Annotated in this window: 101 protein-coding genes and 3 riboswitches (2 of these 104 cut by a window edge); of the genes, 66 read left to right on the top strand and 35 right to left on the bottom strand. The window is 73.6% G+C overall.

What is annotated here, in order from left to right; all coding sequences use genetic code 11:
* Both ATL31_RS02635 and ATL31_RS02630 read left to right on the top strand, forming a co-directional pair.
* Positions 1-66, top strand: partial view of a helix-turn-helix transcriptional regulator gene (locus tag ATL31_RS02635; RefSeq protein ID WP_101394410.1) — the 3' portion only. Its footprint begins 771 nt before the window's first position; only the last 66 of its 837 coding nucleotides appear in the window; its start codon lies beyond the left edge, outside the window; its stop codon occupies positions 64-66.
* The gene (locus tag ATL31_RS02630; RefSeq protein ID WP_101394409.1) at positions 59-1042 is read left to right on the top strand and encodes a WYL domain-containing protein; all 984 of its coding nucleotides are present in this window, start codon (positions 59-61) and stop codon (positions 1040-1042) included. The genes ATL31_RS02635 and ATL31_RS02630 overlap by 8 nt, the downstream gene beginning before the upstream one ends.
* 6 nt (positions 1043-1048) lie before the next feature.
* Here the strand turns inward: ATL31_RS02630 and ATL31_RS02625 are convergent, their stop codons facing one another.
* From ATL31_RS02625 to ATL31_RS02615, 3 genes are all read right to left on the bottom strand, one after another.
* Positions 1049-1972 carry a T3SS (YopN, CesT) and YbjN peptide-binding chaperone 1 gene (locus ATL31_RS02625; protein WP_101394408.1) on the bottom strand — a complete coding sequence of 308 codons (924 nt, stop codon included), beginning with the start codon at positions 1970-1972 and terminating at the stop codon, positions 1049-1051.
* Positions 1973-2071: 99 nt separating this feature from the next.
* Positions 2072-2839, bottom strand: a complete 768-nt coding sequence (locus ATL31_RS02620) for a hypothetical protein (RefSeq protein ID WP_101394407.1) — start codon at positions 2837-2839, stop codon at positions 2072-2074.
* Between the two features lie 84 nt (positions 2840-2923).
* Positions 2924-3577 (bottom strand): DUF6308 family protein, encoded by a 654-nt coding sequence (locus tag ATL31_RS02615; protein WP_101394406.1) that lies wholly within the window; start codon positions 3575-3577, stop codon positions 2924-2926.
* A gap of 87 nt (positions 3578-3664) precedes the next feature.
* On the opposite strand from ATL31_RS02615, the gene ATL31_RS02610 reads away from it, so the two are divergent.
* Together ATL31_RS02610 and ATL31_RS02600 are read left to right on the top strand one after the other, a co-directional pair.
* The gene (locus ATL31_RS02610) at positions 3665-4336 is read left to right on the top strand and encodes a DUF6308 family protein (protein ID WP_101394405.1); all 672 of its coding nucleotides are present in this window, start codon (positions 3665-3667) and stop codon (positions 4334-4336) included.
* Positions 4337-4868: 532 nt separating this feature from the next.
* Positions 4869-6512, top strand: coding sequence for a nuclease-related domain-containing DEAD/DEAH box helicase (locus tag ATL31_RS02600; RefSeq protein WP_101394403.1), 1644 nt, complete (start codon positions 4869-4871; stop codon positions 6510-6512).
* A gap of 24 nt (positions 6513-6536) precedes the next feature.
* Here ATL31_RS02600 and ATL31_RS02595 read toward each other — a convergent pair whose 3' ends face one another.
* Positions 6537-6791, bottom strand: coding sequence for a hypothetical protein (locus ATL31_RS02595; protein ID WP_101394402.1), 255 nt, complete (start codon positions 6789-6791; stop codon positions 6537-6539).
* Between the two features lie 204 nt (positions 6792-6995).
* On the opposite strand from ATL31_RS02595, the gene ATL31_RS02590 reads away from it, so the two are divergent.
* Entirely contained in the window at positions 6996-8243 is a 1248-nt protein-coding gene (locus ATL31_RS02590; protein ID WP_101394401.1) for an IS256 family transposase, read from the top strand.
* A 119-nt stretch (positions 8244-8362) separates the two neighbouring features.
* Here ATL31_RS02590 and ATL31_RS02585 read toward each other — a convergent pair whose 3' ends face one another.
* From ATL31_RS02585 to ATL31_RS02570, 4 genes are all read right to left on the bottom strand, one after another.
* Positions 8363-8770, bottom strand: coding sequence for a hypothetical protein (locus tag ATL31_RS02585; protein WP_101394400.1), 408 nt, complete (start codon positions 8768-8770; stop codon positions 8363-8365).
* On the bottom strand, positions 8767-9126 hold the full coding sequence (locus ATL31_RS02580; protein ID WP_101394399.1) for a cyclic-phosphate processing receiver domain-containing protein: 360 nt from the start codon (positions 9124-9126) through the stop codon (positions 8767-8769). Before ATL31_RS02580 ends, ATL31_RS02585 begins: the two co-directional genes overlap by 4 nt.
* Entirely contained in the window at positions 9123-9365 is a 243-nt protein-coding gene (locus ATL31_RS02575; RefSeq protein WP_101394398.1) for a hypothetical protein, read from the bottom strand. Before ATL31_RS02575 ends, ATL31_RS02580 begins: the two co-directional genes overlap by 4 nt.
* A gap of 44 nt (positions 9366-9409) precedes the next feature.
* Positions 9410-9509: riboswitch (SAM riboswitch) on the bottom strand.
* Positions 9510-9929: 420 nt separating this feature from the next.
* A complete protein-coding gene (locus ATL31_RS02570; protein ID WP_143598287.1) occupies positions 9930-10703 on the bottom strand; it encodes a peptidase in 774 nt (257 codons plus the stop codon).
* 598 nt (positions 10704-11301) lie between these two features.
* Between ATL31_RS02570 and ATL31_RS02565 the strand changes: the two genes are divergently transcribed.
* A complete protein-coding gene (locus ATL31_RS02565; RefSeq protein ID WP_101394396.1) occupies positions 11302-12078 on the top strand; it encodes a DUF4352 domain-containing protein in 777 nt (258 codons plus the stop codon).
* A 116-nt stretch (positions 12079-12194) separates the two neighbouring features.
* The gene (locus tag ATL31_RS02560; RefSeq protein WP_101394395.1) at positions 12195-13745 is read left to right on the top strand and encodes an HNH endonuclease signature motif containing protein; all 1551 of its coding nucleotides are present in this window, start codon (positions 12195-12197) and stop codon (positions 13743-13745) included.
* Positions 13746-14058: 313 nt separating this feature from the next.
* On the opposite strand, the gene ATL31_RS02555 is transcribed toward ATL31_RS02560, so the two are convergent.
* On the bottom strand, positions 14059-15852 hold the full coding sequence (locus ATL31_RS02555; protein WP_143598286.1) for a hypothetical protein: 1794 nt from the start codon (positions 15850-15852) through the stop codon (positions 14059-14061).
* Between the two features lie 143 nt (positions 15853-15995).
* The gene (locus tag ATL31_RS02550) at positions 15996-16583 is read right to left on the bottom strand and encodes a hypothetical protein (RefSeq protein ID WP_101394393.1); all 588 of its coding nucleotides are present in this window, start codon (positions 16581-16583) and stop codon (positions 15996-15998) included.
* 403 nt (positions 16584-16986) lie between these two features.
* On the opposite strand from ATL31_RS02550, the gene ATL31_RS02545 reads away from it, so the two are divergent.
* The gene (locus ATL31_RS02545; protein ID WP_101394392.1) at positions 16987-18081 is read left to right on the top strand and encodes a hypothetical protein; all 1095 of its coding nucleotides are present in this window, start codon (positions 16987-16989) and stop codon (positions 18079-18081) included.
* Positions 18082-18170: 89 nt separating this feature from the next.
* Positions 18171-19181 carry an aldo/keto reductase family protein gene (locus ATL31_RS02540; RefSeq protein WP_101394391.1) on the top strand — a complete coding sequence of 337 codons (1011 nt, stop codon included), beginning with the start codon at positions 18171-18173 and terminating at the stop codon, positions 19179-19181.
* 90 nt (positions 19182-19271) lie between these two features.
* Here the strand turns inward: ATL31_RS02540 and ATL31_RS02535 are convergent, their stop codons facing one another.
* Positions 19272-20975 (bottom strand): MFS transporter, encoded by a 1704-nt coding sequence (locus tag ATL31_RS02535; protein WP_101394390.1) that lies wholly within the window; start codon positions 20973-20975, stop codon positions 19272-19274.
* A 298-nt stretch (positions 20976-21273) separates the two neighbouring features.
* On the opposite strand from ATL31_RS02535, the gene ATL31_RS17160 reads away from it, so the two are divergent.
* Together ATL31_RS17160 and ATL31_RS02525 are read left to right on the top strand one after the other, a co-directional pair.
* On the top strand, positions 21274-21861 hold the full coding sequence (locus tag ATL31_RS17160; protein WP_101394389.1) for a DUF6318 family protein: 588 nt from the start codon (positions 21274-21276) through the stop codon (positions 21859-21861).
* Positions 21862-22325: 464 nt separating this feature from the next.
* Positions 22326-22733 (top strand): hypothetical protein, encoded by a 408-nt coding sequence (locus ATL31_RS02525; RefSeq protein WP_143598284.1) that lies wholly within the window; start codon positions 22326-22328, stop codon positions 22731-22733.
* Positions 22734-22991: 258 nt separating this feature from the next.
* Here the strand turns inward: ATL31_RS02525 and ATL31_RS02520 are convergent, their stop codons facing one another.
* Positions 22992-24578, bottom strand: a complete 1587-nt coding sequence (locus ATL31_RS02520) for an OFA family MFS transporter (RefSeq protein WP_101394387.1) — start codon at positions 24576-24578, stop codon at positions 22992-22994.
* 332 nt (positions 24579-24910) lie between these two features.
* On the opposite strand from ATL31_RS02520, the gene ATL31_RS02515 reads away from it, so the two are divergent.
* From ATL31_RS02515 to ATL31_RS02505, 3 genes are all read left to right on the top strand, one after another.
* Positions 24911-25600 carry a SprT-like domain-containing protein gene (locus ATL31_RS02515; protein ID WP_101394386.1) on the top strand — a complete coding sequence of 230 codons (690 nt, stop codon included), beginning with the start codon at positions 24911-24913 and terminating at the stop codon, positions 25598-25600.
* A gap of 57 nt (positions 25601-25657) precedes the next feature.
* The gene (locus ATL31_RS02510) at positions 25658-26635 is read left to right on the top strand and encodes a patatin-like phospholipase family protein (protein ID WP_101394385.1); all 978 of its coding nucleotides are present in this window, start codon (positions 25658-25660) and stop codon (positions 26633-26635) included.
* Between the two features lie 92 nt (positions 26636-26727).
* Positions 26728-27201, top strand: a complete 474-nt coding sequence (locus tag ATL31_RS02505; protein WP_101394384.1) for a hypothetical protein — start codon at positions 26728-26730, stop codon at positions 27199-27201.
* A 62-nt stretch (positions 27202-27263) separates the two neighbouring features.
* Here ATL31_RS02505 and ATL31_RS02500 read toward each other — a convergent pair whose 3' ends face one another.
* Positions 27264-28172, bottom strand: coding sequence for an alpha/beta fold hydrolase (locus ATL31_RS02500; RefSeq protein ID WP_101394383.1), 909 nt, complete (start codon positions 28170-28172; stop codon positions 27264-27266).
* 198 nt (positions 28173-28370) lie between these two features.
* Here ATL31_RS02500 and ATL31_RS02495 point away from each other — a divergent pair, with 198 nt between their 5' ends.
* A complete protein-coding gene (locus ATL31_RS02495; protein WP_101394382.1) occupies positions 28371-28733 on the top strand; it encodes a hypothetical protein in 363 nt (120 codons plus the stop codon).
* On the top strand, positions 28726-29184 hold the full coding sequence (locus ATL31_RS02490; protein WP_101394381.1) for a hypothetical protein: 459 nt from the start codon (positions 28726-28728) through the stop codon (positions 29182-29184). Before ATL31_RS02495 ends, ATL31_RS02490 begins: the two co-directional genes overlap by 8 nt.
* A gap of 27 nt (positions 29185-29211) precedes the next feature.
* Here the strand turns inward: ATL31_RS02490 and ATL31_RS02485 are convergent, their stop codons facing one another.
* Together ATL31_RS02485 and mgrA are read right to left on the bottom strand one after the other, a co-directional pair.
* Complete coding sequence (locus ATL31_RS02485; RefSeq protein ID WP_101394380.1) at positions 29212-29646, bottom strand: nitroreductase family deazaflavin-dependent oxidoreductase; 435 nt, start codon at positions 29644-29646, stop codon at positions 29212-29214.
* Positions 29647-29692: 46 nt separating this feature from the next.
* Complete coding sequence (gene mgrA / locus ATL31_RS02480; RefSeq protein ID WP_101394379.1) at positions 29693-30739, bottom strand: L-glyceraldehyde 3-phosphate reductase; 1047 nt, start codon at positions 30737-30739, stop codon at positions 29693-29695.
* A gap of 237 nt (positions 30740-30976) precedes the next feature.
* Positions 30977-31089: riboswitch (SAM riboswitch) on the top strand.
* 82 nt (positions 31090-31171) lie between these two features.
* Between mgrA and ATL31_RS02475 the strand changes: the two genes are divergently transcribed.
* From ATL31_RS02475 to ATL31_RS02455, 5 genes are all read left to right on the top strand, one after another.
* Entirely contained in the window at positions 31172-32545 is a 1374-nt protein-coding gene (locus ATL31_RS02475; protein WP_101394378.1) for a bifunctional o-acetylhomoserine/o-acetylserine sulfhydrylase, read from the top strand.
* A gap of 115 nt (positions 32546-32660) precedes the next feature.
* Positions 32661-32948 carry a hypothetical protein gene (locus tag ATL31_RS02470; RefSeq protein WP_101394377.1) on the top strand — a complete coding sequence of 96 codons (288 nt, stop codon included), beginning with the start codon at positions 32661-32663 and terminating at the stop codon, positions 32946-32948.
* Positions 32945-34177, top strand: a complete 1233-nt coding sequence (locus ATL31_RS02465; RefSeq protein WP_143598282.1) for a hypothetical protein — start codon at positions 32945-32947, stop codon at positions 34175-34177. Before ATL31_RS02470 ends, ATL31_RS02465 begins: the two co-directional genes overlap by 4 nt.
* 171 nt (positions 34178-34348) lie before the next feature.
* Positions 34349-38185 (top strand): ATP-dependent RNA helicase HrpA, encoded by a 3837-nt coding sequence (hrpA, locus tag ATL31_RS02460; RefSeq protein WP_101394375.1) that lies wholly within the window; start codon positions 34349-34351, stop codon positions 38183-38185.
* A 76-nt stretch (positions 38186-38261) separates the two neighbouring features.
* Positions 38262-39176, top strand: a complete 915-nt coding sequence (locus ATL31_RS02455) for a PAC2 family protein (protein WP_101394374.1) — start codon at positions 38262-38264, stop codon at positions 39174-39176.
* Between the two features lie 36 nt (positions 39177-39212).
* Here the strand turns inward: ATL31_RS02455 and ATL31_RS02450 are convergent, their stop codons facing one another.
* Positions 39213-40910, bottom strand: coding sequence for a DNA polymerase (locus ATL31_RS02450; protein ID WP_342749456.1), 1698 nt, complete (start codon positions 40908-40910; stop codon positions 39213-39215).
* 185 nt (positions 40911-41095) lie between these two features.
* Here ATL31_RS02450 and ATL31_RS02445 point away from each other — a divergent pair, with 185 nt between their 5' ends.
* The 6 genes from ATL31_RS02445 to ATL31_RS02420 all read left to right on the top strand — a co-directional run bounded on the left by ATL31_RS02445 (position 41096) and on the right by ATL31_RS02420 (position 47239).
* Positions 41096-41833: an EcsC family protein gene (locus tag ATL31_RS02445; RefSeq protein WP_245861848.1), complete on the top strand. Its 738-nt coding sequence runs from the start codon at positions 41096-41098 to the stop codon at positions 41831-41833.
* A 97-nt stretch (positions 41834-41930) separates the two neighbouring features.
* Positions 41931-42311 (top strand): YkvA family protein, encoded by a 381-nt coding sequence (locus ATL31_RS02440; protein ID WP_101394372.1) that lies wholly within the window; start codon positions 41931-41933, stop codon positions 42309-42311.
* 137 nt (positions 42312-42448) lie between these two features.
* Positions 42449-43540, top strand: coding sequence for a DUF4192 domain-containing protein (locus ATL31_RS02435; protein WP_101394371.1), 1092 nt, complete (start codon positions 42449-42451; stop codon positions 43538-43540).
* A 158-nt stretch (positions 43541-43698) separates the two neighbouring features.
* Positions 43699-43810: riboswitch (SAM riboswitch) on the top strand.
* A gap of 13 nt (positions 43811-43823) precedes the next feature.
* Positions 43824-44951, top strand: coding sequence for a homoserine O-acetyltransferase MetX (gene metX, locus ATL31_RS02430; protein WP_101394370.1), 1128 nt, complete (start codon positions 43824-43826; stop codon positions 44949-44951).
* 54 nt (positions 44952-45005) lie between these two features.
* Positions 45006-45401 carry a universal stress protein gene (locus ATL31_RS02425; protein WP_101394369.1) on the top strand — a complete coding sequence of 132 codons (396 nt, stop codon included), beginning with the start codon at positions 45006-45008 and terminating at the stop codon, positions 45399-45401.
* 233 nt (positions 45402-45634) lie between these two features.
* Positions 45635-47239 (top strand): RNA polymerase sigma factor, encoded by a 1605-nt coding sequence (locus tag ATL31_RS02420; protein ID WP_101394368.1) that lies wholly within the window; start codon positions 45635-45637, stop codon positions 47237-47239.
* Between the two features lie 100 nt (positions 47240-47339).
* Here the strand turns inward: ATL31_RS02420 and ATL31_RS02415 are convergent, their stop codons facing one another.
* The 3 genes from ATL31_RS02415 to ATL31_RS02405 are packed head-to-tail and all read right to left on the bottom strand — an operon-like array spanning position 47340 to position 51921.
* A complete protein-coding gene (locus ATL31_RS02415; RefSeq protein WP_101394367.1) occupies positions 47340-49655 on the bottom strand; it encodes a transglutaminase TgpA family protein in 2316 nt (771 codons plus the stop codon).
* The gene (locus ATL31_RS02410; RefSeq protein WP_101394366.1) at positions 49652-50914 is read right to left on the bottom strand and encodes a DUF58 domain-containing protein; all 1263 of its coding nucleotides are present in this window, start codon (positions 50912-50914) and stop codon (positions 49652-49654) included. Before ATL31_RS02410 ends, ATL31_RS02415 begins: the two co-directional genes overlap by 4 nt.
* Before the next feature lie 5 nt (positions 50915-50919).
* The gene (locus tag ATL31_RS02405; protein WP_245861847.1) at positions 50920-51921 is read right to left on the bottom strand and encodes an AAA family ATPase; all 1002 of its coding nucleotides are present in this window, start codon (positions 51919-51921) and stop codon (positions 50920-50922) included.
* 456 nt (positions 51922-52377) lie between these two features.
* Between ATL31_RS02405 and mraZ the strand changes: the two genes are divergently transcribed.
* The 24 genes from mraZ to ATL31_RS02285 all read left to right on the top strand — a co-directional run bounded on the left by mraZ (position 52378) and on the right by ATL31_RS02285 (position 82775).
* Entirely contained in the window at positions 52378-52821 is a 444-nt protein-coding gene (mraZ, locus tag ATL31_RS02400) for a division/cell wall cluster transcriptional repressor MraZ (RefSeq protein WP_211283952.1), read from the top strand.
* Positions 52822-53045: 224 nt separating this feature from the next.
* On the top strand, positions 53046-54035 hold the full coding sequence (gene rsmH / locus ATL31_RS02395; protein WP_101394364.1) for a 16S rRNA (cytosine(1402)-N(4))-methyltransferase RsmH: 990 nt from the start codon (positions 53046-53048) through the stop codon (positions 54033-54035).
* Positions 54032-54634, top strand: coding sequence for a cell division protein FtsL (gene ftsL, locus ATL31_RS17035; protein WP_101394363.1), 603 nt, complete (start codon positions 54032-54034; stop codon positions 54632-54634). Before rsmH ends, ftsL begins: the two co-directional genes overlap by 4 nt.
* A gap of 355 nt (positions 54635-54989) precedes the next feature.
* Positions 54990-56795 (top strand): peptidoglycan D,D-transpeptidase FtsI family protein, encoded by a 1806-nt coding sequence (locus tag ATL31_RS02385; RefSeq protein ID WP_101394362.1) that lies wholly within the window; start codon positions 54990-54992, stop codon positions 56793-56795.
* 10 nt (positions 56796-56805) lie between these two features.
* Positions 56806-58362 (top strand): UDP-N-acetylmuramoyl-L-alanyl-D-glutamate--2,6-diaminopimelate ligase, encoded by a 1557-nt coding sequence (locus ATL31_RS02380; RefSeq protein WP_101394361.1) that lies wholly within the window; start codon positions 56806-56808, stop codon positions 58360-58362.
* Positions 58359-59777 (top strand): UDP-N-acetylmuramoyl-tripeptide--D-alanyl-D-alanine ligase, encoded by a 1419-nt coding sequence (locus ATL31_RS02375; protein ID WP_101394360.1) that lies wholly within the window; start codon positions 58359-58361, stop codon positions 59775-59777. Before ATL31_RS02380 ends, ATL31_RS02375 begins: the two co-directional genes overlap by 4 nt.
* Entirely contained in the window at positions 59774-60853 is a 1080-nt protein-coding gene (gene mraY / locus ATL31_RS16745; protein WP_101394359.1) for a phospho-N-acetylmuramoyl-pentapeptide-transferase, read from the top strand. The genes ATL31_RS02375 and mraY overlap by 4 nt, the downstream gene beginning before the upstream one ends.
* Complete coding sequence (gene murD / locus ATL31_RS16740) at positions 60850-62340, top strand: UDP-N-acetylmuramoyl-L-alanine--D-glutamate ligase (RefSeq protein WP_245861846.1); 1491 nt, start codon at positions 60850-60852, stop codon at positions 62338-62340. The genes mraY and murD overlap by 4 nt, the downstream gene beginning before the upstream one ends.
* A gap of 3 nt (positions 62341-62343) precedes the next feature.
* A complete protein-coding gene (gene ftsW, locus ATL31_RS02360) occupies positions 62344-63594 on the top strand; it encodes a putative lipid II flippase FtsW (RefSeq protein ID WP_101394357.1) in 1251 nt (416 codons plus the stop codon).
* A complete protein-coding gene (locus tag ATL31_RS02355; protein WP_101394356.1) occupies positions 63591-64688 on the top strand; it encodes a UDP-N-acetylglucosamine--N-acetylmuramyl-(pentapeptide) pyrophosphoryl-undecaprenol N-acetylglucosamine transferase in 1098 nt (365 codons plus the stop codon). Before ftsW ends, ATL31_RS02355 begins: the two co-directional genes overlap by 4 nt.
* Positions 64685-66157, top strand: a complete 1473-nt coding sequence (gene murC / locus ATL31_RS02350; RefSeq protein WP_245861845.1) for a UDP-N-acetylmuramate--L-alanine ligase — start codon at positions 64685-64687, stop codon at positions 66155-66157. The genes ATL31_RS02355 and murC overlap by 4 nt, the downstream gene beginning before the upstream one ends.
* Entirely contained in the window at positions 66154-66906 is a 753-nt protein-coding gene (locus ATL31_RS02345; RefSeq protein ID WP_101394355.1) for a cell division protein FtsQ/DivIB, read from the top strand. The genes murC and ATL31_RS02345 overlap by 4 nt, the downstream gene beginning before the upstream one ends.
* Positions 66907-67137: 231 nt before the next feature.
* Complete coding sequence (gene ftsZ / locus ATL31_RS02340; protein ID WP_101394354.1) at positions 67138-68454, top strand: cell division protein FtsZ; 1317 nt, start codon at positions 67138-67140, stop codon at positions 68452-68454.
* 69 nt (positions 68455-68523) lie between these two features.
* Positions 68524-69228, top strand: coding sequence for a purine nucleoside phosphorylase YfiH/LACC1 family protein (locus ATL31_RS02335; RefSeq protein WP_101394353.1), 705 nt, complete (start codon positions 68524-68526; stop codon positions 69226-69228).
* Complete coding sequence (locus tag ATL31_RS02330; RefSeq protein ID WP_101394352.1) at positions 69225-69920, top strand: YggS family pyridoxal phosphate-dependent enzyme; 696 nt, start codon at positions 69225-69227, stop codon at positions 69918-69920. Before ATL31_RS02335 ends, ATL31_RS02330 begins: the two co-directional genes overlap by 4 nt.
* A gap of 55 nt (positions 69921-69975) precedes the next feature.
* The gene (locus tag ATL31_RS02325) at positions 69976-70455 is read left to right on the top strand and encodes a cell division protein SepF (RefSeq protein WP_101394351.1); all 480 of its coding nucleotides are present in this window, start codon (positions 69976-69978) and stop codon (positions 70453-70455) included.
* Positions 70456-70511: 56 nt separating this feature from the next.
* Complete coding sequence (locus ATL31_RS02320) at positions 70512-70802, top strand: YggT family protein (RefSeq protein WP_101394350.1); 291 nt, start codon at positions 70512-70514, stop codon at positions 70800-70802.
* Between the two features lie 133 nt (positions 70803-70935).
* Positions 70936-72387 (top strand): DivIVA domain-containing protein, encoded by a 1452-nt coding sequence (locus ATL31_RS17030; protein WP_101394349.1) that lies wholly within the window; start codon positions 70936-70938, stop codon positions 72385-72387.
* 170 nt (positions 72388-72557) lie between these two features.
* Positions 72558-73466, top strand: a complete 909-nt coding sequence (locus ATL31_RS17135; protein ID WP_101394348.1) for a TraR/DksA family transcriptional regulator — start codon at positions 72558-72560, stop codon at positions 73464-73466.
* Entirely contained in the window at positions 73439-74017 is a 579-nt protein-coding gene (gene lspA, locus ATL31_RS02305; RefSeq protein ID WP_245861844.1) for a signal peptidase II, read from the top strand. The genes ATL31_RS17135 and lspA overlap by 28 nt, the downstream gene beginning before the upstream one ends.
* Positions 74010-74930, top strand: coding sequence for an RluA family pseudouridine synthase (locus ATL31_RS02300; RefSeq protein WP_101394346.1), 921 nt, complete (start codon positions 74010-74012; stop codon positions 74928-74930). Before lspA ends, ATL31_RS02300 begins: the two co-directional genes overlap by 8 nt.
* An 80-nt stretch (positions 74931-75010) precedes the next feature.
* A complete protein-coding gene (dnaE, locus tag ATL31_RS02295) occupies positions 75011-78634 on the top strand; it encodes a DNA polymerase III subunit alpha (protein ID WP_101394345.1) in 3624 nt (1207 codons plus the stop codon).
* A 129-nt stretch (positions 78635-78763) separates the two neighbouring features.
* Entirely contained in the window at positions 78764-80521 is a 1758-nt protein-coding gene (locus ATL31_RS02290) for a bifunctional metallophosphatase/5'-nucleotidase (protein ID WP_101394344.1), read from the top strand.
* A 106-nt stretch (positions 80522-80627) separates the two neighbouring features.
* Positions 80628-82775, top strand: a complete 2148-nt coding sequence (locus tag ATL31_RS02285) for a S9 family peptidase (protein WP_101394343.1) — start codon at positions 80628-80630, stop codon at positions 82773-82775.
* On the opposite strand, the gene ATL31_RS02280 is transcribed toward ATL31_RS02285, so the two are convergent.
* Positions 82765-83619: a universal stress protein gene (locus ATL31_RS02280; RefSeq protein ID WP_158239771.1), complete on the bottom strand. Its 855-nt coding sequence runs from the start codon at positions 83617-83619 to the stop codon at positions 82765-82767. The genes ATL31_RS02285 and ATL31_RS02280 overlap by 11 nt on opposite strands.
* Before the next feature lie 186 nt (positions 83620-83805).
* Here ATL31_RS02280 and mtnA point away from each other — a divergent pair, with 186 nt between their 5' ends.
* Genes mtnA through ATL31_RS02265 form a run of 3 tightly spaced genes read left to right on the top strand, consistent with a single transcriptional unit; the run spans position 83806 to position 86328 of the window.
* A complete protein-coding gene (mtnA, locus tag ATL31_RS02275) occupies positions 83806-84858 on the top strand; it encodes an S-methyl-5-thioribose-1-phosphate isomerase (RefSeq protein ID WP_101394341.1) in 1053 nt (350 codons plus the stop codon).
* A 43-nt stretch (positions 84859-84901) separates the two neighbouring features.
* Positions 84902-85555, top strand: a complete 654-nt coding sequence (locus tag ATL31_RS02270; RefSeq protein ID WP_101394340.1) for a SatD family protein — start codon at positions 84902-84904, stop codon at positions 85553-85555.
* Positions 85552-86328: a hypothetical protein gene (locus ATL31_RS02265; RefSeq protein WP_101394339.1), complete on the top strand. Its 777-nt coding sequence runs from the start codon at positions 85552-85554 to the stop codon at positions 86326-86328. The genes ATL31_RS02270 and ATL31_RS02265 overlap by 4 nt, the downstream gene beginning before the upstream one ends.
* A 20-nt stretch (positions 86329-86348) precedes the next feature.
* Here the strand turns inward: ATL31_RS02265 and ATL31_RS02260 are convergent, their stop codons facing one another.
* Both ATL31_RS02260 and ATL31_RS02255 read right to left on the bottom strand, forming a co-directional pair.
* Entirely contained in the window at positions 86349-87026 is a 678-nt protein-coding gene (locus ATL31_RS02260; RefSeq protein ID WP_245861843.1) for a class II aldolase/adducin family protein, read from the bottom strand.
* Positions 87027-87076: 50 nt separating this feature from the next.
* A complete protein-coding gene (locus ATL31_RS02255) occupies positions 87077-88060 on the bottom strand; it encodes an NAD-dependent epimerase/dehydratase family protein (RefSeq protein ID WP_101394338.1) in 984 nt (327 codons plus the stop codon).
* A 61-nt stretch (positions 88061-88121) separates the two neighbouring features.
* Here ATL31_RS02255 and ATL31_RS02250 point away from each other — a divergent pair, with 61 nt between their 5' ends.
* Entirely contained in the window at positions 88122-88892 is a 771-nt protein-coding gene (locus tag ATL31_RS02250; RefSeq protein ID WP_101394337.1) for a thioesterase family protein, read from the top strand.
* A gap of 35 nt (positions 88893-88927) precedes the next feature.
* Here ATL31_RS02250 and ATL31_RS02245 read toward each other — a convergent pair whose 3' ends face one another.
* Positions 88928-89836, bottom strand: a complete 909-nt coding sequence (locus ATL31_RS02245; RefSeq protein WP_158239770.1) for a universal stress protein — start codon at positions 89834-89836, stop codon at positions 88928-88930.
* 456 nt (positions 89837-90292) lie between these two features.
* On the opposite strand from ATL31_RS02245, the gene ATL31_RS02240 reads away from it, so the two are divergent.
* A complete protein-coding gene (locus ATL31_RS02240) occupies positions 90293-91969 on the top strand; it encodes an APC family permease (protein ID WP_101394335.1) in 1677 nt (558 codons plus the stop codon).
* 110 nt (positions 91970-92079) lie between these two features.
* Here ATL31_RS02240 and ATL31_RS02235 read toward each other — a convergent pair whose 3' ends face one another.
* Complete coding sequence (locus ATL31_RS02235) at positions 92080-92511, bottom strand: Hsp20/alpha crystallin family protein (protein ID WP_101397155.1); 432 nt, start codon at positions 92509-92511, stop codon at positions 92080-92082.
* A gap of 152 nt (positions 92512-92663) precedes the next feature.
* Between ATL31_RS02235 and ATL31_RS02230 the strand changes: the two genes are divergently transcribed.
* Positions 92664-92960: a MerR family transcriptional regulator gene (locus ATL31_RS02230; RefSeq protein ID WP_101394334.1), complete on the top strand. Its 297-nt coding sequence runs from the start codon at positions 92664-92666 to the stop codon at positions 92958-92960.
* Positions 92961-93089: 129 nt separating this feature from the next.
* Here ATL31_RS02230 and glnA read toward each other — a convergent pair whose 3' ends face one another.
* Together glnA and ATL31_RS02220 are read right to left on the bottom strand one after the other, a co-directional pair.
* Complete coding sequence (glnA, locus tag ATL31_RS02225; protein ID WP_101394333.1) at positions 93090-94514, bottom strand: type I glutamate--ammonia ligase; 1425 nt, start codon at positions 94512-94514, stop codon at positions 93090-93092.
* A gap of 214 nt (positions 94515-94728) precedes the next feature.
* Positions 94729-96435, bottom strand: coding sequence for an HNH endonuclease signature motif containing protein (locus tag ATL31_RS02220; RefSeq protein WP_143598280.1), 1707 nt, complete (start codon positions 96433-96435; stop codon positions 94729-94731).
* A 195-nt stretch (positions 96436-96630) separates the two neighbouring features.
* Here ATL31_RS02220 and ATL31_RS02215 point away from each other — a divergent pair, with 195 nt between their 5' ends.
* Entirely contained in the window at positions 96631-97089 is a 459-nt protein-coding gene (locus ATL31_RS02215) for an RDD family protein (RefSeq protein WP_101394331.1), read from the top strand.
* Positions 97090-97145: 56 nt separating this feature from the next.
* On the opposite strand, the gene ATL31_RS02210 is transcribed toward ATL31_RS02215, so the two are convergent.
* The 3 genes from ATL31_RS02210 to lipB form a co-directional block, all read right to left on the bottom strand.
* Positions 97146-97871: a DUF4191 family protein gene (locus tag ATL31_RS02210; protein ID WP_101394330.1), complete on the bottom strand. Its 726-nt coding sequence runs from the start codon at positions 97869-97871 to the stop codon at positions 97146-97148.
* 59 nt (positions 97872-97930) lie between these two features.
* The gene (gene lipA / locus ATL31_RS02205; RefSeq protein WP_211283951.1) at positions 97931-98956 is read right to left on the bottom strand and encodes a lipoyl synthase; all 1026 of its coding nucleotides are present in this window, start codon (positions 98954-98956) and stop codon (positions 97931-97933) included.
* Between the two features lie 70 nt (positions 98957-99026).
* Entirely contained in the window at positions 99027-99659 is a 633-nt protein-coding gene (gene lipB / locus ATL31_RS02200; RefSeq protein WP_101394328.1) for a lipoyl(octanoyl) transferase LipB, read from the bottom strand.
* A gap of 71 nt (positions 99660-99730) precedes the next feature.
* On the opposite strand from lipB, the gene ATL31_RS02195 reads away from it, so the two are divergent.
* Entirely contained in the window at positions 99731-101989 is a 2259-nt protein-coding gene (locus ATL31_RS02195; RefSeq protein ID WP_101394327.1) for an MMPL family transporter, read from the top strand.
* A 9-nt stretch (positions 101990-101998) separates the two neighbouring features.
* On the top strand, positions 101999-103030 hold the full coding sequence (locus ATL31_RS02190; RefSeq protein ID WP_101394326.1) for a Gfo/Idh/MocA family protein: 1032 nt from the start codon (positions 101999-102001) through the stop codon (positions 103028-103030).
* Positions 103031-103046: 16 nt separating this feature from the next.
* Here ATL31_RS02190 and ATL31_RS02185 read toward each other — a convergent pair whose 3' ends face one another.
* Positions 103047-103787 carry a Type 1 glutamine amidotransferase-like domain-containing protein gene (locus ATL31_RS02185; RefSeq protein WP_101394325.1) on the bottom strand — a complete coding sequence of 247 codons (741 nt, stop codon included), beginning with the start codon at positions 103785-103787 and terminating at the stop codon, positions 103047-103049.
* A gap of 68 nt (positions 103788-103855) precedes the next feature.
* Here ATL31_RS02185 and ATL31_RS02180 point away from each other — a divergent pair, with 68 nt between their 5' ends.
* Entirely contained in the window at positions 103856-105439 is a 1584-nt protein-coding gene (locus ATL31_RS02180; protein ID WP_101394324.1) for a protein kinase domain-containing protein, read from the top strand.
* Between the two features lie 16 nt (positions 105440-105455).
* Here the strand turns inward: ATL31_RS02180 and ATL31_RS02175 are convergent, their stop codons facing one another.
* The 3 genes from ATL31_RS02175 to lpdA are packed head-to-tail and all read right to left on the bottom strand — an operon-like array spanning position 105456 to position 109724.
* Positions 105456-106346 carry a TIGR01777 family oxidoreductase gene (locus tag ATL31_RS02175; RefSeq protein ID WP_245861842.1) on the bottom strand — a complete coding sequence of 297 codons (891 nt, stop codon included), beginning with the start codon at positions 106344-106346 and terminating at the stop codon, positions 105456-105458.
* A 15-nt stretch (positions 106347-106361) separates the two neighbouring features.
* Positions 106362-108302, bottom strand: a complete 1941-nt coding sequence (sucB, locus tag ATL31_RS02170; protein ID WP_101394323.1) for a 2-oxoglutarate dehydrogenase, E2 component, dihydrolipoamide succinyltransferase — start codon at positions 108300-108302, stop codon at positions 106362-106364.
* 39 nt (positions 108303-108341) lie between these two features.
* A complete protein-coding gene (gene lpdA / locus ATL31_RS02165) occupies positions 108342-109724 on the bottom strand; it encodes a dihydrolipoyl dehydrogenase (RefSeq protein ID WP_101394322.1) in 1383 nt (460 codons plus the stop codon).
* A gap of 230 nt (positions 109725-109954) precedes the next feature.
* Between lpdA and ATL31_RS02160 the strand changes: the two genes are divergently transcribed.
* Both ATL31_RS02160 and ATL31_RS02155 read left to right on the top strand, forming a co-directional pair.
* Positions 109955-110278, top strand: coding sequence for a hypothetical protein (locus ATL31_RS02160; RefSeq protein ID WP_101394321.1), 324 nt, complete (start codon positions 109955-109957; stop codon positions 110276-110278).
* 75 nt (positions 110279-110353) lie between these two features.
* Complete coding sequence (locus ATL31_RS02155; protein WP_101397151.1) at positions 110354-110545, top strand: DUF5302 domain-containing protein; 192 nt, start codon at positions 110354-110356, stop codon at positions 110543-110545.
* 91 nt (positions 110546-110636) lie between these two features.
* On the opposite strand, the gene ATL31_RS02150 is transcribed toward ATL31_RS02155, so the two are convergent.
* The gene (locus tag ATL31_RS02150; RefSeq protein ID WP_101394320.1) at positions 110637-112160 is read right to left on the bottom strand and encodes a leucyl aminopeptidase; all 1524 of its coding nucleotides are present in this window, start codon (positions 112158-112160) and stop codon (positions 110637-110639) included.
* Between the two features lie 56 nt (positions 112161-112216).
* Between ATL31_RS02150 and gcvT the strand changes: the two genes are divergently transcribed.
* Positions 112217-113320: a glycine cleavage system aminomethyltransferase GcvT gene (gcvT, locus tag ATL31_RS02145; RefSeq protein WP_101394319.1), complete on the top strand. Its 1104-nt coding sequence runs from the start codon at positions 112217-112219 to the stop codon at positions 113318-113320.
* Positions 113317-113532 (top strand): hypothetical protein, encoded by a 216-nt coding sequence (locus ATL31_RS02140; RefSeq protein ID WP_101394318.1) that lies wholly within the window; start codon positions 113317-113319, stop codon positions 113530-113532. Before gcvT ends, ATL31_RS02140 begins: the two co-directional genes overlap by 4 nt.
* 22 nt (positions 113533-113554) lie before the next feature.
* On the opposite strand, the gene ATL31_RS02135 is transcribed toward ATL31_RS02140, so the two are convergent.
* A complete protein-coding gene (locus ATL31_RS02135) occupies positions 113555-114130 on the bottom strand; it encodes a DUF3043 domain-containing protein (RefSeq protein WP_101394317.1) in 576 nt (191 codons plus the stop codon).
* Positions 114131-114281: 151 nt separating this feature from the next.
* Between ATL31_RS02135 and ATL31_RS02130 the strand changes: the two genes are divergently transcribed.
* Positions 114282-115343, top strand: partial view of a dipeptidase gene (locus tag ATL31_RS02130; protein WP_101397149.1) — the 5' portion only. Its footprint extends 240 nt past the window's final position; only the first 1062 of its 1302 coding nucleotides appear in the window; it begins with the start codon at positions 114282-114284; the stop codon falls past the right edge of the window.

The following is a 115343-nucleotide window of genomic DNA, read 5'->3' as shown; positions in this document are numbered from 1 at the left end:
CTGCTCGGCCCGGAGGACGTGCGACGGGACTTCCTCGACCGGCTGGAGGCGGTGGCCCGTGGTTGAGTCGTTCGTCGCGCAGCTGGCCGGGCTCCCGGCGGTCCTGGAGGCGTTGTCGTACCACCGGGCGGTGCCGCTGGCGGTCCTCGCCACCGAGGTGGGCCTGCCGGAGAGGAAGGTCCGCGAGCTTCTGGTCTCGTACTTCATGACCGACGAGCCGGTCGACCAGCGCGGATGGGTGCCGCCCTTGGAGTTCCTCGACGAGCAGGGTCAGGAGGTCGAGCCGTCGTCGGCCCCGCTGGTGCGGCTGACGAGCGACATCGTCACCAACGACCTCGCCTTCCGCTACAGCCCGGTCGCGACGTGGGCCCGCACCTACCGGATCGCGCGCGACCAGCTGCACCTGGACCCGGAGAACTCACGCCTCGAAGGAGCGCTCGAGAAGCTCGGCCGCTCCATCGATGACGAGATGCGCCCGTCGAGCGCGATCGACCGGCGCCCGGATGGTCCTGCCGCCTGGTACCGGGCGGCGCGCAACCAGCAGCGGGTGTCCATCCGCTACGCCCGGTCCTGGCGGCCCGGGGTGACGGAGCGCGTGGTCGAGCCGTACCGCGTGCTCCGGACCCGACGGGGGTGGGAGGTCGACGCCGGCCCTCCGGACGAGAACGGACGACTCCGGACGTACCTGGTCTCGGGCGTCGTGAAGGCGCGCTTCCTCGACGAGTCGTTCGAGCTGCCCGACGGGCTCGCGGAGATGCTCGCCCGGCAACGGGCGACCACGCCAGTCGAGTTCGTGCTGCCTCCGGAGGAGGTGTGGGTCGTCGAGCGCCTCGCGGAGCGGGTCGAGGAGATCGGGCGCGATGACGACGACGTCAGCATCCGCGCGTACTTCCTCGAGCCGGTGCGCGAGCGGGTGGCCGAGGCACTCGTGACCGCGGGACCACGGGCGATGGTCGTGGACAAGGACCTCATGGATGCCGGTCGAGCTCGGGCCGCGGCGCTGCTCGAGCACCACCGACGCCGCACGTCCGCCGCTCGGTAGCTCCGGTCACCACACGCGGCCGCCCGTTCGTGCGGCGAAGTCCATCGGCTGCTGGGCCGCGGCCTGGGAAAAGCGGGCCAGCCCGTCGACCAGGTGCCCGGGGACGAACGGGCCGGCGTTCACGTCGAGCTCGATCACCAACACGTTGCCGTCACTGATGTACCTCAGCGACACCGCGTCGCGGTTGAGGATCGCCACCTCGCGCGTCGCGGCGCGCCGCGAGCGGATGCCGTGGACGACGACCGCGAACACCCGGATGGTCGGCTCGCCCTTGAGTAGCCGGACCCAGGCGGTGCCCCGCTCCAGGGGGTAGGGCCAGTCCCCGTCCTGGTCGCGCTCGACGGGCTCGCCGGTGACCATCTGGAGGGTCCGCTGCACGAGGTCGGCGAGCTCGTCCTCGCAGGCCACCGGGTGGGCGACCTCGAGGTCGACCGGCTCGGGCGCCCACCGGGCGAGCGCGCTGTCGGGAGCCTCCGCGCCCGACGGAGCCGCAGGCATGCCGGCCAGCAGGAGCGGGTGCAGCACCTCGAAGGCCTCGCGCAGGACCTGCACCACGACGTGCGCGAGGGCCTCGTGGTCCTCGGCGTCGGCGTGGAGGAACCAGTTCGGAGCGTCGTCCTCGGGGTCCGGGCTGGGCGCCTGGAAACCCAGCTCCTCGTACAGCGCGGCACCCCGGGTGCCCGTACGGGTGGCCGGGGCCAGCAGGTCGTCACTGCTGACCTCGCACCGGCGGGCCGTGCCTTCGGCGAAGGACATCAGCTGCACGTAGGGGAGCGCCGCGCCGTCGGGCTCCTCCCCGAGCGTCTGGACGAGGATGCTCCGCCCGTCCTCCAGCGCCGCGATGCGCGTGGAGAGACTCGCCTCGAACTCCGCCCAGGCCTGCTCGATCTCCGCGTCCACGTCCACCCTCGACGACTCGTCCTGCTCCATCCGCGTCCCCTTTCCCTGATGCACACATCGTGGCGAAGGGGTCCAACACGGACCGCCCGGTGGCGTCCCAGGCCCTGGGCACGCCGCGGGCCGAGCGGCTCAACTGCCCGTCGGTGTGAACAGAGGCCCGCTGAGGGGAGCGAGAGTCGTCGCGTCGCGGGTCGACAGGCGCCGAAGCAGGGTCAGGACGTCACGGTGCAAGCCGGCCCGGATCGCCGGGACGACGCGGGGGTGGCTCGCGGCGAGGCTCTGGATGGCAGCGATGACGTCCGGGGAGGTGACACCCAATCGGGCCCACTCGGGGTCTTCGGCGGCCCAGTACCCGTCCTCGTGGCCCGGGGGAGCGGTGACGTCGAGCTCGAAGTCGACCAGACCCCGTAGCGCTCCCGTCGTCCGCTCGTGGGGCTCCGCCAACCCGATGACCTCCCAGCCGTCCCTGGAGTCGACGTCTGTCACGAGCACCGCATCCACGGCATCGACGTCCATGTCGGTCGGCCATGCGGTGAGGACGAGGTCACCGACGATCCAGGAGAGGGAGCCCCATCGCTCGCTCCACCCTGCCGCGAGGCTCGTGACGTCGTCGGGGTCCGTACCGGGCGCGACCACGACACCGGTGTGCATCCGCCGCGCCGGGGTCTCGACCCCGACGACCCGGAGGCGGCCGTGTCCGTCCAGTCGGCACGTCACGACATCGTCCAGCGTGAGGGGGACGTCGAGGGCCGGGTGGACGAGGCGGTACGTCCCGCCGCCCTCCCCAGCCTTCTCCGGGGTCGCCCAGACCGGCTCGTCGGAGCTGGGGAAGCCGTCGCTGGATCGCGGCGTGATCAGGACCTGCACGAGGTCCTGGTCGTTCGACTGGTGGAACATGACTGCGTCCTCTCGTTGTCGGAGGACTGACAGTGGCAGTGAAATGCCTGTCACTCAACGCTTTCGATCACACCGGGTGAAACGTCAGGAAGCAGGGATGTAGCCCTTGCCCTCCATCCACGCCAGGATGTCGACGACGCGGATCGCCGAGATGCTGTCCCCGACGCCGGCGCGGACGCGAAGCGCCACCAGCTGTTCGTGGAGCGCGCGCCCGTCCGCCCTGAGGGCTTGCCGCAGCGGCTCCCACAGCACCCCTGAACCGGACAGCACGTGCTGGTCGATGACGGAGTCGTAGATGGGCAGCAGCCGTGGACGCTTGCGGGCCATGAGCTTGGACGCGGTGGTGGGTCCGATGCCGTCGATCGTGCGGAGAGCGTCGTTGAGCTGCCACTCGGGGCTGGATGGGGTCAGCGGCTCCTCGACGTCGACGAGGTCCCGCTCGACCACCTCGGCCAGGAGCCGGCTCAGCGCACCCCGTTGCTCTACGAGGAGCTGCTGGGCAGCACGCGGGGGGATCTCCACGGAAAGGAACGTGACGGCCACCAGGTCATCCGCGGTGAAGCGATCGGCGTCCTCCGCGCGTCGGCCATCCGGGTCCCACCCGTCGAAGAACGCGCCCGTGAAACCGGACGGCGTCCCGGCCGTCGACACGTCCACGTAGCGGCGGAGATGGCGAGCGGCCTCGTCCTCGCGGCCGGGCGCCAGGACGGCCGGACGCCGGAAAGTGGTGGGTGTCATCGCATCCTCCTCGGGTCCAGGTATTCGTGGTCATCGCCGGGCAGGTGCGCGGAAAGGAATGTCGGACCCGGGCACCAAGGTAGCCGGATGGACGTCGTCGTCGAAGCCGCACGTGCGCTGCAACGGGTCCCCTGCGAGTTCCGGCTGGACGGACCCGGTGACCACCTCTGGCTGGCCACGGACCCTGTCAGTCCCGCTGACATCACCGCCGCCGATCTCCTGGTCATCGTGACTGCCGGACACCGGCTGACCGCTCGGCAGGTGCAGGCGGTCCTCGAGCCGGGGACCGACCGGCGTCTCGTCCTCGCCGCGTTGCGCGTCCCGCTCCTCGACGTCGATCAGGACCTCGTGGTGGCCGGCTCCGACACCATCGCGGCGATGGAGACGTTCCACCACGCGGTCAGGGTGCTTCTCGGGACGACGGGCGGTGAGGTCGATGTGGCGGTGACGTCCGAGGTCAGCTCGGCCCTGGGTGCGAGGAAGCGCCCGGACCTGTTCGTGCGGTGTGGCCCAGGGCTGCTGCGAGCTCTCGGTCTCCCGTGCCGACGGGGAGCGCCGGTGGCCGTGTGGAAGGCGGTCCAGTCGTGCCTTCGCGACGACGGAGTGCGCAGTCAACTCGACCGACTCGCGGACCGACTGGCAGCGGCCGGCGACCCTGGGTGGACCACGCGCCGACTCGCCCTGCTGGATCGTGTTCTGGAGGAGTACGGCGCGCGGCGAGGGAGTGTTGGCCTGCCGCGCTACGGTCCGCAGTCATGACGAACGAACGTGACTACGAGCCTCCCCGTTCGGGTACCTGGCGATGGTCGAGCCGGCCGCGGTTCGGCGCGCGGAGGTCCGGATCCGCGCGGTCCTGGGCGTCAGAACCTACGGCGCGGCCCGAGGGCGCGACGCCCTCGGTGTCGATGACGACGAGGCGTACGACGTCCGGGAGACCAGCGCGGTGCAGGACGGCGACCGGCCGCCCCACGCCGACATACTCTGCGCTGGAGACCCCGCGCGGTCGAGGAACGACGTGGGGAGCTGGGGTCCTGGCTGATCGGCAACTGGAGGGCGACGCTGCTCGAGCGTGCCCCGGCGGTGGGGAGGGGCTCGTGGTTCGGTTGCAGCAGGGGGAGCCGGTCGGCCTGGCGGGGCAGGGGACGGCATCCGGTGGGCCTTCGGTGCTGGACAGGCCGGCCCGGTGGCGCAGCGGCGAGCGCGGGCACGAGCGGGCTCGCATCCAGCGGTCCGTCCCTGACCTCTTCGTGGTGAACGTTCCGTGAGCCCGCGACTGGTACCGCCGGAACCGATGTTCTCCACCGAGTCCGAACGTGAGGTGTGGACCCGCCTGGTGGAGCAGGCCGAGGACGACTGGACGATCGTGGCCAACCTGCGCCTGACCGACGAGAAGAAGGACCACGAGGCCGACCTCATCGTCCTGATGCCCGACGTCGGGGTGCTGGTGGTCGAGGTCAAGGGCGGCAGCGTCAGCGTGGGGGACGACGGGCGGTGGTGGCAGCAGTCGGGGTCGAGCCGGCCGCGTGAGATCCATCCGGTCGACCAGTCCCGTGACACGAAGTACGCCGTGCGCGCCTACGTCGAGCGCGACCCGCGATGGAGGAACAGCAGCCGCACACGGGTCCGTCACGGGCACGCGGTCGTGGTGCCGTACACCGACCTGCACGAGGACTTCGCGACGCCCGACTGTCCGCGGTGGATGATCCACGGGCGCGGGGACCAGGCGGACCTCGCCGGGCGCCTGTGGGACATCGCGGCGCGTCAGGAGACGGGCCACCGTGTGCCGTCGGCGGAGGACTGCGACCTCATCGTCGAGGTCCTGCTCGGCCGCAACCTGCCCCAGCGCAGCGTGCTGGCCGAGGCCGACGAGCGCGAGGGCCGTGCCGACCGCCTCACCGTCGAGCAGGCGAGCATCCTCGGGGTGACCCGGCTGCTGCCGCGCCTCGAGATCCGCGGCGGGGCCGGGAGCGGCAAGACGGTGCTGGCCACGACGCAGGCCAAGGAGCTGACGCGGGGGAGCGGCGGCCGGTCCTCGCAGCGGGTGGCCCTGCTCTGCTACTCGATCGGCCTGGCGAGCTACTTCCGCCGTGCGATGGCCGGGGTCGACCGCAGGCATCGGCCCGCGTTCTGCGGCACCTTCGAGGACCTGGCCCGCTACCTCGGGGTCGAGGTGTTCGGCGGCCGCGACGACCCGGGCTTCTGGGAGGAGCGGCTCCCGGCCCTGATGGTCGAGCTGGCCACCGGGCTGCCGGACGGGAAGAAGTTCGACGCGGTCGTCGTCGACGAGGCCCAGGACTTCGCCGACCTGTGGTGGACGCCGATCATGCGGTGCCTCCGTGACGAGGAGGCCGGCGGTCTCTACGTCTACAGCGACGAGAACCAGCGGGTCTTCCAGCGGTTCGGGCGGCCCCCCGTGCCGCTGGTCCCGCTGGTGCTCGACCACAACCTGCGCAACACCCGCCAGATCGTCGACGCGTTCGCGCCGCTGGCGCCGATGCGGATGCGGGCCAAGGGCGGCGAGGGCCCCGAGGTCACGTACATCCCGAGCGCCCTCGAGGACGCTCTAGAGGCAGCCGACGACGCCGTGGACGCACTGCTCGACGACTGGCGGCCCGAGGACGTCGCGCTCCTCACGACCGGCGCCCGCCATGACGAGCAGTCCTCGCGGCAGGAGCAGCTCGGCCAGGACGGCTACTGGGACACGTTCTGGGACGCCGACCAGGTCTTCTACGGTCACGTCCTCGGGTTCAAGGGGCTCGAACGGCGGGTCGTCGTGCTCTGCGCGAACGAGACCGGCGTCAAGGACCGCTCGCGGGAGCGGCTCTACGTGGGGCTGTCACGCGCCACCGACAAGCTCGTGGTGGTCGGGCCGCCGGAGCTCATTCGGGAGATCGGCGGCCCCGAGGTGGCCAAGCGGCTGGGCATCTGTCACTGACCCGGAGGCGGCGGTGGCTCCTCCTCATTCCTCGCCGTCGTCATCGGACCACAGCTCCCACGCCACCCCGGGGTCGCCGCCGGCCTGTTCCAGGTAGACCTCGACCAGGTCGCCGATGTCCTGGAAGGCCGCAGCGGACAGGAAGCCTGCCGCGTCGTCGAGCTTCCCGCTCACCCGGCTGGGGTGCAGGCCCAGTGAGACGGCGTCATCGATCATCGACTCGTCGGTGGCTCCCGCCCGCCGCCAATCCCGTTCCAGTCGTTCGTCATCGGTGGGCATGTACGCGTCCTTTCGGCGGTGAGGGAAGCTACAAGATGCGCTGCGCCGGCCCTCTCACCGAACGTTCGGGTGGTGACGCGCGAGTTGAGTCCCGGATAGTGGTGTAGCGCGGTCGCCGTCCTCGGGTTGGGGCTGGACGTGGATGCGGCCACCGCGTGATCCTTCGAGTGAACCTCTCACAGCACTCTCGAACGGAGCATCACGATGACCGCACCACACATTGTCGACCCTGCTGGGCTGCTTGGCGAGGCGTTGGCCGAAGCCTCGCCGGACCTGATGCGTTCGCTGCTGCAGTCGATCATCAACGCGTTGCTGTCCGCGGATGCGGATGCGGTGGTCGGCGCGGAGTGGGGACGCCCCAGCCCGGAGCGGGTCGCGCAGCGCAACGGCTATCGCCACCGCGAGCTGGACACCCGGGTCGGCACGATCGACGTGGCCGTGCCCAAGCTGCGCACGGGGAGCTACTTCCCGCAGTGGCTGCTGGAGCGTCGTAAGCGCGCGGAGTCGGCGCTGGTCACCGTGGTGGCCGACTGCTACCTGGCTGGGGTGTCCACCCGGCGGATGGACAAGCTGGTCAAGACCTTGGGGATCGACTCGCTGAGCCGTTCGCAGGTCTCGCGGATGGCCGCCGACCTCGACCAGCAGGTCGAGGACTTCCGCCACCGCCCGCTGGGCCCGGCCGGGCCGTTCACGTTCGTGGCCGCGGACGCGTTGACGATGAAGGTCCGCGAGGGAGGACGGGTGGTCAACGCGGTCGTCCTGGTCGCGGTCGGGGTCAACGGCGACGGGCACCGTGAGGTCCTGGGCATGCGGGTGGCCACCAGCGAGACCGGGGCGGCGTGGAACGAGTTCTTCGCCGACCTGGTCGCCCGCGGCCTGGCCGGGGTCAAGCTGGTCACCTCCGATGCCCACCCCGGGCTGGTCGAGGCGATCGCGGCGAACCTGCCCGGCGCGTCCTGGCAGCGCTGCCGCACGCACTACGCCGCGAACCTGATGAGCATCTGTCCCAAAAGCATGTGGCCGGCCGTCAAGGCGATGCTGCACTCGGTGTACGACCAGCCCGACGCCGCGGCCGTACACGCCCAGTTCGACCGGCTGATCGACTACGTCAGCGACAAGCTGCCCGCGGTCGCGAAGCACCTGGCCGCCGCCCGCGAGGACATCCTGGCCTTCACCGCCTTCCCCAAGGACGTGTGGACCCAGATCTGGTCCAACAACCCCGCCGAACGCCTCAACCGCGAGATCCGCCGCCGCACCGACTCCGTCGGCATCTTCCCCACCCGAGAAGCGATCGTCCGCCTCGTTGGCGCGGTCCTGGCCGAGCAGACCGACGAATGGGCAGAAGGACGCCGCTACCTCGGCCTGGAAGTCCTGACCCGCTCTCGCCTGACCCCCCTCACCACCACCGACCCCGAGAACGGAGCAGAACCCATGTCCGCCCTGACCGCCTAACCCAACGAAGATCACGCAGCGTTACACCACCACCGGGGACTTGACCGACGCGCGCAGACGGAAGGCCGGGCCTACAGCGGACCCCTCGGGGGCGATGCAGCCGTGGGAGACGCGGTGGTTCACCGTCGCAACCCCCGCTCGTGCATCTCCGCCGCGACCCGGCTCAGACCCTCGCGGAGCCAGGCCGCCGCGGCAACGCGTGGCTCGCGGTGCAGGTCCCAAGCGAGCTGGTCGTGCAACGCAAGGAGGTCCGAGTCGCCGAGGCGACCGACTCCCTCGTCCAGTGACTGGCCGGCCAGTGACACCGGGGCGGGCGGGATGTCGGCCGGTTGCGACAGGTGTGAGCCCCAGGTGTCGGTCGCCACGGCCAGGGCATGAGCGCGCCTCGCTGCCGACCAGGCGTAGGAGCGGGCCATCGTCGGGTCATTCCCCACCACCTCACGCCGGAGCCAACCCGCGGCGCGGACGAGGTCGTCGGCCAGTGCGAGCAGCCCGTCGAGGTCGGGCACCTCGCCGGGCGGCGTCATCGGCTCCAAGCGTGCCTCCACATCCCCGCGACGAACGAACGTCGGGCTCGGTACCCGGCGGCGACGAGCTCCACCGTGACGCGATGGCCGGCCCTCACGTTCGCGCTGTGGACCAGCACCTGACGGACCGGTGCGGGAGTGCCTGCTGCCGCGACGGACACCAAGTGGTCGACGACCGGTTGGACCGTGTCGTCATCGATGAGGTCGTGGTCGAGCCAGAGCTCGTCGATCGTCCGCCCGCCGAGCGACGCCAGCAGCGTCAGGACCTCGTCGGATGTTCGCGCCACGAGCGCCGGTCGTCCGTCCTTGAAGACGCGGACGTCGTCGACCAGCACGCGCAGGACCCCGTCGCTCATCGGTCGCCCTCGGAGTAGACCCACGCAGAGGGGTTCAGGCCACGCCGGTGCAGTGCACGCTGGCCTTCGGACAGGAGCTTGGAGAGCCACCACCGCGCGCGCTCGTCGGGGCGATGCGTGCGGGCGTGGTCGAGGTGCCGCAGGTGCTCGACCAGCTGGGACGTGGGGAGCTCGTCGAACGCATCGGACAGTTGTCCTGGGCGCAGGTCGGCGGCGCCGTAGGGGTTGTTCTCGGGCACGGTGGCTCCTCGGGGTCACACGGACCCCTCGGCCTGGCCGTGGAGATCCGCTGTTGTCATCGGATGACCAGCTCGTCACCTGGGGCACCCCCGCGGAGGGGTTGCCGGACAGCAAGCCAGGGCTTGTCGCTGCCTCTCGTGAGCTGTTGCCACGCTAGCGCACCGCTCCGACACCCTGTGGCGAGGCCGAGCTCGTACTCACCGCTCGACCCGTTCCCCAGAAAGGGGTCGCAGTCACGATGGGTCTCTCGGTCGCGACTGCGGACACGTGCGAGACCGATCGCGGGAGCGGCAGTTCGTCGGGCTGTCCCGCGCCACCGACAGGCTCGCGGTGGTCGGGCCGCCGGAGCTCATCCGGGAGGTCGGCGCCCCCGAGGTGGTCCAGCGGCTGGAGATCACTCCGTCGCCCGGACGAGCCGCACCGTGCCACGATCGGGGTACGCGCTGGTGCACCCGCCGCTTGTACTGCGTGGGTCGAGCGGCACGACGGACGGGTGACAGCGCAGGGGAGGGCGTCGGCTGTCTGAACTCCCTCACCCTCCGCGACGAGGGTTCCGCCGCGGCTCAGAGGCCCGGGACACAGGCGCCTCGGCCGAGCTGGGACAGCGCGTACCGGTCGCCGATGCCGAAGTCGGTGCGTCCCGAGTTCTCCTCCGCCATCAGTTCGCGACTGTCCTGTACGTGGCCGGCGCCCAGCACATGAGACAGCTCGTGCATGATGACCGCCTGCACGCGGATGAAGCCCTCCGGCGTAGTGAGGTCGGGCGCCAGCGACGGGGTGTCGAGCCAAACCGTGCCGCTCACGTATGTCATCCGCCCGTGGGTGTCACGGAGGGGCCGACCACCGCCCAGCCCAGCGGTCCGGCCCGCGAGCTCGGGCTCCTCCGCGGGGTTGCTCCAGGCGATGAGCACAGGTGCCCAACTCTCGCCATACCGGTCCGGCTGGTAAAGGGCCCGGTCCCGCGCCGGAGCCTCATCGGTGTCACCCGCGTCCTCGAACGACAGGCCACTGGCGGCGGAGACCGCCGCGACTGCGCGAGTCACCGCCTCACGCCCACGAGGACCCGCGCCGAGCGCATCTCGCACGACGAAACGGATGGGTCGGCAGGGGTCGAAAGTCACGGGCTCGGCGCTACCGTTCTGCGTCACCATGAAGTCGAACGTGGTGGACGGCGGTACGCCGCTGACGACCACCGGCGGGAGTATCCGGGACGTCGACCCCTCGGGCGGTTCGGGTCGCTCCTCCCCAACCGCCAGCGCCGGCCGAGCGGGGAACATGCGGTCGACCCATTCGGGGACGCGGGGTCCCGCCAGCCACCCGCCGATGATCAGAGCCACGACGATGAAGCCGATGGCAGGGTGGCGCTCCCACCACTTGGTCGACGCCGCCCGGTCACGAGGCCCGGGCTGCCACGCTCGCGGGTCGTTGCGGGACGACCGCCCGACGGGCCAAAGGACTTCTTCGGGACTCGAGGCCACACGGTCGAGACGGTCCAACTCCTCGAGCCGGCGCATCATCGCGCGGTGCCGCCGTTTTGGCCCGCCGGTCACCGCGTCCAGGCGCGCCCTGGTCCCCCCATTCGACACCGCGACAGATTACAAAGGGGTCTTGAAAGCCGCAGCTGATTCCACCAAGTCATCGGTGGTGTTAGTCGCTGTACTCACGGAGTGCCGAGTCACGCAGCGCGACACGGGGACGGCATTGGTCGGCTGCTGATCGCCCGCGACTCCGTGCTCATTACCTTGCTGGCTCCGCGGGGCCCTACGACCTTCGGCAGCGTCGCATCGTTCGTTCGGCCCGTGATGGGACCCACGGCTACCGCAGCCGAGAGGCGCCTGGTTACGGTCGGCGCGTTCACGGGTGGGGGATCACTCGATGAACGATCGGGGGCCCCTCTGTGCTCCCGGAGGACCTTCAACCCCTTGAGGAGCACGCATGTCGAACACCCCTGCCGGCTGGTACCCACAGCCCGATGGTCAGCAGCGCTATTGGGATGGGCAGCGATGGACCGAGCATTTCGCGCCGGGGGCACCCGACGCTGCGGCGGTGGGCGCCCTTTCGGCGGGTGTCGCGCCGCGGCCCTGGTTCAAGAAGAAGCGCTACCTCATCCCGGCCGGCGTGGTGGGGCTCATCGTCTTCGGTTCGGCGCTCGGCGGGGGAGGCGACCAGCCCGAGAAGGTCGTGGCCGTGGAGCCTGCGACGAAGACGGTCGAATCTTCGACCCCTGTCGCTCCTGCCTCGCCGAAGCCGGCCGTGACGACTGCAGCCCCGAAGCCTGTGGTGACCAAGCCGGCAGCGCCGAAGCCGGCCGCGGGTCCGAAGTTCGGCAGCAAGGTTCGGGACGGGAAGTTCGAGTTCGTCGTCTCCGGGATGAAGTGCGGCATCGCGAGCGTCGGGGACACCTACTTCAACACGAAGGCGCAAGGGCAGTTCTGCCGTCTGAGCGTGAAAGTTACGAACATCGGGGACGAGGCGCAGTCCATGTTCGCCGACAATCAAGTGGCCTTCGACAGCAAGAACCGCAAGTTCTCGGCCGACTCCGGGGCATCCATCTACGACGGTGATTCGAAGGTGCTGTGGGAGGAGATCAACCCCGGCAACACCGTGACCGGTTCTGTCTTCTTCGATGTCCCGAAGGGCACGAAGCTGACCAAGGTGGAACTGCACGACTCGCTCTTCTCTGGCGGCGTCGAGGTCCGACTCGCGAAATGAGCAATAGGTGGGGTGCGCCTCGGAGCGGCCTGAGGCGCACCCTCCGCTCAGCGCTCCCGGGCGCGGCAAAGACGCTGGTCAGACGGGCTGTCGGTGGCTGGTCCTAGTGTCTTCCCATGGACCAGCTGGCCGTCAGTCTCGAGGAGCGTCGCTCCTCGCTGGTGGCTGCTGGCGGGGCGCTGGCGGGGATGGCCGACGTGCTGCACCAGGCCTCCGGCGACGAGCTCGCCGAGCTGCTCACGATCGTCGACGACGTCGCCGCCCAGTCGGCGGCAGCACGGGTGGCCATCACCGCCGAGGCCCTGAACCGCGGCGAGGTCGCCGCCGCCGGTACCAACGCCCACACCTGGGTGCGCGACCACGCGCCGTCCCTACGGCAGGGCGGGGCGGGCCAGGTGGCCACGGTCGCGATGGCCGTCACCGGTGGCGGAGCGGGATGGCAGCCCGACCGCCCTGCGCCCGAGCCCGACTCGCCCCTCGGCCTGGTTGCTGCCGGTGTCGCTGACGGCTCCGTGTCGCCCGCCCTCGCGACCGCGGTGCTGCGCGAGGTCGAGCGCTTGGCCCCGCACCTGCGTGACGAGGCGCTGCCCACGGTGGTCCGCGCCCTCATCGACCTCGGCGTCCAGTGGGGCCCGACGGTGATGCGGCGTCTGCGGCCCCGGCTGCTCGCCGAGTACGGCCTCCCGGGCGAGCTCGACGACCTCCAGGAGCGGCTGGCCGGCAGCGCCCGCCTCTCCATGCCCCTCGTCGAGTCCGGCGACCTCACCGAGTACCAGCTGTTGATGACGCCCGAGCAGGCCACCGCCCTCGAGGCCGCGATCGGCCCGCTCAGCGCGCCCGCCCCCGACGACGAGACGGGTCAGCGAGACCTCCGCCCGGCCGGGCAGCGGCGGGTCGAGGCGCTCACCGAGGTGTGTCGCCGGTCGTCGGCGCTCGACGCCGAGGGCAAGGGGGCCGATGGCGCGGCCGCCGCATCGTCGGCCGTCCACGTGACCATCGCGCTCAACGACCTGGTGTCGGTCACCGGGTGCGGCGAGGTGCTCAGCTCCAGCGCCACCGCCACGGTCCTGTCTCCCCAGGTGCTCCGCCGCATCTCGTGCGAGGCCGACCTCATCCCGCATGTCCTGGGGACCGCGGGGGAGGAGCTCGACCTCGGCCGGGTCGTCCGCCTCTTCACCCGCGCCCAGCGGCGCCTCCTGCGCCGGCGCGACCGGGGCTGCACCTTCCCCGGATGCACCGCCCCCGCCGCCTGGACGAAGGCGCACCACATCGTGCACTGGGCCGACGGCGGCGCGTCCGACGTCGACAACGCAGGCCTTCTCTGCCAGCGCCATCACACGTACGTCCACACCAGGCGGCTCATCGCCACCGTGAGCCCGCGGCCCGACCATCTGGGGCGTTACGTCGCGTGGGACCTCGAACCCGGCAGCTACGACCGCCACCTCGAGAAGCTCCGCGCCGAACGGGCCGTCCACGACCCGCCCCCACTCACTCCCGAGCGGCTACGGCTCCTGCTCGACGGGCTGTGGGTCGACGACCCGGCGGAGCAGGCGTGGGCGGAGTCCGAGCTGGGCTGGATGACGTCCGACGACCCCTGGCCCGACGACGAGGAGCCCACGGGTTCACCGCCGGCTACCGGCGCTCGGCTCCTCGACCGATCCGCCTGACCCGCGCCGTGCGGGTGAGGTCGTCCGTCGGGCCGTCGGCCGCGCACCTGGGTCGGCCCCCGCATGGGGGTGACCGTGGTGGTCTGAGCTTGGCTGTCAGGGCCAAGCCGGCGGGCTGGGGCCTGGTGCTCGATGGAGCCCGTCCGTCCGGTTCGGTCGCGAAGACCGCCCCCTCAGGAGGGACCAGCCCGATGACCATCCGTGGGGTCGGAGGCGCCCGGGTACCGGCTCGGTGTCGCTGCCGGATGCTCCCGCCACCCACGGGTCAGGACCGGCAGCGGCCCCGCTGCCGGATGCTCCCGCCACCCACGGGTCAGGACCGGTAGCGGTCCCGCTGCCGGATGAGGGCGGCGCGCCGCGTCGACACCAACAGGCGAGCATCACCGAGCGCGTCGCCCCCCACCCACCGACCGTCGTGCCACGCCCGCACCACGGCCTCGGCCTTGGCCGACGGCGGCCCCGACACCCCGAAGTCGGCTGCGAGGTCCTTGACCAGGACCGCCCCCGACGGCCCGACCAGCCGGTTGGCGACCCCGGTCGCCCACAGCACCCCGCACGCCCGACCGCGCACCGACGCCCGCCGCCGCAGCCATCCCGGGTCCTTGACCGCCGCCCCCACGAGCAACCGGTGCGCCGCGGTCCGCCACTCCTCGCGCAGCGCGCCGAGGTGGCTGACCCGAGGAGACTCCCTCAGCCACACCTCGATCGCCTCCGCGATGGCCGCCACCGGCTCGCGCACGTCGGGGGCCACGGCGTCGAGGGCCAGCGGCTCTTCAGGCAACGGGTCGGCATCCAGCGCGTCGAGCGCCGCCGGCCCACCTACCTCGTCGGCGAGGGAACGCAGCATGAGCGGCCCCGTGTCCCCTCGCTCGAAGGCGTCGACCATCCCGCCGATCTCGCGCCACCGGGCGACGGCGGGGGCCCGCCGCAGCGTCGTGAACGCCGGAAGCCACTCCTGGATCGCGGCCAGGGTCTCGGCGGTGGCCGACGCCGGGGCACCGAGCTGGGCGTGCGCGTACCGGACGAACGCGGGCAGGACATCGGCGACCGCGGCCAACGCGTCGTCGCCGGCACCGTCGGCCCACGGCAGGCGCTGGGCGAGCGCCAGCTCGACCTGCACCGGTGACCACCGCAGCGGATGCCCGGCCCCGGCCGCCGCATCCTCGGCGATGAGCACCGCCGCCGCGACACCCGCCTCATCCTCGACCGCCGCGGCGTACGGAGAGGCCAGGAAGTCGGTGACGGCGTCGACCCTCGACGTCGCGCGGAGCTGCCCCGACGTCAGCACGGAGTGCCCACCGGCCGGCATCCGCCGCAGCACCAGCTCGACGAAGGGCCGGGCGCCCGGCCAGCCGACCGGGTCGCCGTCGGGGCCGGTCCAGTCGGCCGGCACCGCGGACGGCCCGGCGGCATCAGCGGCGGCGATCGCTGCCTCGATGCTCGCGCGCGCGTCGGCGACCGGGATCTCGGTCAGCTCGCTCGCCCGGCGGCCGGACCCGACCAGCAGCTCGCGGTAGCGACCACACACCTGACCGAACGGCTCCGGCACCAGGAACACGTCCTTGACCCTGGTGCCGAAGGCCTCGTCGACGTAGACCACCGCGGTGACGCCCCCGATGCCCGGCCACTCCAGCCCGAGGATGACGTTGTCGCCGTCCACGAGCTCGTCGCCGAGCTTGGCCGCCGCCTGCACGTTCAGCTCGCGTAACCCGGTGACCCCGGGCGGGACCGGATGGCGGCGGCTCCCGATCGCCCGGCGCACCCGCGCGGCGTCGAGGTCGTCCGGCAGCATGGCGGCCGCGGCATGCAGAGCGACCGTCGTCTCCGCGTAGCTGGTGCCGACCAGCGAGTCGAGGAGCTGGTCCAGCGGCACCCCCTCGGCGGTGTCGAGGTCCTCGTCGGCCGCCCAGGCATCGGTCACCGACAGCATCGACGACACGAGCGTGACCAACGCCGTGGGGTCGTCGGAGCGGATGGCCGACCGCAGCGTCCCCATCAGGCTCGAGGTCGCCGGGTCGGGCGCGGCGACCGCGCGCAGCGGGCGGGCACGGCCTCGGGTGGCCGAACGGTTCGGGGCGCCCTTGCGGCGGCTGCTACGCGGTGTCACGACGACCATGCAACCACCCCGCGCGGGTCAGTGCATCAGGCGACCGCGACGAGCCCGGCCGGCGTCGTGACATGACGGAGGCCCCGGCCGCTGCAGCGACCGGGGCCCACTTCGGGCGACCTCGACAGGGAGAGGCCGCCGGGTCAGAGCGCCACAGGGATCGACTCGATGGCCGGCGCCCGCACGCCTTCGGCCTCCTGGGCGTGGCGCAGACCGAGCGCCCCGAGGACGAACATGAGCGCCGAGCCGACGAAGGCCGCGATCGCGGCCCACATCGCGATGGTGCCGAGGGTGGCGAAGGCGTAGGCGTTGAGCAGCATGCCGCGCAGCGTGGTGCCCATGAAGAGCGTCTGCCGCAGCTGCCCGAGGTCGGTCGTCGCCTGCGCCGTGGGGGCGGTCTTGACGGCGGCGAGGTACTCACCGGAGACCTGCGAGTAGGTCTTGCCCTGCGAGGCCTCGTCCATGTGGGCCTGGATGAAGTAGTCGGCGTACGCCTTGGCCTGCGCGCCGGTGGTGAGCGGCTGCCCGGCGTACTGCGTGAGCTGGGACTTCATCGTCGGCGTCGTGAGCGCGGCGGCCACGGGCATCGTGATCTGCTGCGCCGCCAGCTGGTCGTGGACGTTGCTGGTGGCGAACGAGGAGGCCCAGACGAGCAGGCCACCGGCGACGAGGAGGACGCTGGCGACGGCGACACCGGTCCAGGAGATGAGCTTGTCGAATGAGCTGCGCATGGTGTTCTCGTGTCCTTCGGGAGGCCCCTCGGTACGACGGGCGGTCGGTATTGCTTCGGTGCTCAAAAATTACTACTGCCCGTAGTACGTCGCCCGGGACCTTGGTCCTGGCTTCCCCCGGGGACGTTCCGGAGCTTCTCCGCAGGTGCCCCAGGGTCGTTGGGGCGGGGCGAAAGGCGGCGTCGTCCCCGAGAGAGACGTCCCCGGTGGCGTGGTGGTGCGGGCACCAGGAGGCGGCCTACAGAGGCGACAACGTTGTCCGGAAACCTGCAGGTCAGAGGGATTTGGTAAAGGCAACGTAAAGACTTGGTACAAGGGAGGTCAGTACGACGCAAACGCCAGGCAAAGAGGAATCGACGTGCCTAGGGTGTGCCGGGCAGGGGTCGAGAGAGGAGTAGGAACCGTGAACGAGACGGTCGGTCTGGTCTCCGCGACCAGCTTCCGGGTGCCGGCACCCGGTCTGAGGATGACGTTCGGTGTCAGCTGGCCGGGCCTGTTCCGGGACGGCCGCGACGCATCTCACCAGCGGTCCACTTCCGGGGGCGCCGGGAGCAGCGCTGGTCACGCTGCTCCCCGGCGCCTCACCGGGACGGCGGCCAGCGGCGTCCCCGCGGCGGTCGCCGATCGTGCCCAGCGCATCATCGAGCAGGAGTACCGCCTCACCTCCCTGCACCGGGCGTCCTACGAGCCGGCCACCCGACCCCTCGCCACCCCCGACCGCGCGGTCACCGCCTGGGGCGCCCGGCGCGAGCGCACCAGCGCCGCCCGGGCCTCGGCCCGCTGGTTCGACATCGTGAAGCGTCGCGACGCCGGGCACGCGGCCGCCGAGCGAGCCGCGTCCCACATCGAGGCCGCGGCCGCCGCGACCGAGGCCGTGGAGCTCGAGCAGCGCCGCCTCGACACCTGGTGGGATGCCCTGCGGTCGGGCCACCAGGCCGTCGTCACCGACCAGCTGGTGCGGGCCTTCGCAGAGGCCGGTCTGGCGGCGGCGCCGATGACCGTCCACGGCAGCTACCTCGGCCTGGCCGTCCTGGCCCCCGAGGAGCACCTGCTCCCCACCGAGGCGGTCACCCTCTCGGCCCACGGCACGCTGTCGGTGCGGCCCGCGTCGAAGGCGCACCGGGCCCGCCTGCAGCGCGAGGTGGTGGCGAGCGCCGTCCTGGCATCCGCGCGCTGCGCGTTCGCCGCTGCTCCGGGCCTGGCCCACATCCGGGTCGTCGTCCTGCGCGCCGAGCACCGTGGTGCGGTCGACGACGTGTCCGCCATCGGGGTGGTCGAGCTCTCGCGCCGCGACGTCGCCTCGGCCGACCTCGGTGTGGGTGCCGAGGCCCTCCTCGCCCGCTACGGCGAGGCCCTCCGCTGGGACATCTCGCACCCCGAGGTCGCCCTGCGCAAGCTCCCCCTCGACGACGTCCCCGAGCTCGCCACCCTGCTGGCGCGCCTGTGCCGCAACGGTGTCGACGACGCCTACCGGATGGTCGAGCCCGCCCTCGCCTGAGAGGTCGCCGAGAGTGACGCATCGACGGCGGGCCGGTCCACGGTGACCTGCCCGCCGTCGCCGTCGGTGGCGAGGCATACGGTGCAGGGATGGACTTCAGATACCTCGGCAACAGCGGACTCAAGATCTCCGAGATCACCTACGGCAACTGGCTGACCCACGGCTCCCAGGTCGAGAACGACGCCGCCACCGCCTGTGTGCGCGCGGCCCTCGACTGCGGCATCAGCACCTTCGACACCGCCGACGTCTACGCCAACACCAAGGCCGAGACCGTGCTCGGCGAGGCCCTCAAGGGCGAGCGGCGCGAGAGCCTCGAGATCTTCACCAAGGTCTACTGGCCCACCGGCCCCGGCGGCAAGAACGACACCGGCCTGTCGCGCAAGCACATCATGGAGTCGATCAACGGCTCGCTCACCCGCCTCCAGACCGACTACGTCGACCTCTACCAGGCGCACCGCTACGACACCGAGACCCCCCTCGAGGAGACGATGCAGGCGTTCGCCGACGTCGTCCGGCAGGGCAAGGCGCTCTACATCGGCGTCAGCGAGTGGACCGCCGACCAGATCCGCGCCGGGCACGCCTTGGCCAAGGACCTCGGCATCCAGCTCATCTCGAGCCAGCCGCAGTACTCGATGCTGTGGCGCGTCATCGAGGGCGAGGTCGTCCCGGCGTGCGAGGAGCTCGGCATCAGCCAGATCGTGTGGAGCCCGATCGCCCAGGGCATCCTCACCGGCAAGTACAAGCCGGGCCAGGCCCCGCCCGAGGGCTCGCGCGCCACCGACGACAAGGGCGGCGCCGACATGATCAAGCGCTTCATGGATGACGAGCTGCTCACCCGCGTGCAGAAGCTGCAGCCCATCGCCGACGAGGCCGGCCTCACGATGGCGCAGCTGGCCATCGCGTGGGTGCTGCAGAACGACAACGTGGCTGCCGCGCTCGTCGGGGCCTCGCGCCCGGAGCAGGTCGAGAGCAACGTCAAGGCGGCCGGGGTGAAGCTCGAGGCCTCCGCGATGGCCGCCATCGACGAGGCCCTCGGCGACGTCGTGGTCCGCGATCCCGCCCAGACCGCTGCCAACAGCCCGAAGACCCGCGTCGCCTGACGGCGTCACGCTCCCGGACGACGGCTGCCGCTCCTGGACAGGGCGGCAGCCGTCGCCGTTCGTGCGCCGCTGGAGGACGGACCGGCCCTGTCAGGCGCGGGCGAGGCGACGCATGACGACGTCGTCGGCAGCCGCCAGCGACTCGTCGACCCCGCGCACCGCGTCCAGGAAGTCCTCGCGCGCCAGGCTGTAGAGCACGGTGTCCTCCACGGCGGTGACGGTCGCCGTGCGGGGGACGTCGCGGAGCAGCCCGATCTCGCCGAAGAACTCGCCGGCGCCCTCGAAGCGGATGTGCTCGCCCGCCACGGTGACCTCGACCCGGCCGCTGGAGATCACGAGGAAGCGGTCGGAGACCTCGCCCTCGCGCACCACGGCTGCCCCTGCGGGCGCGGTCTCCGTGGTGAGCGCCCGGGCCAGGGCCTCGATCTTGGCCGGAGCCAAGGGGCTGAAGATCGTGAGGCCCCGCAGCAAGGCGGTGCCGTCGGGTGCGCGCAGCGAGGCGTCCAGGCGCCGGCATCGCGGTAGGAAGGCCAGCGCCGGTACTCCCACGACGACGGCGAGGATGGCCAGCGCCCACCGCAGCCCGAGGCCGCTGATGAGGAACGGCATGACGGCCGACCCCAGTGCCATCGTGCCGATCAGCACCCCTTCGTAGGCGCCGAACACGCGACCGAGCACGGCGTCCGGAGTGAGGCGCTGAACGATGGTCGCGAAGTTCACGTCGACCAGGGGGTTCCCGAACCCGAGGAGGATGGCCGAGGCGAACACGGTGACGGGGGAGGGGTAGGCGACGACGAGGAGGAGCGGCAGGGACCACAGGACCGTGCCGACAGCGAGGTCCCCGGCCACGCGGTTCCGGGTCGAACGGGCGAGGGCGGAGAAGCCACCGACGATCGCGCCCACCCCGAAGACCGAGTCGATGACGCCGACTCCCTGCGGCCCCAGCTTCAGGATCTCCACGGCGAAGACCACACCGAACACGATGGTCGCGCCGGCGACGATCGTCTGGGTACAGACCAGGATCGCCACCATCAGCAGGTCGCGGTCATGCCCGATGTGGGTGAAGCCTCCGGCCAGCTGGGCCAGCATCCGGGGCTGTTCGGCGTCGGCGTCCGCCCCGGCACCTCCTGCGTCACCGGGGGTGGGGCCGGCGATGGGGCGGATGCCACCGACGAGAACCGCCGACAGCAGGAAGGTCGCGGCGTTGAGGAGGAAGACGACCTCGACGCTCGTGGTGGAGACGAGCAGCGCACCCAAGGCGGGCCCGAGGAAGAAGGCCAGGCTCTCGATGGTGCTGGAGGCACCGTTGGCGGCAGTGAGCTCCTCGGGCCGGCGGGTGAGTGACGGCATCCAGGCCATCTGCGCCGGGCGGAACACGCAACCGACGAGGGAGAGCAGCGTCGCCAGCACCAGCACGAGGGCAGCGGGTGCGTCGGTGAGGAGCCCCAGGGTCGCGAGCACGGCGAGGAGAGCGCGCAGGACGTCACTGGTGATGAGGACCCGTTTGCGCGGGAGCCGGTCGGCCAGCATCGACCCGAGCGGAGAGGCGAACGCCATCAGGAGCAGACGCACAGCGCCCCAGATGCCCACGAGTCGCGCGCCGCCCACGCCGTAGGCCCAGACGACCACCGCGGTCGCGTACGCCCAGTCACCGATCATCGACCCCGCGAGGGCGAGCTCGATGCGGCGGAGGGAGGGGTTGCCGAAGACCGAGCGCAGCGAGGACCACGTGTCATGCAGCGCACTCCGAAGGACAGGGGACGCGGCCGCGTCCTCTCCGGCGTCGACCGCCATGCGCACCCCCCCTCGCGGGGGCCCGCGCCCCGACGCGGAAACGATCGTGGTCGGGCTCCCCGAGTGTCCATAGCCCGAAATGACTATGCCGGGGGTCCGCTGGCGGCAGCTGCCGGTGCTGACCGGCTCCCCTCCGGCGGCGGGGACGGGGGCCGGGGGTGGCGGCGGCGCGGGGTGAGGAGATGGCTGCTGGGCCTCAGGGACAGCCTGTGGACAACTCGACTGGCGAAACCGGGCGGTTTGGCTACGGTGATGTCGGTAGGGGTCACCGGAGGGAGTGGCCGGAAGGGGTGTTTCGATGCGTGGGGATGGGCGTGCTGCGTTGGTCGTCGTGGTGGTGCTCGCGGCGACCGTCCTGGGGGGTTGCACCGACGACGCCGATCCGGTGGCGACGGCCTCGCCCACGGCGAGCTCGGTCAGCCCGAGCGCGACGGCGAGCCCGAGTGCCAGCGCGTCCCCGAGTGCCACGGCGTCAGGACCGGCGATCCCGGCGGCGGCACGAGCCCAGACCCCAGCCGGAGCCGAAGCCTTCGTCCGCTTCTACATAGCGCAGTCCGCGAAGGCGTGGATGGTGCCTGACCCGACGCTTCTTGACGGACTGGCGACATCGCATTGCGTCACGTGCGCCAACCTCCGCGTCACAGCGAAGGAACTGCAAGACGAGCATCGAAAGTATGACGCCGTACCCATCGTAGTCAGTTCTGTACAGCGGTTGTCGGGGACTAATGCCAGATACGTCTTCGACCTCCGACTGCGTCAGCCTGCGGTGAACGTATTGAACAAGGACGGGACGGTTGTTGACCGCCAGAGCGCGGATTCGCTGACGCGGGCGGCCCGCGTGGTCTGGGTGGAGGGGCAGTGGCAGGTAGACGGCATTTCCGAATAGCGCTCGTCGGTCTTCTACTGACGGCCGCTCCCGCTCCGAGTGCTCTGGGCAACCATCGGGGGGGCTGGGGCGGGCAGACGGGCGACAGCAATGTGCGTGTCGACCTCCTCCGCTCGGACCTGGACAAACTGCAACGCGAAGCTGTTGCTAATGCGGCGAATGGGCCGTGGTTCGAGTACTCGCTGACCTCTGTTTGCGGTGCGGCGACGCCCGGCGAGCCCGATGCAGACAATTTGTGTGGCGGGTCATTCATTCCCTGCTCAACGAGTAATCCGCAAATTGGATCGGGTCCGGCGATGCAGGTCTTTCGCCGAGAGGTAGACCGGGCGGGGGTGGCAACCGACCCTGAGTGGATGTCGCTAGGCGTCACATGCCTCCCCCAGAACGTTCCGGGAGGCAGCGCGGCGCTGAGCCTCGAGTTGATTCAGCGGGCTTTTCGCGACACCGAGTTTTCGGTGCCGACCGTGAACATCCAGCCCGAGGGCGACGTCACGCTGGTCAACCTGCCGACGTACTTCGAGGTGCAGTTCCCCGACGGCGGCTACGGGCCCGACGAGGTCGACCGTCCGGACCCGGCGACCCTCCTGGGCTACACCGTCGAGATCCGCCCACGGCTGAAGAGCGTCACGTACCACTTGGGGGAGCGGACCATCGGCCCGACCACCGACCTCGGCGGCCCGCATCCGACCGGGTCGATCATCCAGACGTACACCGCTCCAGGCCAGCAGCAGGTCCGCGTCGACATCGTCTACAGCGGTCAGTTCCGGGTGGGCGGCAGCGGTTGGATCGACATCCCGGGCGACGTCACCCTGCAGGGGACCCCCACGACGCTGACCATCCGCGAGGCCGAGTCCCGGCTCTACACGAGCTGACGCCCAGGAGGCCGCCTCCTGACCCACGAGAGCCGGCCCAGGGGGTCCGCCGGCGCCGGTTGCGGTCCGTGACATCACCGGCGATGGCGCAGATACCGCTCGATGACGCGGATACATCCCCGTCCTGAGCGAACAACCGTGTCATCCCAGTGATGACGCGGAACCTCGGCCAAGTGCGCCGGCCCCGGAAACAACGACGCCGCGGCGGTCCAGTGGACCGCCACGGCGTCGCAGCCCCTCCAGAACGGGGCTGCTCGGTCAGGCGAACAGCTTCAACGCTGTGACCAGCGTCTCGTACACACCATAGGCCAGGAGCAGGCTCACCACACCCCACGAGAGGTAGACACGCAGGGCGCCGGCACCGCCGCGCGAGGCCTCGCCCGACTCCACCCGGGCGGCCGCCTCACGGTCCTTGGCGGCTGCGGCCTCGACGACCTCGGCCGGCTCGTGGAACCGGTCGTCCACCGCCTTGACCAGCAGGTTCGCGACGAACCCGACGGCCAGCACGCCGACCATCGTGAACAGTGCCGGCCGGTAGTCGGCCGCGGTGAGCTTGCCCGGGGTACCGGCGGCGTCCAGGAAGCCGTTGATGATGAGCGGCCCGACCACACCGGCCGCCGACCACGCGGTCAGCAGCCGCCCGTGGATGGCGCCGACCTGGTAGGTGCCGAAGAGGTCACGCAGGTAGGCCGGAGCGGTCGAGAAGCCACCGCCGTAGAAGCTGATGATGACCGCGGCGAGAAGGACGAACACGGCCGTGGTGGTCGAGCCGGTCAGCGCGAGCAGCAGGTACAGCACGATGCCGACGCCGAGGTACACCATGTAGATCGGCTTGCGGCCGATCTTGTCCGACGTCGTCGACCAGAAGAAGCGCCCGGCCATGTTGAACAGGGACAGCAGGCCGACGAACCCACCGGCAGCGGCCACCGCCACGGTCGAGGTGCCGCCGGGCCCGCGGAAGAAGTCCTGGATCATCGGAGCGGCCTGCTCGAGGATGCCGATGCCCGCGGTGACGTTGCAGAACAGGACGACCCACAGGAACCAGAACTGCGGGGTCTTGATGGCGGTCGCGGCCGAGACGCTCTGGTCGGTGACCATCGTCGTGGAGCCCGAGATCTTCGAGGCGTCGAAGCCCTCCGGCGCCCAGCCCGGGGCGGGCACCCGCACGTTGGCCACGCCGATCATCATGATCAGGAAGTAGATGACGGCGAGGCTGACGAACAGGAACGTCAGCGCGTGGCCGCTGGCCAGCGACTTGGAGTTCGAGGGGTCGTAGGCCGGGTCGAAGTACGAGAGCAACTGGCGCGACAGGGGCGAGGCCACCATGGCGCCACCACCGAAGCCCATGATCGCCATACCGGTGGCCAGGCCCGGCCGGTCCGGGAACCACTTGATCAGCGTCGACACGGGGGAGATGTAGCCGATCCCCAGCCCGATGCCGCCGATGACGCCGTAGCCCAGGTAGACCAGCCACAGCTGGGTGGTCGCGATCCCGACCGAGCCGACGAGGAAGCCCAGAGCCCACGCGCACGAGGCGACGAACATCGCCTTGCGCGGCCCGACCCGGTCGACCCAGGTGCCCATGACGGCGGCCGACAGGCCGAGCATCACGATGGCGATGGAGAAGATGATGCCGACCGCGGTCAGCGAGCTGTCGAAGTGAGCCACCATCGAGGCCTTGTAGACGCTCGTGGCGTAGACCTGTCCGATGCACAGGTGGATCGCCAGCGCGGCCGGGGGGATCAGCCAGCGGTTGTAGTCGGACGAGGCGACGGTGCGGCTCCGGTCGAGGAACGACAGGACACCACCTCCGGGTGCCTCGCGATGGGCGGTGGTCGCCGTCATGCGAACCCCTTTCACGGTTCTGAGGCGCGTCGTCGCGCCGGCGGCCGCACACGCGCACGGCACCGGAGGGGACTCTAGGCAGTCGGGGAAGCCGCAGAGGGGCGCAGCGCCGCAGGAGTTGACAGCTTGTGCAGGTCGGTTCTCTCAGCGAATACGCAGGTCGGGGGTTCGGCGGCGAGCGGCCTCGTCCACAGGGCGCCGGTTGGGCGGCGGTCGTCCACAGATCGGCGCGACCGTCGGAGCGCCGCCGTGGTGCTGTCGGTGCCGCTGCCTACCGTGGGGTGCAGATCGACGGGCCGGTCCCGTCACCGAGACGGCGGAGGGATCGCGCGGTGGAGGTCCAGCACGCACTGGCGATGGGGCGTCGCCTGCTCACCGAGCACGGCCTCGAGGGGTGGACGGTCGTCGCCGACCGCGCCAAGACCCGGGCCGGCGTGTGCCGCTTCGGCCCCCGCCAGATCGGCATCAGCGGCCCGCTCACGCGGTTGCACTCCGAGGACGAGGTCCGCGACACCCTGCTGCACGAGATCGCGCACGCGCTCGTCGGCCCCCGGCACGGCCACGACGCCGTGTGGCGTGCCACCGCCGTCCGCATCGGCTGCAGTGGCGAGCGGTGTGTCTCGCCCGATGCCCCACGCGTCCCCGGCGACTGGGTGGGCCGTTGCCCGGCGGGGCACGAGCGCACCCGGCACCGCGCCCCCACCCGGCTGATGTCATGCGGGCGCTGCTCGCGTCGCTTCGACGGCCGGTACCTGTTCTCGTGGAGCTACCGCGGGCGGCCGGCGTCGCTGCCGCCGTCGTACCAGGCCGAGCTCGCGGCGCTGCGCCTCGGCGCGGTGCGCTCGCGGGGGGTCGTGCAGCCGGGGCTGGGCGACCTGGTGGAGGTCGTCGACGGTCCGTGGAGCGGACACTGCGGCGAGGTCGAGCTCGTCGGCGCCGCGCGCTGCCAGGTTCGCGTCGGCGACGACCTGGTCAGCGTGCCGATCGAGGCCGTTCGGGCGGCGGAGTCCGGGGCGGCGTGAGCACCCTCACGCGCCGAGGGTTCGTCGGCGTCCGAGGCCCCGGCGGACAATCGACGCGTGAGTGACGTGACCGACGAGAGCGCCACGGCGGGGCCGGCCGACCTCGGGGTTGCCGGCTTCCAAGCGGCCCCGGGGGAGACCGAGCCGACCCACTACGTCGACGGTGGCTCGCGCGTCTACGCCGACTGGCAGCCGCCGGACGTCACCCTCGAGCGCGCCCTGGTGTTGGCCGGCGGCGGCGTCACCGGCATCGCGTGGGAGGCCGGCGTCGTCCTCGGTCTGCGCGACGAAGGGGTCGACGTCCGGAGCGCCGATACGATGATCGGCACCTCGGCGGGCTCGATGGTCGCGGCTCACCTGCGGCTGGGCACCGACGAGGAGGCGTTCGAGCTCGTGCGCCGCGGCGTCCCGATGACCGAGGTGGGCAGGCTCGGCCCGTCCGATGCCGCCCGCTACCTGCGTGCGCAGATGACCCGCGACCACCGCGGCGGCCGTGCGCTGGTCGGCCGGGCCGCCCTCGACGCCCGCACCGCCACCGAGGAGCAGTGGCTCGACACGGTCGGGTTCGAGCTCGTCGGGCGGCAGTGGCCGGCCGCCCGGCTCCTCATCACCGCCGTCGACACCGAGACCGGCACCTCGGTGGTGTTCGACGGCTCCGGTGACGTCCCGCTCGAGCGGGCGGTCGCGGCCAGCTGCGCGGTCCCGGGGGTCTTCCCGGCGGTCGAGATCGCGGGGCGCCGCTACGTCGACGGAGGCTTGCGCAGCATCGCCAACGTCGACCTCGCCGCCGGGCACGCGCGTGTCCTGGTCCTCGCGCCCTACCCGGTGGGGGCCGGCGTCCGCGAGCTCCCGCGGGTGCAGGCGTGGGCGCTGCGTCCGCGCAGCCGCAGCCACGTGGTCGTCCCCGATGCCCGCGACCTGTGGGCCATGGGCGCCAACCCACTCGACACCACCCGCGGCGCGACCACCCTCGAGCGTGCCCGTGAGCACGGACGCCGGATCTCGGCCCGTGTCCGCGACCTCTGGGAGGGCTGAGCCGCCGGTCCGGCGCGGGTATCAGCCCGGGCGGGTGGCCCTCCTGAGCACTGACGCATCCCCCGTGCGTCGTGCCCGACCCGGAGGACCCGATGTCCACCCTCGACCCGCTGCTGATCCGGCTTCCCACGTCCTGGCCGCTGCCGGTCGTCGCGACCCTCGCGATGGTCGCACTGGCCGCCCTCGACCTCCTCGGCGCCGTGGCGGCCAAGACCTGGGCGCAGGACGGCAGCCGCTGGGCCCTGGCCGCGGGTGCCGCGATCTTCGTGGTGCTCTTCTGGGTCTACGCCTCGGCGCTGCAGTACGCCGAGCTGGCCGTGGTCACCATGGGCTGGATCGTGCTGCTGCAGGTGGGGATCATCGTCGTCGACCGCGTGCACTTCGGCGCGACGCTGCCGGCCGGCAAGCTGCTGGCCGTCGTCGTCATCCTGGTCGCCCAGGGGTACCTGATGCTGGCGCCTGACCCGACGCCGGCCCACGCGCGGGTCCCCGACGGCCGTCCGCCCGCGACCGCCGCCCCGGCCCCGGTCGCGTCCACCGTGTCCGTGAACCCCGCCAGGCGGTGACGCTGCGGGTCGGGACAGGCGTGGGTCGGGACAGGTGCTCGTCGCAACAGTGGCGCGTCAGGTCAGGCGCGGGCCGGGTCCACGGCGTGGGCCCGCGCGGCGTTGCGCACGATGGCCTCGACGATCTCGGCCCGCCGCGGCCGCGGCAGGTCGTGACCCATGTCGGGGAACATCAGCAGCCGCGAGCCCGGCACGGCCTGCGCGGTCGCGATGCCGCCGCTCGGCACCACGAGCCGGTCGGCCAGCCCGTGCACGACGAGCGTGGGCACGGTCACCTCGCGCAGGCCTGCGGTGCGGTCGGGGCTCGCCAGGATGGCCAGCAGCTGGCGCACCGTACCGAGGGGGTTCACGCTGCGCGCGACCGCCTGGCGCACCTGCACCTCGATCTCGTCGGCGTCGAACAGCGGCCCGGCGATGACCCGCCAGCTCTCGACGCCCAGCCGCACGGCCTCCTCCTCGTCGGTGGGCCGCGGCGTGGTGAACGACATCGCCATCGTCGGCAGCAGGCGGGGCGAGACGCGCCCGGCCTTGCGGTTGCCGGTGTTGGACATGATCGAGACCAGCGAGCGCACCCGGGCGGGATGGTCGATGGTCAGCTGCTGCGCGATCATCCCGCCCATCGACACCCCGACGACGTGGGCGACGTCGACCTCGAGGTGGTCGAGCAGCGCGACGGCGTCCGACGCCATGTCGGCGATCAGGTAGTCGGGGCGCGCGGCCCGGCGGTGCACGAACGCCCGCATCACCTCGCTGCGGCGCGGCGGCGGGCCCGGAGTGCGCGAGGAGAGCCCGATGTCGCGGTTGTCGAGCCGGATGACGCGGAACCCCGCGGCGGCCAGCCCGTCGACGACCTCGGCCGGCCACGCGACCAGCTGGGTCCCGAGGCCCATCAGCAGCAGCATGGGCTCGCCGTCGTCCGGCCCGTCGATCTCGTACGCGATCTCGATGTCCCCCAGCGGTGCGGTTGCCATGGCCGCAGTCTCGCACCCGGCACCTGCCCCGGATGCGGGCGCCCGGCGGGACTCCGGCAGCCGACGCGAGGTGGAGCGGTGGTAGCCGACGCGAGGTGTAACAGGGGATGGCCGATCGGGCCACCATCCTCGGTCGTGCGGCCCCCGTGTCGAAGCCCCCGGCCGCGGCGCGCCGTCCGCCTCGTTAGGGTGTGGCCCGTGATCGAGCCCCTGACGTACGCGGTCGTCGGCCTGTCCGGCATCCTCTGCGTCCTGGCCGTGGTCTACGCCGCCCGGGACCGGCTGATCGACGACCTGCTCCTCGCCATCACCGGCCTGGTCGAGCTCGGCCTGGTGGTGCTGCTCGTCGGCGGCCTCGTCGGCCTCGACCACATCACCGACGGCGCCGAGCGCGCGACCTTCGTCGCCTACCTGGTCAGCCTCCCCGTCATCCTCGTCGGCACGGCGTTCCTGGCGATCAAGGAGAAGTCGCGATGGGCCATGGGCTCCATCGCGGTGGGCGCCTTCGCGGTCGCCGTCATGAGCGCCCGCCTCCTGCAGATCTGGAACTTCTATGGCTGACACCTCACGCCGCGCCCTCGGAGGGCCCGGGGTCATCCTCGTCGTCGTGTACGGCGTCCTCGCGCTCGCCGCCACCGGCCGCTCGGTGCTGCAGATCAGCGAGTACTTCGAGCGCGCCCCGCTGGCGTACCTGCTGTCGGCGTTCGCGGCCGTCGTCTACATCCTCGCCACCTGGTGCCTCGCCAAGGGCGGACGGTGGGTGCGGGTGGGTGTCGTGGCCTGCACCGTCGAGCTCGTCGGCGTCCTGGTCGTGGGCCTCGCCTCGTACCTGGACCGGGCCGCGTTCCCCGACAAGACCGTCTGGTCGCACTTCGGCCAGGGCTACGGCTTCGTCCCCCTCGTGCTCCCGGTGCTGGGCCTGCTGTGGTTCCGCAAGGTCGAGCGGGACGCCGCCCCGGCCGGACGCCCCACGCACGACGACGGCGCCGGCCCCACCGCGCCCGAGGGCTGAGCAGGACCGGCGCCGCCGGCGGAGGGGTCAGCCGTCGCTGGGCTCGAGGACCAGCACCGGGATGAGCCGGTCGGTCTTCTCCTGGTACTCGGCGTACGGCGGGTACGCCGCGACGCAGCGCTCCCACCACTGGGCGCGCTCCTCGCCGGTGATCTCGCGGGCCACGGCCGGCCAGGAGCGGGTGCCGTCCTGCAGGGTGATCTTCGGGTCGGCCTGGAGGTTGGCGTACCAGAGGGGGTGCTCGGGGGCGCCCCCCTTGCTCGCCACGGCGGCGTAGACCCCGTCGTGCTCGACCCGCATCAGCGGCACCTTGCGGACGGCCCCGGTCTTGGCGCCGCGCATCGTCAGCATCACGACCGGGCGGTCCATGACGCTGACCGAGCGGGTGTCGCCGGTGGCGTCGATCTTCTCGACCTGCTCGCGGACCCACGTCGAAGGGCTGGGGATGTAGTCGTCGCTCATGTCGTGCTCAACCCCTGGTGGCGCCGGTGTCTTCCCCGGCGCGGCGTCAGTGGTCGCTCGAGGTCTTCCAGAGGTTGATGCCGGCGTCGACCGCGTGCTTGTCGATCTTGGCCAGCTCGGCCTCGGTGAAGTCGAGGTTCTTGACCGCGTCCAGGCTGTCGTCGAGCTGGGCGACCGAGGACGCGCCGATGAGGACGGACGTGACCCGCGGGTCGCGCAGGGCCCAGGCCAGCGCCATCTGGGCGAGGGACTGCCCGCGGCCCTTGGCCATCCGGTCGAGCGCCCGCACGTGCTTCAGCGAGGTCTCGGAGAGCAGGCTCGGGTCGAGCGACTTGCCCTGTGCGGCACGCGAACCCTCGGGGATGCCCTTGAGGTACTTGTTGGTCAGCATCCCCTGGGCCAGCGGCGAGAACGCGATGCAGCCCACGCCCTCGACCCCGAGCACGTCGAGCAGGTCCTCCTCGATCCAGCGGTTGAGCATCGAGTAGGACGGCTGGTGGATGAGCAGGGGCGTGCCGAGCGAGCGCAGGATCTCGACCGCCTCGCGGGTGCGCGGGCCCGAGTACGACGAGATGCCGACGTAGAGGGCCTTGCCGGCGCGGACCAGCGAGTCGAGCGCGCCCATCGTCTCCTCGAGGGGCGTGGTCTCGTCGAAGCGGTGGCTGTAGAAGATGTCGACGTAGTCGAGCCCCATCCGCTGCAGCGACTGGTCGCAGGACGCGGTGATGTACTTCCGGCTGCCGCCGCCCTGGCCGTAGGGGCCGGGCCACATGTCGTAGCCGGCCTTGGAGCTGATGACGAGCTCGTCGCGGTAGGGCCGGAAGTCGCGCGCGAAGATGGTGCCGAAGTTGCGCTCGGCGCTGCCGTAGGGCGGCCCGTAGTTGTTGGCGAGGTCGAAGTGGGTGACACCGCGGTCGAACGCCCGGCGCAGGGTGGCCTGGGCGCGCTCCAGCGGGACGTCGTCGCCGAAGTTGTGCCACAGGCCGAGGGAGATCGCGGGCAGGTCGAGCCCCGACCGGCCGGTGCGGCGGTACGGCATCCCGGCGCGGTAACGGCCCGGGGCCGCCTGGTACTCGTCAACGTGGAAGGTCATGGGCCCATCCTGTCGGATCACGGGGTGGCGCGGTGCCGGGTGAGGCGCGCCGGCCACGGCTCGAGACACGAGCTGAGCCACCAGACCCCGCCTGCCAGGTCGTGTCCGGTGACCTTTTCGGGGTCACCCCGAAAAGGTGGGAGGGAGGTCGGGCGGGCGGGGCGTGCCGGGTCGCGCGTGACCGGGGAGTGAGACGTCGCTCCGGCCGGAGGGGCTCGACCGGTTACCGTGGAGCCAGGTCATGAGTGCCAGCGTCAAGCCCCGGCTCGCTGGCCGGCAACCCTCCTCCGCGGTGGGGTGCCCCGGGTGAGGACCAGGCGAGCGACATCCGTCGCTCGCAAGCGCGGGAGACCTCCCGGTACCCCCGCCGAGCACACGTCCGCGTGCGTTCGGCCTGCTCGGCCGTCGCACCTCACGAGTTTGGAGCGAGACATGTCCGACCCGTCCCAGTGGGGCTTCGAGACCCGCCAGGTCCACGCCGGCCAGCAGCCCGACACCGCCACCGGTGCCCGAGCCCTGCCGATCTACCAGACGACCTCGTTCGTCTTCAACGACACCGCCCACGCCGAGAACCTGTTCGCGCTCAGGGAGTTCGGCAACATCTACACGCGCATCATGAACCCGACCCAGGACGCCGTCGAGCAGCGCATCGCCGCGCTCGAGGGTGGCGTCGGGGCGCTGCTGGTGGCGTCCGGCCAGGCCGCCACGACGCTCGGCCTGCTCAACCTCGCCGAGGCCGGCGACCACATCGTCTCCAGCGCAGCCCTCTACGGCGGCACGGTCAACCTGCTGAAGCACACCTTCGCCAAGCTGGGCATCGAGGTCACCTTCGTCGAGGACCACACCGACCCGCAGGCCTGGCGGGCGGCGGTGCGCCCCAACACCAAGGCCTTCTTCGGCGAGACGATCGCCAACCCCAAGGCCGAGGTGCTCGACATCGAGGCCGTGGCGGCGGTGGCGCACGAGGCCGGGGTGCCGCTGGTGGTCGACAACACCATCGCGACGCCCTACCTGGTCCGCCCGCTCGAGTGGGGCGCCGACGTGGTCATCCACTCGGCCACCAAGTACCTCGGCGGGCACGGCACCTCGATCGCCGGTGTGATCGTCGACGGAGGGACCTTCGACTACACCCGGGACCCCGAGCGCTTCCCGAGCTACAACACCCCCGACGAGAGCTACCACGGGCTGCGCTTCGGCCCCGACCTCGGTGTGGGCAGCCCCTTCGGCGCGAACCTGTCCTACATCCTCAAGGCGCGCGTGCAGCTGCTGCGCGACCTCGGCGCGGCGGTCAGCCCGTTCAACGCCTTCCTCATCGCGCAGGGTGTCGAGACCCTGAGCCTCCGCGTCGAGCGGCACATCGCCAACGCGCGCCGGGTGGCCGAGTACCTCGAGGCGCATCCGCAGGTCGAGGTCGTGCGCTGGGCCTCGCTGGACTCCAGCCCGGGCAAGGCCCTCGCCGACAAGTACGCCCCGCGCGGGGCGGGCGCGGTGCTGGCCTTCGAGATCCGCGGCGGCGTCGAGGCCGGGCGCCGGTTCGTCGAGGGCCTGTCGCTGCACAGCCACGTCGCCAACATCGGTGACGTGCGCTCGCTCGCCATCCACCCGGCGTCGACCACGCACAGCCAGGGCGCGGACGAGACCCGCCTCGCCGCCGGTGTCACGCCCGGGCTGGTGCGCCTCGCGGTCGGCATCGAGACCATCGACGACATCCTGGCCGACCTCGACGCCGGCTTCGCCGCGGCCCTCGGGGGTGGCACCGGGGACGCCAGCGACATCGCACCCGAGCTGGTCGGGTCCGACGCCTGACCGCGCCCGCCCGCGTCGACGGGGCCCGGTCACCCGAGGGGGAGGCCGGGCCCCGTCGGGTGCGGGCTGTGGATAAGTCCGAGGGCCGGTGGGTGCGCCGACCTAGCGTGGTCACATGACGAGCTACCGGGTGGATGCGGGCACGGTCCTCGGCGTCGGGGCGGGTCTGGCCGACCTCGCCGAGGGGCTGGCGCTCATGGGTGACCCCTCGGCCGACCGCTGGGCCTTCGGGCCCACGGCGACCGGGGCCGCGCTCGAGGAGCTGCTCCGCGGCTGGCGGCACGCCCGGCTCGGGCTGGCCGAGGCCCTGGCCGGCCTGGGGGAGGCCGCGGCCGGTGCCGGCGGCCTCTACCTCGACACCGAGGCGGGGCTGGCGCGGCAGCTGGGGGGAGGCGCGACATGAGCGCCCCGACCGTCGCGGGCGGATGGGGTATGGGGTTGGCACCGGTCGCCGGCAGTGCCGCGGGCGTGCGAGCGGTGGCGGCTGCGGTCGAGGCGACCGGGCGGCGCCTTGCGGCTGCGGCCACCGACCTGGTGCGGCTGCGCGACGGCGCGGTGTGGGACGGGCCGGCCGGCACGGCCTTCGGCACCCGCATCGCCCAGGTGCCCACCGTGCTCGACCGGGCCGCGCGCCGGCACCTGTGCGCGGCCGCCCCGTTGCGGCACTTCGCCGACGCGCTCGAGGCCGAACAGGCGGTGGCGCAGCACGCCGCCGACGACCACGCCGACGCGTGGAGCCGCCACGCGGTGCTCGAGGACCGCGCCACGGCGTTGGTGATGGCGGGGCGCGACGAGACCTCGCCCGAGGTGATGGTGCTGCGCGCCCTCCAGCGCGACCAGCTGGCCGACGCCGCGCGGGCCCAGGCGCGCCATCGGGGCGCGCTCGACCGGCTCGAGGCCGAGGACCGGCGGTGTTCGACGGTGCTGCGCGCCCTGGCCGACGACGCGCTCGCCGACCCGCTGCTCTACCGGGGGCTGCGCGCCACGAGCTCGTTCGGCCACGGGGCCGGTGCGCTGGCCGCACTGGTGGCGCCCGCGGCGCCCCCCGCACGGCTGGTGGCGGTCGTGGGCGACGGTGTGGGGGTCGCGGCCGACGGCGCCCTGCTGCTCGGCTACGGCGAGGGCGGATGGGGCGAGCTCGCCACGGGGGCCGGGCTGGCGGCCATGGGGGTGGCCGGGCAGTCGCTGCGGGCCGGCGCCACCGCCGGCGCCGTGGTGCGGGCCGACGGGGCGGTGGTGGCCGGGGCGTCGCTGGGGGCACCGGAGCGGCTCGTGGCGGGGCTGGCGCAGACGGCGCGGGGCCGCGTCGCCGACGCCCGCCGGCTGCTCGACGTGCCTCCCGAGCGCGGCACGGCCAGCGCACTCCTCGGCGGCCCGGCGCTTCGCGGTCCCCGGGCGACCCTGGGCGGCCTCGCGGCCCGGGGGCGTCAGGCGGCCGGGGCCCGAGCGGGCCAGGTACGGCTCGAGCTCGCGTCGGCGGCGGCCGGCGGCCGGACCACGCAGCGGATGTACGCCGCCGGGGTGAGCCTCCAGGCGGGTGCCGCGGCCGGCGACCGGCTGCGGGGGAGCAGGGGGAGTGGGGGCGGCCCCAGCACGGTGGCCGACGGGGTGCGGGCCACGGCGACCGGGTGATGGACGACGTAGGGGGCGAGCGTGCGGCGGACGGACACCGGGGGATTTCCGAGGGGGCGGGCGTGGGGCTGAGCGCCACGACCCGACGCAGCCGTGACCTGCGGCCTCTCCGGGGCCGGGCGCGCCCGGCCGAAGGGGGACCGGGGGGCGACCCGACCTATCCTGGCGTCCATGCCCGCTCCGCCCACCACCGCGCTCGCGCCGGCGGAGCTGCACTATCCCGAGCACCTCCCGGTCGTCACCCGGCGCGACGACATCCTGGCCGCCATCCGCGACCACCAGGTCGTCGTCATCGCGGGCGAGACCGGCTCGGGCAAGACCACCCAGCTGCCGAAGATGTGCCTCGAGCTCGGCCGGGGCGGCGACGGGCGGCAGATCGGGCACACCCAGCCGCGCCGCATCGCCGCCCGCTCGGTGGCCGAGCGCATCGCCGAGGAGATGCACGTCGAGCTCGGTGCCCTCGTGGGCTACCAGGTGCGCTTCGGCGACCACAGCGGCGACGCCACCCGGGTCAAGGTGATGACCGACGGCATCCTGCTCTCGGAGATGCAGCGCGACCGCGACCTGCGCCGCTACGACACGATCGTCATCGACGAGGCCCACGAGCGCAGCCTCAACATCGACTTCATCCTGGGCTACCTCAAGCAGCTGCTGCCGCGCCGGCCCGACCTGAAGGTCATCGTCACCTCCGCCACGATCGACCCCGACCGCTTCGCCCGCCACTTCGGCACCGACGAGCGCGGCGAGGTGGTGCGGGAGGTGCCGGTGATCGAGGTCAGCGGGCGCACCTACCCGGTCGACGTGCGCTACCGCCCGCTGGTCGAGCTCGACGCCGACGGGCGCGACGTCGTCGAGGAGCGCGACCAGGTGACCGGGGTGGTCGAGGCCGTCGAGGAGCTGTGGACCGAGGCCCCGCCCAGCCCCGACGCCACCGACATCCTGGTGTTCTTCTCGGGCGAGCGCGAGATCCGTGACGCGGCCGACGCCCTCAACGCCCTGAAGCTGCCGAACACCGAGGTGCTCCCCCTCTTCGCCCGGCTGTCGTCGGCCGAGCAGCATCGGGTCTTCACCCGCTCCGGCGGGCGCCGCATCGTGCTCGCCACCAACGTGGCCGAGACCTCGCTGACGGTGCCGGGCATCGGGTACGTCGTCGACACCGGCACCGCGCGGATCAGCCGGTACAGCCAGCGCACCAAGGTCCAGCGGCTGCCGATCGAGCCGGTCAGCCGGGCCAGCGCCGCCCAGCGCGCGGGCCGCTGCGGCCGCGTGGCGCCGGGGGTCTGCATCCGGCTGTACTCCGAGGAGGACTTCGACAGCCGCGACGAGTTCACCGAGCCCGAGATCCAGCGCACCTCGCTGGCGTCGGTGATCCTCCAGATGACCGCGCTGGGGCTGGGCGACATCGCGCGGTTCCCGTTCGTCGACCCGCCGGACGCCCGCCAGATCGCCGACGGCGTGCGCCTCCTCGAGGAGCTCGGCGCGTTCGCCACCGACGACGGTGCGCCCGGCCGGCACCGGGGGCGGGGGCGGCGGCTGACCGCCACCGGTCGCACCCTGGCCCGGATGCCGCTCGACCCCCGCCTGGCCCGGATGGTCGTCGAGGCCGGCCGGCTCGGCTGCACCCGCGAGGTGCTGGTCCTGGTGGCGGCCCTGTCGATCCAGGACCCGCGCGAGCGGCCGGTCGACAAGGAGGCCCAGGCCGACCAGCAGCACGCCCGCTTCAAGGACGAGCGCTCGGACTTCGCGTCACTGCTGGCCCTGTGGCGCTACCTCAAGGAGCAGCAGAAAGAACTGTCGCACAGCGCCTTCCGCCGCCTCTGCAAGAACGAGTACCTGCACTACCTGCGCATCCGCGAGTGGCAGGACCTGCACGCGCAGCTGCGCCGCGCGGCCCGCTCGTCCCGGATCGACCCCGACCTCGCCACCTCCGCGAAGGACGCCGAGCCCGACTGGGACACCATCCACCAGGCGCTGCTGGCCGGGCTCCTCTCGCACGTCGGGGTCCGCGACGAGGTCAAGCGCGACTACCTCGGTGCGCGCGGGGCGCGCTTCGGCATCAGCCCCGGCTCGTCATTGTTCCGGCGCCGCCCCGAGTTCGTGATGGCCGCCGAGCTCGTCGAGACCTCGCGGCTGTGGGCCCGCACCGTCGCGGTCATCGACCCGGAGTGGGCCGAGGCAGCCGGCTCGCACGTGGTGACCCGCACGGTCAGCGAGCCGCGGTGGAGCAAGAAGGCCGGGGCGGCCGTCGCCACCGAGCGGGTCACCCTCTACGGCGTGCCGCTCGTGACCGACCGCACCATCCAGTACGCGCGCATCGACCCCGAGGCGGCCCGCGAGATCTTCGTCCGCTCGGCGCTGGTCGAGGGCGACTGGGACCCGCGGCACGAGTTCTGGGCCAAGAACCTGCGCACCCTGGCCCGGGTCGCCGAGCTCGAGGAGCGCGCCCGCCGCCGCGACATCGTCGTCGACGACGAGGTGGTGCACGCCTTCTACGACGCGCGCATCCCGCCCGACGTGGTCAGCGAGCGGCACTTCGACCGCTGGTGGCGGGGTGAGCGGCGGCGCCGCCCCGACCTGCTGACGCTCACCGAGGACGACCTCACCTCCGACGCGGGGGAGGCGGTGTCGGCCGCCGACTACCCGCGCACCTGGCGTCAGGGCGACCTGGAGCTCGACGTCACGTACCAGTTCGCGCCCGGGCAGGCGGCCGACGGCGTCACCGTGCACGTCCCGGTCACCGTGCTGAACCGGGTGACCCCCGAGGGGTTCGACTGGCAGGTGCCGGGCCTGCGCGACGAGCTCGCCGTGGCTCTCATCCGTTCGCTGCCCAAGGCCACCCGGCGGCACTTCGTCCCGGCGCCCGACCACGCGATGGCCGCCCTGCGAGCCGCCGACCCCGCCCGCGGGAGCCTGGTCGAGGAGCTGGCGCGGGTCCTGCACGAGCGCACCGGCGTGCGGCTCGACCCGGCCGAGTTCGACCTCGCCCGGGTGCCGGGGCACCTGCGCATCACCTTCTCGGTCGAACGCCCCGGTGGCCGGGTGGTGGCCACCGGCAAGGACCTCGAGGCGCTGCGCGAGCAGGCCGGGGGAGCGGTCCGCGAGGGGATGTCGCGCGCCGGCGCCTCGATCGAGCGCACCGGCCTCACCACCTGGGACGTCGGCACCGTGCCCGAGACCTTCCAGGGCCGCGTCGCCGGACAGGCGGTGGTCGGCTACCCCGCGCTGGTCGACGAGGGTGCCACCGTCGCGCTGCGGGTGCTGCCCGACCCCGGCTCGGCCGCCGCCGCCCACCGGCTGGGCGTGCGGCGCCTCCTGCTGCTCGGCACGACCGCCCCGTGGAAGCGCGTCCTGGGCCGACTGAGCAACGCCCAGAAGCTGGCCCTCGCCGACAACCCGCACGGCTCGGTGCCGGCGCTGCTCCAGGACTGCCTCGACGCCGCCGTCGACGACCTCGCGGCCGAGCACGTCACCGGCGCGGTGCGCACCCAGGAGGCCTTCGACGCCGCCCTGGCCGCGGTGCGCTCCCACGCCGCCACCCGGGTGCTCACCGTGGTCGAGGCCGTCGAGCCGGTGCTCGCCCTGGCCGCGCAGGTGCGCCGCACCCTCGCGACCCTCGAGGCCGGCGCCGCGGCGGCCTCCACCGCGGCGACCCGCGCCGACGTCGCCGCCCAGCTCGAGGGGCTGGTGCGGCCCGGCTTCGTCGCGGCCACCGGGCTGCGGCGGCTGCGCGACCTCGAGCGCTACCTGCGCGCCGCCCAGCACCGCCTCGAGCGGGCCGCCACCAACCCGCGCGAGCCGGTGCTCCAGGAGCAGGTCGACGCGGTCGAGTCCGCGTACGCCGACCTCCTCGACGCCCTGCCCCCCTCGCGGCGCCGCGCCCCCGAGGTCGCCGACCTGGCCTGGATGGTCGAGGAGCTGCGGGTCGGGCTCTTCGCGCAGGCACTCGGCACCGCGCATCCGGTCTCGGAGAAGCGGGTGCGCCGGGCCATCGACGCCGTCGAGCGGTAGGCGGCCGCCGCGGGGGAATCCGCCGCCGGCCCCGTGCGTTCCACCCGGTACGAGCACCGCGTGAAAGGCTTGCCCTGTGCAGAACCCGACCGACCTCTACCGCCTCGAGACCGACGCCGACCTGGGCACCCCCCGTCCCGGCGTCCTCATCGTCCTGCTCGGCGGCTTCATCGACGCCGGGCAGATCCAGCAGACCCTCGGTGACCACCTCCTCGAGAACGGCGACGCCGAGGTCGTGGCGTCCTTCGACGTCGACCAGCTGCTCGACTACCGCGGCCGCCGCCCGGCCATGGTCTTCGACACCAACCGCTGGCTCGAGTACGAGGACCCCTCGATGCTCCTGCACCGGCTCACCGACCGCGACGGGCAGACGTACTACCTGCTCACCGGCCCCGAGCCCGACTTCCAGTGGGAGCGCGTCGTGGAGGCCGTCCGCGAGCTGTCCGCCCGCCTCGACATCAGCATGGTCGTCACGACCCACGGCATCCCGATGGGCGTGCCGCACACCCGCCCGGTGGGGATGACCGCCCACGCCACCGACCCCGCCCTGGTGGGCGAGTCGGCCTCGCCCTTCGGCCGGGTGCAGGTGCCGGCGTCGTTCGGTGCGCTGCTCGAGCTGCGGCTCGGCGAGTCGGGCCAGGACGCCCTGGGCTTCGCCATCCACGTCCCGCACTACCTCGCCAACGCCGAGTGGGCCGAGGGGGCGCTGGCCGCGCTGAACGCGATCACCGACGCCACCGGGCTGAACCTGCCCAACGACGACCTCGTCACCCGCGCCCGGGCGAACCAGCAGGCCATCGCCTCGGAGGTCGCGGGCAGCGACGAGGCCCGGCAGGTCATCACCGCCCTCGAGCAGCAGTACGACGCGTTCGTCGAGGGCCAGCAGCGCCCCAGCCTGCTCGCCACGGAGGCCTCGCAGCTGCCGTCGGCCGAAGAGCTCGGCGCCGAGTTCGAGGACTTCCTGCGCGGCGTCAGCGACGACGAGGACTGACCCGCAGGCACCACCCCGAGCGGACGGCACGCGGGGTCAGTCCTTGGCGTCCGACCACCGCGCGATGACCGAGGTGTCGGCGACGAAGCGGACCGGCGCCCCGCCCGACCAGCGGCGCGCGGCGTCGACCAGGGCGGCGTCGACCCGCCGGGCGGCCTCCTCGGAGGCTCCCTCGGGCACGTGCAGCAGCAGCTCGTCGTGCAGGCAGAGCACGATGCCGCCGCCGAGGTCGCGGGTCGTGGCGCGCACCGTGGCGGCCCAGGCCTTGAAGAGCTCGGCGGCCGAGCCCTGGATGACGGCGTTGCGCGCGAACCGCCCGCGCGCGGCGTCGAGGGCGGGGTCGGACCCCGGTGGCTGCGCGGCCAGGAAGCGCCCGGTGGGGACGAGCCGGCCACCGTAGGTGCGCAGCGGCTCGCCTCGCCGCCCGCTCGCGTACGCGCGGTCGAGCAGCGACATGGCCACCGGGTAGGCCGCCTCGAGGCCGGCCAGGGCCTCGCCCGCGGCCCCGCTGCGCTGGCCGTACATCGCCGCCAGGACCGCGATCTTGGCCACCGGCCGCTCGACGCCGAGACGCTGCGCGACGGGGGCGTAGAGGTCGTCGGCGCGGGTGGCGGCGGCGAACGCGGCATCCCCGGAGACCACCGCCAGCACGCGGGGCTCGACCTGCCCGAGGTCGGCCCGCACGAAGCGGTACCCCGGGCCGGCGGCCACCCCGGGACGCAGCACGGCCGGCAGGTTGTGCAGCCCGTTCTCGGCCGTCATCCGCCCCGCGGCGCCGTCGCAGGCGGTCCAGCGCCCCCGCAGCCGGTCGTCGGCGCCGACGCAGGCGTCGAGCCAGCGGTAGCCGTAGGTGGTGGCGATCCGCTCGTCGCGCCGCCAGGCGAGCAGGGCCGGCACGACCGGGTGCACCTCGCGGTAGGCCTCGAGCACCCACTTGCGGGTCGAGGGCACGTCGACCCCGACGGCCGCCAGCAGCTCCTTGACCTGGGCGGGGTTGCGCAGGTCGGTGTGCTCGCGGCCCGGCACGTGGCGCAGCACCAGGGCGTCGCGAGCGGTACGGGCCCGGGCCTCGTCGGCGTCGGTGGCCGCTCGGGGGCCGGCGGCTCCGGCGACGAGCTGCTCGGTGCGGGCCCGGTCGAGGGGGAGGCCGTCGCGCTCGAGCTCGACGCACAGCAGCGCGGCCGCCGACTCCGAGACGACGGTCGCGGACAGCCGGGCCGAGACGCCCGTGGCGGCGTCGAGCTGGGCCCGTGCCACGGTGAGGACGGCGTGGGCCCACGGCTCGAGATGGGCGGGGTCCTCGAGCCAGCGGGCGTGGTCGGCGCGCAGGTAGCCCGCCCGGTCGACCAGCTCGTGGTCGGGCGGCAGGTCGGGCGCCGACACGAGGTCGAACAGGTCGCCCGCGGGCGCGGTGGGCACCCCTGCGGCCGGGAGCCCCCGGGCCAGGGCCCACACCAGCGCGGGCGGGGCATCCCATCCGCCGTGCAGGAGACGGTGGGCCTCGGTGGCGTCCCAGGCACGGGACAGGTGCACCCCGGCCGCGACGGCCTCGCGGGCGGCGTCGGCCGACCACCACACCCACCGGGGACGGTGGGCGGCCTCGACCTCGGCGACGACCTCGACCAGCGCGGCGGCGACCCCGGTGCGCACGCGGCCGTCGTGGAGCACGGCGGCCGGCCGGGCCCCGGGGCGCCCGGGGCCCGCCACGAGCACCGCGACATCGGCTCCGAGCACGGATGCAGGCTACGGGCGCGCCACGACAGGGGCCGCATCCCCGGGTGCCGACGGGGCGGCGGCGCGGGTGGCGGAGGCGGCGGGCTCGCTGCGCCGCAGGTCACGGCACGTGCGTGGCAGGATGGCGTGCGCCGGAGCACGAGCGGGACGTCCTGGTCCCGCCCCGGCCGACATTGGAGGACGACGTGGGCATTCTCGACCGGGGTCGCCACGACAAGAACGCCCTCAAGGACGCCCGCAGCGCCCTCGAGCGCGCCGGCGACGCCCCCGAGGACGACGGTGTGCTCGGCCGTCAGGTGCTCAAGGTCGTCGAGGGGCTCCTCGACCTCGGCATCGACGGCAAGGGCACCTTCGCCCCGGCCGCCAAGGTCGCCGACGACGCGCTGCGCTCGGCGGGTGGCGACGTCGACGCCGCGATCGACGCCGTCATCCGCTCGCACACCATCAAGGCGGGTGCCGAGGGCTTCGTCACCAGCCTCGGCGGCTTCGTCACCCTCCCGGTCTCGCTCCCCGCGAACGTCATCGCGTTCTACGCCCTGGCCACCCGGATGACCGCCGCCATCGCCCGCCTGCGGGGCCACGACATCGCCCAGCCGCAGGTGCGCACCGCCGTCCTGCTCAGCCTGGCCGGGGCGGACGCCGACGACCTGCTGCGCAAGGCCGGCCGGGCCGTGCCCACCGGCGGTATCACCAACCTCGTCGCCCAGCGCCTGCCCGGGCCGGCCGAGATGGTCGTCAAGAAGGCCGTGGGCTTCCGCGTCATCGCCACTGCCGGCAAGGGCACCTTCGCGCGCTTCGGGCGGGCCGTCCCCGTGCTCGGTGGCGCGGTGGGGGCCGGCGTCGACGTCTGGATGCTGCGCTCGATCGCCCAGAACGCCCGCAAGGAGTTCCCCCCGGCCGACCGGCTGGTCGGCCCGGCCTGACCGGGCGCGCCCACCCGGGCGCGCCCCCGCCGGGAATCCCCACCCGGCCCCGACCGTTCACGAGGCGACCCACGCCGCCGTCCAGGAGGAGCAACCCATGGCCCGTGCCCGCACCCTCGCCTACGTCGGAGCCCTCGGGCGTGCCGTCCGCACCGCGACCCGCCCCGGCGGCCCCTCGATCGGCGAGCGCGCCGGCGCCCTGCCCCGGATGGTCGCGGCCATCCGCAGTGGCGAGTACACCGGCACCTCGATGGTCAAGCTCGGGCTCGTCGTCGCCGGCGCCGCCTACGTGGTCTCGCCGGTCGACCTGCTCCCCGAGGGCATCCTCGGAGTCCTGGGCCTGGCCGACGACGCCATGGTCCTGGGCTGGGTGGCGACCACGGTGGTCGAGGAGACCGAGCGGTTCCTCGAGTGGGAGCGCACGGTCGGTCGTGGCCCCGACGGCGGATCCACCGTGCCGTCCGACGTCGTGGGCTGAGCCCCCGACGGACCTGCGGGTCCCGAGGGACGGCACGGCTGACGGCCGTCGTCCACAGGGGCGCCGCGACGCGGGAGTCGTCCACAGATCCGACCTCGCCCGTTCCGCCGCGGGCGGAGCCGGCGCAGGTTGGGGGCATGACAGCTCCGATCCGCCTCCGTGACCCCGGCGACGTGCTCGCCACCCTCCCGTACCAGCTCGGCTACCACCCGCGGCGCAGCGCCGTCGTCGTGGCGCTGCAGCAGGGCCGCATCGCCGGCGTCGTGCGGTGCGACCTGCCCCCGCCCGACATCCCGCCCGGGTCCTTCGTCGGCGGTGTCGTGCAGCCCCTGGTGCGCGAAGGGATGCGTCGGGTGCTGGTCCTCGGGTACGAGGACGAGCCCGACGAGTCCGAGCCCTTCCTGCGCGCGCTCGTCGAGGGGCTCGAACGCGAAGGGGTCGTCGTGGCCGAGGTGTACGTCATGCGCGACGGGCGCCGGTACTCGCCGACGTGCAGCGGTGCCTGCTGCCCGCTCGAGGGGGTCCCGGTGCCCGCTGCCGCCGACGTCCCTGCCGTGGCCGACCTCGTCGCCCTGGGGTCGGCGCCGCTGGCCAGCCGCGAGGCCGTCGACCGCGTCGTCGACCCGCCGCCCGGCACGGCGTGGCGGGCCGGGGGAGTGCGCGGCGGCCCGCGGGGGTCGCGGCAGGCCCGTCGGTGCGGGGTCCGCGCGTGGGCCGCGCTGCTGGGCCCCACGGCCGACGGTCCGCGGCCGGTCGAGGGGAGCGCGGCGTGGTCGAACGAGGTGCGGGTCGCCGCCGGGGCGCTGGCCGACATCCAGCTGCGCGACGCCCTCATCGCCTGGATGGCCCCGGGGCTGCTGCCCCGGCACGAGCTCGACCCGCCCGTGGTCGCCCTCCTCGAGCGGATGATGCCGCGGTGGGCGGGCGCAGGGTCCTGGCGCGCCGACAGCGGCGACCCGGGGGAGCAGCGCCGGATGCTCGACCTGCTGCTCGGGGTGTGCCGCGGCGTGCCCGACGACCGCCCGGGCGAGGCCGCCGCGGTCTGCACGACCGCCGCCCAGGTGGCGTGGTCGCTCGGCGACGGAGCCCTGGCCCGGGCCGCGCTCGACCGCGCGGTGCGGCTCGAGCCCGGGTACCGCCTCGCGGTGCTGCTGGGCCGGATGGTCGACGCCGGCCTGCGCCCGGCGGCTCGGCGCCTCACGGCCGTACCGGAGGAGCGGGCCGGGTGATGCGACCGGCGTCGAGCGGCTGCCGGCACGGCTGTGCCAGGGGCGGGCCGGTGCCACCGGGCCGGTGCCACCGGGCCGGTGCCACCGGGGGGAGGGCGGGCGTTCGCTCCGCGGAACCACCCCGCCGCCGCGGCGCTCGGGCCGGTACGATCGCTCCAGGTCATGAGTCCCAGCGCCAAACCCCGGTTTGCTGGGCGGCAACCCTCCTCGCGGTGGGGTGCCCCGGGTGATGACCGGGCCGTCTCCCGACCGGAGCGGCAAGCGCGATGCGAGGAGCAGTTCCATGACGGCCACCCCGATCCGGACCACCGGCGACGCCTGGCGTCCCGGCGACCCCGTCGGCGACCGACGGTTCGCCGACGTGGGCGAGGTTCGGCTCGAGCGCGGCGGCACCCTGCCGGTCACGGTCGCGTACGAGACGTGGGGGACGCTCTCGCCCGCCGCCGACAACGCGATCCTGGTCGAGCACGCCCTCACCGGCGACAGCCACGTGGTGGGGGAGGCCGGCCCGGGGCACCCGACCGCGGGCTGGTGGCCGGGACTGGTCGGCCCCGGCGCGCCCCTCGACACCGACCGCTACTTCGTCGTGGCCGCCAACGTCCTCGGCGGCTGCCAGGGCACCACCGGCCCCGCCTCCGCGGCGTCCGACGGGCGGGCGTGGGGGAGCCGGTTCCCGTTCGTGACGATCCGCGACCAGGTCGAGGTGGAGGCGCGGCTGGCCGACGCCCTGGGCGTCGACGCCTGGCACCTGGTCCTCGGCGGGTCGATGGGCGGGATGCGGGCCCTGGAGTGGGCCGCCACGCATCCCCGCCGCGTCGAGCGCGCGTTGGTGCTGGCCTCGACCGCCGCCACCACCGCGGACCAGGTGGCCTGGTGCCAGCCCCAGCTGCTCGCGATCCGGTCCGACCCCGACTACCGCGACGGCGACTACCACGACACCGGACGGGCACCCCTCACCGGGCTCGGCATCGCCCGCCGTATCGCCCACATCACCTACCGCCACGAGGGTGAGCTCGACCAGCGCTTCGGGCGGCGCCCCCGGCCCGGCGAGGACCCGCTGGGCGGCGGCGGACGCTACGACGTCGAGAGCTACCTCGACCACCACGCCGCCAAGCTGGCCCGTCGCTTCGACGCCGGCAGCTACGTCGTGCTCTCCGAGGCCATGAACAGCCACGACGTCGGCCGCGACCGCGGCGGCGTCGCGGCGGCCCTCCAGGCATACCCGGGCCGCCTCCACGTCGCGGGGGTCACCACCGACCGGCTCTACCCGCTCCGGCTGTCGCAGGAGATGGTGCGCGCCCGCCCCGGCACGACCCTCACCGTCATCGAGTCCGACCACGGCCACGACGGGTTCCTCGTCGAGACCGCCCAGGTGGGGGCGGTGATCGGTGAGGTCCTCGACAGGGCATGAGGGCCGTGCTGCGGTACGGTCGGGCGACACCGGTACCGGCGTAGAGGAGGACCCGTGACGATCGTCGTTGGCTTCGTCCCCACCAAGGAGGGCCGAGCGGCCCTGCACAGGGCGATCGAGGAGGCGCGAGGGCGCAGTACGCCGCTCGTGGTCATCAACTCGAACCGCGGCAGCCGCGACTTCGACGACGAGACCTCCCGGCTGGCCGAGGAGGAGCTGCGCGAGCTCACCAGCGGCCTCGGCGCCGAGGGCGTCCAGGTCGAGGTGCGCCAGCTGGTGCGCGGCAACGAGCCCGCCGAGGACCTGATCGCGGTCGCGAACGAGACCGACGCCGACCTCATCGTCATCGGCCTGCGTCGGCGCACCCCCGTCGGCAAGCTCATCCTCGGCTCCAACGCGCAGCGCATCCTGCTCGACGCCCCCTGCGCCGTTCTCGCTGTCAAGGGCTGAGCGCCCGAGCTGCCTTGGGGCGCAGCCGGGCCCGGATGGTGCGCGCTCACTCGCACGTGGGTTCCCTGCGCGGGGGCGGCCCGTGGAGCGCCGTGCCGCGCCGCGCCGGGGTGGATCGAATGTGCTCTGGGGGCCGCGACGATTTATAATGGTAGTGCGCACCTCCCCCCGAGCCGACCGACGACCGGATGAGCGTGCCGCCCCGGACCCCCTCCGCCGTTCCCGGGACTCCCATGTCCCCACCGCGGTCTCCGCGACGAAAGGTAGCCGTGTCGCCTGTGTCCACGAAGTCCTCCGAGCCCAGTGCACTCCCGCCGGAGTTCGCCCACCAGGCACTCCAGACGCTCGTCCGCCAGGGGCGGACCAGCGGTTCGGTCTCCGGCGAGCAGGTGGCCGAGGCCATGCGTGCGGCCGACGTGAAGGCCAGCCGGGGGCGCATCGTGCTCCGGGCGCTGGGTGACCAGGGCATCGAGGTCCGCCACGACGCCGCCACCGGCGTCGCGGCCGCCGCCACCCGCACGGCCAAGAAGGCGAGCGCCACGGCGTCCACCGACACCAAGCCGGCGGCGAAGACGGCGACCCGCGCCGCGGTGAAGACCACCGCGAAGAAGGCCGCGACCCCCACGACCAAGAAGGCCGCCGCCGCCGAGGTGGTGGAGGCCGAGGCCCCCGCGGCCACGAAGGCCACCCCGGCCGCGAAGAAGGTCGGCGCCGCCCCGGCGCGCAGGACCGCCACGAAGGCCGCGGCCAAGACCGCCGAGCCCCCGGCCGACGTCGACGAGGTCGAGGTCGACCTCGAGAACGAGCTCGCCGCCACCGACGAGGACGCCGCCCCCAAGCCCGCGGGCAAGAACGACGACAGCGACCGCGGCTTCGTCATGAGCAACGACGACGACGACGCCCCCGCGCAGCAGGTCGTCACCGCCGGCGCCACCGCCGACCCGGTCAAGGACTACCTGAAGCAGATCGGCAAGGTCGCCCTCCTCAACGCCGAGCAGGAGGTCGAGCTCGCGAAGCGCATCGAGGCCGGCCTGTTCGCCGAGGAGAAGCTGAACTCGGGCGAGAAGCTCGACATGAAGCTCAAGCGCGAGCTGTGGTGGATCGCCCAGGACGGCAAGAAGGCCAAGAACCACCTGCTCGAGGCCAACCTGCGTCTCGTGGTGAGCCTCGCCAAGCGCTACACCGGTCGCGGCATGCTCTTCCTCGACCTCATCCAGGAGGGCAACCTCGGCCTCATCCGTGCGGTCGAGAAGTTCGACTACACCAAGGGCTACAAGTTCTCGACCTACGCCACGTGGTGGATCCGCCAGGCCATCACCCGCGCCATGGCCGACCAGGCCCGCACCATCCGCATCCCGGTGCACATGGTCGAGGTCATCAACAAGCTGGCCCGCGTACAGCGCCAGATGCTCCAGGACCTGGGCCGCGAGCCCACCCCGGAGGAGCTCGCCAAGGAGCTCGACATGACCCCCGAGAAGGTCGTCGAGGTCCAGAAGTACGGCCGCGAGCCCATCTCGCTGCACACCCCGCTCGGCGAGGACGGCGACAGCGAGTTCGGTGACCTCATCGAGGACTCCGAGGCCGTCGTCCCGGCGGACGCCGTGAGCTTCACCCTCCTGCAGGAGCAGCTGCACAGCGTCCTCGACACCCTGTCCGAGCGCGAGGCCGGCGTGGTCTCGATGCGCTTCGGCCTCACCGACGGCCAGCCCAAGACGCTCGACGAGATCGGCAAGGTCTACGGCGTCACCCGCGAGCGGATCCGCCAGATCGAGTCCAAGACCATGAGCAAGCTGCGCCACCCCAGCCGCAGCCAGGCACTGCGCGACTACCTCGACTGAGGACGGCCCGCGCGACACGAGAGCCGCGACCCCGCCCGGGGTCGCGGCTCTCGTCGTCCAAAGTCCGTGCGGGGTCGTCGCGCCCGCCCACTCGCCGGGGTCAGCGCACCGGCGCGTCCTCGTCGTCGGGGCTCTCGGCTCCCGACCGCTGCCCGGGCACCCGCAGCACCGAGAGCCAGTGCCGGCGCCCCTCCTCGGGCAGGAGGAGCGCCCGGGCGCGGTCCGCCCTCCGGCGCCGCCCCAGTGCCGCCCGCCACACGGTGCGCGCGTCGTCGGCGACGTCGGGCAGGTCGGCGCCCGGGCGGGCGTAGCGCGCCCGCTCGAGGGTGGCGACGACGCGCCCCAGGGCCGCGTCCTCCTCGGGGCTGAGGTACGCGGCGCGGCCCAGCTCACGGGAGGCCTGGCGCGGCGTCGAGCCGTCGCCGGGCACCAGCCCGATGTCGCCGAGGCGCAGCAGCAGCGACTGCCACTCGGCCTCCACCCGCTCGGCGTCGTCGCGGGCCCGGCGCTGCGCCCGGCGCCGGGCCAGCCACGCCCCGAAGGGCGTGAGGGCCGCGAGCAGCAGGACCCCGAGGACGCCCAGGACGGTGGCCCAGTGGCGCGCCACCGCGTCCAGGACGCCGGAGGAGGTGGAGCCGGTGCTCGGGCCCTGGGGCGTGTCGGCGGTGACGTCGCCCTGCGGCCGGGTGGCCGTCCCGCTGCTGGCCGACGCCGACGGGGTCGGCACCGGTAGGGCGCTCCCTTCGGGGGCGCTCTGGCGGGTGGTGTACGCGGGGGCGATGCCGCTGCGGACCCCGGGCGTCGGCTCGAAGCGCATCCAGCCCAGCTGCGGGAAGTACAGCTCGGGCCACGCGTGGGCGTCGTCGGCGCGCACGACGCGCTCGTCGCCGTCGACCTGGCCCGGCAGGAAGCCCACCGCCATCCGGGCCGGGATGCCGGCCTCGCGCGCCAGCATGATCATCGCGGTGGAGAACTGCACGCAGTACCCGCGCTTGGTGTCGAGGAAGCGGACGAGGGGCTCCTCGGACCGCTGCCCCGCCGCGGTCTCGTCCACCAGGTCCTCGGAGTAGGTGTACTCGGACGAGCGCAGGTGAGCCTGGATCGCCACGGCCTTCTCGAGCGGGGTCTGCCCGCCCTCCGTGATCCGGCCCAGCAGGGCCGTGACGGCGCGCTCGGCCTGGCGGTCGACGCGCAGGTCGGCCTGGACGACATCACCGGTGGGGGTCCCCGCGAACTGGTCGGCGGTGGGGGTCAGCGCCTGGTAGTCGACGGTGTAGGACCCGACCGGAGCGGTGAGCTGGACGACGCCGTTGGCGTCGAGGCGCCACGAGCCGGCGGGGAACGGCGCGCCGATGGCGTTCGCGGGCAGTGCCACCTGGGGGAGCCCGATGCCCGAGCTGGTCACCTCGATGCGTTCGGTGGTCCGCGCGACCTCGGGGCCGGCCGTGCTGCCGGGCAGCTGCCCGTCGACCGGTACGAAGGTGGCGTCGGACGAGGACAGCCAGCGCCCGCCCTGGTAGGTGTCGAGCAGCCCCACGCGCAGCGGCTCGGGGTCGTCGGCGGTGGTGCGGTAGACCAGCACCGGGTCGGTGGAGCGCTCGGCCAGGTCGCGGGCGATGTCGATGCTGGTCGACAGGCGCACCGTGCCGCCGCCCCCGGTACCGCGGTCGCCGCGCGCCAGGCCCTCGGCCAGGAAGGTCGGTGGCAGGTGCGGGACGAGGCCGGGCAGGACGACGGCGGCGCCCAGGGCCAGCACCCCCACCGAACGCGCGACCGTGGCGAAGGAGCCCGCGGGGTCGGTGGGACGGGTGGAGCCCACCTCCACGGTGCCGCCCCACGCCCGCAGTGCCCCGACGCCCTGGCGCCCGACCATCGCCAGCCACAGCAGCCCCGGCGGCACGACCAGCCAGGCGGCCAGGCCGGCGGTGGTGTTGGTGGCGGCCGCGAGGAACGCGGCGAGCAGGGGGATTCCCGCCAGGGCGGGGCTGCGGTAGGTGACGGCGATGGCGTCGACGGCCAGGGCGGCGAGCCCGACGAAGACGCTGATGGCCAGGGTGGTGCCCCGGTCCGCGGGCGCGGGCGCCGAGTACTGCGTGACCGTCCGGTAGGCCTCGCCGAACAGCACGCCCGCGGCGCGTGCGGTGTCGGGGGTCGGCAGGATGCCCCGGGCCAGGTGGCCCTGCCCGTGCAGCAGCGCCGCGGCCTCGAGCAGCACCAGGGCCTGCCCGGCCACGACGAGCGGGCGCACGGCGGTCAGCGCCCGCATCCCGATACCGGACAGGGCGACGGCCAGCACCAGCAGGATGCTCGGGCGGGCCCACGCCGCGGTGGGCGTGAAGAGGTCGGAGAGCGGCAGGGTGACGACGAGTGCGGCCAGCGCGGCCAGCGCGACGTCGACGCCGCGGACCCGGCTCATCGGGCCAGCCCCGTGAGCGAGCCCGCCACGACAGCGGCCCAGGCCTCGGCAGGGCCGGTGGCGGCGTCGACGGTGGTGGTGAGCCAGCCCGAGGCGCGCAGCGACGCGGTGGTGGCCTCGGCGGGGGCGGCCTCGCCCACGGCGGGCGGCACCCGCCCGAACGACGGGCGGTCGACGACGAGGGCGACCCCGCTGGAGCCGGGCTGGCGGAGCGCGGCGAGGGTGTGGGCGTCGTCGTCGGGCAGCGGGCCGCCGACGTAGACCACGAGCCCGCCCTGGGCGGTGAGGGCACTGGCGTCGTGGAGCACCGCGCGCAGGCCCTCGTCGGCGCCGGCGGTGACCCGGGCCAACGCGTCGAGCGCGGCCTCGAGGGAGTCGTCGTGGCGGGTGTGCTGCTCGGTGCCGGCGTCGGCCGTGAGCAGGTGCACCGCGTAGGCCGCCCCCTCGAGGTGGGCCACCACCGAGGCGGCCGCCGTGACGCACCACTCGAGCGAGCTCGCCCGCCCCGAGCCGGCGTGCCCCCCCGCGCGGGTGTCGAGCAGGACGACAGCCCGGCGCTTGGCGGGGCGGTCCTCCTGGCGCACCATCAGGTCGCCGGTGCGGGCGGTCGCGGGCCAGTGGATGCGGCGCAGGTCATCGCCGTCGCGGTACTCGCGGATGGTCTGGTCGTCCTCGCCGTGCAGCGCCACCATGTGCGGCACCGAGCCCTCACTGCCCATCCCGCTGCCCAGCGAGCCGGCGGCGCCGAGCGGCACGACCCGCGGCAGCACCACCACCTCGCCCTCACCACTGACTGCGGCGGTGCGCAGGGTGAGCCCGAACGGGTCGCGCACCCGCACGCGCAGCGGGCCCACGTGGTGCACCCCCCGGGTGTGGGCCCGCACCGAGTACTGCACCTCGCGCACCGCGCCGGGGCGCATCGACGGGAGCACGAACCGGGGCCGGTCGCCGAGGGCGTAGTCGATGGACTCCTCGGCCATCAGCACCGGCGTGGGGCTCGACTCCAGGTTGCGCACCCGCACCGACACCACCGAGCGCTGGTCGATGGCGACCCGCCCCGGGGAGACGCTGCGCGAGACCTCGAGGCGCAGGCCGTGCCGGCGGGTGAGGAAGAGCGAGGCGCCGGTGAGCGCGAGCAGCAGCACGCCGACCCGGGTGACGTCGGTCTGGCCGAGCAGGATCCCGGCGGCCACGAGCACCAGCCCGCAGCCGGCGAAGGCCGCGCCGCGGGTGGTGAGGGTCCTCTGGAGGGCGCGCACGGCGGTCAGCGAGAAGGGGCCGGGACCCGCACGCGCTGGAGGAGGTCGGTGAGGACGTCGCCCGTGGTGCGCCGCGCCATCTGGGTCTCGCCGGTGGGGATGAGGCGGTGGGCGAGCACGGGCACGGCCACCTGCTGGACGTCGTCGGGCAGCACGTGGTCGCGCCCGGCCAGGGCCGCGTGGGCCCGGGAGGCGCGCAGCAGGTGCAGCGTGGCGCGGGGGGAGGCCCCGAGGCGCAGCGCCGGGCTGGAGCGCGTCGCGTGGGTGAGGTCGACGATGTACTGGCGCACCGAGGGGGAGGCGTGCACGGTGCGGACCGCCTCGACCATGGCCTGCACGGTGGCGGCGTCCGTGACGGGGCGCAGGGCCTCGAGCGGCGAGACGCCGCCGTGCAGCTCGAGCATGTCGAGCTCGGAGCGGGCCGAGGGGTAGCCCATCGAGATGCGCGCCATGAAGCGGTCGCGCTGGGCCTCGGGGAGCGGGTAGGTCCCCTCCATCTCGATCGGGTTCTGCGTCGCCATCACCATGAACGGGCGGGGCAGCACGTAGGTGGTGCCGTCGACCGTGACCTGGCCCTCCTCCATCGACTCCAGCAGCGCGCTCTGGGTCTTGGGCGAGGCGCGGTTGATCTCGTCGCCCACGACGACGTTGGCGAAGATCGCGCCGGGGCGGAACTCGAAGTCGCGCACGTCCTGGTTGAAGACCGAGACGCCGGTGATGTCGCTCGGCAGCAGGTCGGGGGTGAACTGCACGCGGCGCACCGAGGCGTCGATGCAGCGGGCCAGGGTCTTGGCCAGCAGGGTCTTGCCGACCCCGGGCACGTCCTCGACGAGCAGGTGCCCCTCGGCCAGCAGCACGGTGATGGCGGTGCGCACCACCTGCTGCTTGCCCTCGATCACCGAGCTCATGGCGGCGGCCAGGGAGCTCGACACCTGGAGCACCTGGTCGAGCGAGGCGCCCCGCGTGGGGTCGGTACTCGCCTGCGGGTCCTGCTGGAGGTCGCTCACGGGGGTCCCTTCGATCGTCCGTGCTCCACCCAACGCACCGGGCGGGCTCAGCGTGCCCTCGATCCTGCTACACGACGCGCGTCGCAGCACGGATTCTCCCGCAGCGGCCGCCCGGCCGTCGACCCCTGCCACCACGAGCGCTTCCCCGGGGTGTCCCCACCGCGCTCCACCCGGTGTCCCCACCGCGCTCCACCCAGGGGCGGGTGAGGGTTCGTCCGGCGCGCGCCGGTGCGGGGGGGCGGGCCGCGTCGAGGCGCTCCGGTCGGGTGGAGGTCGGCCGGCGACGGCACGGATGGGGTCATCTGCCCCACTTCCCTCCACCCCTGCTGAACTGGAAGAACGTGGAGATTCAAGGCCGAATCGGACCGAAAGCCGCACCTATGAGGGGTGCGGTGGAGTAAAGTGGGGCATACCGGAGGCAGCGGGAGTCCCGCACGGGTCGAGGAGGTGGCAGTGGTGGACGAGTTCCTCGGCACCCACACGCCCCGCCTCGACGACAAGGGCCGCCTGTTCCTCCCCGCGCGCTTCCGCGGCGCGCTGGCCGACGGCCTCGTCGTCACCCGGGGGCAGGAGGGCTGCCTCTACGTCTTCCCGACCTCGGAGTTCCACCGGATCTCGCAGGAGATGCAGTCGGTGTCGGGCTCCGCGAAGGGCGTGCGCGACTTCATCCGCGTCTTCCGCGCCAGCGCCCACCCCGACACCCCCGACAAGCAGGGCCGCGTCACGGTGCCGCAGGCCCTGCGCGCCTACGCCGGCCTCGACAAGGACTGCACCGTCATCGGCAACGGCAGCCGCCTGGAGGTCTGGGACACCGCCCGCTGGACCCAGTACCTCGACCAGGTCATGCCCGCCTACTCCGCCTACTCCGCCGGCAGCGAGGAGGTGGTCCCGGGCCTCTGACCTCCCGCCGCCGCCCGCACCACCGCGCACCACCGCATCCCGCAGCCCTCCGCTCCACCGCACGACCCGCCCGCCGGCCTCCAGCCGACCCACTCCCGACGCGACTTCCCCCGCGCCGGGCGCGGATCGGATGGGGACCCGCCGCCGGGTCGTCGCAGCACCAGCACCCCCAGGCCCCACGCCGCATCACCACCGCACCCCGCCCCCGCAGAGAGGAGGTCGACATGGACCGCACGTCCGGCAGCCGCAGCGACGCCGACGGCCGTCACGTGCCGGTGCTCCTCGAGCGCTGCGTCGACCTCCTCGCCCCGGCCCTGGAAGCGCCGGGCAGCGTCTGCGTCGACGCGACCCTGGGGATGGGCGGGCACACCGAGGCCATCCTGACCCGCTGCCCGCAGGCGCGCGTCGTGGGGCTCGACCGCGACCCCGAGGCCATCGCCCTGGCCCGCGAGCGGCTGGCCCGCTTCGGCGACCGGTTCACCGCCGTGCACGCCGTGTACGACGAGGTGGCCGAGGTCCTCGAGCGCGAGGCCGACGGCAGCGCCCTCGGCATCCTCTTCGACCTCGGGGTCTCCTCCCTCCAGCTCGACGAGGCCGACCGCGGCTTCGCCTACCGCCACGACGCCCCGCTCGACATGCGGATGGACCAGAGCACCGGCCGCACCGCCGCCGACGTCCTCAACACCTACGAGCACGGCGAGCTCGCCCGCATCCTGAAGGCCTACGGCGAGGAGCGCTTCGCCGGCCGGATCGCCTCGGCCATCCTGCGCGAGCGCGAGAAGGAGCCGTTCACCACCTCGGCGCGGCTCGTCGAGGTGCTGCGCGCCGCCGTCCCCGCCGCCTCACAGCGCACCGGGGGCCACCCCGCCAAGCGCACCTTCCAGGCGCTGCGCATCGAGGTCAACGCCGAGCTCGAGGTCTGGGCCCGGGCCGTCGACGCCGCCGTCGGCGCCCTCGCCCCCGGCGGCCGGATCGTCGTCCTCTCGTACCACTCCCTCGAGGACCGCATCGCCAAGCGGGCCCTCGCTGCGGGCGCCACCAGCCGTACCCCGGCCGGGATGCCCGTCGAGCGGCCCGAGGACGCCCCCTACCTACGGCTGCTCACCCGCGGCGCCGAGGTCCCCTCGGACGCCGAGCAGCACACCAACCCCCGATCCGCCTCGGCCCGCCTCCGCGCCGCCGAACGCCTCCAGCCGAACGGAGCACCCGCATGAGCCAGACCGCCGTCCGCCCGCTGCAGCGACCCGCAGCCCGGCGCGCGAGCGCTCCCGCGCCCCGCTCGCTGCGGGTCGTCGCGCCGCCCGCCGCCGACGGCAACGGGCTCTTCATCGCCCTCTGCGTGGCGCTGGTCCTCGGCGGGTTCGTCGGCGTCCTGGTCCTCAACACCGCGATGGCCAAGGGCTCGTACACGATGCGCGACCTGCAGCACCGCTCCGACGCCCTGAACGACACCCAGGACGACCTGCACCACGCCCTCGACCGGGTGTCCGGCCCCGGCCCCCTGGCCAGCGAGGCCCGCGCCCTGGGGATGGTGCCGGCCCAGACGGCGGCCTTCCTCCGGCTGTCCGACGGCAAGGTCCTCGGCGTGGCGTCGAAGGCCGCGGCCGACAGTCGCTTTAGCGTGGTCACCGAGTCGGCGTCCGGGGCCCGCCCGGCTCCCGACCCGAAGACCACCATCCCGAAGCCGGCCACCCGGGCCAAGCCCGGCACGACCAAGCCCGGCACGACCAAGGCCGGTACGACCAAGGCCACCCCGAGCACCCCCGCCTCCCCGGCCGCGAAGGCCGCTCCCACCCCGACCGCCAGCCGCTGACCGCCCGCCCCACCCAGGACCCGGAGCACCTGTGACCCCACCGACGTCGCCACCGCCGCCCGGCCGCCCCCGACCGACGGCCCGCCCGACCGCCGCCTCCCGCGGCACCGGTGCGGCGACCCGCTCGGCGGCGTCACGCCCGACCGCGGCCCGTGCGGCGTCCGTCCGCTCCGGCGCACCGCGCAGCGCCTCTGCGGCGCGGGCCGCCGGGCGCACCCCGGCCCCGGCCTCCTCGCGCGCCCACGCCGGCACCCCGGCCCCCCGCCGCCGGCCGCCCGCCGGGAGCGGCAACGGGGGAGGGGCCACCCGCGCCCCCCGTCGCCCCGCGACGCCCGGCCCCAGCCCGCGGCGCCGGATGCGGGCCCTGACCGTCGCGGTCATCTTCGTCCTCAGCATCTTCGGCGCCCAGCTGGTGCGGATCCAGGGCTTCGACGCCCACGCGGTGGCGGCCGAGGCCGAGAACGAGCGGCTCACAGCGCAGATCATCCCGGCGATGCGCGGCCAGATCCTCTCGGCCGACGGCACCGTCCTGGCGTCCAGCGTCGTGCGCGAGGTCGTCGTCGCCGACCAGACCGCGGTCTGCACCTACGGCACGCGCAGGAACACCTGTGCCCCCGACACCTCCGAGGCGGCGGTGCTCGCCGCCGCCCAGGAGCTCTCGCCCCTGCTGGGCACGCCGACCTCGACCCTGGTCGAGCAGCTCACCGGCACCAGCCGCTACCGCATCCTCAGCAAGGACGTCACCCCGCTCACCTGGAACAAGATCGCCGCCCTCGGCATCCCCGGCATCGCCCGCGACCAGCGCGAGACCCGGTCGGAGCGCACCTACCCCCAGGGCACCACGACCGCGGCGCTGGTCGGCTACGTCCTCGACAACGGCAGCCCCGGCGGCGGAGTCGAGTACATGGAGGACTCTCAGCTCACCGGCACCCCGGGCAAGCAGACCTACGAGCGCGGCCAGGACGGCACCGTCATCCCGGCCGGCGCCAGCAGCATCACCCCGGCGGTCGACGGGCGCGACGTGACCCTCACCGTCAACTCCTCGCTGCAGTGGTACGCCCAGAACGCCCTGGCCCAGCGGATCAAGGAGACCAAGGCGGCCTCCGGCACGGTCGTGATCATGAACGCCAAGACCGGCGACCTGCTGAGCGTCGCGTCGTACCCGACCTTCGACCCCGACACCGACATCGGCGCCAAGGGGGCCCAGCTCGGCAACAAGGCCTTCAACGACGTGTTCGAGCCGGGCTCGACGGCCAAGATCATGACCATGGCGGCCGCGATCCAGGAGAAGACGGTGACCCCGCTGACGCCGGTGGTCATCCCCAACCGGCTGCAGCGCTACGACGAGAACTTCAAGGACAGCCACGAGCACCCGACGGAGTACCGCACCGTCGCCGGGACGCTGGCCGAGTCCAGCAACATCGGGACCATCCTGGTGTCCGAGACCCTGAAGCCGTCGACCCTCGAGCGCTACTTCCGCGCCTTCGGGCTGGGCCAGAAGTCCGGCGTCGGGTACCCCGGCGAGTCGGCCGGCCTGCTGCCGGCGTCCGACACCTGGAGCGGCACCAAGCGCGCCACCGTCTCGTTCGGGCAGGGCATCTCGGTCACGGCCATCCAGGCGGCCTCGGTGTTCCAGACCATCGCCAACGACGGCGTACGGATGCCTCCGCGGCTGGTCGGGAGCGTGCGGGCGGCCGACGGTTCGGTCCAGGACGCCCCGCCCTCGAAGGGCATCCGGGTGGTCTCGCACGACACCGCCACCCAGGTCTCGCAGATGCTCGAGGGCGTGGTGAGCTCCGAGGGCACCGCGCCCGAGGCCGAGGTCCCCGGCTACCGCATCGCCGGCAAGACCGGCACCGCCGACTTCTACGACGCGCGGGTCGGGAAGTACTCGGGCCACACCGCCAGCTTCATCGGCTACGCGCCCGCCGACGACCCCCAGATCGTGGTGGCCGTGATCGTCCAGAACCCCACCTACCCGTACTTCGGCGGCTACGTCGCGGGGCCGGTGTTCAAGGACGTCACCACCTACGCGCTGCAGGAGCTGAAGATCCCCCCGACCGGTGCCGAGCCGCCCGAGGTGCAGACGGAGGTCGACCCGCAGCAGGCCCTCTCCGACCCCACCCTGCTGCGCAACGGCGTCAAGCACCCCAAGCGGTAGGGTCCTGCGAGTGGTGCCCCCTCGTCCGACCTCTCCGCCCCGCACCCCGCTCCGGGAGGTCGCCGCGCTCCTGGGCGTACCGGCCCCCGAGTCCGGGCCAGGTGCTCCGGCCGACGTCACCGGCGTGACCCTCGACTCGCGCGCGGTGCTGCCCGGCGACCTCTACGCGGCGCTGCCCGGAGCCCACGCCCACGGTGCCGACTTCGCCGCCGCCGCCGCACGGGCCGGAGCGGTCGCCGTGCTCACCGACGACGACGGCGCCCGGCGGATGCGCGCGGCCGGCACGGTGCTCGCGACCCTCGTGGTGCCCGACCCGCGCGGGGTGCTCGGCCACGTCGCGGCCGCGGTCTACGGCACCCGGCCCACCCCGCTGCGGCTCGTCGGCATCACCGGCACCAACGGCAAGACCACCACCGCCTACCTGGTGCACTCGGCCCTCACCGCGCTCGGCCGGCGCCCCGGTCTCATCGGCACCGTCGAGACCCGCATCGGCGACGAGCGCGTCGGCAGCGTCCGCACCACGCCCGAGGCGCCCGACCTGCACGCCCTGCTGGCGGTGATGGCGGAGCGCGGGCTCGACGGCTGCGTCATGGAGGTCTCGAGCCACGCGCTGGCCCAGCACCGGGTCGACGGCGCGGTCTACGACGTCGCGCTGTTCACGAACCTCAGCCAGGACCACCTCGACTTCCACGGCGACATGGAGAGCTACTTCGCGGCCAAGGCGATGCTCTTCACCCCGGATCACTCGCGGCGCGGCATCGTCTGCGTGGACGACGCCTGGGGCCGCCGGCTGGCCGCCGAGGCCACCGTGCCGGTGCTGTCCCTGGCCACCGGCGACGACTCCGCCGACTGGGTCGTGCATCCCGACGAGCACGACCCGGCCGCCTTCGTCCTGAGCGGCCCCGACGGGGTGCTCCTCGCCCTGCGCTCGAGCCTGCCCGGCGCCTTCAACGTCACCAACACCGCGATGGCGGCCGCCGTCCTGGTGACTCTCGGCGAGGACGCCGACGCCGTCGGCCGGGCCGTGCTGGCCGACCCCCACGTGCCGGGCCGGATGGAGCGGGTCGCGCTCGAGGGTGGCGGGGTGCAGCCGCTGGCCGTCGTCGACTACGCCCACACCCCCGACGCGATCGGCGCCGCCCTGCGGGCGCTGCGGCCGGGCACCCCCGGCCGGCTGGTGTGTGTCACCGGCGCCGGGGGCGACCGTGACCGTGACAAGCGGCGGGCCATGGGCGTGGCCGCGGCCGGGGTCGCCGACCTGGTCGTGGTCACCGACGACAACCCGCGCTCCGAGGACCCCGCCGCCATCCGCGACGCCGTCCTGGCCGGGGTGCAGGAGGTCCGCGACGCCGGGCGCGACGTCGAGGTCGTCGTCGTGGGCGACCGGCGCCGCGCCATCCGCGAGGCCGTGGCCGCCGTCTGGGCCGAGGGCGCCGACGCCACCGTCGCCGTCGTCGGCAAGGGGCACGAGAGCGGCCAGGACGTCGGGGGCGTGGTGCACCCCTTCGACGACCGCGACGAGCTGCGCGAGGCCCTGCGGCTGGCCGCCGGGACGGTGGCCCGGTGATCCCGCTGACCCTGGCCGAGGTCGCGACCATCACCGCCGGGCGGCTCGCCGGCATCGACCCCGACGCCGCCGCCCGCATCATGGTCGACGGACCCGTCGTCACCGACTCGCGCGAGGCCGGCCCCGGCGGGCTCTACGTCGCCCGGGTCGGCGAGCACGCCGACGGCCACGACTTCGCCGCCGGTGCGCTGGCGGCCGGAGCCGTGGCCGTGCTGGCCACCCGCCCCCTCGACGGGGTGCCGTGCGTCGTCGTCGACGACACCCAGGACGGCTTCGCGGCGCTGGCCCGGGCCGTGGTCGACCGCTCCCCGGCGCTGGCCGTCGTGGGCATCACCGGGTCGTCGGGCAAGACCAGCACCAAGGACCTCCTCGGCACCGTCCTGTCCCGCCTCGGTCCCACCGTGGCGCCCGAGGGCTCGTACAACTCCGAGGTCGGCGTGCCCCTCACGGTCTGCCGCGTCACCCCCGACACCCGCTTCCTCGTCGTCGAGATGGGGGCCCGGGGGGTGGGCCACATCGCCTACCTCACCTCCATGGCCCCGCCGCGGATCGCGGTCGTGCTCAACGTCGGCACGGCCCATCTCGGCGAGTTCGGCTCCCGCGAAGCCATCGCCCGGGCCAAGTCCGAGCTGCCGGCCGCGCTGGCGGCCACCGGGGTGGCCGTGCTCAACGCCGACGACGACGCCGTGCGCGCCATGGCCGCGGTCACCGAGGCCCGGGTGGTGCTGGTCGGCGAGGCCGCCGACGCCCACGTGCGCGCCACCGCGGTCCAGGTCGACGACACCGGGCGCGCCGCGTTCACCCTGGTCACCCCGGCCGGCGAGGTGCCGGTGGCCCTCGGTCTGGTCGGGCGCCACCACGTCGGCAACGCCCTGGCCGTGGCCGCCGTCGCGCTCGAGCTGGGTCTGCCGCTCGCCGACGTCGCCGCCGCGCTCGGGGCCGCCCGCCCGGTGAGCCGCTGGCGGATGGAGGTCACCGAGCGCCCCGACGGCGTGACCGTGGTCAACGACGCCTACAACGCCAACCCCGACTCGATGTCGGCCGCCCTCGCAGCGCTCGAGCGGATGGGGCGCGGGCGGCGCACCTGGGCCGTCCTCGGCACCATGCTCGAGCTCGGCCCCGACTCCGACGCGCTGCACGCGGGTGTCGGCGCCGAGGTCGTGGCCCGCGGCGTCCAGGAGCTGGTGGCGGTGGGCGCCGCGCCGCTGGCCGCCGGCGCGCTGGCCGCCGGGGCGTCCGCCGAGCCCGGTACCGCCACCCGCGTCCGCTCCGTGCCCGACGCCGAGGCCGCCGAGCGGCTCCTGCGCGCCGAGCTCGCGCCCGGCGACGTGGCCCTGTTCAAGTCCAGCCGCGATGCAGGACTACGGTGGCTCGGAGACCGAATGGCAGCACCCCCCACGGAGGACCCGTCGTGAAGGCCGTGCTCATCGCCGCCGTCGTGTCGCTGGTGCTCTCGCTGTTCGGCACGCCCGCCTTCATCCGCTACCTCGTGAAGCAGGGCTACGGCCAGTTCATCCGCGACGACGGCCCGACCTCGCACCACACCAAGCGCGGCACCCCCACGATGGGCGGCGCCGTGATCGTGCTGTCGTCGCTGGCCGCCTACGCGGTGGCGCACCTGGCGACCGGCCAGCTGCCGTCGGTCAGTGGCCTGCTCGTGCTCTTCCTCATGGCCGGGATGGGCGTGGTCGGCTTCCTCGACGACTACATCAAGATCACCAAGCAGCGCAGCCTCGGGCTCCGCTCGCGCGAGAAGCTCGCGGGGCAGACCTTCGTGGCCGTGGTCTTCGCGGTGCTGGCCCTGCAGTTCCCCAACGAGTCCTTCCGCACCCCGGCCTCGACCTTCGTCTCGTTCGTGCGCGACACCCCGGTCAACCTCGCCTTCGCGGGGACCGTGCTCGGTGTCATCCTGTTCGTCATCTGGGCCAACGTCATCGTGGCCGGCACCTCGAACGGGGTGAACCTCACCGACGGTCTCGACGGCCTGGCCACCGGCGCCTCGGTGATGGTCTTCGCCTCCTACGTGCTGATCAGCATCTGGCAGTTCAACCAGAACTGCCAGTGGAACCCCGGCACCAAGTGCTACGAGGTCCGCGACCCGCACGACCTCGCCATCGTCGCGGCCTGCGGGATGGGGGCGTGCTTCGGCTTCCTGTGGTGGAACGCCGCGCCGGCCAAGATCTTCATGGGCGACACCGGCTCGCTGGCCCTCGGGGGTGGGCTGGCCGGGCTCGCCATCCTCACCCGCACCGAGCTGCTGGTGGTGATCCTGGGTGGCCTGTTCGTCACCATCACGCTGTCGGTCATCATCCAGGTGGCGTCGTTCAAGACCACCGGGAAACGGGTGTTCCGGATGGCGCCGCTGCAGCACCACTTCGAGCTCCTGGGCTGGCAGGAGGTCACGATCGTCATCCGGTTCTGGATCGTCGCCGGCCTCTTCGTGGCCTTCGGGCTCGGGCTGTTCTACGCCGAGTGGGTGGTGAGCGCGTGAGCGCCGGCTCCGCCCGGACCGACGCCCTGACCCACCGCGACGCCGACTGGGCGGGGCTGCGCGTGCTCGTGGCGGGCCTGGGCGTCAGCGGGTTCGCCGCCGCCGACGCCCTCCTCGAGCGGGGCGCCGCGGTCACCGTCGTCGACGCCACCGCGCCCGCCGAGGGCACGCCCCTGGGGGAGCGGGCCCGCATCCTCGACATCCTGGGCGCGGTGCTGCGCCACGGCGACGACGCGGTCACGACGCTGCCCGACCCCGTGCCCGACCTCGTGGTCACCTCGCCCGGCTGGCGCCCCGACCAGCCGCTGCTGGCCGCCGCGGCCGCGGCCGGGGTCCCGGTGTGGGGTGAGGTCGAGCTCGCGTGGCGGATGCGCCCGCGCGACGGCGCCGCGCCGTGGCTGGCCGTCACCGGCACCAACGGCAAGACCACCACCGTGCAGATGCTGACCGCGATGCTGCGGGCCGCCGGGCTGCGGGCGTGCAGCGCCGGCAACGTGGGCACCCCGGTGCTCGAGGCCGTGCTCGACCCGCAGCCCTACGACGTCATCGCGGTCGAGCTGTCGAGCTTCCAGCTGCACTGGTCGCACTCGCTGGCGCCGCGCGCCTCCGCCTGCCTCAACATCGCCCCCGACCACGTCGACTGGCACGGCTCGCTCGAGGAGTACGCCCGCGCCAAGGGCCGCGTCTACACGCGCACCGAGGTCGCCTGCGTCTACAACGTGCAGGACGCGGCGACGCGGCACCTGGTCGAGGACGCCGACGTCCAGGAGGGATGCCGCGCCGTGGGTTTCACCCTCGGGACGCCCGGGCTCTCGGAGGTCGGGCTGGTCGAGGACGTCCTGGCCGACCGCGCCTTCGTCGAGGAGCGGCGCACCGCCGCCGCCGAGCTCGGCACCCTGGACGACCTGCGCGCCGGCGCGGACTCGCCACCTCCCGCCCCGCACCTGGTCGCCAACGCCCTGGCCGCCGCCGCGCTGGCCCGGGCCCACGGGGTCCCGCCGGCCGCGGTGCGCCAGGGGCTGCGCGACTTCGTCCCCGAGCCGCACCGCATCGCCGACCTCGGCGTCGTGCGCGGGCTGCGCTGGGTCGACGACTCCAAGGCCACCAACCCGCACGCGGCGGCGGCCAGCCTGGCCGCCTTCGAGCACGTGGTCTGGGTGGCCGGTGGCCTCCTCAAGGGCGCCGACGTCGACGACCTGGTGCGCGAGGCCGCGGGCCGGCTGCGCGCGGTGGTGCTCATCGGGCGTGACCGTTCGGCCATTTCGGAGGCACTCGCCCGACACGCGCCGGATGTCCCCGTGGTCGACGTGGACCGTACCGACACTGGGGCCATGGACACGGTGGTGCGCGCGGCGCTCGGGCTCGCCCACGAGGGCGATGTCGTGCTGCTCGCCCCGGCCGCCGCGTCGATGGACATGTTCGCGAACTACGGTGCCCGTGGCGACGCCTTCTCTGCGGCGGTGCGGCGGCTCCTCGAACAGGGGTAGCCCGTGACCACCGCCACGGCGCGCGAGAGTGCCGCCGCGCCCACCGGGCTGCGGGGCTGGGCCCGCCGCCTCGACACTCCTGTCGCCACGTACTACCTGCTGTTCTCCCTCACGGCCGCCCTCGTCGTCTTCGGGCTGATCATGGTCCTGTCGGCCAGCGCGATCGTCTCGATCGACCGCACCAGCTCGGCCTACTCGATCTTCGCGAACCAGGCCGTCTACGCGAGCATCGGTGCGGTCGTCCTCTTCGTCGCGTCCCGCGTGCCGGTCCTGGGCTGGAAGCGGCTCGCCGTGCCCGCCCTGGTCCTCGCGATCGGCCTCCAGCTGCTGGTCTTCACCCCCCTCGGCGGCTCGTTCCAGGGCAACCGCAACTGGATCTTCCTGGGCCCGGTCAGCATCCAGCCCTCGGAGGCCATCAAGGCCGGTCTGGCCCTCGCCGGCGGTGCGGTCCTGGCGACCAAGCGCCGTCACCTGCGCAGCCTCGGCCACGTCGTCGTGCCCTACCTCGTGCCACTCGTCGCGCTCGGCGTGGGCTCGGTCGCCCTGGGCAACGACCTCGGGACGGTCCTGGTCCTCGGGGCCATTGTCGCGGCCGTCCTGTTCACCGCGGGTATCCCGGTCAGGTGGTTCGCCATCGCCGGGGTCCCGTTCGTCGGCGCGGTGCTCGCGTACGTGCTGAGCAGCTCCAACCGGCTGGGGCGCTTCGACGTGTGGCTCGGGCACGACACCGACCCGTACGGCGCGGCCCGCCAGTCCATCCACGGGCGCTACGCGCTGGCCGACGGCGGGGTGCTGGGCCTCGGTCTCGGCCAGAGCCGTGAGAAGTGGGGCCTGCTCTCCGAGGCGCACAACGACTTCATCTTCGCCGTCATCGGCGAGGAGCTGGGGCTGCCCGGCACGCTGGGCATCCTCCTGCTCTTCGCCGGCCTCGCCCTGACCTGCTACCGCCTGGTCAGCCGCTCCGACGACTTCTTCGTGCGCGTGGCCACGGCCGGCATCCTGACCTGGATCATCATCCAGGCGCTGATCAACATCGGCGCCGTCATCGGGCTGCTGCCGGTCATCGGGGTCCCCCTGCCGCTGGTGTCCTCCGGTGGCTCCTCGCTGATCATGACGATGGGGGCGCTCGGCATCCTGCTGTCCTTCGCCCGCGGCGAGCCCGGCTGCGCCGAGGCGCTCGCGGCCCGCCCGTCCTCACTGCGGCGCTCGCTCGCCGTCGTCTCCGGTGCGGTACGCCGTGGGAGCGGCTCGTGACCGCTACCGGGCCGCGCTCGGTGCTCCTCGCCGGCGGGGGGACCGCGGGCCACGTGTCACCGCTGCTGGCGCTGGCCGACTGTCTGCGCCGCCGTGACCCGTCGGTGGGCGTCGCCGCCCTGGGGACGGCCACCGGGCTCGAGGCGCGCCTGGTCCCCGAGCGCGGCTACGCCCTGCACGAGGTGCCGCGGGTGCCGTTCCCGCGCCGCCCGAACGCCGCCGCCCTGCGGCTGCCCGGCGCCCTGCGCGACGCGGTCGCCGCCGCCGAGCGGGCCATCGAGGCCACCGAGGCCGAGGTGGTCGTCGGGTTCGGCGGGTTCGTCGCCTCCCCGGCCTACCTGGCCGCGCGCCGCCGCCGGATCCCCGTGGTGGTGCACGAGCAGAACGCCCGCCCGGGCCTGGCCAACCGCCTCGGGGCGCGCATCGCCGCCCGGGTCGCCGTCACCTTCCCCGGCACCCCGTTGCGCGGCGCCGTCGTCACCGGGATGCCGCTCCGCCGCGAGATCGCGACCCTCGACCGCGCCGCCCGCCGGTCCGAGGCCCGCGCCCACTTCGGCCTCGACGAGCGCCCCGTCCTGCTGGTCACCGGTGGCTCCCTGGGTGCGGCGCGGCTCAACGCCGCCTTCGCGGGCGCCGCGGGCCCGGTCACCGACGCCGGGGTGCAGGTCCTGCACGTCACCGGCGCCGGCAAGGGCCTCGAGCCCGGCACCGAGCGACCCGGCTACCGCACCCTGGAGTACTGCGACCGGATGGACCTGGCCTACGCCGCGGCCGACCTGGCCGTCGTGCGGGCCGGGGCCAACACGGTCTGCGAGCTGAGCGCGGTGGGGCTGCCCGCCGTCTACGTGCCGCTGCCGGTGGGCAACGGCGAGCAGCGGCTCAACGCCGCCACCGTCGTCGCCGCCGGCGGTGGCGTGCTGGCCGACGACGCGGGCGTCGACGCCGGCTGGGTCCGCTCGGTGGTCGTCCCGCTGGCCCTCGACAGCGCCCGGCTGGGTGCGATGTCGGCGGCCGCGTCCTCGGTCGGGCACCGCGACGGCGACGAGCTCCTCGCCGACCTCGTCACCGCCGCCCTGGAGGGGGCGCGGCCGTGACCGTCACCAACCCGCGCTTCGACCTCGCCGCCCTGGTCCCCGCCTGGAGCGAGCTCGGCGCCGTCCACCTCGTCGCCATCGGGGGCGCCGGGATGTCGGCCGTCGCGCGCCTCCTGCTGGGCCGTGGGGTGGCCGTCAGCGGATCCGACGCCGCCGACACGCCGGTGCTGGCGGCGCTGCGGGCGGCGGGCGCCCGCGTCCACGTCGGCCACGACGCCGCGCACCTCGCCGGCGTCGACACCGTCGTCGTGAGCTCTGCGGTGCGCGACGACAACCCCGAGCTCGTCGCCGCGCGCGAGCGCGGGCTGCGGGTCCTGCACCGCTCGCAGGCCCTGGCCGCGCTGTTGCCGGGGACGCGCGCGGTCGCCGTCGCCGGCGCCAACGGCAAGACCACCACCACCTCGATGCTGGCCGTGGCGCTCACCCATGCCGGTGCCGACCCGTCGTTCGCCGGCGGGGGAGAGGTGGCCCAGCTGGGCACCAACGCCGCCCTGGGCGGGGGCCCGGCGTTCGTGGTCGAGGCCGACGAGAGCGACGGCAGCTTCGTCGTCTACCGTCCCGAGATCGCGGTCGTCACCAACGTCCAGCCCGACCACCTCGACTTCTACGGCACGGCCGCGGCGGTCGCCGCGGCCTACGCCGAGTTCGCCGGCACCGTGCGCGACGGCGGCCTGCTGGTGGCCTGCTGGGACGACCCCGGGTCGCGGGCGCTGGCCGAGGCGCAGCGCCTCGCCGGCCGGCGGGTCCTCACCTACGGTGTCGACGAGGGCGCCGACCTGCAGGTCCTCGACAGCGTCGCCGACGGGCTGGGGAGCCGCTCCCGCATCCGGGTCCGCGACGGCAGCGAGCACGAGCTGGTCCTCGCGGTCCCGGGGCCGCACAACGTCGCCAACGCGTGCGCCGCCCTCCTGGTCGCGGTCGTCGGCCTGGGTGCCCGCGCCTCCGACGTACTGGCCGGGCTGGCGTCCTTCACCGGAGCCCGGCGCCGCTTCGAGGTGCGCGGTGAGGTCGGGGGGGTCACGGTCGTCGACGACTACGCCCACAACCCGGCCAAGGTCGCGGCCGTGGTCTCGACCGCCGCCGCCCACGTCGCGCGCTCCGGCCGGGGGAGCCTGCGGGTGCTCTTCCAGCCTCACCTGTACAGCCGTACCCGCGACTTCGCCGCCGAGTTCGCGGCGGCCCTCGCGCCCGCGGCCCACGTGGTCCTGCTCGACGTCTACGGCGCCCGCGAGGACCCCGTGGCGGGTGTCACCTCCGCCCTGGTCGGTGACCCTCTCGCGGCGCTGCCCGGCGAGCGCCGCGTCGAGGTCGGGCTCTCGCGCGACGAGGCGGTCGCCCACCTGGCCGCCGCCGCCGGGCCCGGCGACCTGCTCCTCACCGTCGGGGCCGGCGACGTCACGGCCCTGGCCCCCCGCCTCCTCGAAGCCCTCGCCGCCCGCGGGTCCCACGGGGTCGAGGGCCCGCGATGAGCAGCACCACGCGCACCCGACGCCCGTCCGGCCTGGAGTCCTCGGCCACCCGGTTCCGCGACCGCGCCATCGCCCGCCGCCGCCGGCCCTGGCGACGCGCGGCCGGCGTGCTCGTCACCGCCGCGCTCCTCGGCGGCGTCGTCTACGTGGGCGGCTGGACCGACGTGCTCGGCGTGCACGACATCGAGGTCACCGGGGTCAGCGGGGCCGAGGCACGGGCCGTCGAGCAGCTCGTGAGCGTCCCGCTGGGCACGCCACTGGTGCGGGTCGACACCGACACCGTCGAGGCCGACGTCCGCGCCCGGGTCACCGTGGCCGAGGTCTCGGTCCGCCGGCAGTGGCCGCGCACTCTCCGCGTCGAGGTGGTGCCGCGGCGCGCCGCCATCGTGGTCAAGAACCCTCACGGTCGACTTCAGGTCGTGGATGCCACGGGCGTCGCCTTCGGCACGGTCCGGGCCGCGCCGGCCGGCGTCCCGATCGTCACCGCGGTCGGCTCACGGGCCACCAGCCCCGAGGCCCTGCACGCGGCCCTCGGGTTCCTCGACGCCCTCCCCGACGACCTCGAGAAGAAGGTCACCGCCGTCAAGGTCTCGTCGGCCAACCTCGTGACCTTCCGGATGGGCCCACGCACGGTGGTGTGGGGCGGGGAGCAGGACGGCGAGAAGAAGGTGCGCGTCCTGCGGGTGCTGCTGACCACCAAGGCGGCGGTGGTCGACGTCAGCGCCCCCGACACCCCGGTGACCCGCTGATACCGGTGTGACCAGAGGGGTGCCTGGGACGGTTGGGACTTCCACCGCCCGACGTGGGAGGATTTGCTCCCCGGGATGTCGCGACACGCCCCGACGGAGGTGTGCGTCGGCCGTGGGTCGGACGTAGCGTCGTCCCTCGAGACACCGTGACCGAACCGTGATCCTCGACCTGAGGTCGAGAGTCATCCCGGCCGCACCGACCGTCCTGAACCTCGTTGGAAGGCCCGAACCGTGGCAGCACCCCAGAACTACCTCGCCGTCATCAAGGTCGTCGGCATCGGCGGCGGCGGTGTCAACGCCATCAACCGGATGATCGAGGTCGGCCTCAAGGGCGTCGAGTTCATCGCGGTCAACACCGACGCGCAGGCGCTGCTCATGAGCGACGCCGACGTCAAGCTCGACGTCGGTCGTGAGCTGACCCGCGGTCTCGGCGCCGGCGCCGACCCCGAGGTCGGCAAGAAGGCCGCCGAGGACCACGCCGAGGAGATCGAGGAGGTCCTCAAGGGGGCCGACATGGTCTTCGTCACCGCGGGGGAGGGCGGCGGCACCGGCACCGGCGGCGCGCCCGTCGTGGCCCGCATCGCCAAGGGTCTCGGCGCGCTCACCATCGGCGTGGTCACCCGGCCCTTCACCTTCGAGGGACGCCGCCGCGCGAACCAGGCCGAGACCGGCATCGCCGCGCTGCGCGAGGAGGTCGACACCCTCATCGTCATCCCCAACGACCGGCTGCTGTCGATCAGCGACCGCGGGGTCTCGATGCTCGACGCCTTCCGCAGTGCCGACCAGGTGCTCCTCTCGGGTGTGCAGGGCATCACCGACCTCATCACCACCCCGGGCCTGATCAACCTCGACTTCGCCGACGTCAAGTCCGTCATGCAGGGGGCCGGCTCGGCCCTCATGGGGATCGGCTCGGCCCGCGGCGAGGACCGCGCGGTGCAGGCGGCCGAGCTCGCGATCTCGAGCCCGCTGCTCGAGGCCAGCATCGACGGCGCGCACGGGGTGCTGCTCTCCATCCAGGGTGGCAGCGACCTCGGCCTGTTCGAGATCAACGAGGCCGCCCGCCTGGTCCAGGAGGCCGCCCACCCCGAGGCCAACATCATCTTCGGGGCGGTCATCGACGACGCGCTCGGCGACGAGGTGCGGGTCACCGTCATCGCGGCCGGCTTCGACGGTGGCGCGCCGCTGCACCGGGCCGACAGCCGCGCCCTGGGTACGATCTCGGGCCGCCCGGTGCCCCCCGCGGTCGCCCCGGCGGCACCCACCACCCCGTCCACGCCCGGCGCCCCGCCGAGCCCGGGCGCCGCGGCCCCCGCGGGCGGGCCCGGCACCGCCGCGCCGGCCCCCACCTACGCGCCGCCGCCGGTCGCGCCGGCCGCTCCCGAGTACCGTCCGGAGCCGGTGGCCGCACCGCGGCCGCAGCACGACGACGAGGCTCCGGTACGTACCGAACGCGAGTCGACCCCGGCCGAACCCGTGCGCCAGCAGCCCCCGCGCACCGTCACCTTCGACAACGACGACGACCTCGACGTCCCCGACTTCCTGAAGTAGGGCGACGCCGAACGGGCGGGGGTGGGGCCGGGGACCGGCTCCACCCCCGCCCGCGTCTACGGTGGGGACGTGTTCATCTGGGACGAGACCAGCGGCGGCGTGCGCCGCGCCGTCACCGGCCGGGCCGGCGGGGTCAGCACCGGCGAGCGGGCCGGGCTCAACCTGGGCGGCCACGTCGGTGACGACCCCGCCGCCGTGGCCGAGAACCGCCGGCGCCTGGCCGCCGCCCTCGACCGGCCGGTGGTCTACATGTCCCAGTGCCACGGGGCCGAGGTCGCGGTCGTCGACGCCGTCCCGCTGCTCGCCCCCGCGTGCGACGTGCTCGTCACCACAGCCCCCGACCTGGCCCTGGCGGTGCTGGTGGCCGACTGCGTACCCCTGCTGCTCTCGGGCGACGGCGTGGTCGCGGCGGTGCACGCCGGGCGTCCGGGGCTGATGGCGGGCGTCGTGCCGGCCGCCGTCACCGCCCTGCGCGACCTGGGCGCGACCCGCATCGACGCCGTGGTCGGGCCGTCGGTGTGCGGCCGCTGCTACGAGGTCCCCGCCGCGATGCGCGCCGACGTCGCCGCCGCCCATCCGGTCAGTGCCGCCGTCACCTGGTCGGGGACGCCCTCGGTCGACGTCGCGGCCGGGGTCGTCGAGCAGCTCCGGGGCCTGGGCGTCGCCGTGCGCTGGCTGCCTGGCTGCACCAAGGAGCGCGACGACCTCTACTCCTACCGCGGCGCCCCCACGACCGGCCGGTTCGCGGGCGTCGTGCACCGGGTGGCGTCATGAGCCCCCGCGAGGCCGAGCTGGCGGAGCGCCTGGCTGCCGTCCGGGCCCGCATGGAGGACGCGCGCGTGGCAGCCGGCCGGGACGACACCCCCACGCTCGTGGTGGTCACCAAGTTCTTCCCGGGCAGCGACGTCGAGCTGCTGACCGGGCTCGGGGTCACCGACATCGGCGAGAGCCGCGACCAGGAGGCCGCCGAGAAGGTCGCGGCCCTGGCCCGCCGCGAGGCGCTGACGGTGCACTTCGTCGGCCAGGTGCAGTCGAAGAAGGCCGGCTCGGTCGCGCGCTACGCCGACGTCGTGCACTCCGTCGACCGGGCCAAGCTCGCGCAGGCGCTCGACCGGGGCGCCGAGCGGGCCGGCCGAGTCCTCGACGTCCTGGTCCAGGTGGGGCTCGACACCGCGGGGGAGCGCGGCGGGGTGGCGCCCGCCGACCTCCCCGGGCTGGCCGCCACCGTCGCCGGGCTCGAGCACCTGCGGCTGCGCGGGGTCATGGCCGTCGCTCCTCGGGAGGGGCCTCCCCGGCCGGCCTTCGCGCGGCTGCGCGAGCTCGCTGAGGCCCTGCGCGTCGAGCACCCCGGCGCCACCTGGATGTCCGCCGGGATGAGCGCCGACCTCGAGGACGCCGTGGCCGAGGGCGCGACACACCTGCGTGTCGGCACGGCAATCCTCGGAACTCGTCAGTCACACGGGTAACTTCGGTCACGACGCACGGCACCGGAAGGCGGAGCCGACGACCGAGGAGTACGTGATGGCTGGCGCACTGCGCAAGACGATGGTCTACCTTGGCCTCGCCGAGGACCAGGGCCACTACGACGACGAGTACTACGAGGGCTACGACGAGCAGCCCGAGGTCGCCGACCGCACCGAGCACCGTGGCGCCGAGGTCACCCCGCTGCCGACCCGCCGACCCGTGGCCGAGGTCGTGCGCAGCCACGACGTCGGCAGCGTCTCGCGGATCACGACGATCCACCCCCGCACGTACAACGAGGCCAAGGTCATCGGCGAGAACTTCCGCGACAACGTGCCGGTCATCATGAACCTCACCGACATGAGCGACTCCGACGCCAAGCGTCTCGTCGACTTCGCGGCCGGCCTGGTCTTCGGCCTGCACGGCAGCATCGAGCGCGTCACCTCCAAGGTCTTCCTCCTCTCGCCCGAGACCGTCGAGGTCAACGCCGAGGAGGGCCCGGTCGCCGCCGGCGGCCGCGCGGTGTTCAACCAGAGCTGACGACCCCGGCCCCCCGCCCGGCGGTGCGCTCCGGGCGATGAGCCACACTCGTACCCATGAGGTCGATCTTCGCCGTCCTGGCCTTCGTGGTCTTCCTGTACCTCGTCGTGCTCATCGGTCGGGTCGTCTTCGACTGGATCCGCATCTTCGCCCGCGAGTGGCGGCCCCGCGGCCCGGTGCTGCTCGTCGCCGAGCCCGTCTACACGCTCACCGAGCCGCCGCTGCGGGCCCTGCGCCGCGTCATCCCGCCCCTGCGGCTGGGCGCGGCCAGCATCGACCTGTCCTTCATGGTCCTGTTCTTCGGCGTGATCATCCTGCAGTCGGTGCTCAACTCGCTGGCCTCCTGAGCACTCGCCAGGTCACGGGGGTAGACACCTGTCACGTGGGCCCCGTCATCGCGTAGTCTGTGCCGAACCCGGAGGCGGCATCCGCCGTCCCTCCGGGCCCGTCCCGTGACCGACCGGCCACCAGGAGTTGCACATGGCTCTCACGCCCGAGGACGTCCTCAACAAGACGTTCACCCAGACCCAGTTCCGTCGTGGGTACGACGAGCGGGAGGTCGACGACTTCCTCGACGACATCGTCGCCGAGATGCGCCGGCTCTCGAAGGAGTCCGAGGACCTGCGCAACGAGTCCGGCGTCAGCCGTGAGGGGCGTGGCATGGCGCCCGCGATCTCGCGCGACTCCGACGCGGCCCGCGAGCTCGAGGACCTGCGCTCCAAGAACGCCACCCTCGCCGCCCGCGTCTCCGAGCTCGAGGGCACCCGCAGCGAGCTCACCGCCCGCCTCGGCGAGTTCGAGAACTCCAGCGGTGACCACGACGCCCGCGCCGCCGAGCTGCAGGGCATGGTCAGCCGGCTCGAGCAGCGCAACCGCGAGCTCGAGCAGCAGGCCACCTCGCTGCAGGAGCAGCTCGAGGAGCTGCGCGGCACCAGCGGCGACTCCGACGCCCGGGTCACCAACGCCGAGCGCCGCGCCACCGAGCTCGAGCACCACGCGACGCAGATCGAGCGCCACGCGAACGGGCTCGAGGAGCGCGTCCGCCAGCTCGAGGCCGAGCTGGCCCAGGCCCGCGAGGAGGCCACCGCGGCCACCGGCGAGCGCGACCAGCACGCCGCCGCCCTCACCGCCGCCCGCGACCAGGCCGGGGCCGAGACCGACGAGCGCGTCGGCATCCTCGAGACCCGCCTGCAGGAGGCCGAGGAGCGCGCGCAGCTCGCCGAGCAGCAGGTCCAGGAGGCCCAGGCCCGGGTCCAGGACGCGGAGGCCCGCGCCCAGCAGGCCGAGCAGCGTGCGGCCGAGCAGCAGGGCACCGACGGTGGGGTCGGCGCCGCCGCCCTCGCCGGAGCCGGTGGGGGTGCCAGCGCCGCGGGCGTCATCGCCCTCGCGCAGCGCCTGCACGACGAGCACGTCGCCGCCGGCGAGGCCAAGCGCGACGAGCTGGTGTCCGAGGGTCAGCGCAAGCACGACGAGCTGCTCGGCACCGCCCAGCGCAAGCACGAGGAGCTCATCACGACCGGTCAGGCCCGCTTCGACGAGCTGGTCTCCACCGGTCAGGCCCGCCACGACGAGCTCGTCTCCACCGGTGAGGCCCAGCACGAGGAGCTCGTCACCACGGCGACGAACCAGCGTGACGAGATGATCGGCACGGCCACGACCCAGCGCGACGAGATGCTCACCGAGGCGCGCGAGCGCTCCACCGGGATGGTGGCCGAGGCCCAGCAGAAGAAGGCCTCGATCCTCGAGGAGCTCGGCCGCGAGCGCGGTCTGCTCGAGCGCAAGATCGAGGAGCTGCGCGGGTTCGAGCGCGACTACCGCAGCCGTCTGCACGAGTACATCCAGGCTCAGCTGGCCGACCTCAAGAACGTCGGCGGCGACGACGACGAGGCCGCCGAGCCGGCCGAGGCTCCGCAGCACGAGCACCAGGGCTGACGCCCGTCACGGCGAGGAGGGGTCCGGGCACGTTCCCGGACCCCTCCTCGTTGGGGAGCCGGGACGTACCGGCCACCGACCCGATGTCCGGTTCGGCCCGCTGACCTCGTATCCTCCTCGCACGGCGCGCCGCACGGGCCCGCCGCCACACCCCGGAAGGGTTACCCGCAATGGTGGTCAAGCGCGCGATGGACGCGGCGAAGAAGACGACGGCCGCGGCAGCGTCCTCGGCCCGACGAGCGGTCACCCGGGGCGGGGGCAGCACGGCCGCGGAACCCGCCAAGAAGGCCTCGACCGCGAAGGCGGCTCCGGCTAAGAAGGCCTCGACCGCCAAGGCCTCGACCGCGAAGGCGGCTCCGGCCACGAAGGCCTCGACCGCCAAGGCCGCGACGACGAAGGCGGCTCCGGCCACGAAGACCTCGACCGCCAAGGCCGCGACGGCGAAGGCGGCTCCGGCCACGAAGGCCTCGACCGCCAAGGCCGCGACGGCGAAGGCGGCTCCCGCCAAGAAGGCCTCGACGGCGAAGGCGGCTCCCGCCAAGAAGGCCTCGACCGCGAAGGCGGCTCCCGCCAAGAAGGCGTCGACCACGAAGGCGGCTCCGGCCACGAAGGCCTCGACCGCCAAGGCCTCGACGGCGAAGGCGGCTCCCGCCAAGAAGGCGTCGACCGCCACGAAGGTCTCGGCCGGCTCGCTGCCCGTCCGCGAGGGCGAGTCGAAGTGGACCGCGGCCGAGGTGCGCGAGGTGCGCGCCGAGCTCGAGGGCGACATCGCCCACCTGCGCGAGGAGCTCGAGCACGCCCAGAGCGACCTGGTCGACCTGATGCGCGACTCCGGCGACGGTGCCGGTGACGACCAGGCCGACGCGGGTGCCAAGACCTACGAGCGCGAGCAGGAGATCTCCCTCGCGAACAATGCCCGCGAGATGCTCGAGCAGACCGAGCACGCCCTCGCGCGCCTGGACGACGGGACCTACGGGACATGCGAGTCGTGCGGCAACCCGATCGGCAAGCTCCGGCTCCAGGCGGCGCCGCGCGCGACGCTGTGCATGCCGTGCAAGACCAAGGAGGAGCGTCGCTGACGGGCATCGAGCCCTCGCCGACGCCGGTCGACGCGCCCGCGCGGGCCGACCGGCGGGGTCTGCGCACCCGGCTGGCGGTCGTCGCCCTCGCGGTGCTGGCCCTCGACCAGGCCACCAAGGCGTGGGCCCTGGCCGCCCTGACCCCCGGGGAGCCGGTCGACGTGCTCGGCTCCGCCATCCGGCTCAACCTGATCCGCAACGCCGGCGCGGCCTTCTCGCTCGGTGACGGCTCGACCTGGGTGCTCACCCTGGTCTCGCTGGCCATCCTGGTCGGTGTGGTCATCGGGGCGCGGCGGGTCGCCAACTCCCCGTGGGCGCTCTCGCTGGGTCTGCTGCTCGGCGGCGCCGTCGGCAACCTCGTCGACCGGTTCGCCCGCGAGCCCGGCCCCGGGCGCGGCCACGTCGTCGACTTCATCGACTACTTCGGCTTCTTCATCGGCAACGTCGCCGACATCGCCATCGTGGTGGCGGCCGGCGTCATCATGGTCCTGGCCCAGCGCGGGATCTCGGTCGGCGCCCCCGTGCACCACCCCGAGCACGCCGATGGCTGACCAGCGCAGCTTCCTGGTCCCCGAGGGGCTCGAGGGCGAGCGGGTCGACGCCGCCATCGCCCGGCTCTTCGGCCTCTCGCGCACCCGCGCCGCCGACCTCGCCGCCGCGGGCGAGGTCAGCGTCAACGCGACCGTCGTCGGCAAGAGCCACCGGGTCAGCGGGGGCGACCTGCTCGAGGTGACCATCCCCAGCGGCCCGGCGGCCGTCCTCGAGGTCGTCGCCGAGCCCGTCCCGGGCATGCGCGTGGTCCACGACGACGACGACATCGTGGTCGTCGACAAGCCGGTGGGCGTCGCGGCCCACCCCAGCGTCGGCTGGACCGGCCCCAACGTGCTGGCGGGCCTCAAGGCCGCCGGCTACCGCATCTCCACCAGCGGGGCCAGCGAGCGCCAGGGCATCGTCTCGCGTCTCGACGTGGGCACCTCCGGGCTGATGGTGGTCTGCAAGAGCGAGCGCGGCTACTCGGTCCTCAAGCGTGCCTTCAAGGAGCGCCGGGTCGAGAAGACCTACCACGCGCTGGTACAGGGCCTGCCCGACCCGCTGGTCGGCACCATCGACGCCCCCATCGGCCGCCACCCCGGGCACGACTACAAGTTCGCGGTGATGGACTCGGGCAAGCACGCCGTCACGCACTACGAGCTGATCGAGGCCTTCCGGCACGCGAGCCTGCTCGACATCCGGCTCGAGACCGGCCGCACCCACCAGATCCGCGTGCACATGGCCGCCGTGCGCCACCCCTGCGTCGGCGACCCCACGTACGGCGCCGACCCCACCCTGGCCGCCCGTCTCGGCCTCGAGCGGCAGTGGCTGCACGCCGTCGGGCTGGGCTTCGAGCACCCCGGCTCGGGGGAGTGGGTCACCTTCGAGAGCGGCTACCCGGCCGACCTCCAGGGCGCCCTCGACCGTCTCTGACGCGGCGCGGCAGGGGGTGCGGGCGACACGGTCCGCGACACGCCCGGCGGTGTCCCCGGGCCGACCTAGGATGGTCGGCGATGTCCTCCCCGTCCGCCCCGAGTCCGAGCCCGTCGCCCCCCGCGAAGGGCTCCGACCAGTTCGTGCACCTGCACGTGCACACCGAGTACTCGATGCTCGACGGCGCGGCCCGCATCGGTGACCTCTTCACCCGTGCCGCCGAGCTCGGGATGCCCGCGCTGGCGACCACCGACCACGGCTACGTCTTCGGCGCCTACGAGTTCTGGAAGAAGGCCCAGGGCACGGGGGTCAAGCCGATCATCGGCGTCGAGGCCTACGTCACCCCGGGCACGCACCGCACCGACAAGACCCGCGTCAAGTGGGGCGACGAGCGCACCCGCCCCGGCGACGACGTCTCCGGCTCGGGCGCCTACACCCACATGACGCTGCTGGCCCGTGACAACACCGGCCTGCACAACCTCTTCCGGATGGACTCCCAGGCCTCGCTCGACCAGGTCTACGCCAAGTGGCCCCGCGTCGACCGCGAGCTGCTCGACCAGTACGGCAAGGGCCTGATCGCCACCACGGGCTGCCCCTCCGGTGAGGTGCAGACCCGCATCCGGCTCGGCCAGTACGACCTGGCCAAGCAGGCCGCCTCCGACCTGCGCGACATCTTCGGGGCTGAGAACTTCTTCTGTGAGCTGATGGACCACGGGCTCGACATCGAGCGCCGCGTCCAGCAGGACCTGCTGCGGATCGCCCGCGAGCTCGGGCTGCCGCTGGTCGCCACCAACGACCTGCACTACACCAGCCCCGAGGACGCCAAGGCCCACGGCGCCCTGCTGTGCGTGCAGTCGGGCTCGACGATGATGGACCCGGGCCGGTTCAAGTTCGACGCCGACGACTTCTACCTCAAGTCCGCCGCCGAGATGCGCCACACCTGGCGCGAGCTGCCCGAGGCGTGCGACAACACCCTCCTCATCGCCGAGATGTGCGACATCTCGTTCACCGAGGGCGAGGGGCGCTTCATGCCGCGCTTCCCGTGCCCGCCCGGTGAGAACGAGGAGAGCTGGTTCGTCAAGGAGGTCCAGCGCGGCCTGCGCGAGCGCTTCCCCGAGGGCATCCCCGCCTACGCCCAGCGCCAGGCCGAGTACGAGACCGAGGTCATCGTCTCGAAGGGCTACCCGGGGTACTTCCTCGTCGTCGCCGACTTCATCACCTGGGCCAAGGAGAACGGCATCCGGGTGGGCCCGGGCCGTGGCTCGGGTGCCGGCTCGATGTGCGCCTACGCCATGAAGATCACCGACCTCGACCCCGTGCCGCACGGCCTGATCTTCGAGCGCTTCCTCAACCCCGAGCGCGCCTCGATGCCCGACTTCGACGTCGACTTCGACGAGCGCCGACGCGGCGAGGTCATCCGCTACGTCACCGAGAAGTACGGCTCCGAGCGGGTCGCGCAGATCGTCACGTACGGCACCATCAAGGCCAAGCAGGCCGTCAAGGACTCCGCCCGCGTCATGGGCCACCCCTTCTCGGTCGGCGAGCAGCTGACCAAGGCGATGCCCCCGGACGTCATGGGCAAGGGCGTGTCGCTCTCGGGCATCTACGACCCCGAGCACCCCCGCTACGGCGAGGGCAAGGAGTTCCGCGACCTCGTCGCGCAGGAGCAGTACCTCCAGGAGGTCGTCGAGACCGCCAAGGGCCTCGAGGGGCTCAAGCGCCAGTGGGGGGTGCACGCGGCCGGCGTCATCATGAGCAGCGAGCCCCTGATCGACGTCATCCCGATCATGCGCCGTCTGCAGGACGGGCAGGTCATCACCCAGTTCGACTACCCGAGCTGCGAGTCGCTCGGCCTGGTCAAGATGGACTTCCTGGGCCTGCGCAACCTCACCATCCTCGACGACGCCATCGCCAACGTGCAGGCCAACCGGGGCGAGGACATCGACCTCGACGCGCTCTCGAAGGACATGACCGACAAGGCCACCTACGAGCTGCTCGGGCGCGGCGACACCCTCGGGGTGTTCCAGCTCGACGGCGGTGGGATGCGCACCCTGCTGAAGCTGATGCAGCCCGACAACTTCGAGGACATCTCGGCGGCCCTGGCGCTGTACCGGCCCGGCCCGATGGGCGTCAACGCCCACACCAACTTCGCGCTGCGCAAGAACGGCAAGCAGGAGCTCATCCCGCTCGACCCGCAGCTCAAGGGCAAGCTCCAGCCCGAGATGGTCGAGGCCCTCGAGCCCATCCTGGGCACCACCTACGGCCTGGTCATCTACCAGGAGCAGGTCATGGAGATCGCGCAGCAGCTGGCGGGGTACACCCTCGGCAACGCCGACCTCCTGCGCCGCGCGATGGGCAAGAAGAAGAAGGAGGTCCTCGACAAGGAGTACGTGCCCTTCTCGGACGGCATGAAAGCCAAGGGCTTCACCGAGGCCTCGGTCGCGGCCCTCTGGGGCGTCCTGGTGCCGTTCTCCGACTACGCCTTCAACAAGGCCCACACCGCGGCGTACGGCCTGGTCTCGTACTGGACCGCCTACCTCAAGGCCAACTACCCGGCCGAGTACATGGCGGCCCTGCTCACCAGCGTCGGCGACGACAAGGACAAGTCCGCCCTCTACCTCGGCGAGTGCCGGCGGATGGGCATCAAGGTCCTGCCGCCCGACGTCAACGACTCGGTCGGCCAGTTCGCCGCCGTCGGCACCGACATCCGCTTCGGCCTCAACGCCATCCGCAACGTCGGGCACAACGTCGTCGAGGCCATCGTCGCCGCACGCGAGGAGAAGGGCCGCTTCACCTCCTTCCGTGACTTCATGTCCAAGGTCCCGGCGGTGGTGTGCAACAAGCGCACCATCGAGTCCCTCATCAAGGGCGGCGCCTTCGACGGCCTGGCCGAGACCCGGATGGGCCTGGTGCGGGTGCACGAGGAGTACGTCGACGCGTTCGTGGCGGTCAAGCGCCAGGAGGCCATCGGCCAGGACAGCCTCTTCGGCTCCTTCGGTGACGACGACGGCGGGGGCTCCTCCGGGGGCGACCTGATGGGCCTGGCCCCGGTGCCGGGCGTCGAGTGGGACAAGTCGACCCTGCTCTCCTTCGAGCGCGAGATGCTCGGGCTCTACGTCTCGGACCATCCCCTGCTGGGGGTCGAGCACGTGCTGGCGGCCCACGCCGACACCCAGATCGCCGCCCTCACCGCCGATGAGGGCGGCCGGCCCGACTCCTCCATGGTCACCATCGCGGGGCTCATCACCGGGCTGCAGATCAAGCGCACCAAGAAGGGCGACCTCTGGGCCATCGCGACCCTCGAGGACCTCGCCGGCTCCATCGAGTGCCTGTTCTTCCCCAGCAGCTACATGACGGTCTCGGGGATGCTCCAGCAGGACCAGATCGCCGTGGTGCGCGGCAAGATCAACCGCCGCGACGACACGGTCTCGATCTACGCGCAGGAGCTCACCCTGCCCGACATCAGCGACGGCCCCCGCGGCCCGGTGGTGGTGTCGATGGAGACCGTGCGCGCCACCACCGAGCGCATCGAGGAGCTCAAGTCGGTGCTCACCAACCATCCGGGCACCACCGAGGTGCACCTGCGCCTGCTCAAGCCCGGGCGCGCCGTCGAGATCCGGCTCGACCCGGCCTACCGGGTCAACGCCGACGAGGCGCTGTTCGGCGACCTCAAGGTGCTCCTCGGCCCCCGCTGCCTCTCCTGACCCGGCGCGCCCAACGCCGCGGTGAACGCACGATGACGGTCGCGAGTCGCGCGTATCGCCCCCTCCCGATCGGCTGTGAACTCCCTTAGGGTGAGGGCGCCTGACCGACCCCCAGGGAGACAACACATCATGAGAAGCACTCGCCGACGCGCGCTCGGAGCCGGCCTCGCCGCCTCTGCGCTCGTGGCTCTCGTCGCCGGTACCCCGGCCGTGGCCAAGAGCAACCCCATCCCCCCCGCGGGCAAGGGCACCGGACCGCTCCAGAGCGTCCAGCTGCTCTCGTTCAACGACTACCACGGCCACCTCGAGGCCACGGACTCGCCGCTGAGCGCCACGCTCGACCCGAGCCGGACCCCGGCCGGGGGAGCCGAGCACCTGGCCACCGCGCTCTCCGAGCTGCGCAAGGACGCCCCGAAGGGCCGCTCCCTGACCGTGGCCGCCGGTGACCTCATCGGCGGCTCGACCTTCCTGTCGGGCCTGTTCCACGACGAGCCCGCCGTCGAGACCCTCAACGCGATGAAGCTGGACGTCAGCAGCGTGGGCAACCACGAGTTCGACGAGGGCACCGCCGAGCTCCTGCGTATGCAGAAGGGCGGCTGCCACCCCGTCGACGGCTGCTACTTCCCGACCCAGCCCTACGGGGGCGCCGACTTCCAGTGGCTGGCGGCCAACGTCGTCAAGAAGTCCGACGGCCGCACCCTCCTGCCGGGGACCTCGGTCAAGAACGTCAACGGGATGAAGATCGGCTTCATCGGCATGACCCTCGAGGCGACCCCGACCCTCGTCGACCCGGCCGGCGTGGCGTCGGTCGACTTCAAGGACGAGGTCGAGACCGCCGAGAGCCAGGCGAAGCTCCTCAAGAAGCAGGGCGTGCAGTCCATCGTCGTGCTCCTCCACGAGGGCGGCTACCAGAGCGGGACGTACGACCAGTGCGTCGGCATCTCCGGCCCGATCGACCAGATCGCCCGCACGATGACCGCCGACGTCGACGCCATCATCACCGGTCACACCCACCAGCCCTACGTCTGCCACATCCCCGACCCGGCCGGCCACGACCGCCTCGTCACCAGCGCGGCGTCCTACGGCCAGGTGGTCACCGAGACCGACCTCGTCATCGACCGCCGCACCGGTGACGTCGACCGGCGGCACACCACGGCGCAGAACCACCTCGTCTCGCGCGCCGCGTACCCGGCCGACCCGGAGCAGACCAAGATCCTCGCCAAGTGGAACGCCATCGCCGGCCCGCTCGCGGCGCAGGTCGTCGGCAGCAACGCCGAGGACATCACCGGGGACGCCGGGGGCGACCGCGGCATCGAGACCCCGATGGGTGACCTCGTCGCCGACGCGATCCTCTGGGGCACGCAGGCGCCGGCCAGTGGCGGAGCGCAGATCTCCTTCATGAACGTCGGCGGGGTGCGGGCCAGCCTGCTCTACGCCCCGAAGTACGCCGAGGGGCCGGGTCAGATCACCTACGCCGAGGCCTACGACGTGGCACCCTTCGGCAACCTCCTGGTCTCGATGGACCTCACCGGAGCCCAGATCACGACGATCCTGGAGCAGCAGTACCAGCCCGTCGCGGCGCGCGGCAGCCGGCCGACGCTGGCGCTCGGGGTCTCCCAGGGCTTCTCGTACCAGTGGGACGCCAGCCGGCCCCAGGGCTCGCGGGTCGTTCCCGGCTCGATGACCCTGAACGGCACCCCGCTCAGCGCGACCGGCACCTACCGGGTCTCCACGCTGAACTTCCTCGCCAACGGGGGCGACCTGTTCACCGGGTTCTCCGCCGGCACCAACCTGCTCGGTGGGGCCGAGGACCTCGCCAACCTGGTCGCCTACGTCAAGGCGAACCCGGGGCTGCGGGCGCCCGCCGACCGGGTCGCCGGTCTCTGACCGAGCCCGACCCGCCGAGGGCCGCACCCCACCCGGGGGTGCGGCCCTCGCCGTGTCCGGGGCGGGCGGCCCGGGCCTGGTGGGCGCCGCCCCATAGGGTGGCGCCATGGCGCGCCCCACCCCTCCCAGCCCTCCGACCGCCCCCCAGCGTCCGCACGTGCGCGAGCACCACGGCGACCGCGTCGAGGACCCCTACTGGTGGATGCGTGACCTCGAGGACCCCGAGCTGCTGAGCCACCTCGAGGCCGAGAACGCCTACGCCGAAGCCGTCACCGCCGACCTCGCGCCGCTGCGCGCCACCCTCTTCGCCGAGATCAAGGCGCGGGTCAAGGAGGACGACCTCTCGGTGCCGGTGGCCAGCGGGCCGTGGTGGTACTTCAGCCGCACCGCGCAGGGGCGCCAGTACACCGCGCACGTGCGCGCCCCGCGGGCCGAGGGCGACCCCCGCCCCGACCCCGAGGGCGCGCCCCTCCCCGGCGAGGAGGTCGTCCTCGACGGCAACGTCGAGGCCGGTGACTCCGAGTTCTTCTCGCTCGGCGCGCTCACCGTCAGCCCCGACCACCGGCTCGTCGCGTTCGCCGTCGACACCGCCGGTGACGAGCGCTTCGACCTCACGGTGCGCGAGGTGTCGTCGGGCGAGGTCCTCGACCGCTCGCTCACCCGCATCGGCTACGGCTGCGAGTTCAGCCACGACGGCCGCTTCGTGTTCTACACCCGTGTCGACGACGCCTGGCGCCCCCACCAGCTGTGGCGCCACCGGGTCGGCACCGAGGCCGCCGACGACGTGCTGGTGCACCAGGAGGACGACGAGCGATTCTGGATGGGCATCAGCTCCAGCCGCGACGAGCGCTGGCTGCTGCTCGGCCTGGGCTCGAAGACGACCAGCGAGGTGCGCATCCTCGACAGCACCGACCCCGAAGGCGAGTGGCGGGTCGTGGCCCCCCGCCGCGAGGGCGTCGAGTACGACGTCGAGCCCGCCGGCGACCGGCTGCTGGTCGTGCACAACACCCACACCCCCGACTCCGACCTCGCGTGGGCGCCGCTCGACGCCACCTCGCACGAGCAGTGGGTGCCGCTGCTGGCCTCCGGCGAGGGCGAGCGCTTCGTCGGGGTCGACGCCTTCGACCGCGCCACCGTGCTGTCGCTGCGCACCGGGGGCCTCACCGCGCTGCGGGTGCTGCCGCGCGACGAGGCCTCGGTGTCCGGGCACGCCGCGCCGTGGGACGTGCCGGTCGAGCAGCCGGTGCACTCCATCGGGCTGGGCGACAACCCCGAGCCCGACCAGAGCACCATCCAGGTCGTCGTCGAGTCGTGGACGACGCCGCGCACCGTCCTCGACGTCGACCTCGCCACCGGGGCCCACACCGTGCTCAAGCGCCAGCCGGTGCTCGGCGGCTTCGACGCCGCCGACTACGAGGAGTCGCGCGAGTGGGCCACCGCCGACGACGGCACCGCCGTGCCGGTCTCGATCGTGCGCCGCCGGGGGGTCACCGCGGACGGCACCAACCCCGGCCTGCTCGGCGCGTACGGGGCGTACGAGATCTCCTCCGACCCGTACTTCTCGGTGGCGCGCCTCGGGCTGGTCGACCGCGGTGTGGTCTTCGCCGTCGCGCACGTGCGCGGGGGCGGCGAGATGGGCCGACGGTGGTACGACGACGGCAAGCTGACCGCCAAGCCCAACACCTTCTCCGACACCGTGGCGGTCGCGCGCCACCTGGTCGACGCCGGCTGGGTGGCGCCGGGCCGACTGGGGCTCGAGGGTGGCTCGGCCGGCGGTCTGCTGGTGGGGGCGGTGGTCAACCTGGCCCCCGAGCGGTTCCGGGTCGTGCACGCGGCCGTGCCCTTCGTCGACGCCCTGACCACCATCCTCCAGCCCGAGCTGCCGCTCACGGTGGGGGAGTGGGAGGAGTGGGGCGACCCGCTCCACGACCCCGAGGTCTACGCGGCCATGCGGGCGTACACCCCGTACGAGAACATCCGGGCGGTCGAGTACCCGGCCGTCCTCGCGACCAGCAGCCTGCACGACACCAGGGTCTACGTCACCGAGCCGGCCAAGTGGGTCGCCCGGCTGCGCGGCACCGTCACCAACGACCCCGAGCGCTCCCCGATCCTGCTGCGCACCGAGCTCTCGGCGGGGCACGGTGGCCGGTCCGGGCGGTACGCCGCCTGGGAGCAGATCGCCTGGGAGTGGGCCTTCGTGCTCGACCGGCTCGGCGCCACCGAGCGGCTCGACGGCTCTCGCGTCAGCGGGTGACCAGCAGCGGGGCGGGGCAGCGGCCCACCAGCGACGTCGCGGTCGAGCCCAGCCGCAGGCCCTCGAACCCGCCCGCGCCGCGGCTGCCCACGACGAGCAGGTCGGCGCCTTCCGCGTGCTCGACCAGGGCTCGCACCGGGTCCTCCCGCACGACGTGGACGGCGGCCGGGACGGCGGGCAGACCCGGCTCGGCCAGGGTCGCCCGTACCGAACGCTCGATGCCCTGCTCGTAGTCCTCCCAGCTCGACGCGCTGGCCAGGGTGGGGTCGTGCGCCCCGCTGGCCTGCCAGACGTGCACGACCTCGAGGCTCCCTCCGAGCCGCTGGGCCTCGTGCGCGGCCGCGCGCAGTGCGGTCAGCGAGGCCTTGGACCCGTCGACGCCGACCACGACCCGGCCGCCCCGGGTCGGGGCGCCGGCGGTCTCGTGGCCGACCACCAGGACGAAGCACCGCGCGTGGGCGAGCACCTGCCGGGCGACCGCGCCCATCGTGGTGTGGCTGAGCAGCCCGAACCCGGTGGCCCCGACGACCACCAGGGCGGCCGACCGGGATGCCGAGACCAAAGCGGTGCTCGCGTAGCCGTCGGGGAGGGCCGTCGTGACCTCCAGGTCGGGATGCACCGCGTGGGCCCGGGCCACCGCCGCCGCGAGGAGGCGCCGCCCGTGGGCGGTGACGACCTCGCGGTCGGCCAGGGCGCCGAAGCCCAGCATCGGCAGGTCGGGCGCGAAGGCGTGCACCACGTGCAGCGGCAGGCCGCGGTCGTGGGCGGCGCGGGCGGCGTGCTGCACGGCCGTGGCCGAGAGGGGCGAGCCGTCGACACCGACGACCACACGGGACCCTGACATGCTCCGTCCTTCCAGTCGGGGGACCGGCGGCGGGCGCGCCATGGACGCTGCGGGATGACGTGTCCGTCGTCGTGTGGGGCGCCCTCGCCCCACGCACTGACGCTCCCACTGTCCGGACCCGAGGGCAAGGGGCGATGGTCCCGGGGGGTGCGGCGGCGTCGGGGCCGGGGGTCGTAGGCTCCCGCCATGACCGAGCGCGCGATCGAGTGGGTCCACGACGGAGGCCGTGACGGCCGCGGGGTGCTGCGCATCCTCGACCAGACGGTGCTGCCCCTCACGACCACCTACCTCGACCTCGACACCGTCGACGGCCTGGTCGAGGCCATCGACGCCCTGGCCGTCCGCGGCGCCCCGGCGCTCGGCGTGGCGGGCGCGCTCGGCGTGGTGGTGGCCCTCGACGAGGGGGAGCGGTCCGGCTGGGACGCCGCGCGGCTCGACCGCGAGATCGACCGGGTGCGCCACGCCCGCCCCACCGCGGTCAACCTCGCGTGGGGTGTCGACCAGGTGCGCGGGCTGCTCCCGCAGGGCCGCGAGGCGGTGCTGCGGGCCGGCCTCGAGGTCGCCGCCGCCGACGAGGCCGCCAACCGTGAGCTGTCTCGCCTGGCTGCCGACTGGCTGCTGGCGCGGACCGGGCGGGACCGGCTGCGCGTGCTCACCCACTGCAACGCCGGGCTGCTCGCGACGTCGGGCTGGGGCACCGCGCTGGGCGTGGTCCGTGAGCTGCACGAGCGGGGTGCGGTCGAGTTCGTCTACGCCGACGAGACCCGCCCGCTGCTGCAGGGGGCCCGGCTCACCGCCTGGGAGCTGGCCGCCGAGGGCATCCCGCACGCGGTGCAGGTCGACGGCGCGGCCGCCTCGACCATCCTGCGCGGGCTGGTCGACTGCGCGGTGGTGGGGGCCGACCGCATCGCCGCCAACGGCGACGTGGCCAACAAGATCGGCACCCTCGGGGTGGCGCTCGCCTGCCACGAGGCCGGCATCCCGCTGCTGGTGGCCGCCCCGTGGTCGACGGTCGACCTCGCGATGGCCGACGGCTCGGGCATCGAGATCGAGGAGCGCTCGGGCGCCGAGGTCACGACCTGGGCCGGCATCCGCACCACCCCCGAGGCGACGCCCGGGTTCAACCCGGCCTTCGATGTCACCCCGGCCCGCTTCGTGGCCGCCGTGGTCACCGAGCGTGGGGTCGTCGAGCCGTCGGCGGGTCACACGCTCGCCGAGGACCCTTCCGTCCCCGCCTGAAGGATCAGGCTTCATTCCCGCTGAATGAAGGTATGATCTTCAGATGGCTGAGATGAAGCCCGGTGCTTCAGTGAGCGTGCTGATCGGCGACATCGTCGCGTCCCGTCGCGCCGGCGACCGACGGGCCGTGCATGACGCCGTGGCGGCGGCCCTGGCCACCGTCGAGGCGGCGGTGCCGTCGGTGCGGGGCCTGCGGGTGACGGTGGGCGACGAGTTCCAGGGCGCGTACCGCAGCCTCGGGGAGGCGCTGGACGCGGCCCTGCGGGTCCGTCTCGAGCTGCTGCCCGACGTCGACGTGCGCGTCGGGGTCGGGGTCGGCACGGTCACGCTCCTGGACGCCGAGCGCGGCATCGAGGACGGCTCGGCCTGGTGGGCCGCCCGCGACGCCATCGACGCCGTCGAGGCCGCCGCCGACCGTGCGCCCACCCGGCTGCTGCGCACCGGCCTGCGCGATGCCGACGGCCGGGACCCCCGGGTCGACGCCGTCAACGCCGCCCTGCTCTGTCGGGACCACCTGGTTGGATCTCTCTCGGAACGGTCACTCCGGCTGCTGAGGGGGCTCATGGATCCCGACACCACCCAGGCCGACCTCGCCGCGCGCGAAGGGGTCAGTGCCTCCGCCGTGTCGCAGCGCGTCCGCTCCGACGGGGTCGGGGCCGTGCTGGCCGCCCACGAGCTGCTCCGGGGCCTCGCGTGAGCTGGCTGGGGGTGTGGCTGCTCGGCGTCGGGCTGGCCGACCTGGTCCGCGCCGCCCGGCGCCCGGCGGTGTCGCGGTGGGCGCCCTGGGCCGGGGGCGTGGTGGTCGTGCTGGTCGGTGCCGGTGCCGGGCTGTTCGGGGTCGGCGACGCCGTGGCCCTCGTCGGCGCCGTGCTGTCGCTGCTGTTGTGGCTGCGCTGGTCCGACGCCGCGCTGGCGCACGGCCGCGGGCACGCCCGCTCGCTCGGGGCCCTGGCCGGCGGGGCGGTCTGGCTGGTGGCACTGTCCGGGTGGGCCTCGCCACCGGGCGGCGGGCTGGGGCGCTGGCTGCGCTGGGCCGAGCTCCCCAGCGCGCGGGCCGGCGTCACGGTCGCGCAGGTCCTGCTCGTCCTCGGGCTCCTGGTGGCCAACCTCGCCACCGGCAACGTCGTCGTCCGGCTGGTGCTGGTCAGCATCGGGGCCCTGCGTCCGCTGGGGCGGGCGCGTACCTCGGCCATGGCCATGCCCGAGCCGGCGCTCCAGCTGCGCGGCGGCCGCCTCCTCGGCCCCATGGAGCGGGTCGTCATCCTCGGCCTCGGGCTGGCCGGCCAGCTCACGGCCGCGGCCCTGGTCATCGCGGCCAAGGGCCTGATCCGCTTCCCCGAGCTGCAGAGCAAGCGCAGCGACCGTGAGAGCGTCGACGGTGCAGGCATCGACGAGGTCACCGAGTACTTCCTGGTCGGCTCGTTCGTCTCCTGGCTCATCGCGCTGGGCAGCCTCTTCCTCGCCCGCTGAGCCCGACCCGGGTCGCCGGGTCAGACGTCGATGATGCGGCCCTTCCACTCCGCCGGGAAGTCGGTGGCGCGGTCGCCCGCCTGCAGCAGCCGGTAGGTCATCGCGGCCGCCTCCTCGAGGTTCAACGCCCGGCGCAGGGCCATCGTCACGGTGTCGCCGAGGGCCGAGCAGCCGTGGTGGGCCAGCACCACGGCGTCGTGGTCGCGGGCGGCCTCGGCGGCGGCCCGGGCGAGCTCGTCGCTGCCCGAGGGCATGAACGGCACCCGCCCGGCACTGCCCAGGTAGTACTGGTGGTCCAGGGTGGTGAACCGGATCGGCGCACCGAGCATGTCGACCAGGAGGACGTGCTGCGGGTGCAGGTGCACGATGGCCCGCACGTCCTGGCGCACGGCGTAGGTGCGCTGGTGCAGCTTCCACTCCACCGACGGGCGTGCCGCCCCACCCACCCGGTCGCCGCCCGGGGTGAGCTCGGCGAAGTCGTCCGGGGTGAGGCGGTCGAGCCAGGTGCCGGTGGCGGTGACGACGAACCGGTCGGTGCCGGGCACCCGGGCCGAGAGGTTGCCACCGCTGGCCTGCACCAGCCCACGGGCCACCACCTGCCGGCCCGCGTCGACGAGCTGGTCGAGGATCTCGGCGAGCCCGGGGCCGGCCCCCGCGGCGGCCTCGGAGGTGCTCTCGGACGACGGGTTCGCGCTCACGGGGCGATCATGCCGCACGGCGTCCGGCCCGAGGCCCGTGGGCGGCGCGCTCAGCCGACGTGGTCGCGCCAGGAGTGCTGGGGCTCGTACCCGAGGACCTGCCGGGCCTTGTCGATGCCGAGGAGCGTCTCGTGCTCACCGAGCTCCCTGGTCACCGGCACGTCGGGGTAGACCTCGGCCATCAGGCTCGCGCTCGAACGGCTCATCACGGTGTCGGCGTTGGCGATGACGAACACCTCCGCCCCGGGCACGTCGTAGGCCAGGGCCTTCTCGACGGCCTGGGCGCCGTCGCGCGCGTCGATGTAGCCCCACAGGTTCCAGCGCCGCAGCTGCGGGTCGGCGTCGAAGGACGGGAACTGCGCGTAGTCCTCGACGTCCATGACGTTCGAGAAGCGCAGGCCGACCGCCACCAGCTCGGGCTGCCAGCGGCAGAAGTGCCCGGCCATCTCCTCCTCGAGGGCCTTGTTCAGCGAGTACGTCGACTCCGGCCGCGGCGCGTACTCCTCGTCGACGGGCGCGTAGGGCGGCGGGGTGTCGAACGGCAGGCCCAGCACGGTCTCGCTCGAGGCCCACACCAGCGTGGTGATGCCGAGGGCGCGGACAGCGGCGAACACGTTGTAGGTCGCGGCCGAGTTGTTGGCGAAGGTGGCGGCGTTCGTCGTCATCCCGGGGGCCGGGATGGCGGCCAGGTGCACCACCGCGTCGACGGCCGCGTGCTCGTCGACCCCGCCCCCGAAGGCCTCGACCACCTGGCCGTAGTCGGTGAGGTCGGCGACGACGAACTCGCCGCGGACGTCGCGGGGGTCGCCGGCCGGGTCGCGGTCGATGGCCAGGACGTCGAGGCCGATGCCGCGCAGGTGCGTCACGACGGCGCGGCCGAGCTTGCCGTGGGCGCCGGTGACGGCGACGCGGCGGGGCAGGGCGGCGGCCGCCGCGCTGGACGACGGGGCGGACGACGGGGCGGACGACGAGGTGGACGACGGGACGGACGACGAGGTGGACGACGGGACGGGGCCGGTGGGGGAGTCGCTCATGCCCTCATCCTGGCCCGTCGTAGGGTCGGCGTCGGACATCGGCACCAGGGAGGATGACACCGTGGCGTACTTCGAGCGGCTGGGCGCGACCCGGTTCCGGGCCACCGAGCGCACCAGCGGCGCCTGGCGCGAGGACGAGCAGCACATCTCGCCGGCCCTGGGCCTGATGGCGCACCTGGTCGAGCAGCACAGAGACGCCCGGCGCGAGGACGGCATGGCGGTGGCCCGGCTCTGCTACGACATCCTCGGGACGGTGCCGGTGGCCGAGGTCGAGGTCGGGGTGCGGGTGGTGCGCCCCGGGCGGACCATCGAGCTGGTGGAGGCGACCCTGGCCCATGCGGGGCGTCCCGTCGTCCTCCTACGGGCCTGGCTGATGGCGCAGCGTGACACCGCTGCGGTGGCCGGCACCGCGCTGCCGTCCATCCCCGGCCCCGACGAGCTCGAGCCGTGGACGCCGAGTGCCACCTGGCCCGGCGGGTTCATCGGGTCGGTCGAGCTACGGCGCCATCTCGAGGAGCCCGGTCGCGGCTGGTTCTGGGTGCGCACCGATGTGCCCCTCCTGGCCGACGAGCCGGTGAGCACGCTGGCGCGCACGGCCGGGCTGCTCGACATCGCCAACGGGATGACCGTGCGCGCCGACCCGCGCGACGTGCACTACCCGAACATCGACCTGACGGCCCACCTGCTGAGGCTGCCGGCCGAGGGATGGCTGGGCGTGGATGCGACGGTGACGTTCGACGCCAACGGGATCGGCCTCACCAGCAGCCGGCTCCACGACGAGAGCGGCCCGCTCGGCGCGCTCGCCCAGACCCTGACCGTCCGCCCCCGCTGACCTTCCTGGCCGGCGTGGCCGGCGTGGCCCGCACGTCACGCGGGGGTGGAGACCCGCGAGGTGGGCTGCGCCGGCTCCAGTGCCGGCCGGGCTGCGGACGGGACCACGAGCACCGGGCACGGGCTGCCGTGCAGCAGACGGCTGCTGACCCCGCCGAGGAGGAGGCCGACGAAGCCCCCGCTGCCCCGGGAGCCGACCACCAGCAGCTGCGCGGAGCGGGCGACCTCGCGGATCACCGGCACCGGCTCGCCTCGGAGGATCTCGGTGCGGACCACGACGTCCGGGTACTTCTCCGCCCAGCCCGCCATCATCTCGGACACCGAGAGCTCCTCGGCGTCGTACGCGGGATGCTCGCCTCCCGCCCAGCGGCTCGCGTCGTCGAAGGCTCCCGGGTGCTCCAGCCACCACGCGTGGACCGCGACGAGGGGAGCCGAGCGGCGCGACGCCTCCGCGAAGGCCAGGCCGATCGCCGGCCGGCTGTGCTCGCCGGTGTCGACGCCGACGACCACCGGCCCGTGCTCGGGCAGGTCCAGGCCGTCCGGGACGACGAGCACCGGGCACCGGGAGTGCATGGCGACCTGATGGGTGGTCGCGCCGAGCACCTCGCCCGCCAGCCGGCCCAGCCGGCCCGACCCGATGACGACGAGCTCGGCGTCGGCACTGGCCCGCACGATCGCCGCCGCCGGACTCTCCAGGGCGGTGCAGGAGGTCACCGACATCTCACCCAGCGTCGCCAGGCGGTCGCGCAGCTCCCGGAGCTTGGCCTCCTGGCGCTGGAGCATCGGCGCAGTCCACGGGACGATGCCGACGCCGGTGGCGTTGACGACGTGCAGCGGACGGCGGGTGGAGGCGGCGAGGGCAGCGGCCGCCGCGAGGACCGGTTCGACGGGTGCGTCGACGTCGACGGCGACGACGACCGACCCGACCGGGGTGACATGGTGCACGGCGGCCTCCTTGGGGTGGTGTCCAGGGTGCTCGGGGTCGTCGGTCCGGAACAGTGCCGAAGGTCCCTCGCGGGTCCGGGCCTGGGTGTGGCGGGGCGTGATCGCCGCAGCCGTGGCCGCCGGCTTCGCGCTGCTGGTCGTCGGCGGGTGGCTGGTGCCCGCGGCCGCGTGGGGCGTCGACCGGCTCTGAGGGGCGGGGGAGGGCAGAGCCCGGGCCGGCAGCCCGGGCCGGCAGCGGGCACGGCCCGGGCGCCGTGTTCGTCGTGGTCTGGCCGCGGAAGTCGCTGCCGGAGGCTCGTACTCGCGGGGTCGGCCTGGTCCGAGCTCGAGTTTCCCTGCCGCGGAACCACCACCAGCGCCGTGGGGCGCGCAAGATGGCAGGTGGTACATCGGGGGATCGCCACGTCCTGCGGTACCGCTTTCTGAGCCTTCGGCCTCCAGAGAAAGGGATCTGCCATGGCGACGGACACCTCGACCGCGGTCGAGACGGAACAACCGCAGCTCAAGCGGCATGTAGGGATCGTCGGTCTGCTCTTCGCGAGCATCGGTTCGATCATCGGGTCGGGCTGGCTGTTCGGGGCGCTCAACGCCTCGCAGGAGGCCGGCCCGGCCGCGGTCATCTCATGGGCCCTGGGTGGGGTGATGGTCCTGGCCATCGCGCTCGTGTACGCCGAGCTGGGGGTGATGTTCCCGGTGTCCGGCGGGGTGATCCGCTTCCCCCACCTGGCCTTCGGCTCGTTCGCCAGCTACACCACCGGCTGGATCACCTGGGTGGGGGCGAGCACGACCGCGCCCATCGAGGTGCTCGCAGCGCTGCAGTACGGCACCAAGTACGCCCCCTTCACCGTCGAGGCGCAGGCCGGTGGCCAGACGGTGCACACCCTGACCGGGCTCGGCTACGCGGTCGCCGTGCTGCTGATGGCCGTGTTCGTGGTGATCAACTACTTCGGCATCCGCTGGTTCGCGCGGATCAACAACACCCTGGTGTGGTGGAAGCTCGGGATCATCGTGCTCGTCATCGTGGCGTTCTTCGCCACCGCGTTCCACGGCGAGAACTTCACCAGCCACGGGTTCAAGCCGTCGGGCTGGCACGGTGTCTTCAGCGCGATCGCCACCTCCGGGATCGTGTTCTCCTACCTCGGCTTCCGTCAGGGTGTCGAGCTGGCCGGTGAGACCGACAACCCCCGCAGGAACGTCCCCATCGCCGTCATCGGCTCGGTCCTGGTCACGGCGGTCATCTACATCGCGCTGCAGGTCGCCTTCATCGGCGCGCTGGAGCCGAGCCTGCTCTCCGGCGCCGACGCGTGGGCCAACCTGAGCTTCGAGAACGACTTCGGGCCGCTGGCGGCCCTGGCCACCGCCCTCGGGCTGGGCTGGCTGGCGGTACTGCTCTACATCGACGCGATCATCTCGCCCGGGGACACCGGGCTGATCTACACGACGCTCACCTCGCGGCTGTCCTACGCGATGGCCCGCAACGGGAACGCCCCTCAGCGCCTGGCGAGGACCACGGAGCGGGGCGTCCCGCTGTTCAGCCTGGTCGTGACGTTCGTGGTGGGCCTCATCGTGTTCCTGCCGTTCCCGAGCTGGCAGCAGCTGGTCGGGTTCATCACCTCGGCCACGGTCCTGTCCTTCGCGTCCGGGCCGCTGGTGCTCACCGCCCTGCGCAAGCGCGTCCCGGACCACCCGCGTCCCTTCCGGCTGCCCGGCGGTCACGTCCTCCCGCTCCTGGCGTTCTGGGCCTCGAACCTGATCGTGTACTGGTCGGGGTGGCTGACCGGATGGAAGCTCTACGTCGCGGTGCTGCTCGGGTTCGTCCTCCTGGGCCTGTTCAAGCTCTTCGGCGGGGTCCGTCAGGGGCCGCTGCACTTCTGGAACGGCTTCGCGTGGCTGTTCCCCTGGCTGGGCGGCCTGGCGCTGATCTCCTACCTGGGGAACTTCCCGGAGAAGTCCGCGGGCGCCGGGAACCTCGGGCTGCTGAACTTCGAGTGGTCGGCGCTGCTCCTCGGCGCGCTGTCGGTGGTCGTCTACCTCATCGCCGACCGGGTGGCCCTGCCGGCCGAGGTCGTCCGGGAGAACATCGAGGAGTCCAAGCAGGAAGCGGCCCTCGAGGACGCCGAGCTGGGTGCGTAGCACTGACCCCCGGCCGTCCACCGGGCCGAGCAGGTGCACGACCCGGTGGGCGGCGCCGGCATGGCCGGTACGGCCGCTCGGGGGCCGTGGCGGGGACCCCGCCACCGGGGTCACGCGCTGATGGCGCGACGACCCTCGTTCTTGCTGCTGATCTCGATCTTGCGCGGTTTCGCGTGCTCCGCGACCGGGATCTGCAGCGTCAGGACGCCCCCGTCGTAGCTGGCCTCGACGCGCTCGGTGTCGAGGTTCTCGCCCAGGACGAGCTGGCGGCTGAACATTCCGCGCGGACGTTCCGCGACCAGCAGCTGCGCGTCGCTGGCCCGGCTCGGGCGTTCGGCCCTGACGGTGACCACGTTGCGTTCCACGTCGATGTCGATCGAGTCCTGGCTGACGCCGGGGAGGTCGAGCTCGACGTAGAAGGTGTCACCCTCGTGCCAGGCGTCCATCGGCATCGCCGCGGGCCGGGCCAGGGTGCCCTGCGGGGTGAGGAGCTGGTGGGTGAGGCGGTCCAGCTCACGGAACGGGTCGGTGCGGATCAACATCGTGTTCACCTCCGATGTGGTGTGGGTGTACTGGCCGGCGGTGGTCGGGATCCGGACGGATCTGTTGCACACGCCATAGATTTCTTGTAGCACTGACGGCATAATCGTGCAAGAGCCCAGAACGGATTTTTTTCGGGGAAGGACCCACCGCCATGACAGTGCCCGCTCCCGACGACGACCGCGGGGTGTACGGGATCTCGGTGGCGGCCGGCCTGGTCGGCATGGGGGTGCAGAACCTGCGCCTGTACGAGGCCCGCGGTCTGCTCGAGCCGCAGCGCACCGACGGGGGCACCCGCCGCTACAGCGCGAACGACCTCGACCGCCTTCGACGGATCGGGGACCTGCTCGCGGCCGGTCTCAACCTGGCCGGCATCGGCATGGTCCTGCACCTGGAGGCCGAGAACGCTCGGCTGCGCGGTACGCAGGGCCCTCGGCCCGGCTCGAGGTGAGACCGGCCGGCGACCACGCCGTGGCCGCACAGCGACGAGTCCTCACGGGCTGCCGACGCATCGGTGAGGGCCCGTGAGGACTCGTCAGGGACTACTGAGGCTGACCGTGCCTCCGACCTGCGGGTTCGATCAGATGTCGAAGTACATCTCGAACTCGTGCGGGTGGGGCCGGAAGCGGATCGGGTCGACCTCGTGGACCCGCTTGTAGTCGATCCACGTCTCGATGAGGTCCGAGGTGAACACGTCACCCTGGAGCAGGAACTCGTGGTCGGCCTCGAGCGCGTCGAGCACGGCCGGGAGCGAGCCGGGGACCTGCTCGATGGCCTCGTGCTCCTCGGGCGGCAGCTCGTAGAGGTCCTTGTCGACCGGCTCCGGGGGCTCGATGCGGTTCTTGATGCCGTCGAGGCCGGCCATCAGCTGCGCCGCGAAGCACAGGTAGGGGTTCGAGCTCGGGTCGGGCACGCGGAACTCGATGCGCTTGGCCTTGGGGTTGTCACCCGTGATCGGGATGCGCACGCAGGCCGAGCGGTTACGGGCCGAGTACACCAGGTTGACCGGCGCCTCGTAGCCCGGGACCAGCCGGTGGTAGCTGTTGATCGTCGGGTTCGTGAACGCCAGCAGCGCGGGGGCGTGCTTGAGCAGGCCGCCGATGTACCAGCGCGCGATGTCCGAAAGGCCGCCGTAGCCGCGCTCGTCGTAGAAGAGCGGCTCGCCGTCCTTCCAGAGCGACTGGTGCGTGTGCATCCCCGAGCCGTTGTCGCCGAAGATGGGCTTCGGCATGAACGTGGCGGTCTTGCCCTCGTTCCAGACGGTGTTCTTGACGACGTACTTGAACTTCATCATGTCGTCGCCCGAGAGGAGCAGGGTGTTGAAGCGGTAGTTGATCTCCTGCTGACCCGCGGTGCCGACCTCGTGGTGGCTGCGCTCGACGACGAGGCCGACGTCGGCGAGGTTGAGGCAGATCTTGTCGCGGGTGTCGGCGAAGTGGTCGACCGGCGGGACGGGGAAGTAGCCACCCTTGAAGCGGGTCTTGTAGCCGCGGTTGCCGCCGTCCTCCGCGCGCCCGGTGTTCCAGGCGGCCTCGACGGAGTCGATGTAGTAGTAGCTGGCGTTGGCCTTGGTCTCGAAGCGCACGTCGTCGAAGACGTAGAACTCGGCCTCGGCACCGAAGAAGGCGGTGTCGGCGATGCCCGTGGACTTCAGGTAGGCCTCGGCCTTGGCCGCGATGTTGCGGGGGTCGCGGCTGTAGGCCTCGCCGGTGAACGGGTCGACGATGCTGAAGTTCATGATCAGCGTCTTCTCGACCCGGAACGGGTCGAGGTAGGCCGTCGTCGGGTCCGGGATGAGCTTCATGTCGGACTCGTGGATGGCCTGGAAGCCGCGGATCGAGGACCCGTCGAACATCTGGCCGTTGAGGAAGAAGTCCTGGTCGACCGTCTGCGCGGGCACGTTGAAGTGCTGCATGACGCCGGGAAGGTCGCAGAAGCGGATGTCGACGAACTTCACGTCCTCGGACTTGATGAAAGCGAGGACCTCGTCAGCGGAGCTGAACACAGTGTTGAACCTCCTGGTTCGGTGCAGGGGCGTGGGAGCCAGCCCTGATGGCGTTGTCGACGACAGTAGGGCGTGGCGGTTTCCCCGCCGTCACCCGGATGTTTCGCCGAGGTAACGCAGCCCACCGTATCAATGGGTGGGACGGGACGCCCGAGTCGTGGACCGCGCTGAGATGCGATCCGGCTCGGTCTCTCAGGAAGGTGCTGGTGCTTCGTCAGAACGGCGGGTCGTCCGGTGGTGGCAGCGCTCGTCGCCTGGGCGGATGGGCCGAGGTGTAGGCGAGGTGGGCGCGAGCGGCTGTCGGGTGGTGGTGGTCGATGCGGCAGCGGATGCGGGGTCTTGCTGGTGGTGGGCCCGGGTTGTGTTCGAGGTGGTACTCGAGGGTGCTGTGGGGTGCGTCGGGGGTGACGAGGCGGGGGTTGTAGGTGATGGGGGCGGGGTCGCTTCCCCGGTCGGGTAGGACGGCGCGGTGGAGGTGGTCGACGGGGTGGGTGGTGCGGTTCCGGCCGGTGGGGTCGGTCCAGGTGAGGGTGGCGTCGGGGTGGAGAACCGCCTGCCAGCCGGGGCGTTGTTTGATGCGGTGGTGTCGGCGGCAGAGGCAGACCAGGTTGGCTGCTGATGTCGGGCCGGTGGGCCAGGGGGTGACGTGGTCGAGGTCGCAGAAGCGGGCGGCGACGTGGCAGCCGGGGAACCGGCAGTGCCCGTCGCGGGCGCGGACCAGGGCGGCCAGGGCTTTGCCGGGCCGGTAGGTGTCGGTGGTGAGGGCGCCGTCGGGGTCGAGCAGCGCGTCGGTGAGCGGGTCACACGGGGCGAGGCCCCCGCGGGGTTCGCCCCGCGGGCGGGGTGCGGCCCGGCCGGCGCTGGTGTCGGAGGTCGGGTGCGGGGCGCTGGCATGGTCGAGCCACGCGCGGGAGACCAGGGTGGGTTCGCCGGGGCGGAGGCCGGTGACCTCGACCAGGTCGCCGGGCGCTGCCTTGCTCGCCCCAGCCTCGCTCGCGGGCGCACCGACGTCCACCAGGTCGTCCGAAGCTCCCTCGCTGGCCCTGGTCCCCCGCGCGGACCCAGCAGCTGTGGGGACCTCGGCCGCGATGGTGTGGACGATCTGGACGTCGATGGTCGCGTTCCCCGCCACCAGGTCGGTCAGGGCCTTCGCCCTCGCCCGGTCGACCCGGTCGCACACGCCGTCGGTGACGTACTGCTGCGCGAGGGCGTCGATCGCGGCCCACGCCTGGGCGGCTTCTTCGGAGGGGAAGGTGCCGTGCCAGGTGTCGACCCCGGGTTCGCCGACCCACCGTTCGAGGCGGCACTCGGACCGGGCCCGCACGGCGCGTTGGCGCACCAGGTCCGGGGAGATCCGGGCCAGCATCCGACGGACCCGGCGCCGCAGCCGCGGTCCGTCCTCGCTGCCGAAGTACTCGTGCAGACCGGCGACCACGGACGCGGCGACCTCGGCCGGTGCCTCCTCGAGCTCGGTCGCGACCACCGACGCCCGGTAGGCGTCCAACCGCCCGGCACCCATCGCGGTGTGCAACCCACGAAGCCCGGTCTCGGTGGGGGTGCCTTCAGGCCCGTCGGCGGCCATCCGGACCGCGGCCCGCACCCGCCGCTCGGCCTGCACCGCCGACACATTGAGCGTCCACGACACCATCGCGGGTGCATCAAGGGCGACGTGCCCGAGCGCCCGGTGGGTCTCGATGACCTCCCCGTCGTCGAGGACCTCGGGCTCGATCGCCGCCAGCCGCACGATCGCGGCATCCTGGGCGGCGGTCGCGGTGTCCATCACGGCCTGCAGCTCACCGAGAGCCTGCGCCCACTCCTCCTGCGACCCGCACACCTCGCCGGGGCTGAGAGCATCCGACAGCACCTGGCGCGCGACCCGCGCGGCCGACACGACATCCTGCGGACCAGTAGTCGCTGTCATCGGAAACCCCTTCCCCTGTACCACGATCTTACTCGATCACGGTGACACGAACAAGCGTTCGAGGAGACCAATCGAACTTTCTGACAACGCTTTTCCCGCCATAAGGGCAACGGAAGGTGCGGGCGTGACGGGCAGCGAGGACGGCCCACCGCGGGGCCGCGAAGGCCGTCGCCCGACCCCGCCTAGGCTGGACCCGTGACGACGCCCGCCGACCCGGACCGCGCCCGCGCAGAGGCTCTCGACCCGTCGTTCGGCCGGCGCATCGCGGCGTTCGTCGTCGACTGGGTGCTCTCGGCCCTGGTGACCTTCGTGGTCCTGCCGTACGACCTCTTGCTGGACCCTGGTCAGCGGCCGGCGATGCTCCTCGGCATCCCGCAGAGCTCATGGGTGACCCTCGGCGTCTTCGTGCTGCTCAACGTGGTGCTGGTCTCGCTCACGGGCAGCACCGTCGGCCACCGCCTGCTGGGGCTGCAGGTGTGGCAGGTGCGCCCCGGGGCGTTCCCGGTGCAGGTCGTGGTGCGCTCACTGCTGGCGGGCCTGTTCCTGCCGGGGCTGGTGCGCGCCGGCGACGGCCGCCTGCTGCACGACTACGTGGCCGGCACCCGCCTCGTGCGACCCGGCGCCGAGGACTCCCGCGACCGCCGCTCCGCGTAGGGCCCGGGGCGGCGCGGGGCCGGCCCGACCGGGCCGGCAGACCGACGACGTGAGGGTCAGCGGCCGCGCATCGCCTTGCGGTCCATGCGGGCCTTGGTGGGGTCGACGCCCTTGGGGATCGGGGGCCGGATGCCGCCGAGCGAGGTCAGGCGCTTGTTGACGACCGAGACCTCCTGCTTGCTGAGCACCGGCTTCATCCGGGTGAGCTTGCCCGCGATCTTGCGCACCGGGACCTGGCCGTCGCCGTCGCCGACGGTCCACAGGTGGACCGGGACGCCGGGGGCGACCCGCGCGACCTTCTTCTCCTCCTGCTTGAGGAGCTTGCCGACCCGGCCGACCGGGCCCTCACCGATGAGCACGACCCCGGGGCGGCCCAGCGCCCGGAACACCAGCGCCGCGCCCGCAAGGTCCTGCGCCCGGGTGCCGCGCGCGCCATCGACGGCCACCGGCTCCTGGTTCGCGTACCAGCCGCGCTTGCCCAGGCCCGTCAGAGTGGCGCCGGCCGCGCCCACCTTGCCGTCGAGCGCCTTGTACATGGCGCCGTTGCCGCGCCGGTTCATCACCACGACCGCGGCCAGGGCCGCAGCGGGGATGGCGACGAGCGCGGCGTAGATCAGCCAGCCGCCGCCGAAGATCGCGCCGATGCCGACGACGACCGCGGCCGTGAGCACGGCGGCGCCGAGCATCCACCACCCGATCTGCGGGTCGAGGGACTTGATGGCGCTGTAGGCCTGGCGGATCTCGGCGATCCGGCCGGGCTTCTTCTCGGGTGCGTCGGACACGGGGGACGGTGCTCCTGGTCGGGGGTGGTGCCGCCCGGCGGTGGCGCGGGCGCGTGCCGTCAGGATACGGCGCTGCGAGCCTTGGCCACCAACGACGCGGCCTCCTGGCGGGCCGGGTCGGACGCGGCCTGCGCGAGGTGGGCCAGGTGCTCGGGGATGGGGCGGCCCCACTTGCCCATGGCCGTGGCCCAGAGGCGTCCGGCGCGGTACGAGCTGCGGACCAGCGGGCCCGCCATGACGCCCTTGAAGCCCATGGCCTCGGCGGTGTCGGACCAGTGCACGAACTCCTCGGGCTTGACCCACCGGTCGATCGGGTGGTGGGTGGGGGAGGGGCGCAGGTACTGGGTGATGGTGAGGATGTCGCAGCCGGCCTCGTGCAGGTCGCGGATCGCCTCCTCGACCTCGTGGTCCTCCTCGCCCATCCCCAGGATGAGGTTCGACTTGGTGACCAGGCCGGCCTCGCGGGCCATCGTGATGACGCGCAGCGACTTGTCGTAGGTGAAGGCCGGGCGGATGCGCTTGAAGATGCGCGGCACGGTCTCGAGGTTGTGGGCGAACACCTCGGGGCGGGCGTCGAAGACCTGCCCGACGAGCTCGGGCTTGGCGCCGAAGTCGGGCGGGAGGATCTCGACGCCGGTGTTGGGGTTCAGCGCGTGGATCTGGCGGATGGTCTCGGCGTACAGCCCGGCCGCGCCGTCGGGGCGGTCGTCGCGCGCGACACCGGTGACGGTGGAGTACCGCAGGCCCATCGAGCGCACCGACTCGGCGACGCGGCGGGGCTCGTCGAGGTCGAGCGGCTGGGGGCGCCCGGTGGCGATGTCGCAGAAGTCGCAGCGGCGGGTGCAGGTGTCGCCGCCGATGAGGAAGGTGGCCTCGCGGTCCTCCCAGCACTCGAAGATGTTGGGACACCCCGCCTCCTGGCAGACCGTGTGCAGGCCCTGCCCCTTGACCATGGAGTGGATGGCCGTGAACTCCGGCCCCATCTTGGCGGTGGTGCGGATCCACTCCGGCTTGCGCTCGATCGGGGTCTCGGCGTTGCGCGCCTCGACCCGCAGCATCCGGCGTCCTTCGGGTGCGACAGTCACGCGTTCCAGCCTACGCCGCGGCGGCGACATCCCCCGAACCGCCCGGGGTCGCCCGGGGGCCGTGGGTGGGTCAGCCGAGGACGTCGGCCAGGTGCTTCTCGGCGTACGGCAGGACGTCCTGGACGGTGATGACGCGCCCGGCCTCCTGGGTGAGGGACGAGACGCCGGCGTCGGGGATGCCGCACGGGATGATCGCGTCGGCCCAGCCCAGCGAGGCGTCGCAGTTGAGCGCGAAGCCGTGCATCGTGACCCGCCGGCTGACCCGCACGCCGATGGCGCCCAGCTTGCGCTCGGGGCCGCGCCAGTCGGCGGGCACCCAGACGCCGCTGCGGCCGTCGACGCGGATGGTCTCGACGCCGAAGTCGCGGCAGATGCGGATCATGGCCTCCTCGAGGCGCCGCACGTGGGCCACGACGTCGATGGGGACCTCGCGCAGCCGCACGATGGGGTAGCCCACCAGCTGGCCGGGTCCGTGCCACGTGATCTTGCCGCCGCGGTCGACGTCGATGACGGGGGTGCCGTCGGTGGGGCGCTCGTGCGGCTCGGTGCGCTTGCCGGCGGTGTACACGGCGGCGTGCTCGAGCAGCAGCGTGGTGTCGTCGAGGGTGCCGTCGACCACCTGGGCGTGGACCTCGCGCTGGGTCGCCCACGCCTCCTCGTAGTCGACGAACGAGGGGGCGAAGCCGAGGTGCACGAAACGCATGGCACCACGGTACGCCGCCGCGCTGTCGAACCCCGGGGCGCGGCGTCCCCGCCCGTCCCTACGCTGAGGCCATGAGCGACGAGCCCGAGCCGCAGCCCCGCCCCCGTCGCCGCCCGCGGTGGGTGGCCGTCGGGGCCGCGGTCGTCATCCTGCTGTGGCTCGCCGTGGGCGCCGTCGGCGGCAGCGCCCAGGGGAAGCTGTCGGGCGTCCAGAGCAACGACAACGCCACCTTCCTGCCCAAGAACGCCGAGTCGACGCTGGTCTCCGAGGCCGTCGCGCGCTTCAGCGACCGCACCGAGCTGCCCTTCCTCGTGGTGGTCGAGAAGAAGGGCGGGGGCGTACTCACCGCCGCCGACGAGAAGCCCGTGCAGGCCTTCGCCGCCTCGCTGCCGGGCCTGGCCCTGCCGGCGCTCGGCCCGGGCCGCACGCTCGGCGACTACCTGGCCGGCGACGCCCCGGTACAGCCGGTGCCGTCGCAGGACGGGCAGGCCGTGCTGCTGGTCGTGCCCCTCGACGGCACCACCGGCACGGCGGCGGTCGGCGACACCACGGCCCTGGCGGAGGGTGCCACCGCCATCCGCGACGAGATCGCCCGGGTCCTGGTGCCGGCCGGGCTCACCGCCCACGTCGGCGGCCCGGGAGGGCTGATCGCCGACTTCTCGTCCGCCTTCGCCGGCATCGACGGCATCCTGCTGCTGGTCGCCCTGGTCGTCGTCCTGGTGATCCTGCTCGTGGTCTACCGCAGCCCGGTGCTGCCGGTGGCCGTGCTCGTGAGCGCGGTCCTCGGGCTGAGCGCCGCGTCGGCCGTCGTCTACCAGCTCGCGAAGCACGACGTCATCACGCTGTCCGGCCAGTCGCAGGGCATCCTCTTCATCCTCGTCGTCGGGGCCGCCACCGACTACGCCCTGCTGCTGGTCAGCCGCTTCCGCGAACGCCTGCACGACACCCCCGACTCGTGGGTGGCGCTGCGACAGGCCTGGCTCGGGGTGGTCGAGCCCATCACGGCCTCGGCCGCCACCGTCATCCTCGGCCTGCTGTGCCTCCTGCTGGCCGAGCTGCAGAGCACGTCGGGGCTGGGCCCGGTGGGTGCGCTCGGCATCGCCGGCGCGCTGCTCGCATCACTCACGTTCCTGCCGGCGGTGCTGCTGCTGTTCGGCCGCCGGGTGTTCTGGCCGATCGTGCCGCGGGTCGACCACGTGCACGCCGAGGACGCCGTGGGCGGCCGCTCGGTGTGGGGCCGCGTGGCGGGGCTGGTCGGGCGCCGGCCGCGCGCCACGTGGGGGCTGACCCTGGTGGTGCTGCTCGCCGCCGCCGCCTTCGCCCCGACGTTCCGGGCGAGCGGCTCGACCATCGAGGAGACGTTCCTGACCGACGTCGACTCGGTGACGGCCCAGCAGGCCATCGGGCGGCACTTCCCGGCGGGTTCGGCCACCCCGCTGCAGGTCGTCGTGCCCGCGGACCGGGTGGAGGCCGCGCTCGCCGTGGTGACGAAGGACCCCGGCATCGACGGGGCGTTCGTCGGGCAGAGCCCGCCGGGGCCGGATGACCAGGCGGCCCCGCCGAAGGTCGTCGACGGCAAGGTGCTGGTGCAGGCCACGACGCGGGGGGCAGCCGACAGCACCTCGGCCGAGGAGACGGTGCGCCGGCTGCGGGCCGACCTCGACGCCGTCAGCCCCGACGCCCTCGTCGGCGGCAACGCCGCCACCAACCTCGACGTGCTGGACGCCAGCAGCCGCGACCTGCGCGTCATCGTGCCGACCATCCTGCTCGTCATCTTCGTGGTGCTGGCCCTGCTGCTGCGCTCGCTGCTCGCGCCCCTGCTGCTCGTGGTCGCCAACGTCGTCTCCTTCGGCGCGACCATCGGGGTCTCGGCGCTGGTGTTCGAGCACGTGCTGGGCTTCACCGCGGGCGACCCGGCCATCCCGCTGTACGGCTTCGTCTTCCTGGTGGCGCTGGGGATCGACTACTCGATCTTCCTGATGACGCGGGTGCGCGAAGAGGCGATCGTGCGCGGTACCCGGCCCGGCATCCTCCGGGGGCTGGCCGTCACCGGCGGGGTCATCACCAGCGCCGGCATCGTCCTGGCCGCGACCTTCTCCGCGCTCTCGGTGCTGCCGCTGGTCTTCCTCGTGCAGATCGCCTTCATCGTCGGGTTCGGGGTGCTGCTCGACACCCTCGTCGTCCGCTCGCTGCTGGTACCGGCCCTGGCCCACGACCTGGGCCCGCGGGTCTGGTGGCCGGCCCGGCTGGTCGCCGACGGTGGCGGGTCCGGCCCCGGCCGGCACGCGTCGGGGGTGCACCCCGGCGCCGAGCCCGACGCCCCCGCCTAGGGTGGCGGGATGACGCGCGTCGCCCTCGCCGGGTACGGCTCCGCCGGCCGCACCATCCACGCCCCCCGCCTGCTCGAGGCCGGGCTCGACATCGTGGCGGTGTCGACGCGGGACGCAGAACGCGCGGCGGCGGTGCGGGCCGGGCTGCCCGGCGCCGCGGTCGTGCCCACCCTGGACGACCTGCTCGCCCTCGAGGACGTCGACCTCGTGGTCCTCGCGACCCCGAGCGGCGCGCACGCCGAGCACGTCCGCGCCGTGGTGGACGCCGGGCGGCCCTGCGTGGTCGACAAGCCGCTGGCCGTGGACGCGGAGCGGGGCGCCGCGGTCGTCCGCCACGCCGAGCGGGCCGGGGTGCCGCTCACGGTGTTCCAGAACCGGCGCTACGACCCCGAGCACACCACGGTGCGGGCGCTGCTCGCCGACGGGCGCGTGGGGGAGCCGTTCCGCTACGAGATGCGCTGGGAGCGCTGGCGCCCGGTGCCCAAGGACCGCTGGCGCGAGAACGCACCCTGGGAGGACGGCGGCGGCATCCTGCTCGACCTGCACACCCACCTGGTGGACGCGGCCGTGCAGCTCTTCGGGCCGGTGACCCATGTGGCAGCCACGGTGGCGGCCCGCAGCACCCCGGCCGAGGACGACGCCTTCCTGCTGGTCACCCACACGAGCGGGGTCGTGTCGCACCTGTCGGCGACGTCCCTGGCGGCGGCACCGGGCCCCCGGGTGCGGCTGCTCGGGCGGGCGGCCGCCTACGTGCAGGCCGACTTCGAGGGCGAGGCCCACGTCTGGTCGGGGCAGCGCGACCCGGACGCCGACCACTGCGGCTGGCTGTACGGCGGCGACGAGCCGATGGCCGTGCCGCGGGTGCGCTCCTCGCAGGCCGACCTCTACCGGGCGGTGGCCGCGGCGCTGGCCTCGCCCGACCCGCAGGCCGCGATGCCCATCGACCCCTGGGACGCCGTGCACACCCTCGCGGTCGTCGACGCCGCCCGGGTGGCGGCGGCCGAGCAGCGCGTCGTCGAGGTCGTCACGCCGCGCCGCTGACGGCGGCCCCCGTGCCTCAGGGCGTGGGGAGGCGCCGCGGCTCGACGCGCTCCTCGACCGCGCCCCCTCGGCCGTCGGCCGTGACCACGTACGCGGCCGCCGCGCCGTCGCGCTCGGTGACGGCCCCGACCAGCTCGGTGCCGCGGTAGACCAGCCCGACCCCGTCGTCGGTGCAGTGCGTGACGGGCAGGGTGCCGTCGGCGACGAGCCGGTGCACGAGCGGGCGGCGCCGAGCCTCGGAGTCGTAGTGGACGCCGTTGCCGTACGGGAGGAAGGCGAGCCCGTTGGTGACGGCTCGCAGCTCGGGGCCGAAGGAGTCGGTGGTGCCGCCCAGGTACCAGCAGATGGACCCGGCCGAGACGCCCGAGAGGACGACCCCGGCCTCCCAGGCTGCGCGCAGAGCGGGGCCGAGGTCGTGGACCGCCCAGACCGCCAGCAGGTTCGCCACCGAGCCGCCGTTGACCCACACCACGTCCTGCTCGAGCAGGTGGCCGGGCACGTCGTCGAGGTTCGGCATCGGGAACAGGTCGAGCACGGTCACGTCGAAGCCCGCCACGCGCCCGGCCTCGGCGGCCTCGTGGGAGAACCAGCGCGGGTCGCCGGAGGCGGTCCCCACGAAGGTCATCCGCGGTCGGCGACCGTGTACCCCCGACAGCTCGACCGCGTGGTGCACCAGCGCGTCGTACTCGAACCGGGTGCGGGTGCCCCCGCGGTAGCCGCCCGAGGTGGCGAGGATGGTCGGGCCGTCGGCGCTCATCGGGTCACTGTACGAGGGCCTGTGGAAAACCTCGCGGTGGTTTCCGGCGTCCGGGGCACAGTGGCGGGATGGAGCCCACCACCGCGCGCCCGCCCCTCGTCCCGGGGTTCGAGCTGGGCGCGGTCCTGGGGCGCGGGGGCACCGCCGAGGTGTGGGAGGCGCTGCGCGAGCGCGACGGCCGGCGGGTGGCCGTCAAGGTGACCTCGGCCGACCCCGAGGCGGTCGAGGCGGCGGCGCGCGAGGCGTCGGTCACCGGCCGGGTGGCCGCCGACCACCTGCTGGCGGTCGAGGCGTGCGTGGCGCTGCCCGACGGGCGGGCGGCGCTGGTGCTGCCGCTGATGCGCGGGGGCAGCCTGGCGTCGCTGGTCGCCGCCCGCGGGCACCTGTCGCCGGGCGAGGTCGTCACGGTGCTGGCACCGGTGGCGGCGGCGATGGGCCGGCTGCACGCGGCCGGGGTGGTGCACGGCGACGTGTCGCCCGGCAACGTCCTGCTCGACCTCGACGGCCGGCCGGTGCTCGCCGACCTCGGGCTGGGCCACGTGCTCGGGGAGGCGCCGACGGCGGTCTGGGGCACCGAGGGCCACCTGGCCCCCGAGGTCGTGCTGGGGGCGAGCCCGGATGCCGCCGCCGACGTCTACGCCCTGGGGGCCCTCGGCTGGCTGTGCCTCAGCGGGGCGGTACCCGGGCCGCCGGGCCTGCGGCCGGCGCTGGCCGAGGTGAGTCGCGCCGGCGCGGCCGCCGCGGGGCTGGTCGCCCTGGTCGAGGCGGCGGTCAGCGCCCACCCGCAGAACCGGCCGGGCGCGGACGAGCTGGCCGTGGCGCTGTTCGACGCGGCGCCCGCGGTCCCGCTCCAGCTGGTCGAGGGGGATGCCGTCGAGGCCGTCACCTACCGGTTGCGGGCCGCCGCGGCGGAGGTCGCCGACGACGCCGGGCGGGAGCCGCGCGGGCCGTCCGTCCTCATCCGGTGGGCCCAGGGCGCCCGCGGGGTGGGGCGCGGGGTGGCCACCGGAGTCGTCGCACTCGCCCTGGCGGCCGGGGTGGCCGGCTGGGCGGCCTGGGCCACCGACGCGCCCGGCGATCAGGGCGTCGCCGCCGGCGGGGCCGGCCGTCGGTCGGTGGCGCCGACCACGGCGGTGTCCCGACCGGTGCGGACCGCCGCGTCGCCGGCTCCCACCGCGCGCACGACGCCGGTGGTCCGGCCCTCCCCGGATCGTTCGCCGGGCCGCGCAGGGGCGGCCACCACCGTGGTCGACGTCCGGCTCGACCCCACCGCGCCGCGCCGCCGCGCCGCCGAGCTGCTCACGACCCTGGCCCGGTCGCGCGCCGAGGCGTGGCGTGGCGCCGACACCGGGCGGCTCGTCGACGCCGAGGCTCCGACCGGGCCGCTCTACGCCCGCGACGCCGCCGGCGTCACGCAGCTGGCGCGGGCCGGGCTGCGCTACGAGGGCCTGCAGTACGAGGTCTCCGGGGTACGCACGGTCCGCGTCCGGGGCGATCTCGCGGTCGTCACCGCCCGCATCGCCACCAGCGCCTACGAGGTCGTCGGCGAGGGCCCGTCGGTGCCCCGGGCGGCCACCGCCGGCCGGCCGGTCGTGGTCGAGCTCGTGCGCACCGACGGCGGCTGGCGCATCCGCGACCTGATGGCCGGGTGAGCGTGCCGCGCGCGCGTCAGGCGACCAGCCAGGCGACGGCCGACTCGAGGTCGCCGTGGGTGTGGTGGAAGCCGCCGGCCACGAGGGCGTCGCCCACCACCCGCTGGCTGGCCAGGACGTCGCCCGCGAACTCGCCCAGCACGGCCTTCATCGCGAACGACGGGGCCGGGAGGAGCGCTGGGCGGTGCACGGCCCGGCCGATGGCCGCGGCGATCTCGCGCTGGCGCACCGGCGCGGGACCGACGAGGTTGACGGGGCCGGTGACCTCGGGGTGGTCGAGCAGGTGCAGCAGGGCGCCCACCTCGTCGACCAGCGTGATCCACGGCGAGAACTGCTTCCCGGAGCCGAGGGGGCCGCCGAGACCGAGCCGCCCCAGCTTCAGCATCGGCGCGGCGGCTCCGCCCTCGGGGGCGAGCACGATGCCGGTGCGGGCGAAGGCCACCGAGGCGCCGGCATCGACGGCCGGCTGGGCAGCGGCTTCCCAGGCCAGCACGACGTCGGCCAGGAACCCGGTGCCGGGCGGGCTCCGCTCGGTCAGCTCCTCGTCGCCCCGGTCGCCGTAGAAGCCCACGGCCGACCCCGAGACCAGGCGCACCGGGTGCCCGACCTCGGCGACGGCCCGCGCCACCGCGGTCGTGCTGTCGGTGCGCGAGGCGAGGATCTCGTGCTTGTACGAGGGGGTCCAGCGGTGGTCGCCCACGCCGGCTCCCGCGAGGTGCACCACCCCGTCGACCGCGCCCAGCACCTGCGGGTCGAGGTGGCGTGACGACGGGTCCCACTGCACCTCGTCGGGGCGGGACGGCGCCCGTCGGACGAGCCGCACGACCTCGTCGCCGCGCTGCTGGAGCGCGGCGACGAGCGCGGTGCCGATGAGGCCGGACGAGCCGGTGACGGCGATGCGGGACACGGTGTCGGCGGCGCGTCAGAGACCGAGGTCGGCCTCGAACGCGCCTTCCTCGAGTCGCTGCTTCATCGTCGAGAGGAAGCGGGCGGCGTCGGCGCCGTCGACGATCCGGTGGTCGTACGAGAGCGCGAGGTAGACCATCGAGCGGATCGCGATGGTCTCGCCGCCGTCGTCGGTGACGACCACGATCGGGCGCTTGACGACCGCCCCGGTGCCGAGGATGGCCACCTGCGGCTGGTTGATGATCGGGGTGTCGAACAGCGCACCCCGCGAGCCGGTGTTGGTGATGGTGAAGGTCCCACCCGAGAGGTCGTCCGGGGTGATCCTGTTGCTGCGGGTGCGGTCCGCCAGGTCGGCGATGCCGCGCGCCAGCCCGGCGATGTTGAGGTCGCCGGCGCTCTTGATGACCGGGACGATGAGCCCCTTCTCGGTGTCGACCGCGACGCCGACGTTCTCGGTGCCGTGGTAGGTCACGTCGTCGCCCTCGATGCTGGCGTTGACGGTCGGGTGCGTCTTGAGCGCCTCGACCGCGGCCAGGGTGAAGAAGGGCAGGAAGCTGAGCTTGGTGCCCTCGCGCGCGGCGAAGTCGGCCTTGGCCCGGTCGCGCAGCCGTGCGATGCGGGTGACGTCGACCTCGACGACCGTGGTCAGCTGGGCCGAGGTCTGCAGCGACTCGACCATCCGGCGCGCGATCATCTTGCGCAGGCGGCTCATCGGCTGGGTCGTGCCGCGCTTGCCGGAGTCGGCCGGCGCGGCGGCGGCCGACGCGGGCGCGGCGGCGGGGGCCGCCTCCGGGGCGGGCTCCTCGGCCGCGGGCTTCGCCGCCTCGGCGGCGGCCAGGACGTCCTGCTTGCGGATGCGCCCACCGATGCCGCTGCCCTGGAGGGTGGCCAGGTCGATGCCGTGGTCGGCGGCCAGCTTGCGCACGAGCGGGGTGACGTACGCCGAGGCGTCGTCGCTCGAGGCCGGAGCCGGGGGAGCGGTCGAGCCGGACGGTGCGGGCGCGCCGTCGGCCTGGGCCGCCGCCGCGTCGGGCGTCTGCTGCGGTGCGGCCTCCTGCGCCGGAGCGGGCTCGGGCGCCTTCTGGGGCTCGGGGGCCTTCTCCTGGGCGGCGGGCTGCTGCGGCTCGGGCGCAGGCTCGGGAGCCCTCTCGGGCTCGGGCTCGGGCTCCGGCTCGGGGGCCGTCTCCTCGGCGGGGGCGGCCTCCTGCTGCGCGGGGGCGCTGCCGCCACTGCTGCCACCCACGACGGCGAGGTCGGCGCCCACGGGGACGGTGTCGTCCTCCTGGACGAGGATCCTGGTCAGCGTGCCGGCCACGGGGGAGGGGATCTCGGTGTCGACCTTGTCGGTCGAGACCTCGAGCAGCGGCTCGTCGACCGCGACCTCGTCGCCCTCGGCCTTGAGCCACCGGGTGACGGTGCCCTCGGTGACGGACTCGCCGAGCGCGGGCATCGTGACGGTCGTGCCGTCGCCGCCACCGGAGGACGGCTGCGCGGCCGGGGCCTCCTGGGCGGGAGCCTCCGCGGCGGGGGCATCCGGCGCGGGCTGGTCGGTGGAGGCCTGCGGCTCGGCCGGATCCTGGCCGCCCTCGTCGCCCGCGTCGGCGACCGCACCGGCGTCGGCGGGGTCCTCGACCTGGTCGGCGGGGCCGTCGCCCGGGCCCTCGGACGCGGTGGGGGCCGCGGCCTGGTCATCGCCCGAACCGCTGTCGGCCGGCGCGGCGCCGTCGCCGATGACGGCGAGGTCGGCGCCCACGGGCACGGTGTCGTCCTCCTGGACGAGGATCTCCTGGAGCGTCCCGGCCACCGGGGAGGGGATCTCGGTGTCGACCTTGTCGGTCGAGACCTCGAGCAGCGGCTCGTCGACCGCCACCTCGTCACCGACACTCTTGAGCCACCGCGTCACGGTCCCCTCGGTGACGGACTCGCCGAGTGCGGGCATCTGTACACGTTCGGACATCAGTGGTGCTCTCCTTCGTGGGCGGTGGCGGACATCACTCTAGTTGTGTGCGTGGAGGGGCTTGCCGGCGAGCGCCAGGTGGGCTTCGCCGAGGGCCTCGTTCTGGGTCGGGTGGGCGTGCACCAGGGCGGCCACGTCCTCGGGGAAGGCGTCCCAGGCGACGATCAGCTGCGCCTCGCCGATCTGCTCGCCCATCCGGGAACCGACCATGTGCACCCCGACGACCGGGCCGTCGGTCACGCGGACCAGCTTGACGAAGCCCTGCGTGCCGAGGATCTGCGACTTGCCGTTGCCGCCGAGGGTGTACTCGTAGGTCTGCACCCTGTCGCCGTGCTCGGCGCGGGCCTGCTCCTCGGTGAGCCCGACCGAGGCGACCTCGGGCTCGCAGTAGGTGACCCGCGGGATCTGGGACTCGACCAGGGGCGCGGGGGAGAGCCCGGCGATCTGCTCCGCGACCAGGATGCCCTGCGCGAAGCCGCGGTGCGCCAGCTGCAGCCCGGGCACGATGTCGCCCACCGCCCAGAGACCCTCCACCCCGGTGGCGCAGCGCTCGTCGGTGACCACGAAGCCGCGCTCGAGCCGTACGCCGGCCTCCACGTAGCCCAGCCCGTCGGTGACCGGCCCGCGGCCGACGGCCACGAGCAGCAGGTCGGCCTCGAGGGTCTCGCCGCCCTCGAGCGACACGGTCACGCCGTCGGCGGACGTCGTGGCGGAGGCGAAGCGGGTGTCGGTGCGCACGGTGATGCCGCGCTTGCGGAAGGCCCGCTCGAGGGCCGCGCTGCTCGCGGGGTCCTCGGACGCCACGAGCCGCGGCAGGGCCTCGACGACGGTGACCTCGGCGCCGAACGAGCGCATCACCGAGGCGAACTCGACGCCGATGACCCCACCGCCGAGGACGACCACGCGCCCCGGCACCTCGGTGAGCGCCAGCGCGCCGTCACTCGTGACGACCCGCTCGCCCAGCTCGAGGCCGGGCAGGGTGCGGGCGTACGAGCCGGTGGCCAGCACGACGTGGCGCCCCACCAGCCGCCGGTCGCCGACGACCACGGTGTGCGGGCCGTCGAGGCGCCCCTCGCCCTCGACGTACTCGACCTTGCGGGCCTTGACCAGCCCCTGGAGCCCGCGGTGCAGGCGCCCCACGACCCCCTCGCGGTAGGTCGTGACCCCCGCCATGTCGACGCCCTCGAGGCTGGCCCGCACACCGAAGCGCGAGGCCTCCCGGGCCGCGTCGGCGACCTCGGCCGCGTGCAGCAGCGCCTTGGTGGGGATGCAGCCCCGGTGCAGACAGGTCCCCCCGAGGAGGTCCTTCTCGACGAGCGCGACGGACAGGCCGAGCTCGGCGGCGCGCAGGGCACACGCGTAGCCCCCACTGCCTCCCCCGAGGACGACGAGGTCGTGGGTGGTCTCGGCGGTGGCCGGCATCCGGTGCTGCTCCCTCTCGCTGGTGGCGTCTGACGCATCCGCCGGTACGGGTGGCCGGCGCGACGCTGACACGCATCCTGTCACTCCCACGCGGGTCGCACGAGGTCGCGACGCGCGGTGGACCGATCCCGGAGGCGCGCCGCGGCCATGAGTGGCGGCCACCGGCGCGACACCCCGGGGGGACAGCGGGCACCCAGGGGACGTACGGGTCGACCCCCTATCGTGGCCCCATGGCGTGGTGGAGACGCGGGCGGCGTGGGGACGTCGCGCCGCACGACGGCAGCGACCTGGCGAGCGCGCGCTCGCACCTGCAGGACTTCGTCCGGACCCGCCGTGGGGTCGAGGCCTACGTCGAGCCCGCCACCAACGTCACCGCCACCACGGTGGTCCTCATCGCGCACGACGGCGAGTGGACCCGCCGGGCGCTCCCGAGCCGCCCCCAGGCCTTCGACGTCGCGCGCGGCCTCGAGGTCCCAGTCTACGACGTGAACCTCACCGGGTACCCGGCACGGATGCGCGCGTGGACCACCCGCCAGCGCCAGAACGGCACCTGAGCGCGGGACGCCACTCGCACCGCGGCGACGGACCTGCGAGCGTAGGGGTACTGACCGACGACGAGAGGTGTGGCCATGTCATCCAAGGGGAAGCCCCGACCGGCCGTGGAGGACGACGTCAAGGCCCGTTTCCGCGCGGCGCTGGACGCCAAGCAGGCGCGCTCACGGGGCGAGGCCGGTGACCAGTCCGAGCACGGCAGGATCGAGCACGCCCACGGGCCCGAGACCAGCGCCCGCCAGCAGATGTTCCGCCGCAAGAGCGGCTGACCGGCTGCGCGGCACCGACGAGCGACGCGACGGGGCTGGACCACCTCCACGGTGGTCCGGCCCCGTCGTCGTGGGGACGGCGCGCAGCCGGTCAGCCCCGCGCGTGCCGCTCGACCAGGCCCAGCAGGGTGGAGACCCCGAAGCCGGTGCCGCCCTTGGGCGTCGCCCCGGTCGCGCCCTTGGTGTTGAACGACGGCCCGGCGATGTCGAGGTGCGCCCACGGGATGCCCTCGCCGACGAACTCCTGCAGAAAGATCGCGGCCGTCAGCATGCCCCCGTCGCGGTCGCCCTTGTGGGCGATGTCGGCGGTGGGGGTGTCGAGCTTGGCGCGCATCGCGGCCGGCAGCGGCATGGCCCAGGCGCCCTCGCCCGCGGCGTCGGCGGCCGCCACGACCGACGTGCGGAACGCGTCGTCGTTGCCCATCACACCGGCGATGTCGGCGCCGAGCGCCACCATCTGGGCGCCGGTCAGGGTGGCGATGTCGACGATCCAGTCGGGCTTCTTCTCGCTGGCCAGGCAGATGCCGTCGCCGAGCACCATCCGGCCCTCGGCGTCGGTGTCGAGGATCTCGACGCTGGTGCCGTTGCGCATCACGACGACGTCGCTGGGGCGCTGGGCGGTACCGCTGGGCAGGTTCTCGGCCAGGCAGAGGTAGCCGGTGACGCCCACCGGCAGCCCGAGCTCGGCCGCGGCCAGCACGGTGGCCGCCACCGCGGCGGCACCGGCCATGTCGGACTTCATGGTGACCATGCCGGTCGACGGCTTGAGGTTGAGGCCGCCGGAGTCGAAGGTGATGCCCTTGCCGACCAGGGCGACCGAGGCCTTGGCACCGGAGGGCGCGTAGCGCATGGTGACGATGCGCGGCGGGTTGACCGAGCCCTGGCCGACGCCGACGATGCCGCCGAAGCCGCCCTTGGCGAGGGCCTTCTCGTCCAGCACCGTCACGGTGACGCGCCCGGGGGACTCGGAGACCTTCTTCTTCACCGCGTCCGCGAAGGACTGCGGGAAGAGCACGTTCGGCGGGGTGTTGACCAGGTCCCGGGCCCAGTCGCGGGCGGCGCCGAGAGTCGCCGAGCGCGCCACGACGTCGCGGGCCTCCTTGCCCTGGCCGGCGCCGGAGAAGACGGTGATGGTGGGTCCGGCGACCGGGGCCGAGGCCTTGCCGGCCCGCGGGGTGCCCAGCGAGGTGGCCTTGTCGTACTGGTACACGCCGGCGAACGCGCCGTCGCTGACCGCGCCGAGGCTGTCGACGTCGGGGGTCGGCAGAGCCACGGCCACGGCGCGCTTGGTGCGCACCGAGCGCAGCGCCGCGCCGGCGGCGTCGCGCAGGGCGACGGGGTCGAAGGCGGTGCTGCGCGCGCTGCCGGCCCCCAGCCCGGTGACGACGACGGAGGTCGCCTTGACCCCGGGGACCGCCACGACCCGGTGCACGTCGCCGGTCCTGGCGGTGGCCTCGAGGTCGGCCAGCACGGCCTGCAGGTGCACGACGGCCTGGCGGGGGAGCCCGTGCCCGGCAGCGAGGTCCGGGCCGTCGTCGGTGCGGACGGAGCCGACGACGAGGGCGTCGACGGGCAGGTCCGCGGGGGTCTTGGTCGTCACGGTCAGTGAAGTCATGTCGCCACACTATCCGGGGCCGTGGCGCCGTCCGGGGGGCGCGGTACGGTGCCCGTATGACCGACCTCAGGCGCTCCCCGCTCCACGACCGCCACGTCGCCCTCGGCGCGAAGATGGCCGACTTCGGCGGGTGGTCGATGCCCATCGAGTACCCGGGTGGCGGCGTCGTCGCCGAGCACACGGCCGTGCGCGAGCGGGTCGGGCTCTTCGACGTCTCGCATCTCGGCAAGGCCCGCGTCAGCGGGCCGGGCGCCGCCGACTTCGTCAACGCCTGCTTCACCAACGACCTGCGCCGCATCGGCCCGGGGCGCGCCCAGTACACGATGTGCTGCACCGAGTCCGGCGGTGTGGTCGACGACCTCATCCAGTACCTGCGCGCCGACGACGACGTGTTCCTCATCCCCAACGCCGCCAACACCGCCGAGGTGGTGCGGAGGCTGGCCGCCGCCGCCCCCGAGGGGGTCGTCGTCGAGGACCTGCACGAGGGCTACGGCGTGCTGGCGGTGCAGGGGCCGCGCTCCGACGAGGTGCTGCGGCGCCTCGGTCTGCCGACCGACCACGACTACATGAGCTTCGTCGAGACCACCTGGGACGGGCTCCCGGTCATCGTCTGCCGCACCGGCTACACCGGCGAGCGCGGCTACGAGATCGTCCCCGCCTGGGACGTCACCGCCTCGGTGTGGGACGCCCTCCTCGAGGCCGTACGTGCCGAGGGTGGGCTGCCCGCTGGGCTGGGCGCCCGCGACACCCTGCGCACCGAGATGGGCTATCCCCTGCACGGCAACGACCTCTCGCTCGACATCACCCCGGTGATGGCCGGGGCCGCCTGGGCCGTGGGCTGGGACAAGGACACCTTCTGGGGCAAGGAGGCGCTGGCCGCCCAGCGCGCCGCCAAGGACGGCCGGCTGATGCGCGGGCTCGTCGTCACGGGGCGCGGCATCCCGCGCTCGCACTGCGAGGTGCGCGACGCCTCCGGGGCGGTCGTCGGCGAGGTCACCTCCGGCACCTTCTCGCCGACCCGCAAGCAGGGCATCGCCCTGGCGCTGCTCGACCGCTCGGTCACGCTCGGCGACGAGGTCGTCGTCGACGTCCGTGGCCGCGACGTCGCGGCCACCGTCACCAGGCCTCCGTTCGTCGAGGCGGGGGTGCGGTCGTCGTGAGCGAGCAGTGGAGCTGGACCTACGCCGACGCCTCCGGGGCCCCGGTCACCGGCGCTCCCACCAGCGAGCCGACCTTCCCGACGCAGTCCGACGCCGAGAGCTGGTTCGGCGAGGTCTGGCGCGAGCTGGCCGAGGCCGGCGTCGCGAGCGTCACGCTGCACCGCGACGGCGCGGTCGTCTACGGGCCGATGAGCCTGGACGCCGCCCCGTAGGTCGGGGCGCGGCCCCGTCGCCTCAGGACGGGTACTGGCCCCGCGCGACCTGCGGCTTCGGCATCCGCTGCCGGCGCATCTGGAAGGCCCGCAGGGCGGCGTAGCTCCAGCCGCCGCGGGGCACCTCGTCGGCGCCGAACTTCGCGATGATGCCCTTCTTCGCGCCGCGCCACATCATGAAGGTGTCGGCCGCGACGGCCAGCACCGAGCCCCAGGTCAGCAGGACGCTGAGGGTGAAGATCGTCTGCTGCCGCACCAGGCTGAGAGCCAGCACCACCAGCATGATCGGCAGCAGGAACTCGGCGAGGTTGCGGCGCGCGTCGACGTAGTCGCGGATGAAGCGGCGGGCCGGGCCCTTGTCGCGGGCCGGCAGGAACTTCTCGTCGCCCGTCTCCATGGCCTTGCGCGTCTGGGCGAGCTTGGCGCGGCGCTCCTCGCGGTCGACCTTGCGCGCCTCCTTGCGGTCCGCGATGACCAGGGGGCGCTTGCGGGCCGCCTCCTGGTCGCGCCGCTTGGGCGTGGGCCGGTTCTTGGCGCCCTCGCGCTCCGCCACGGTCTGCGCGGTGGTCTGCTCATCGGTCCTGCTGCGTCCGAACACGGGGTCAACTCTAGGCGCTCACGGGGCCGGGCCCGTCGAGGTGCGTGGGCCCGCCGCCCGGGCGGGTCGTCGGTCGGTAGGGTCGGGAGGCGTGAGCGACGTACTCGACGATGCCCAGACCGGCGCCCTGCGCGACCGGGTCCGTGACCTGATGCCGCAGGTGCGCGCCGACCTGGAGGCGCTGACCCGCATCCCGTCGGTCTCGCTCGACGCCTTCGACCAGGCGCACGTCGAGGCCAGCGCCGAGGCCACCGCGGCGCTGCTGCGCGCCGAGGGCTGCGAGGTCGAGATCGTCCGCGAGGGCGGCCGCCCGGCGGTCATCGGCCACAAGCCGGGCCCCCCCGGCTCACGCACCGTCACGCTCTACGCCCACCACGACGTCCAGCCCCCCGGCGACGACGCCCTGTGGGACAGCCCGCCCTTCGAGCCCACCGAGCGCGGCGGGCGGCTCTACGGGCGCGGCGCCGCCGACGACAAGGCCGGGGTGATGGCGCACGTGGCCGCTCTGCGCGCGCACGGCGACGACCTGCCGGTCGGCGTCACGATCTTCGTCGAGGGCGAGGAGGAGATCGGTTCGGACTCGCTGCCCACCATCCTCGAGAAGCACGGCGAGAAGCTGCGCGCCGACGCCATCGTGCTGGCCGACTCCACCAACTGGGCGATCGGCGAGCCGGCCCTCACCACGACCCTGCGCGGGATGATCCGCGTCGTCGTCACCGTGACCACCCTCGACCACGGCGTCCATTCCGGGATGTTCGGCGGTGCCGTCCCCGACGCCCTCACCACCCTGGTGCGGGTGCTGGCCTCCCTGCACGACGACGAGGGCAACGTCGCGGTGCCGGGCGTGCTCGAGGGCGAGGCCGCGGACCTCGAGTTCTCCGAGGAGCGGCTGCGCGAGGAGTCCGGCCTGCTCGACGGCGTCTCGACCATCGGCTCGGGCAGCCTGCTCTCGCGCATCTGGACCAAGCCCTCGGCCACGACCATCGGCATCGACGCCCCGTCGGTCGCCACCTCGTCCAACACCCTCGTCCCCAGTGCGTCGGCCAAGGTCTCGATCCGTCTGGCGCCGGCCGAGGACGACATGCACGCCTTCGAGCTCGTGAAGGCGCACCTGCTCGAGCACGCCCCGTGGGGCGCGAAGGTCGAGGTGCACCTCGACGACCGCGGTCTCGGCTTCGCGGCCGACGCGCAGGGGCCCGTCTACGACCAGGCC

This window comes from Phycicoccus duodecadis, from assembly GCF_002846495.1.
Classification (GTDB): Bacteria; Actinomycetota; Actinomycetes; order Actinomycetales; family Dermatophilaceae; genus Phycicoccus; species Phycicoccus duodecadis.
This window is presented reverse-complemented; position numbering and strand designations above follow the sequence as displayed.

Bases quoted from the DNA above. Each gene is read 5' to 3' on its own strand.
- ATL31_RS17160 (WP_101394389.1), top strand. From the start codon at position 21,274: ATGCGTGGGGATGGGCGTGCTGCGTTGGTCGTCGTGGTGGTGCTCGCG.
- ATL31_RS02385 (WP_101394362.1), top strand. From the start codon at position 54,990: ATGCGGGCCCTGACCGTCGCGGTCATCTTCGTCCTCAGCATCTTCGGC.
- ATL31_RS02195 (WP_101394327.1), top strand. From the start codon at position 99,731: ATGAGCGACGAGCCCGAGCCGCAGCCCCGCCCCCGTCGCCGCCCGCGG.
- ATL31_RS02330 (WP_101394352.1), top strand. From the start codon at position 69,225: ATGAGCCCCCGCGAGGCCGAGCTGGCGGAGCGCCTGGCTGCCGTCCGG.
- ATL31_RS02435 (WP_101394371.1), top strand. From the start codon at position 42,449: ATGACAGCTCCGATCCGCCTCCGTGACCCCGGCGACGTGCTCGCCACC.
- mtnA (WP_101394341.1), top strand. From the start codon at position 83,806: ATGACCGAGCGCGCGATCGAGTGGGTCCACGACGGAGGCCGTGACGGC.
- ATL31_RS17030 (WP_101394349.1), top strand. From the start codon at position 70,936: ATGGCTCTCACGCCCGAGGACGTCCTCAACAAGACGTTCACCCAGACC.
- ATL31_RS02465 (WP_143598282.1), top strand. From the start codon at position 32,945: ATGAGCGCCCCGACCGTCGCGGGCGGATGGGGTATGGGGTTGGCACCG.
- ATL31_RS02520 (WP_101394387.1), bottom strand. From the start codon at position 24,578: ATGACGGCGACCACCGCCCATCGCGAGGCACCCGGAGGTGGTGTCCTG.
- ATL31_RS02560 (WP_101394395.1), top strand. From the start codon at position 12,195: ATGGACCAGCTGGCCGTCAGTCTCGAGGAGCGTCGCTCCTCGCTGGTG.
- ATL31_RS02300 (WP_101394346.1), top strand. From the start codon at position 74,010: ATGGCTGACCAGCGCAGCTTCCTGGTCCCCGAGGGGCTCGAGGGCGAG.
- ATL31_RS02420 (WP_101394368.1), top strand. From the start codon at position 45,635: ATGTCCCCACCGCGGTCTCCGCGACGAAAGGTAGCCGTGTCGCCTGTG.
- ATL31_RS02615 (WP_101394406.1), bottom strand. From the start codon at position 3,577: ATGACACCCACCACTTTCCGGCGTCCGGCCGTCCTGGCGCCCGGCCGC.
- ATL31_RS02565 (WP_101394396.1), top strand. From the start codon at position 11,302: ATGTCGAACACCCCTGCCGGCTGGTACCCACAGCCCGATGGTCAGCAG.
- ATL31_RS02155 (WP_101397151.1), top strand. From the start codon at position 110,354: ATGTCATCCAAGGGGAAGCCCCGACCGGCCGTGGAGGACGACGTCAAG.
- ATL31_RS02185 (WP_101394325.1), bottom strand. From the start codon at position 103,787: ATGAGCGCCGACGGCCCGACCATCCTCGCCACCTCGGGCGGCTACCGC.
- mgrA (WP_101394379.1), bottom strand. From the start codon at position 30,739: ATGACCTTCCACGTTGACGAGTACCAGGCGGCCCCGGGCCGTTACCGC.
- ATL31_RS17135 (WP_101394348.1), top strand. From the start codon at position 72,558: ATGGTGGTCAAGCGCGCGATGGACGCGGCGAAGAAGACGACGGCCGCG.
- ATL31_RS02550 (WP_101394393.1), bottom strand. From the start codon at position 16,583: ATGCGCAGCTCATTCGACAAGCTCATCTCCTGGACCGGTGTCGCCGTC.
- sucB (WP_101394323.1), bottom strand. From the start codon at position 108,302: ATGTCCGAACGTGTACAGATGCCCGCACTCGGCGAGTCCGTCACCGAG.
- ATL31_RS02240 (WP_101394335.1), top strand. From the start codon at position 90,293: ATGGCGACGGACACCTCGACCGCGGTCGAGACGGAACAACCGCAGCTC.
- ATL31_RS02150 (WP_101394320.1), bottom strand. From the start codon at position 112,160: ATGACTTCACTGACCGTGACGACCAAGACCCCCGCGGACCTGCCCGTC.
- ATL31_RS02625 (WP_101394408.1), bottom strand. From the start codon at position 1,972: ATGGAGCAGGACGAGTCGTCGAGGGTGGACGTGGACGCGGAGATCGAG.
- ftsL (WP_101394363.1), top strand. From the start codon at position 54,032: ATGAGCCAGACCGCCGTCCGCCCGCTGCAGCGACCCGCAGCCCGGCGC.
- ATL31_RS02235 (WP_101397155.1), bottom strand. From the start codon at position 92,511: ATGTTGATCCGCACCGACCCGTTCCGTGAGCTGGACCGCCTCACCCAC.
- ATL31_RS02290 (WP_101394344.1), top strand. From the start codon at position 78,764: ATGAGAAGCACTCGCCGACGCGCGCTCGGAGCCGGCCTCGCCGCCTCT.
- metX (WP_101394370.1), top strand. From the start codon at position 43,824: ATGACGGCCACCCCGATCCGGACCACCGGCGACGCCTGGCGTCCCGGC.
- ATL31_RS02500 (WP_101394383.1), bottom strand. From the start codon at position 28,172: ATGGCAACCGCACCGCTGGGGGACATCGAGATCGCGTACGAGATCGAC.
- ATL31_RS02285 (WP_101394343.1), top strand. From the start codon at position 80,628: ATGGCGCGCCCCACCCCTCCCAGCCCTCCGACCGCCCCCCAGCGTCCG.
- ATL31_RS02620 (WP_101394407.1), bottom strand. From the start codon at position 2,839: ATGTTCCACCAGTCGAACGACCAGGACCTCGTGCAGGTCCTGATCACG.
- ATL31_RS02230 (WP_101394334.1), top strand. From the start codon at position 92,664: ATGACAGTGCCCGCTCCCGACGACGACCGCGGGGTGTACGGGATCTCG.
- ATL31_RS02485 (WP_101394380.1), bottom strand. From the start codon at position 29,646: ATGAGCGACGACTACATCCCCAGCCCTTCGACGTGGGTCCGCGAGCAG.
- rsmH (WP_101394364.1), top strand. From the start codon at position 53,046: ATGGACCGCACGTCCGGCAGCCGCAGCGACGCCGACGGCCGTCACGTG.
- ATL31_RS02475 (WP_101394378.1), top strand. From the start codon at position 31,172: ATGTCCGACCCGTCCCAGTGGGGCTTCGAGACCCGCCAGGTCCACGCC.
- ATL31_RS02320 (WP_101394350.1), top strand. From the start codon at position 70,512: ATGAGGTCGATCTTCGCCGTCCTGGCCTTCGTGGTCTTCCTGTACCTC.
- ATL31_RS02535 (WP_101394390.1), bottom strand. From the start codon at position 20,975: ATGGCGGTCGACGCCGGAGAGGACGCGGCCGCGTCCCCTGTCCTTCGG.
- ATL31_RS02595 (WP_101394402.1), bottom strand. From the start codon at position 6,791: ATGCCCACCGATGACGAACGACTGGAACGGGATTGGCGGCGGGCGGGA.
- ATL31_RS02490 (WP_101394381.1), top strand. From the start codon at position 28,726: ATGGCTGACACCTCACGCCGCGCCCTCGGAGGGCCCGGGGTCATCCTC.
- ATL31_RS02270 (WP_101394340.1), top strand. From the start codon at position 84,902: ATGGCTGAGATGAAGCCCGGTGCTTCAGTGAGCGTGCTGATCGGCGAC.
- ATL31_RS02590 (WP_101394401.1), top strand. From the start codon at position 6,996: ATGACCGCACCACACATTGTCGACCCTGCTGGGCTGCTTGGCGAGGCG.
- lpdA (WP_101394322.1), bottom strand. From the start codon at position 109,724: ATGCCGGCCACCGCCGAGACCACCCACGACCTCGTCGTCCTCGGGGGA.
- ATL31_RS02220 (WP_143598280.1), bottom strand. From the start codon at position 96,435: ATGACAGCGACTACTGGTCCGCAGGATGTCGTGTCGGCCGCGCGGGTC.
- ATL31_RS02470 (WP_101394377.1), top strand. From the start codon at position 32,661: ATGACGAGCTACCGGGTGGATGCGGGCACGGTCCTCGGCGTCGGGGCG.
- ATL31_RS02540 (WP_101394391.1), top strand. From the start codon at position 18,171: ATGGACTTCAGATACCTCGGCAACAGCGGACTCAAGATCTCCGAGATC.
- hrpA (WP_101394375.1), top strand. From the start codon at position 34,349: ATGCCCGCTCCGCCCACCACCGCGCTCGCGCCGGCGGAGCTGCACTAT.
- ATL31_RS02160 (WP_101394321.1), top strand. From the start codon at position 109,955: ATGGCGTGGTGGAGACGCGGGCGGCGTGGGGACGTCGCGCCGCACGAC.
- ATL31_RS02415 (WP_101394367.1), bottom strand. From the start codon at position 49,655: ATGAGCCGGGTCCGCGGCGTCGACGTCGCGCTGGCCGCGCTGGCCGCA.
- ATL31_RS02505 (WP_101394384.1), top strand. From the start codon at position 26,728: ATGTCCACCCTCGACCCGCTGCTGATCCGGCTTCCCACGTCCTGGCCG.
- gcvT (WP_101394319.1), top strand. From the start codon at position 112,217: ATGACCGACCTCAGGCGCTCCCCGCTCCACGACCGCCACGTCGCCCTC.
- ATL31_RS02600 (WP_101394403.1), top strand. From the start codon at position 4,869: ATGTTCTCCACCGAGTCCGAACGTGAGGTGTGGACCCGCCTGGTGGAG.
- ATL31_RS02280 (WP_158239771.1), bottom strand. From the start codon at position 83,619: ATGTCAGGGTCCCGTGTGGTCGTCGGTGTCGACGGCTCGCCCCTCTCG.
- dnaE (WP_101394345.1), top strand. From the start codon at position 75,011: ATGTCCTCCCCGTCCGCCCCGAGTCCGAGCCCGTCGCCCCCCGCGAAG.
- ATL31_RS02325 (WP_101394351.1), top strand. From the start codon at position 69,976: ATGGCTGGCGCACTGCGCAAGACGATGGTCTACCTTGGCCTCGCCGAG.
- ATL31_RS02180 (WP_101394324.1), top strand. From the start codon at position 103,856: ATGGAGCCCACCACCGCGCGCCCGCCCCTCGTCCCGGGGTTCGAGCTG.
- ATL31_RS02440 (WP_101394372.1), top strand. From the start codon at position 41,931: ATGGCCCGTGCCCGCACCCTCGCCTACGTCGGAGCCCTCGGGCGTGCC.
- ATL31_RS02580 (WP_101394399.1), bottom strand. From the start codon at position 9,126: ATGAGCGACGGGGTCCTGCGCGTGCTGGTCGACGACGTCCGCGTCTTC.
- ATL31_RS02610 (WP_101394405.1), top strand. From the start codon at position 3,665: ATGGACGTCGTCGTCGAAGCCGCACGTGCGCTGCAACGGGTCCCCTGC.
- ATL31_RS02255 (WP_101394338.1), bottom strand. From the start codon at position 88,060: ATGAGCGACTCCCCCACCGGCCCCGTCCCGTCGTCCACCTCGTCGTCC.
- ATL31_RS02345 (WP_101394355.1), top strand. From the start codon at position 66,154: ATGAGCAGCACCACGCGCACCCGACGCCCGTCCGGCCTGGAGTCCTCG.
- ATL31_RS02190 (WP_101394326.1), top strand. From the start codon at position 101,999: ATGACGCGCGTCGCCCTCGCCGGGTACGGCTCCGCCGGCCGCACCATC.
- lipB (WP_101394328.1), bottom strand. From the start codon at position 99,659: ATGCGTTTCGTGCACCTCGGCTTCGCCCCCTCGTTCGTCGACTACGAG.
- ATL31_RS02585 (WP_101394400.1), bottom strand. From the start codon at position 8,770: ATGACGCCGCCCGGCGAGGTGCCCGACCTCGACGGGCTGCTCGCACTG.